107 protein-coding genes, 1 pseudogene and 2 riboswitches (2 of these 110 cut by a window edge) are annotated in these 115,101 nt (G+C 53.4%); of the genes and pseudogenes, 55 read left to right on the top strand and 53 right to left on the bottom strand.

Annotation, left to right across the window (positions count from 1 at the left end):
• The 8 genes from HUF19_RS12370 to HUF19_RS12335 form a co-directional block, all read left to right on the top strand.
• Positions 1–1,200 carry the 3' portion of a BaiN/RdsA family NAD(P)/FAD-dependent oxidoreductase gene (locus HUF19_RS12370; protein ID WP_366516509.1) on the top strand. The gene continues 3 nt to the left of window position 1, outside the view, so 1,200 of the gene's 1,203 nt are visible here — the last part of the coding sequence; its start codon lies off the left edge, out of view; it ends in the stop codon at positions 1,198–1,200.
• Positions 1,201–1,457: 257 nt separating this feature from the next.
• On the top strand, positions 1,458–3,056 hold the full coding sequence (locus HUF19_RS12365) for an isocitrate lyase (RefSeq protein WP_260996909.1): 1,599 nt from the start codon (positions 1,458–1,460) through the stop codon (positions 3,054–3,056).
• A gap of 309 nt (positions 3,057–3,365) precedes the next feature.
• The gene (locus tag HUF19_RS12360; protein ID WP_260996908.1) at positions 3,366–4,445 is read left to right on the top strand and encodes a GGDEF domain-containing protein; all 1,080 of its coding nucleotides are present in this window, start codon (positions 3,366–3,368) and stop codon (positions 4,443–4,445) included.
• A gap of 313 nt (positions 4,446–4,758) precedes the next feature.
• Positions 4,759–5,916, top strand: coding sequence for a ferredoxin reductase (locus HUF19_RS12355; RefSeq protein WP_260996907.1), 1,158 nt, complete (start codon positions 4,759–4,761; stop codon positions 5,914–5,916).
• A gap of 8 nt (positions 5,917–5,924) precedes the next feature.
• Entirely contained in the window at positions 5,925–7,025 is a 1,101-nt protein-coding gene (locus tag HUF19_RS12350; RefSeq protein ID WP_260996906.1) for a fatty acid desaturase family protein, read from the top strand.
• A gap of 303 nt (positions 7,026–7,328) precedes the next feature.
• Complete coding sequence (locus HUF19_RS12345; protein ID WP_260999502.1) at positions 7,329–8,411, top strand: BMP family ABC transporter substrate-binding protein; 1,083 nt, start codon at positions 7,329–7,331, stop codon at positions 8,409–8,411.
• Between the two features lie 331 nt (positions 8,412–8,742).
• Positions 8,743–9,723, top strand: a complete 981-nt coding sequence (locus tag HUF19_RS12340; protein WP_260996905.1) for an isopenicillin N synthase family dioxygenase — start codon at positions 8,743–8,745, stop codon at positions 9,721–9,723.
• A 13-nt stretch (positions 9,724–9,736) separates the two neighbouring features.
• Positions 9,737–10,789 (top strand): adenosine deaminase, encoded by a 1,053-nt coding sequence (locus HUF19_RS12335; protein ID WP_260996904.1) that lies wholly within the window; start codon positions 9,737–9,739, stop codon positions 10,787–10,789.
• A 123-nt stretch (positions 10,790–10,912) separates the two neighbouring features.
• On the opposite strand, the gene HUF19_RS12330 is transcribed toward HUF19_RS12335, so the two are convergent.
• Positions 10,913–11,773, bottom strand: coding sequence for a Tim44 domain-containing protein (locus HUF19_RS12330; RefSeq protein WP_260996903.1), 861 nt, complete (start codon positions 11,771–11,773; stop codon positions 10,913–10,915).
• A 264-nt stretch (positions 11,774–12,037) separates the two neighbouring features.
• On the opposite strand from HUF19_RS12330, the gene HUF19_RS12325 reads away from it, so the two are divergent.
• Positions 12,038–12,508 carry a bacteriohemerythrin gene (locus HUF19_RS12325; protein WP_260996902.1) on the top strand — a complete coding sequence of 157 codons (471 nt, stop codon included), beginning with the start codon at positions 12,038–12,040 and terminating at the stop codon, positions 12,506–12,508.
• Between the two features lie 72 nt (positions 12,509–12,580).
• On the opposite strand, the gene HUF19_RS12320 is transcribed toward HUF19_RS12325, so the two are convergent.
• The 11 genes and pseudogenes from HUF19_RS12320 to HUF19_RS12270 form a co-directional block, all read right to left on the bottom strand.
• The gene (locus HUF19_RS12320) at positions 12,581–13,939 is read right to left on the bottom strand and encodes an SLC13 family permease (protein ID WP_260996901.1); all 1,359 of its coding nucleotides are present in this window, start codon (positions 13,937–13,939) and stop codon (positions 12,581–12,583) included.
• A gap of 174 nt (positions 13,940–14,113) precedes the next feature.
• Positions 14,114–14,785: a M15 family metallopeptidase gene (locus HUF19_RS12315; protein WP_260996900.1), complete on the bottom strand. Its 672-nt coding sequence runs from the start codon at positions 14,783–14,785 to the stop codon at positions 14,114–14,116.
• A gap of 151 nt (positions 14,786–14,936) precedes the next feature.
• On the bottom strand, positions 14,937–15,326 hold the full coding sequence (locus HUF19_RS12310; protein WP_260996899.1) for an EF-hand domain-containing protein: 390 nt from the start codon (positions 15,324–15,326) through the stop codon (positions 14,937–14,939).
• A gap of 162 nt (positions 15,327–15,488) precedes the next feature.
• Complete coding sequence (locus HUF19_RS12305) at positions 15,489–16,058, bottom strand: HupE/UreJ family protein (protein ID WP_260996898.1); 570 nt, start codon at positions 16,056–16,058, stop codon at positions 15,489–15,491.
• Between the two features lie 89 nt (positions 16,059–16,147).
• Positions 16,148–16,789 (bottom strand): urease accessory protein UreG, encoded by a 642-nt coding sequence (gene ureG, locus HUF19_RS12300; RefSeq protein ID WP_145469279.1) that lies wholly within the window; start codon positions 16,787–16,789, stop codon positions 16,148–16,150.
• 60 nt (positions 16,790–16,849) lie between these two features.
• Positions 16,850–17,548: an urease accessory protein UreF gene (locus HUF19_RS12295; protein WP_260996897.1), complete on the bottom strand. Its 699-nt coding sequence runs from the start codon at positions 17,546–17,548 to the stop codon at positions 16,850–16,852.
• Between the two features lie 100 nt (positions 17,549–17,648).
• Positions 17,649–18,104 (bottom strand): annotated as a pseudogene (gene ureE / locus HUF19_RS12290) (urease accessory protein UreE); the annotation flags it as partial.
• A gap of 36 nt (positions 18,105–18,140) precedes the next feature.
• The gene (ureC, locus tag HUF19_RS12285; protein WP_260996896.1) at positions 18,141–19,853 is read right to left on the bottom strand and encodes an urease subunit alpha; all 1,713 of its coding nucleotides are present in this window, start codon (positions 19,851–19,853) and stop codon (positions 18,141–18,143) included.
• Positions 19,854–19,863: 10 nt separating this feature from the next.
• Positions 19,864–20,175, bottom strand: coding sequence for an urease subunit beta (locus HUF19_RS12280; protein WP_260996895.1), 312 nt, complete (start codon positions 20,173–20,175; stop codon positions 19,864–19,866).
• Between the two features lie 59 nt (positions 20,176–20,234).
• Positions 20,235–20,537 (bottom strand): urease subunit gamma, encoded by a 303-nt coding sequence (gene ureA / locus HUF19_RS12275; RefSeq protein ID WP_145469284.1) that lies wholly within the window; start codon positions 20,535–20,537, stop codon positions 20,235–20,237.
• A 46-nt stretch (positions 20,538–20,583) separates the two neighbouring features.
• The gene (locus HUF19_RS12270; RefSeq protein ID WP_260996894.1) at positions 20,584–21,468 is read right to left on the bottom strand and encodes an urease accessory protein UreD; all 885 of its coding nucleotides are present in this window, start codon (positions 21,466–21,468) and stop codon (positions 20,584–20,586) included.
• Between the two features lie 520 nt (positions 21,469–21,988).
• Here HUF19_RS12270 and HUF19_RS12265 point away from each other — a divergent pair.
• Positions 21,989–22,930: a leucine-rich repeat domain-containing protein gene (locus HUF19_RS12265; protein WP_260996893.1), complete on the top strand. Its 942-nt coding sequence runs from the start codon at positions 21,989–21,991 to the stop codon at positions 22,928–22,930.
• Positions 22,931–23,129: 199 nt separating this feature from the next.
• Here the strand turns inward: HUF19_RS12265 and HUF19_RS12260 are convergent, their stop codons facing one another.
• Complete coding sequence (locus HUF19_RS12260; protein ID WP_225691620.1) at positions 23,130–23,813, bottom strand: RluA family pseudouridine synthase; 684 nt, start codon at positions 23,811–23,813, stop codon at positions 23,130–23,132.
• A 606-nt stretch (positions 23,814–24,419) separates the two neighbouring features.
• On the opposite strand from HUF19_RS12260, the gene HUF19_RS12255 reads away from it, so the two are divergent.
• Positions 24,420–24,842 carry a hypothetical protein gene (locus HUF19_RS12255; protein ID WP_260996892.1) on the top strand — a complete coding sequence of 141 codons (423 nt, stop codon included), beginning with the start codon at positions 24,420–24,422 and terminating at the stop codon, positions 24,840–24,842.
• Positions 24,843–24,929: 87 nt separating this feature from the next.
• Here the strand turns inward: HUF19_RS12255 and metG are convergent, their stop codons facing one another.
• The 3 genes from metG to HUF19_RS12240 all read right to left on the bottom strand — a co-directional run bounded on the left by metG (position 24,930) and on the right by HUF19_RS12240 (position 29,562).
• A complete protein-coding gene (metG, locus tag HUF19_RS12250) occupies positions 24,930–27,050 on the bottom strand; it encodes a methionine--tRNA ligase (protein ID WP_260996891.1) in 2,121 nt (706 codons plus the stop codon).
• Positions 27,051–27,189: 139 nt separating this feature from the next.
• On the bottom strand, positions 27,190–28,251 hold the full coding sequence (locus HUF19_RS12245; protein ID WP_260996890.1) for a putative urea ABC transporter substrate-binding protein: 1,062 nt from the start codon (positions 28,249–28,251) through the stop codon (positions 27,190–27,192).
• A gap of 83 nt (positions 28,252–28,334) precedes the next feature.
• A riboswitch (guanidine-I (ykkC/yxkD leader) is annotated at positions 28,335–28,449 on the bottom strand.
• Between the two features lie 204 nt (positions 28,450–28,653).
• Positions 28,654–29,562: a LysR family transcriptional regulator gene (locus HUF19_RS12240; RefSeq protein WP_260996889.1), complete on the bottom strand. Its 909-nt coding sequence runs from the start codon at positions 29,560–29,562 to the stop codon at positions 28,654–28,656.
• A 149-nt stretch (positions 29,563–29,711) separates the two neighbouring features.
• Between HUF19_RS12240 and HUF19_RS12235 the strand changes: the two genes are divergently transcribed.
• Positions 29,712–30,356, top strand: coding sequence for a nitroreductase family protein (locus tag HUF19_RS12235; protein ID WP_260996888.1), 645 nt, complete (start codon positions 29,712–29,714; stop codon positions 30,354–30,356).
• A 52-nt stretch (positions 30,357–30,408) separates the two neighbouring features.
• Here the strand turns inward: HUF19_RS12235 and HUF19_RS12230 are convergent, their stop codons facing one another.
• Entirely contained in the window at positions 30,409–31,323 is a 915-nt protein-coding gene (locus HUF19_RS12230) for a DMT family transporter (protein ID WP_260996887.1), read from the bottom strand.
• Between the two features lie 177 nt (positions 31,324–31,500).
• Between HUF19_RS12230 and HUF19_RS12225 the strand changes: the two genes are divergently transcribed.
• Positions 31,501–32,199 (top strand): pirin family protein, encoded by a 699-nt coding sequence (locus HUF19_RS12225; protein WP_260996886.1) that lies wholly within the window; start codon positions 31,501–31,503, stop codon positions 32,197–32,199.
• A gap of 52 nt (positions 32,200–32,251) precedes the next feature.
• Positions 32,252–33,019 carry a sulfite exporter TauE/SafE family protein gene (locus tag HUF19_RS12220; RefSeq protein ID WP_260996885.1) on the top strand — a complete coding sequence of 256 codons (768 nt, stop codon included), beginning with the start codon at positions 32,252–32,254 and terminating at the stop codon, positions 33,017–33,019.
• 55 nt (positions 33,020–33,074) lie between these two features.
• Here HUF19_RS12220 and HUF19_RS12215 read toward each other — a convergent pair whose 3' ends face one another.
• Entirely contained in the window at positions 33,075–33,587 is a 513-nt protein-coding gene (locus HUF19_RS12215; RefSeq protein ID WP_260996884.1) for a glycine cleavage system transcriptional repressor, read from the bottom strand.
• 174 nt (positions 33,588–33,761) lie between these two features.
• Between HUF19_RS12215 and alaC the strand changes: the two genes are divergently transcribed.
• The 4 genes from alaC (at position 33,762) to HUF19_RS12195 (ending at position 38,174) form a co-directional block, all read left to right on the top strand.
• On the top strand, positions 33,762–34,952 hold the full coding sequence (alaC, locus tag HUF19_RS12210) for an alanine transaminase (RefSeq protein WP_230330766.1): 1,191 nt from the start codon (positions 33,762–33,764) through the stop codon (positions 34,950–34,952).
• Positions 34,953–34,989: 37 nt separating this feature from the next.
• Positions 34,990–36,288 carry a homoserine dehydrogenase gene (locus HUF19_RS12205; RefSeq protein WP_260996883.1) on the top strand — a complete coding sequence of 433 codons (1,299 nt, stop codon included), beginning with the start codon at positions 34,990–34,992 and terminating at the stop codon, positions 36,286–36,288.
• A gap of 434 nt (positions 36,289–36,722) precedes the next feature.
• On the top strand, positions 36,723–37,421 hold the full coding sequence (locus HUF19_RS12200; protein WP_260996882.1) for a TorF family putative porin: 699 nt from the start codon (positions 36,723–36,725) through the stop codon (positions 37,419–37,421).
• Positions 37,422–37,430: 9 nt separating this feature from the next.
• The gene (locus tag HUF19_RS12195; protein WP_260996881.1) at positions 37,431–38,174 is read left to right on the top strand and encodes a substrate-binding periplasmic protein; all 744 of its coding nucleotides are present in this window, start codon (positions 37,431–37,433) and stop codon (positions 38,172–38,174) included.
• Between the two features lie 83 nt (positions 38,175–38,257).
• Here HUF19_RS12195 and HUF19_RS12190 read toward each other — a convergent pair whose 3' ends face one another.
• On the bottom strand, positions 38,258–38,824 hold the full coding sequence (locus tag HUF19_RS12190; RefSeq protein ID WP_260996880.1) for a phosphoribosyltransferase: 567 nt from the start codon (positions 38,822–38,824) through the stop codon (positions 38,258–38,260).
• A gap of 105 nt (positions 38,825–38,929) precedes the next feature.
• Between HUF19_RS12190 and HUF19_RS12185 the strand changes: the two genes are divergently transcribed.
• The 3 genes from HUF19_RS12185 to HUF19_RS12175 all read left to right on the top strand — a co-directional run bounded on the left by HUF19_RS12185 (position 38,930) and on the right by HUF19_RS12175 (position 41,071).
• On the top strand, positions 38,930–39,505 hold the full coding sequence (locus HUF19_RS12185; RefSeq protein WP_260996879.1) for a phosphoribosyltransferase: 576 nt from the start codon (positions 38,930–38,932) through the stop codon (positions 39,503–39,505).
• Between the two features lie 109 nt (positions 39,506–39,614).
• Complete coding sequence (locus HUF19_RS12180; RefSeq protein WP_145469312.1) at positions 39,615–40,550, top strand: LysR family transcriptional regulator; 936 nt, start codon at positions 39,615–39,617, stop codon at positions 40,548–40,550.
• A gap of 98 nt (positions 40,551–40,648) precedes the next feature.
• Positions 40,649–41,071 carry a bacteriohemerythrin gene (locus HUF19_RS12175; RefSeq protein ID WP_260996878.1) on the top strand — a complete coding sequence of 141 codons (423 nt, stop codon included), beginning with the start codon at positions 40,649–40,651 and terminating at the stop codon, positions 41,069–41,071.
• 7 nt (positions 41,072–41,078) lie between these two features.
• Here the strand turns inward: HUF19_RS12175 and HUF19_RS12170 are convergent, their stop codons facing one another.
• A complete protein-coding gene (locus HUF19_RS12170; RefSeq protein ID WP_260996877.1) occupies positions 41,079–41,549 on the bottom strand; it encodes a hypothetical protein in 471 nt (156 codons plus the stop codon).
• Between the two features lie 67 nt (positions 41,550–41,616).
• Positions 41,617–42,555, bottom strand: coding sequence for a D-hexose-6-phosphate mutarotase (locus HUF19_RS12165; protein ID WP_260996876.1), 939 nt, complete (start codon positions 42,553–42,555; stop codon positions 41,617–41,619).
• A 122-nt stretch (positions 42,556–42,677) separates the two neighbouring features.
• On the opposite strand from HUF19_RS12165, the gene HUF19_RS12160 reads away from it, so the two are divergent.
• Positions 42,678–43,163, top strand: a complete 486-nt coding sequence (locus HUF19_RS12160) for a hypothetical protein (RefSeq protein WP_260996875.1) — start codon at positions 42,678–42,680, stop codon at positions 43,161–43,163.
• A gap of 5 nt (positions 43,164–43,168) precedes the next feature.
• Here the strand turns inward: HUF19_RS12160 and HUF19_RS12155 are convergent, their stop codons facing one another.
• Positions 43,169–43,630 (bottom strand): carboxymuconolactone decarboxylase family protein, encoded by a 462-nt coding sequence (locus HUF19_RS12155; RefSeq protein WP_260996874.1) that lies wholly within the window; start codon positions 43,628–43,630, stop codon positions 43,169–43,171.
• Positions 43,631–43,829: 199 nt separating this feature from the next.
• On the opposite strand from HUF19_RS12155, the gene HUF19_RS12150 reads away from it, so the two are divergent.
• Complete coding sequence (locus HUF19_RS12150; RefSeq protein ID WP_260996873.1) at positions 43,830–44,630, top strand: helix-turn-helix transcriptional regulator; 801 nt, start codon at positions 43,830–43,832, stop codon at positions 44,628–44,630.
• 175 nt (positions 44,631–44,805) lie between these two features.
• On the opposite strand, the gene HUF19_RS12145 is transcribed toward HUF19_RS12150, so the two are convergent.
• Positions 44,806–45,288 (bottom strand): hypothetical protein, encoded by a 483-nt coding sequence (locus HUF19_RS12145; RefSeq protein WP_260996872.1) that lies wholly within the window; start codon positions 45,286–45,288, stop codon positions 44,806–44,808.
• 314 nt (positions 45,289–45,602) lie between these two features.
• On the opposite strand from HUF19_RS12145, the gene HUF19_RS12140 reads away from it, so the two are divergent.
• Genes HUF19_RS12140 through HUF19_RS12130 form a run of 3 tightly spaced genes read left to right on the top strand, consistent with a single transcriptional unit; the run spans position 45,603 to position 47,549 of the window.
• Entirely contained in the window at positions 45,603–46,721 is a 1,119-nt protein-coding gene (locus HUF19_RS12140; protein WP_260996871.1) for a saccharopine dehydrogenase family protein, read from the top strand.
• Positions 46,714–47,181: a DUF2269 family protein gene (locus tag HUF19_RS12135; protein WP_260996870.1), complete on the top strand. Its 468-nt coding sequence runs from the start codon at positions 46,714–46,716 to the stop codon at positions 47,179–47,181. Before HUF19_RS12140 ends, HUF19_RS12135 begins: the two co-directional genes overlap by 8 nt.
• Entirely contained in the window at positions 47,178–47,549 is a 372-nt protein-coding gene (locus HUF19_RS12130) for a DoxX-like family protein (RefSeq protein ID WP_260996869.1), read from the top strand. The genes HUF19_RS12135 and HUF19_RS12130 overlap by 4 nt, the downstream gene beginning before the upstream one ends.
• A 196-nt stretch (positions 47,550–47,745) precedes the next feature.
• On the opposite strand, the gene HUF19_RS12125 is transcribed toward HUF19_RS12130, so the two are convergent.
• Positions 47,746–48,501 carry an enoyl-CoA hydratase/isomerase family protein gene (locus HUF19_RS12125; protein ID WP_260996868.1) on the bottom strand — a complete coding sequence of 252 codons (756 nt, stop codon included), beginning with the start codon at positions 48,499–48,501 and terminating at the stop codon, positions 47,746–47,748.
• Positions 48,502–48,561: 60 nt separating this feature from the next.
• Between HUF19_RS12125 and HUF19_RS12120 the strand changes: the two genes are divergently transcribed.
• Positions 48,562–48,705, top strand: a complete 144-nt coding sequence (locus tag HUF19_RS12120) for a hypothetical protein (protein WP_260996867.1) — start codon at positions 48,562–48,564, stop codon at positions 48,703–48,705.
• A gap of 18 nt (positions 48,706–48,723) precedes the next feature.
• Positions 48,724–49,362, top strand: a complete 639-nt coding sequence (locus HUF19_RS12115; RefSeq protein ID WP_260996866.1) for a DUF1287 domain-containing protein — start codon at positions 48,724–48,726, stop codon at positions 49,360–49,362.
• A 74-nt stretch (positions 49,363–49,436) separates the two neighbouring features.
• Here the strand turns inward: HUF19_RS12115 and uca are convergent, their stop codons facing one another.
• From uca to HUF19_RS12090, 5 genes are all read right to left on the bottom strand, one after another.
• Entirely contained in the window at positions 49,437–53,108 is a 3,672-nt protein-coding gene (gene uca, locus HUF19_RS12110) for an urea carboxylase (RefSeq protein WP_260996865.1), read from the bottom strand.
• Between the two features lie 385 nt (positions 53,109–53,493).
• Positions 53,494–54,129, bottom strand: coding sequence for an urea amidolyase associated protein UAAP2 (locus HUF19_RS12105; RefSeq protein ID WP_230330415.1), 636 nt, complete (start codon positions 54,127–54,129; stop codon positions 53,494–53,496).
• A gap of 11 nt (positions 54,130–54,140) precedes the next feature.
• Positions 54,141–54,896 (bottom strand): urea amidolyase associated protein UAAP1, encoded by a 756-nt coding sequence (locus tag HUF19_RS12100; RefSeq protein ID WP_260996864.1) that lies wholly within the window; start codon positions 54,894–54,896, stop codon positions 54,141–54,143.
• Between the two features lie 22 nt (positions 54,897–54,918).
• Positions 54,919–55,782 carry an ABC transporter ATP-binding protein gene (locus tag HUF19_RS12095; RefSeq protein ID WP_260996863.1) on the bottom strand — a complete coding sequence of 288 codons (864 nt, stop codon included), beginning with the start codon at positions 55,780–55,782 and terminating at the stop codon, positions 54,919–54,921.
• A 45-nt stretch (positions 55,783–55,827) separates the two neighbouring features.
• Complete coding sequence (locus HUF19_RS12090) at positions 55,828–56,640, bottom strand: ABC transporter permease (protein WP_145470020.1); 813 nt, start codon at positions 56,638–56,640, stop codon at positions 55,828–55,830.
• A 76-nt stretch (positions 56,641–56,716) separates the two neighbouring features.
• Positions 56,717–56,829: riboswitch (guanidine-I (ykkC/yxkD leader) on the bottom strand.
• 249 nt (positions 56,830–57,078) lie between these two features.
• Between HUF19_RS12090 and HUF19_RS12085 the strand changes: the two genes are divergently transcribed.
• Positions 57,079–58,053 carry a DMT family transporter gene (locus HUF19_RS12085; RefSeq protein ID WP_260996862.1) on the top strand — a complete coding sequence of 325 codons (975 nt, stop codon included), beginning with the start codon at positions 57,079–57,081 and terminating at the stop codon, positions 58,051–58,053.
• Here HUF19_RS12085 and HUF19_RS12080 read toward each other — a convergent pair.
• From HUF19_RS12080 to HUF19_RS12060, 5 genes are all read right to left on the bottom strand, one after another.
• Positions 57,983–58,195, bottom strand: coding sequence for a hypothetical protein (locus HUF19_RS12080; protein WP_260975293.1), 213 nt, complete (start codon positions 58,193–58,195; stop codon positions 57,983–57,985). The two genes, HUF19_RS12085 and HUF19_RS12080, sit on opposite strands and share 71 nt — an antisense overlap.
• A 57-nt stretch (positions 58,196–58,252) precedes the next feature.
• Positions 58,253–58,951 carry a glycine-rich domain-containing protein gene (locus HUF19_RS12075; RefSeq protein WP_260996861.1) on the bottom strand — a complete coding sequence of 233 codons (699 nt, stop codon included), beginning with the start codon at positions 58,949–58,951 and terminating at the stop codon, positions 58,253–58,255.
• 147 nt (positions 58,952–59,098) lie between these two features.
• Positions 59,099–60,226, bottom strand: coding sequence for an NADH:flavin oxidoreductase (locus tag HUF19_RS12070; protein ID WP_260996860.1), 1,128 nt, complete (start codon positions 60,224–60,226; stop codon positions 59,099–59,101).
• Between the two features lie 63 nt (positions 60,227–60,289).
• Entirely contained in the window at positions 60,290–60,913 is a 624-nt protein-coding gene (locus HUF19_RS12065) for a TetR/AcrR family transcriptional regulator (protein WP_260996859.1), read from the bottom strand.
• A gap of 164 nt (positions 60,914–61,077) precedes the next feature.
• Positions 61,078–61,860, bottom strand: coding sequence for an SDR family NAD(P)-dependent oxidoreductase (locus HUF19_RS12060; RefSeq protein ID WP_260996858.1), 783 nt, complete (start codon positions 61,858–61,860; stop codon positions 61,078–61,080).
• Positions 61,861–62,045: 185 nt separating this feature from the next.
• On the opposite strand from HUF19_RS12060, the gene HUF19_RS12055 reads away from it, so the two are divergent.
• The 10 genes from HUF19_RS12055 (at position 62,046) to HUF19_RS12010 (ending at position 71,315) form a co-directional block, all read left to right on the top strand.
• Positions 62,046–62,399, top strand: coding sequence for an ArsR/SmtB family transcription factor (locus HUF19_RS12055; RefSeq protein WP_260996857.1), 354 nt, complete (start codon positions 62,046–62,048; stop codon positions 62,397–62,399).
• Positions 62,400–62,401: 2 nt separating this feature from the next.
• The gene (locus HUF19_RS12050; RefSeq protein ID WP_260996856.1) at positions 62,402–62,905 is read left to right on the top strand and encodes a DUF3087 domain-containing protein; all 504 of its coding nucleotides are present in this window, start codon (positions 62,402–62,404) and stop codon (positions 62,903–62,905) included.
• 123 nt (positions 62,906–63,028) lie between these two features.
• Positions 63,029–64,438, top strand: a complete 1,410-nt coding sequence (thrC, locus tag HUF19_RS12045) for a threonine synthase (protein ID WP_260999501.1) — start codon at positions 63,029–63,031, stop codon at positions 64,436–64,438.
• 142 nt (positions 64,439–64,580) lie between these two features.
• A complete protein-coding gene (locus HUF19_RS12040) occupies positions 64,581–65,855 on the top strand; it encodes a sensor domain-containing diguanylate cyclase (RefSeq protein ID WP_260996855.1) in 1,275 nt (424 codons plus the stop codon).
• A 103-nt stretch (positions 65,856–65,958) separates the two neighbouring features.
• The gene (locus HUF19_RS12035) at positions 65,959–66,441 is read left to right on the top strand and encodes a DUF2947 domain-containing protein (RefSeq protein ID WP_260996854.1); all 483 of its coding nucleotides are present in this window, start codon (positions 65,959–65,961) and stop codon (positions 66,439–66,441) included.
• 150 nt (positions 66,442–66,591) lie between these two features.
• The gene (bfr, locus tag HUF19_RS12030) at positions 66,592–67,056 is read left to right on the top strand and encodes a bacterioferritin (protein WP_260996853.1); all 465 of its coding nucleotides are present in this window, start codon (positions 66,592–66,594) and stop codon (positions 67,054–67,056) included.
• Positions 67,057–67,069: 13 nt separating this feature from the next.
• Complete coding sequence (gene bfr / locus HUF19_RS12025; protein ID WP_260996852.1) at positions 67,070–67,540, top strand: bacterioferritin; 471 nt, start codon at positions 67,070–67,072, stop codon at positions 67,538–67,540.
• Between the two features lie 229 nt (positions 67,541–67,769).
• The gene (locus tag HUF19_RS12020) at positions 67,770–68,774 is read left to right on the top strand and encodes an ATP-dependent zinc protease family protein (RefSeq protein WP_260996851.1); all 1,005 of its coding nucleotides are present in this window, start codon (positions 67,770–67,772) and stop codon (positions 68,772–68,774) included.
• A 17-nt stretch (positions 68,775–68,791) separates the two neighbouring features.
• Positions 68,792–70,336: an inactive transglutaminase family protein gene (locus HUF19_RS12015; RefSeq protein ID WP_260996850.1), complete on the top strand. Its 1,545-nt coding sequence runs from the start codon at positions 68,792–68,794 to the stop codon at positions 70,334–70,336.
• Positions 70,337–70,382: 46 nt separating this feature from the next.
• On the top strand, positions 70,383–71,315 hold the full coding sequence (locus HUF19_RS12010; protein WP_260999500.1) for an alpha-L-glutamate ligase-like protein: 933 nt from the start codon (positions 70,383–70,385) through the stop codon (positions 71,313–71,315).
• A gap of 78 nt (positions 71,316–71,393) precedes the next feature.
• Here the strand turns inward: HUF19_RS12010 and HUF19_RS12005 are convergent, their stop codons facing one another.
• Positions 71,394–72,221 carry an HDOD domain-containing protein gene (locus tag HUF19_RS12005; RefSeq protein WP_260996849.1) on the bottom strand — a complete coding sequence of 276 codons (828 nt, stop codon included), beginning with the start codon at positions 72,219–72,221 and terminating at the stop codon, positions 71,394–71,396.
• 226 nt (positions 72,222–72,447) lie between these two features.
• Between HUF19_RS12005 and HUF19_RS12000 the strand changes: the two genes are divergently transcribed.
• Both HUF19_RS12000 and HUF19_RS11995 read left to right on the top strand, forming a co-directional pair.
• The gene (locus HUF19_RS12000) at positions 72,448–73,332 is read left to right on the top strand and encodes an NAD(P)-dependent oxidoreductase (RefSeq protein WP_260996848.1); all 885 of its coding nucleotides are present in this window, start codon (positions 72,448–72,450) and stop codon (positions 73,330–73,332) included.
• Positions 73,329–74,123 carry a hydroxypyruvate isomerase family protein gene (locus HUF19_RS11995; protein WP_260996847.1) on the top strand — a complete coding sequence of 265 codons (795 nt, stop codon included), beginning with the start codon at positions 73,329–73,331 and terminating at the stop codon, positions 74,121–74,123. Before HUF19_RS12000 ends, HUF19_RS11995 begins: the two co-directional genes overlap by 4 nt.
• Before the next feature lie 19 nt (positions 74,124–74,142).
• On the opposite strand, the gene HUF19_RS11990 is transcribed toward HUF19_RS11995, so the two are convergent.
• Both HUF19_RS11990 and HUF19_RS11985 read right to left on the bottom strand, forming a co-directional pair.
• Complete coding sequence (locus HUF19_RS11990; RefSeq protein ID WP_260996846.1) at positions 74,143–74,796, bottom strand: DUF1289 domain-containing protein; 654 nt, start codon at positions 74,794–74,796, stop codon at positions 74,143–74,145.
• Positions 74,797–74,961: 165 nt separating this feature from the next.
• Positions 74,962–75,171, bottom strand: coding sequence for a cold-shock protein (locus HUF19_RS11985; RefSeq protein ID WP_145470041.1), 210 nt, complete (start codon positions 75,169–75,171; stop codon positions 74,962–74,964).
• Between the two features lie 317 nt (positions 75,172–75,488).
• Between HUF19_RS11985 and HUF19_RS11980 the strand changes: the two genes are divergently transcribed.
• Entirely contained in the window at positions 75,489–76,397 is a 909-nt protein-coding gene (locus HUF19_RS11980) for a class I SAM-dependent methyltransferase (protein ID WP_260996845.1), read from the top strand.
• A gap of 20 nt (positions 76,398–76,417) precedes the next feature.
• Here the strand turns inward: HUF19_RS11980 and gloA are convergent, their stop codons facing one another.
• Genes gloA through HUF19_RS11965 form a run of 3 tightly spaced genes read right to left on the bottom strand, consistent with a single transcriptional unit; the run spans position 76,418 to position 78,660 of the window.
• On the bottom strand, positions 76,418–76,819 hold the full coding sequence (gene gloA / locus HUF19_RS11975; RefSeq protein WP_225690919.1) for a lactoylglutathione lyase: 402 nt from the start codon (positions 76,817–76,819) through the stop codon (positions 76,418–76,420).
• Positions 76,820–76,828: 9 nt separating this feature from the next.
• Positions 76,829–77,464 (bottom strand): endonuclease III, encoded by a 636-nt coding sequence (nth, locus tag HUF19_RS11970; protein WP_260996844.1) that lies wholly within the window; start codon positions 77,462–77,464, stop codon positions 76,829–76,831.
• A 50-nt stretch (positions 77,465–77,514) separates the two neighbouring features.
• The gene (locus HUF19_RS11965) at positions 77,515–78,660 is read right to left on the bottom strand and encodes a GGDEF domain-containing protein (RefSeq protein WP_260996843.1); all 1,146 of its coding nucleotides are present in this window, start codon (positions 78,658–78,660) and stop codon (positions 77,515–77,517) included.
• A gap of 211 nt (positions 78,661–78,871) precedes the next feature.
• Between HUF19_RS11965 and HUF19_RS11960 the strand changes: the two genes are divergently transcribed.
• From HUF19_RS11960 to rfbD, 5 genes are all read left to right on the top strand, one after another.
• Complete coding sequence (locus tag HUF19_RS11960) at positions 78,872–79,276, top strand: thioesterase family protein (protein WP_260996842.1); 405 nt, start codon at positions 78,872–78,874, stop codon at positions 79,274–79,276.
• Between the two features lie 198 nt (positions 79,277–79,474).
• Entirely contained in the window at positions 79,475–84,538 is a 5,064-nt protein-coding gene (locus HUF19_RS11955) for an alpha-2-macroglobulin family protein (RefSeq protein WP_260996841.1), read from the top strand.
• Between the two features lie 40 nt (positions 84,539–84,578).
• Positions 84,579–86,996 carry a penicillin-binding protein 1C gene (pbpC, locus tag HUF19_RS11950; protein ID WP_260996840.1) on the top strand — a complete coding sequence of 806 codons (2,418 nt, stop codon included), beginning with the start codon at positions 84,579–84,581 and terminating at the stop codon, positions 86,994–86,996.
• A gap of 115 nt (positions 86,997–87,111) precedes the next feature.
• On the top strand, positions 87,112–87,654 hold the full coding sequence (rfbC, locus tag HUF19_RS11945) for a dTDP-4-dehydrorhamnose 3,5-epimerase (RefSeq protein WP_260996839.1): 543 nt from the start codon (positions 87,112–87,114) through the stop codon (positions 87,652–87,654).
• Complete coding sequence (gene rfbD, locus HUF19_RS11940; protein ID WP_260996838.1) at positions 87,651–88,538, top strand: dTDP-4-dehydrorhamnose reductase; 888 nt, start codon at positions 87,651–87,653, stop codon at positions 88,536–88,538. The genes rfbC and rfbD overlap by 4 nt, the downstream gene beginning before the upstream one ends.
• Before the next feature lie 96 nt (positions 88,539–88,634).
• Here the strand turns inward: rfbD and dapD are convergent, their stop codons facing one another.
• Positions 88,635–89,666: a 2,3,4,5-tetrahydropyridine-2,6-dicarboxylate N-succinyltransferase gene (gene dapD / locus HUF19_RS11935; RefSeq protein ID WP_260996837.1), complete on the bottom strand. Its 1,032-nt coding sequence runs from the start codon at positions 89,664–89,666 to the stop codon at positions 88,635–88,637.
• Between the two features lie 54 nt (positions 89,667–89,720).
• Complete coding sequence (locus tag HUF19_RS11930) at positions 89,721–90,056, bottom strand: ArsC family reductase (RefSeq protein ID WP_436317767.1); 336 nt, start codon at positions 90,054–90,056, stop codon at positions 89,721–89,723.
• Positions 90,057–90,313: 257 nt separating this feature from the next.
• On the opposite strand from HUF19_RS11930, the gene HUF19_RS11925 reads away from it, so the two are divergent.
• The 3 genes from HUF19_RS11925 to HUF19_RS11915 all read left to right on the top strand — a co-directional run bounded on the left by HUF19_RS11925 (position 90,314) and on the right by HUF19_RS11915 (position 98,299).
• Complete coding sequence (locus tag HUF19_RS11925) at positions 90,314–95,185, top strand: PAS domain S-box protein (protein ID WP_260996835.1); 4,872 nt, start codon at positions 90,314–90,316, stop codon at positions 95,183–95,185.
• A complete protein-coding gene (locus HUF19_RS11920) occupies positions 95,182–96,132 on the top strand; it encodes a diguanylate cyclase domain-containing protein (RefSeq protein WP_260996834.1) in 951 nt (316 codons plus the stop codon). The genes HUF19_RS11925 and HUF19_RS11920 overlap by 4 nt, the downstream gene beginning before the upstream one ends.
• Positions 96,133–96,304: 172 nt before the next feature.
• Positions 96,305–98,299, top strand: a complete 1,995-nt coding sequence (locus HUF19_RS11915; RefSeq protein ID WP_260996833.1) for a methyl-accepting chemotaxis protein — start codon at positions 96,305–96,307, stop codon at positions 98,297–98,299.
• 3 nt (positions 98,300–98,302) lie between these two features.
• On the opposite strand, the gene HUF19_RS11910 is transcribed toward HUF19_RS11915, so the two are convergent.
• The 7 genes from HUF19_RS11910 to HUF19_RS11880 all read right to left on the bottom strand — a co-directional run bounded on the left by HUF19_RS11910 (position 98,303) and on the right by HUF19_RS11880 (position 106,542).
• Positions 98,303–99,001 carry an alpha/beta hydrolase gene (locus tag HUF19_RS11910; RefSeq protein ID WP_260996832.1) on the bottom strand — a complete coding sequence of 233 codons (699 nt, stop codon included), beginning with the start codon at positions 98,999–99,001 and terminating at the stop codon, positions 98,303–98,305.
• Between the two features lie 54 nt (positions 99,002–99,055).
• On the bottom strand, positions 99,056–99,853 hold the full coding sequence (locus tag HUF19_RS11905) for an SDR family NAD(P)-dependent oxidoreductase (protein ID WP_260996831.1): 798 nt from the start codon (positions 99,851–99,853) through the stop codon (positions 99,056–99,058).
• Between the two features lies 1 nt (position 99,854).
• On the bottom strand, positions 99,855–101,045 hold the full coding sequence (locus tag HUF19_RS11900) for a DUF819 family protein (protein WP_260996830.1): 1,191 nt from the start codon (positions 101,043–101,045) through the stop codon (positions 99,855–99,857).
• 40 nt (positions 101,046–101,085) lie between these two features.
• Entirely contained in the window at positions 101,086–102,354 is a 1,269-nt protein-coding gene (locus HUF19_RS11895; RefSeq protein ID WP_260996829.1) for a DSD1 family PLP-dependent enzyme, read from the bottom strand.
• Positions 102,355–102,602: 248 nt separating this feature from the next.
• The gene (locus HUF19_RS11890; RefSeq protein WP_260996828.1) at positions 102,603–103,868 is read right to left on the bottom strand and encodes an inorganic phosphate transporter; all 1,266 of its coding nucleotides are present in this window, start codon (positions 103,866–103,868) and stop codon (positions 102,603–102,605) included.
• 143 nt (positions 103,869–104,011) lie between these two features.
• A complete protein-coding gene (feoB, locus tag HUF19_RS11885; RefSeq protein ID WP_260996827.1) occupies positions 104,012–106,306 on the bottom strand; it encodes a Fe(2+) transporter permease subunit FeoB in 2,295 nt (764 codons plus the stop codon).
• Positions 106,303–106,542 carry a FeoA family protein gene (locus HUF19_RS11880; protein ID WP_145470063.1) on the bottom strand — a complete coding sequence of 80 codons (240 nt, stop codon included), beginning with the start codon at positions 106,540–106,542 and terminating at the stop codon, positions 106,303–106,305. The genes feoB and HUF19_RS11880 overlap by 4 nt, the downstream gene beginning before the upstream one ends.
• Positions 106,543–106,910: 368 nt before the next feature.
• Here HUF19_RS11880 and HUF19_RS11875 point away from each other — a divergent pair, with 368 nt between their 5' ends.
• Positions 106,911–107,378, top strand: a complete 468-nt coding sequence (locus HUF19_RS11875) for a hypothetical protein (protein ID WP_260996826.1) — start codon at positions 106,911–106,913, stop codon at positions 107,376–107,378.
• A 109-nt stretch (positions 107,379–107,487) separates the two neighbouring features.
• On the opposite strand, the gene HUF19_RS11870 is transcribed toward HUF19_RS11875, so the two are convergent.
• Positions 107,488–109,362: a ribonuclease R family protein gene (locus HUF19_RS11870; protein ID WP_260996825.1), complete on the bottom strand. Its 1,875-nt coding sequence runs from the start codon at positions 109,360–109,362 to the stop codon at positions 107,488–107,490.
• Positions 109,363–109,687: 325 nt separating this feature from the next.
• Between HUF19_RS11870 and HUF19_RS11865 the strand changes: the two genes are divergently transcribed.
• Complete coding sequence (locus HUF19_RS11865; RefSeq protein WP_260996824.1) at positions 109,688–111,487, top strand: alkaline phosphatase D family protein; 1,800 nt, start codon at positions 109,688–109,690, stop codon at positions 111,485–111,487.
• Between the two features lie 49 nt (positions 111,488–111,536).
• On the opposite strand, the gene HUF19_RS11860 is transcribed toward HUF19_RS11865, so the two are convergent.
• Both HUF19_RS11860 and HUF19_RS11855 read right to left on the bottom strand, forming a co-directional pair.
• The gene (locus HUF19_RS11860) at positions 111,537–112,217 is read right to left on the bottom strand and encodes a class I SAM-dependent methyltransferase (protein ID WP_260996823.1); all 681 of its coding nucleotides are present in this window, start codon (positions 112,215–112,217) and stop codon (positions 111,537–111,539) included.
• A complete protein-coding gene (locus HUF19_RS11855) occupies positions 112,214–112,966 on the bottom strand; it encodes an MBL fold metallo-hydrolase (protein WP_260996822.1) in 753 nt (250 codons plus the stop codon). Before HUF19_RS11855 ends, HUF19_RS11860 begins: the two co-directional genes overlap by 4 nt.
• A gap of 36 nt (positions 112,967–113,002) precedes the next feature.
• On the opposite strand from HUF19_RS11855, the gene msrA reads away from it, so the two are divergent.
• A complete protein-coding gene (msrA, locus tag HUF19_RS11850; RefSeq protein WP_260996821.1) occupies positions 113,003–113,635 on the top strand; it encodes a peptide-methionine (S)-S-oxide reductase MsrA in 633 nt (210 codons plus the stop codon).
• Positions 113,636–113,672: 37 nt separating this feature from the next.
• The gene (locus tag HUF19_RS11845) at positions 113,673–114,410 is read left to right on the top strand and encodes a ParA family protein (RefSeq protein ID WP_260996820.1); all 738 of its coding nucleotides are present in this window, start codon (positions 113,673–113,675) and stop codon (positions 114,408–114,410) included.
• Here the strand turns inward: HUF19_RS11845 and HUF19_RS11840 are convergent.
• Positions 114,402–114,803, bottom strand: coding sequence for a hypothetical protein (locus HUF19_RS11840; protein WP_260996819.1), 402 nt, complete (start codon positions 114,801–114,803; stop codon positions 114,402–114,404). The genes HUF19_RS11845 and HUF19_RS11840 overlap by 9 nt on opposite strands.
• Before the next feature lie 109 nt (positions 114,804–114,912).
• Here HUF19_RS11840 and HUF19_RS11835 point away from each other — a divergent pair, with 109 nt between their 5' ends.
• On the top strand, positions 114,913–115,101 hold the 5' end (the start) of the coding sequence (locus tag HUF19_RS11835; RefSeq protein WP_260996818.1) for a TatD family hydrolase. 633 nt of this gene lie beyond the right edge of the window; 189 of the gene's 822 nt are visible here — the first part of the coding sequence; the start codon lies at positions 114,913–114,915; the stop codon falls past the right edge of the window.

Raw genomic sequence — 115,101 nt, 5'->3', positions numbered from 1 at the left:
ACCGAAATGCTACAGAAATTTGATGTTATCGTCATTGGCGCGGGTGCCGCCGGATTGATGTGTGCGGCGCAGGCCGCTGCCCGCGGCCGTTCGGTACTGGTGGTTGATCATGCCAATAAAGCGGGTAAGAAGATTCTGATGTCAGGTGGTGGCCGCTGCAACTTCACCAATTACTTTGTCGCCCCGGATAAATACCTCAGCCATAACCCGCACTTCTGTAAATCGGCGCTGAAGCGTTACACCCAGTGGGATTTTATTGCGCTGGTGGAAAGCCATGGCGTTGCCTACCACGAAAAGAAAGATGGCCAGCTGTTCTGTGATAACAAAGCTTCGGACATCCTCAATATGCTGCTCAGCGAGTGTGAGCAGCAGAGCGTACAAATCTGGCTGGATACCGCAGTCCGCGATATTGCCCAGACCGCTCAGTCAGGCTGTCGTTATCAGATGAAGGCCGGTGGTCGCCTGCTGGGTTGTGAGTCGCTGGTGGTGGCCACCGGCGGGCCTTCCATTCCCACGTTAGGAGCAACGGGCTTCGGCTATGAACTGGCACAGCAGTTTGGTCTTAAGGTGTATCCGCCGCGGGCGGGTCTGGTGCCTTTTACCCTGACCGATCATAACAAGCAGCTGAGTGAATCACTGTCCGGAACGGCACTCAGCATAGAAGTGGAATGCGCTGGTCAGATTTTCCGCGACGATATGCTGTTTACCCATCGCGGGCTGAGCGGGCCGGCCATGCTGCAGATCTCGTCGTACTGGCAGCCGGGCCTGAGCCTGAGTATTAATCTGCTGCCTGAACAGGATGTGGCTGCGCTGCTGCGCCAGTTACAGCACGAGCGGCCGAAGCTGACGCTGAAAAACTGGCTGGCGGAGCTGACCACACAGAAGTTTGCCGAACACTGGCTGGCATCCTCGGTCTGGCAACAAAGCACGCTGGCTCAGCTGTCCGGTGCCGATATGGATGCTATTGCCGAGGGGCTGCATCAGTGGCAGGTGAAACCGGCCGGAACCGAAGGTTACCGCACCGCTGAGGTAGCGCTGGGCGGGGTCGATACGGCTGAGTTGTCATCCAAAACCATGGAAGCACAGCGTTTTCCGGGGTTGTTCTTTATTGGCGAGGTGGTGGATGTCACCGGTCATCTGGGCGGTTTTAATTTCCAGTGGGCCTGGTCCAGCGCAGTCGCAGCCGCTGAGTTTGTCTGAGTTGCTGCCCGCTTTTCTGTGTACCTTTCTGTCGGGCAACCGGGGAGGATAGTCGGGCTTTCAGCCGTTATTGCCACCCCTGTAAAGCCCTTTGGTCTTATGTATTCTTTGTATTCATCAGAGAAATGTCAGGTATACATAGTATTGATTTCAATTATGGGGATGAAATCACTACTATTCGTCTGCATTTAACGTATTGCCCGCAGTCATTGTGACTGTCAGGACGAACGTCACCCACCAACTTGAAGGACTGATTCATGTCATACCAAGCTGAAACCAAAGCTGCTCAGGCGCTGATCGAAAAGAACGGTGCTCAGTGGTCTGCTATCAAGCCAGAATCTGTAGCCCGTATGCGTCTGCAGAACAAATTCAAAACCGGTCTGGATATCGCTAAGTACACTGCCGCTATCATGCGTCGTGACATGGCTGAGTTCGACAAAGACAAAACCAAATACACTCAGTCTCTGGGTTGCTGGCACGGTTTTGTAGGTCAGCAGAAACTGATCTCTATCAAGAAGCACTTCGGTACTACTGAACGTAAATACCTGTACCTGTCTGGCTGGATGGTTGCTGCTCTGCGTTCTGACTTCGGTCCACTGCCTGACCAGTCTATGCACGAGAAAACTGTTGTTGCTGACCTGATCGAAGAACTGTACAAGTTCCTGCGTCAGGCTGATGCTCGTGAACTGGGTGGCCTGTTCCGTGAACTGGACGCTGCACGCGCTGCTGGCGACGAAGCCAAAGCCAAAGAAGTTGAAGCTAAGATCGATAACTACGAAACTCACATCGTACCTATCATCGCTGACATCGACGCTGGTTTCGGTAACGAAGAAGCCACTTACCTGCTGGCTAAGAAAATGATCGAAGCTGGTGCTTGTGCACTGCAGATCGAAAACCAGGTTGCTGATGAGAAGCAGTGTGGTCACCAGGACGGTAAAGTTACTGTTCCACACGCTGACTTCCACTCTAAAATCCGTGCTCTGCGTTACGCGTTCCTGGAAATGGGCGTTGACGACGGTATCATCGTTGCACGTACCGACTCCGAAGGTGCTGGCCTGACCAAGCAGATCGCTGTTGTGAACGAGCCAGGCGACGAAGGCGACATCTACAACTCCTTCCTGGACGTTGAAGAAGTAACTCCTGAAGAAACCAAAGCTGGTGACGTACTGATCAGCCGTGATGGCAAACTGGTTCGTCCTAAGCGTCTGGCTTCTGGTCTGTTCCAGTTCCGTGAAGGTACTGGCCATGAGCGTTGCGTATTCGACTGTATCCACGCTATCAACGCTGGTGCTGACCTGCTGTGGATCGAAACTGCGATCCCAACTGTTCACGAAATCCGTGACATGATGAACGACGTTCGTAAAGTTCACCCAGATGCGAAACTGGTTTACAACAACTCTCCATCTTTCAACTGGACTCTGAGCTTCCGTCAGCAGACCTATGATGCATGGGTTGCTGAAGGCAAAGACGTTTCTGCTTACGACCGTACCAAGCTGATGTCTGCTGACTACGATGCGTCTGAGCTGGCTGCAGAAGCTGACAAGCGTATCCAGAACTTCCAGGCTGAATCTTCACGTGAAGCGAACATCTTCCATCACCTGATCACTCTGCCTACTTACCACACCACTGCTCTGTCTGTGGACAACCTGGCTAAAGAATACTTCGGCGAAGCCGGTATGCTGGGTTACGTTGCTGGCGTTCAGCGTAAGGAAATCCGTCAGGGTATCGCTTGCGTTAAGCACCAGAACATGTCCGGTTCTGACATCGGTGATGATCACAAAGAGTACTTCTCTGGTGATTACGCACTGAAAGCAGGCGGTGCTAAGAACACTTCTAACCAGTTCAACAACATCTAAGATTGCTTAGAAAATGTTGACACGTTAGTGTTCAGAAAAAGCGACCTTCGGGTCGCTTTTTTTATGGCTGCGATTTATTCCCCGCTTTGGCCGGCGAGAGGGCAGCTGAAGGCGTAGCATTCTGCGATAACAGGTTGCGACAATGGGTTACCAAAGCTCACAGAAGAATCATCGTGTCGCTGCTGATAACTCGCTAAGATCAATATCAATGTCGCATATTTACTAATGCCTGAGGGTCATCAATGATCCCGTACGCAGTATTGCCACACTTTTGTGTCTGTGCTGACAGGTTACTTAACAGGAAACAGCATGTCAGTTACCCCGGAACCCCTCCACCAGCGTGTGATTTTTAAAGGGTTATTGCTGATGGTCAGCGGCGCCGGCGTTTTTTACTTCCTGATTAATATTCAGCGCGGTCTGATCGGACTGGCCTGGACTGAGCTGGCGATGAGTGTCGCTTCGTTGTGGTTATGGCGTAATGTTGATGCTCTGAAAGCCCTGCGGCTGTGGTCTTTTCTGTATCTGATCCCGTTTTTTTCCATCATTCTGTTTGCATTATCGGATTCGCGTATCAGCTATGGCATGTTTGTCTGGGTACTGCTGATTCCGATTGTCTCTTATCTGTTGCTTGGATTGTGGCGGGGCTTTGCCATGACCTGCGTATTTATGACGCTGGCGGCGGCGGTGTATATCTGGCGTTTTCACAATAATCCGGAAGTGATTAATACCGTGGTGCTGGCTAACGTGATGGTTTGCGCTGCGGCCCTGTGGGCGTTCTCACATATTTATGAATTAAGCCGTGAGCGCTCGCAGCGAATCCTGATGAAGCTGGCATCCAGAGATGCTCTGACCGGCTTGTATAACCGTCTGCGTCTGACCGAAATCTTTAACCGTGAGCGGCAGCAGGCTGAAGCTCAGCGACAACCTCTCAGTCTGCTGCTGATCGACCTCGATTATTTCAAGAAAATTAATGACCACTACGGTCATGATACCGGCGATCAGGCATTGGTCGCGGTTGCCGCTCATATTCGGCAGCATCTGCGCCGCCGGGATTCGGCTTTCCGCCTCGGTGGTGAAGAGTTCTGCATCCTGTTGCCAGGGAGTGGGCGCGAAGAAGCCCATGCACTGGCTGAATCACTGCGCCTCAGCCTGGCAGAGCAGCATCAGCTAGTTGCTGCGCTGCGTACGAGGCTGACACTGAGTGCCGGAGTGGCGACGCTGGGGGCCGATGGTGATGATTTCGTTCATCTTTACAGCATGGCCGATCAGCGTCTGTATCTGGCCAAACATTCCGGCCGTAACCGGGTGATCAGCGAGGGTCAGGCTGTGCCGGAGCACTCGGTTCAGGAAGAGAAGAGTCCCTCATCAGCGCTGCAGACAACCCTGTAATACTGCCGCTGCTATTACTGTTCCTGGTCAGGGATTATCCGGGCTGAATCATAATATTGATTCCTTATGGTTAATAATCTATTCCGGATCTGGCCGTACAATCTGCGGATTCTGGTGTTCTGTCTCTCATCGCTAAGTGTGCCAATTACTCACGGGTTAGGGAGCACTTACTCGGCTGCAGAGTGCCGGATATGCCAGAGCAGGCCTGCTTTTGTGGCCGATTTTCCCTGTTGGACTTTAGTCGGATGAGTCGTTAAAACACGCGCTGATAATTAAACACACGCAGATGTGTCCACATTGAATCAGGTGCAACATGACGACTATTACCGACCCTGCGCTCTCACCGCGCTCCTCCGGGCCAGCTCCGCTTACAGAAGCAACAGGTGCGGGACTGCGCCGCTGGCTGGCATCCAGCCTGACCCAGCACGATCACTTTTCTGCTTATTTCGAACCGCTGATTCAGTTTTTTCTGCCTCACTGGAGTACCGCTGGCTGGCGTGCCCGCGTACTGAAAGTACGTACTGAGCTGGAGGATGTGTATTCTCTGGTGCTGCGCCCGTCTAAACGCTGGGCGGGCTTTCAGGCCGGGCAATACGTTGAAATCAGTGCCGAACAGGATGGCCGGCGGGTCAGCCGTATTTTCAGTATTTCTTCGTCGCCGGATTATTTCGCCCGTACCGGGCTGATTGAGCTGACCATCCGTGTGCAGGATCAGGGGCGTATCACCCCCTGGTTACGTCAGCACTTTGCTGATGGTGGGCTGGTAAACCTGTCTGCAGCACAGGGTGATTTTGTTGTCAGCCAGAGTACTGCTCCTTTGTTGCTGATTGCCGGTGGCAGCGGTATCACGCCTTTCCGTTCGTTGTTGCAGCAACTGCAGCGTGAGGGCTCTGTGCGCCCGGTACAGTTGCTGTATTTTGCCCGCCATGCACAGCATTTTCTGTTCCGTGAGGAGTTCGACCGTCTGTTGCTGGATATGCCGCAGTTCAGTCTGACACTGCTGAATAATGAAGATCATGGTTTTATCAGTGCAGAGCATATCCGCGAATATTGCCCGGATTTTTCCGCCCGCGACATTATGATCTGTGGCCCGACGCCGATGATTCAGGCTGCCCGTACGGTTCTGGGTGAACTGAACGTTGATCCGGCGCAGATCCGCTTTGAGTACTTTGGCGCAGCACCCATTGATATGCAGCGCGCCAACGCCAGCGACACGCTGGTCGCCTTTAAGCGCTCGGCCATTAATGCCGACGTCGCCGCGCAACCGGCACAAACACTTCTTGATGTTGCAGAACAGGCCGGGCTTAAACCGGTCAGTGGCTGTCGTATCGGCGTCTGTCATCAGTGCATCTGTAAAAAAGAAAGCGGGGTGGTGTTTAACACCAAAACCGGTACCTATTCCGATACCGGCAGCGAAGATATTCAGCTGTGTATCTCGGTTGCCGCCAGCGACCTGATTCTGGATCTGTGAGGCCAATAATGACAACAAGTATTCCATCTGCAGAAACCCTGTTCAGTTTTGAGCAGGAAATTAATGCCATCCGCGATGAAACCCTGAGCCAAGTCGGTCAGGCCGATGCCGATTATATCCGCCGTGTCATCCGCTTTCAGCGGACGCTGGATTTACTCTCGCGGCTGGTGATCGTACTGGGTTTTGTACACCCGTTATTCTGGGTTGCCGGGGTTCTTATGCTGGCGCTGGCTAAAATTCTCGACAATATGGAAATTGGCCATAACGTGATGCACGGCCAGTATGACTGGATGAATGATCCGCATATTAATTCGCGTCATTTTGAGTGGGATATTGTTGGTGATGGTGACTCCTGGAAGCGTTATCACAATCATGAACACCACACCTACACCAATATTATCGGTAAAGACCGTGACTACGGTTACGGCCTGCTGCGTCTGAGTGACGATATTCCATGGCGTAAGAAAAACCTCTGGCAGTTTTTTACTTACCTGAATCTGAGCCTGTTATTTCAATGGGGCGTGGCATATCACGAGCTGGCCGCTGAGCGTATTTTCTTTGGTAAACGCCGTAAAGAGAGCCATCTGCCGATCAGCCGCAGTGAATTAAAATCGGCTTTTTTCAGCAAAATCGGCAAGCAGGTATTTAAAGATTATATTTTCTGGCCGCTGTTGTGCTTCCCGGTTTTCTGGTCAGTATTGCTGGGTAATCTGTGTGCCAACCTGATCCGTAATCTGTGGACCTCGACCATTATTTTCTGCGGTCATTTTACTGAAGATGCGCAAACCTTCAGTGAAGAGGAATGTAAAAACGAAACCCGTGGTCAGTGGTATTACCGCCAGATTCTGGGCTCCTCCAATCTTGAAGGCGCGCGCTGGTTTCATATTCTGACCGGCCATTTAAGCTGTCAGATTGAGCATCATCTGTTTCCGGATATTCCGGCCCGCCATTATCCGCAAATGGCCAAAAAAGTGGAGAAGGTGTGTCAGGCGCACGGCATTCCTTATAATACCGGCTCCTTTGTGCATCAGTATCTTACGGTGGTTAAACGTGTGTTGCGCTATTCCTTCCCGGATAAAGTCCGGCAGGAACCGCAGGCAACACACTGACAGGCGGTGTTCGCAGTGCAAAAGGGGAAGCAACGGCTTCCCTTTTTTATTGCTGCCGGTCGGGGTGATGTGGATGAGCTGGTCGTAATTGGTGCGTAATATGGCGCGTCAGGCTGTTTTTTAGTGCGCTTTTGGCGGAGTTTTCATCTTTACAGGCCAACCTTTCCTGCTGAGTCTGGCATAATGTGGCAATTTTATTCATATTTCTGTTATTCCTGACCAGTTGGCCAAGTTATTGCTAAATTGGCAATGGATCTGTTTTTAACAGCCTGCATGCAGGTATACCTTTGGAGCAAAACTATGATGAAGAAACACAAGAACTGGCAACGCTGGGTAACCTCAGCAGCTCTGGCACTGGGTCTGAGCACTGGGGCAATGGCCGAAGACCCGATGAAAGTGGGCTTCGTATACGTTGGTCCGGTGGGAGATTATGGCTGGTCTTATGAGCACGATCGCGCCCGTCAGCAGGTTGAAGAACATTTTGGCGATAAAGTAAAAACCACCTTCGTTGAGAAAGTACCTGAAGGTGCTGATGCTGAGCGTGTTATCCGTCAGATGGCGCAGAGCGGCAATGATATTATCTTCACCACCTCATTCGGTTTTATGAACCCGACTGAGAAAGTGGCCAAGCGTTTCCCTAAGGTTACTTTTGAACACGCTACCGGTTACAAACGCAGCAAAAACATGTCGACCTATGCGCTGCGTACCTATGAAGGCCGTTACCTGTCCGGTACTGCTGCCGGTATGATGACCAAAACCAATACCATCGGTTACATCGCATCGTTCCCTATCCCTGAAGTAATCCGTGATATTAACTCCGTATATATGGCGGCTAAAGCCGTAAATCCGGATGTTAAAATCAAGATCATGTGGGTAAGCACCTGGTACGACCCGGTTAAAGAAAGCGAAGCGGCTAATGCTCTGATCGACCAGGGCGTTGACGTACTGATTCAGCACACTGACTCTCCGGCGCCATTAATGGCTGCGGAAAAGCGTGGTGTTAAAGCGGTAGGTCAGGCATCTGACATGAGCAAGTTTGCTCCGACTGCGCATATGTTCTCTATCCGTGACGACTGGGCACCACACTACATCGATGTGATCGAGAAAGTGAAAGCGGGTACCTGGGCACCACAGGATTTCTGGGGTGGTTTCGCTGAAGATATGCTGTCTGTTGCTTCTATGAACGACAACCTGCCAGCGGATGTTAAGAAAGCCGTGAACGATATGCAGGCTAAAATCAAATCCGGTGAATTCCATCCGTTCACAGGTCCGATCACAGACAACCAGGGTAAAGAAGTGGTGCCTGCCGGTCACACTCTGACCGATACCGAACTTGCCGGTGTTAACTGGTTTGTTGAAGGCATTGACGCTACTATCCCGAAATAATACTGACCCTGGGCCTGTTTAATTAGTGTTAACAGGCCCTGCTGTCATTGTTCCGGCAGAGCGGCTTTAGCCGCTCTGTCTGCATGGAAGCCAGACCATAAGAGCCCAAGACGCCATTCTCTTGGTAAGAAGGGAAACGCCTTTATCGGCTGTGCGCAACACAGCAGCATAAACGCGGTTCCAAAATACCCTCTTGGTAAGAGTGAATACCGGACTTCTTTTTATGCCCGACAAATTGTCTGTGCGTAAAAAGACACCTGCCGGGTACGGATGTTGGTAAGACTCTTGTTGGCCGCCGGGTGCTTATTTTTAAATAAAGAAGGCACGAACTATGACGATGAATAATGTTCCCCTCATTGATATTTCCCCGCTGTTCAGCGATCAGCGTGAACACTGGCTGCCGGTCGTGGATAAAATTGACCAGGCTTGCCGTGAAATCGGTTTTTTCTATATTCAGGGGCACGGTATTTCCTCAGCCCAGCTGGAGAGCATGTTTGCTCTGGCGAAAACATTTTTTGCCCAGCCGGAAGAGCTGAAACAACAGATGCTGATTGCCAACAGCAGCAATCATCGTGGCTGGGGCAGCGCCGGCGCCGAGCAGCTCGACCCGAGCAAGCCCAGCGACTGGAAAGAAACCTTCGATATGGCGCTCGATATTCACCCTGAGCACCCGGTTGTTAAAGCCTTCCCGAAATTGTATGGCCCGAACCAGTACGGCGTATTACCCGGTTTCCAGCAGCAGATGAATCAGCATTACGGGCTGTTAATGAGTGTTGCCCGCCGTCTGTTAAAAGCCATGGCGATTGCACTGCAGTTACCCGATGACTTCTTTAACCAGTATTTCGATGATCAGCATACTTCGGTGCTGCGCATGATTCACTATCCACCCCGTCCGGCCGATCAGGTGGTTGATGACGAGACCAAGGCCGCCGGAGCCCACACCGATTACGGTTGCCTGACCCTGCTGCTGCAGGACGATGTCGGCGGTCTGGAAGTCTGCAATGCACAGGGTGAATGGGTGGCGGCACCGCCAGTAAAAGATGCGCTGGTGGTGAATATCGGTGATCTTATGCAGCGCTGGACCAATGACTTTTATCTGTCTACCCAGCACCGGGTGCGTAATCTGGCAGCGGGCGTACACCGTTATTCCATGCCGTTTTTTGTCGAGCCACGTTATGACACACCGGTAACCTGTATTCCGAGCTGCATCACTGCCGAGCGAAATGCACGCTATCCTTTAATCACCAGTGGCGAGTGGATTCTGTCGCGCTTTGCCGCCACCTATGCCTATCGCACTCAGGACGAAGGCTGACCGGGAGACCACCATGAGCGGATTTGAACACTTTCTGACAACCAGTCGTGCAGCAGAGGTTGCTGACGACGCTTTTTTACGGGCCTTGCCTAAAACCGAACTGCACCTGCACCTGGAAGGTTCACTGGAGCCCGAGCTGATGTTTGCTCTGGCGGCACGCAATGGCATCCAGTTGCCTTATCAGGATGTGGATCAGATCCGCCAGGCCTATAACTTTACCAACCTGCAGTCCTTTCTCGATATCTATTACCAGTGCGCCGACGTGCTGCGTACCGAGCAGGATTTTTACGACTTAACCTGGGCGTATCTGCAGCGCTGCCATGACGAAGGCGTTGTGCATATTGAGCCTTTCTTTGATCCGCAGACCCACACAGAGCGCGGGATCAGCATGGAAACCGTGCTTGATGGTATCAGCCGCGCCCTGGCCGATGGTCAGCAGCAGCTCGGTATCAGCAGCGGTCTGATTCTGTGCTTCCTGCGCCATTTGAGTGAAGAAGCGGCCTTTGTCACCCTGGAGCAGGCAATTCCGTATCTGCATTTATTCATCGGTGTTGGCCTCGACTCTTCCGAACTGGGTAACCCGCCGGAAAAGTTTGCCAAAGTCTTTGCTGCCGCTGCTGAACTTGGTTTGCACCGGGTGGCCCACGCCGGTGAAGAAGGCCCGATTGCTTATATCGAAGGGGCGCTCGATATTTTAAAGGTTGAGCGTATCGACCATGGTGTGCGCTGTACTGACAGTGAAGCAATGATGGATCGTCTGGCAGCCGAAGGTATACCGTTAACCGTATGTCCGCTGTCGAATACCCGTTTAAAGGTCTACCAGCACATGAGCGAACATCCGATTCTGCAATTACTGCAGCGCGGTTTGTGCGTTACCGTTAATGCCGATGATCCGGCGTTTTTTGGTGGCTATCTGCTGGCCAATTATCAGGCGCTGGCGGATCATCTCGGGATGACCTGCGGGCAGGCTGCGCAGCTGGCCGCCAACAGTATTCAGGCCAGCTTTATCAGTACGGAACAAAAAGCGTTATTACTGGAAAAACTGGAACAGGCGATTGCGGCCTGAGGTTGTCAGAAGGCGGTTGCCCACCAAGGTAGCGCCAAAAGATTGATAGCGGTCTTAACGCAACAGGGCAGCACATTGTGCTGCCCTGTTGCGTTAAAGCAGATGAAAGGAAAACCGGCCGTTTTATTCGGCCTGAATGCCCACGATCAGCCATGGCGCGTTGTCTTTGCTCAGATCACGCTCCAGATGCCAGATATCAAAAATACCGTCTTCGGATTTTTCCAGCAGGTCGCGTACGCGGCCTTTAAACAGCAGGCTGATTTCGGCGGTGTCTCCGGCCTGACCGGCGGCGACGATTTCGGCGCTTAAATCCAGCACTTCGGTTTGTGGTGGCACCATCATACGGTTGCGCTGGTTGGCGAGGGCGGCATACAGGCCCGGGCTGACGTATTCAGCAATGGTATCGAGGTTGCCCTGATTCCAGGCTTCCTGTACTTCACGGTAGTGCTGTAAGGCACCGTCGATAAAGGCCTGCTGATCAAAACCGGCTGGCAGATCAATGCTGGCTTCGGCAGCAAAAGCGGCGCTGTTGCCAGAAGTGGCAGCAGCACCGTTGTCGGCGAGATTACCCATATCGAAGCTCTGACGTTGCTGAGCAGCATTGCCGGCAGCGGAATAAGCACTCTGTGGCGCATTGTGCTGAGCGGCGCGGCCACGCAACAGCTTGAACAGAACAAAACCAACCAGCGCCAGCAGCAGAATATCCATCATCTGAATGCCTTCAAAGGCGCCGCTGCCCAGCAGGTAGGCGAACAGGCCACCGGCCAGTAAACCACCCAGCAAGCCTTTACCCAGACCGCTGCCCGGACGGGCGCTGTTGGCTGGCTGCTGTTTCTGGGTCTGATCCGGAGTGGCTTTTTTCTGTTGGAAAGGCACAGCTTTGGATTTGCCAAAACCACCGGAGCCAAAGCGTGCGGCATCCGCGGTGCTGGCAAGTCCGAAGGTAAGCATCAGGGCGGTGAACAGGGTCCAGAAGGCTTTCATAGTATCCTCGTTGTATTTTTATGCGGCTCTTTCTGCATAGGTTTCTGCAGAAAAGCCATTTTCAGGCATGCATCATAGGGCAGTGAGAGGGGGTCGTCATGCACGGAATTGGCAGGAATCGTAAATGTGATGGACGTTGTATTTTGCGTGAATTTGACCTTTCAAAGTGTGTGGGAATTGATTCAGATCAATTTCAGATCAGGCCATTTAACTAGACTCGCCGGAGTATATTAATAAAAACAACAGCGAAAGGATGTTCCGGCTATGGAAATGTATGAGTGGACCGCTGACCTGAATCTGGGAATTGAAGTGATTGATGCCCAGCATCGCCAGATTGTGTATTACATCAATGATCTGACACGAGCGATCAGCTCTGAAAACGTGGATGAGGTTTTCGACGTTATGGAGCGCCTGCGTGACTACACCCTGGATCATTTTGTGTTTGAAGAGCAGTTAATGAATCAGGCGGGTTATGTTTTGCTGAGCGCGCACCAGATGGTGCATCGCCGCTTCGAAGATAAAATTGCGCGTATGCAGGAAGAGCTGACCAGCGGCCGCGATCCGTTTGGTATTGCCCGCCGGGTGCGTACGTCATTAATGGCGTGGCTTATTCAGCATATCCGCCACGAGGATGTCGATTATGTGCCGGTGGTAAAAAAAGTGCTGAAGCGTGAAGCAGGCTGGATTAATTCGGCATTAAAGCGGATTTTCGGCAACACTACCTCCAACGCCTGAGCGGCGAAATAAAAAACGGCTGAGTAAAACCTCAGCCGTTTTTTTATGCGCGTTTCGCTGAGAAACTCCTCTTTACCAGAACAACCAGGCAAACAGGGTCAGCACAATAATGCAGGCCAGATTCAGCCAGATACCCACGCGCATCATTTCACTTTGCTGCACATAACCGCTGCCGAATACGATGGCATTGGGTGGTGTGGCGACCGGCAGCATAAAGGCACAGGAGGCGGCGATGGCAATCAGCGCCGACAGAATAACCGGTGATACACCCAGGCTGTCGGCAATGGCCGCAAATACCGGTACTAACAGTGCGGCGCTGGCGGTGTTGCTGGCAAACTCGGTAAGAAACACCACAAAGGTCACAATACTCAGCAGTGCTACGAGAGTGCCGCCGGAGTGCAGAAAATCGCCAATACTGTGCGCCAGAAATTCACTGGTGCCGGTGGCTTTTAAAATGGCACTGAGGCACAGACCGCCACCGAACAATAACAGCACACTCCAGTCGGTGGTTTTTTCAATATCTTTCCAGCTCACCACGCCACTGGTGGCCAGTGCAATAATGGCGCTGATACCAATAATACTGTCAAAGGATGCAAATTTGCCGAGCCAGGCATTCAGCGGAGCACTGAAAATCCAGCACAATACGGTGATGACAAAAATGGCGAGGGTAATACGTTTATTGTTATCCCAGACCAGAGTACTTTTCTGCACGCTGAAGCGTTGTTTCAGATCGGGTTTTAGTACCCAGTACAGTACGCCGACAGCAACCGGAAGCAGAACCAGCGTCACCGGCAGCGCCAGTTTCATCCAATCGACAAATGTCATGCCATTCTGTGCTGCAGCAATGGCATTCGGCGGGCTGCCAACCAGAGTAGCGATACCGCCAATACTGGCGCAGTAGGCAACGCCGAGCAGGGTAAATACGTAGGTGCGGTGATGTTTTTCTCGGTCAAGCTGGCTGAGCATACCCAGCACCAACGGCAACATCATGGCCGCCGTAGCAGTGTTACTGACCCACATCGACAGGCCAGCCGATACGGCAAACATCATCAGCACCGCAATGGCCAGACGGCCACGGGCAATATTCAGTACTTTATTGGCGATGGCGCGGTCAAGCTCCTGAGCATGCAGTGCTGAAGCCAGAGCAAAGCCACCAAGAAACAAAAAGATAATAGGGTCGGCAAAGTTACTCAGTGCCTGAGGTGTTTTAAAGATGCCGAAACCGACGGCCAGAATGGGGACCAGTAATGCGGTTACCGATACATGAATGGCTTCGGTCAGCCACAGCACAGCAATAAACACCAGAATACTCAGCCCGGTAACCACCGCCGGAGCAAAGGGCAGGGTTTTGAGCAGCAGCACAAACAGCAGAATATCGGCCGTTAAAATCAGTGGTCCGCGCCAGCGCCGGAAAAAAGCGGAAGAGAGCATAGCCCTACCTTTATTAATGGCAATGGTTCAGCATACTGCGTGGCGCGGGCTGCCGCCAGTCGGGTTTATAATACTTAGCCCTAGGTATAACTACGGTAATAACCGCAGGTATAAGGCAGAATTGTTTTTGTCATCCAGCTGCTTTTTATGGCCGTATGAGGTATGGGCGGAGTTTTATTCCCAAGGCAAAAAATCAAAATACTGATCGGGGTAGGGTTCATCGGCAAGGGTAAAGTGCCACCACTCTTCCCGCACACCTGTAAAACCGTGGCGACGCATAACGCTCTGCAGTAAATCGCGGTTGGCGCGCTGATGGGGGCTGACGTCCGCCGACTCCGGCCAGGACTGCGGGCCAAAGAAATCAAAGATGGTACCCATATCCAGCTCCCGACCGTCGTTGTCGGTCAGGGTCAGGTCGGCGGTACTGCCGCGTGAGTGTGAGGAGTGGCTGAATAAGTAACCCTGCTCAAACAGTTGCGGCTTTTCCAGCGCCGGATAAAAACGCTCTTTGGTGCGCAAGTCTTCGGCACTGCTGGCCCAGCGTAAAAAATGGTCGACCGCGCGTTGCGGGCGATAAGCATCAAAGATTTTTAAGCGCAGGTTTTGCTGACGTAATTCGGCTGCCACATTGGCCAGAGCTTCTGCCGCCGGACGGCTGAGCAATGCACAGGCCTGCTGGTAACCATCCACCACCGCGCCAATAAAGTTATCGCAACCGGCGTATTTCAGGTCGATCAGAATGTCAGGAATATACTGGTCGAGACGGACAAAGGATGGCCGTAACTCATGTGCAGAAAGCGGTGGCTGGTGGCTTGCGGAAGGATCGCCATTCTGAGGCTGAGGCATCGTTGCGTGTCGCGGCAGTTGAAATAATAGCGGCAGTGTAACGCTTTTTCTGCCCGCTGGCTGTTCACTTATGTGTCAGCTGAATAACCAGGCTGTCCGGGTCTGATACGGTGATTAATGCAGGCGACGTAATACGCCGCCTGCCTGCGAACTATTGCTGCATATTTTTCTTATGCATGTTCTGCATATTCATCATTTGATCTTTACGCATATCCATCATTTCCTGCTGATGATGCATCTGGCCATTCTTCAGCTCCTCGGCGCTCAGCTTGCCATCGTTATTGCTATCAAACTGGCTGAACATAGGGCGTTTAGCGGCGCCTTTCATCGGCATACCGGCGGCAGAGTTATTTTGCATGCGTTTGTCATGGGCGGCATTGAATTCGGCTTCAGAAATACTGCCGTTTTTATCGGTGTCGTAATCGCTGAAGGCCATAGGCCCACGGGCAGGAACATCGGCGGCCTGAGCACCAGTGCTCAGTAAAAATGATGCGGAAAATAAGACGGACAAGACGGGCAGGGCAATATAGCGTGTTTTCATGGGAGCCTCCTTTAAGGGCTGCAAACACAGGTGATACCCGTTCACTGTAGCGCTATGGCGGAGGCATGGTCACGACTCAGATCAATAAATGATCAGCAGGACCTTACGCCGTGAAAACCAGTCGCTGGCTTTCACGGCGGCAGGCTTAGTCAGCAGCGGGTCTCAGGCTGCGCCTAAAGCAATACCGGTCAGCGCGATAACGGCACCAGCCACACGACGGCTGATATCAGCTGCTTTGCTGTGACCAAAGGCGGCCAGCGCATAACCGGCTGCATGCAGAACAGCGGTGGCCAGCAGGAAGCCCGCGCCATAGGTTGCCAGAGTGCTCATCGCCGGCATTTCCACACCGTGGGCAAAACCGTGGAAAAAGGCAAAACCACCGGCCAGCAATGCACCGGCCAGAGCGCCTTGTTTCAGGTTAAAGGCAATCAGACCACCGAACACCACCACAGAGGCGGCAATCATCAGTTCGGTAAACGGCAGCTGCAGGCTGCTGGCGCCGGCCAGAGCACCCACCGCCATCATGGCAACAAAGGCCAGTGGCGTCGCCCAGCGGGCGGTACCACTCTGGCGTGCGGCCCACAGACCCACTGCCAGCATCGCCAGCAGGTGATCAAGCCCGGTAAAAGGATGTGCCACACCGGCAGCAAAACCAGACACTTCATGACCGGTATGAGCAAAAGCAGCGGCTGGCATCAGCAGGGCTGCGGCAGAGATCAGAACTTTTTTCATAAGAGTCTCCTGGGGAGGAAATATTTAAAATTTAATTCAGGTTAACGCGCCGGACGTCAGACGTCAGACGTCCAGTGCAGCAGCTCAGATCAGACGACCGCCTTGGCGGGTGGGATCTCTTTTTGCTCCAGCATCCCCTCGGTCACAATAAACTGAATAATATCGTCCAGCCCCTGCGCCTTTTTCAGGTTAGAAAATACAAAGGGACGCTCACCGCGCATTTTTTTCGCATCGCGGTCCATCACATCCAGATCGGCACCCACCAGTGGCGCCAGGTCGGTTTTATTAATCACCAGTAAATCGGAGCGGGTAATGCCGGGGCCACCTTTACGCGGAATTTTGTCACCGGCGGATACGTCGATCACATAAATGGTCAGGTCGGATAATTCCGGGCTGAACGTCGCACTCAGGTTATCGCCGCCGCTTTCGACAAAGACCACATCCAGATCACCATGACGTTTCATTAATACGTCGATAGCCGCCAGGTTCATCGAGGCATCTTCGCGGATCGCGGTATGCGGACAACCTCCGGTTTCCACGCCCATGATGCGGTCAGCTGACAGCGCTTCGTTACGGGTTAAGAATTCGGCATCTTCTTTGGTGTAAATATCGTTGGTTACCACCGCAATATTGTAGTGATCACGCAGGGCAGAACAGAGCGAGCGTAATAATGCTGTTTTACCGGAGCCGACCGGACCACCGACACCTACGCGTAAGGTTTGTTTTTTCATTTTGTTCTCCAGTAATTCTGAGTCTTGCTTAAATTTTTAATGATGTAATGCAACCAGCCCTCATGATCGGAACAGGCGCGTGTATTGCGTTTCATGCTGCGCACTGGCAATGGCTAATGCCGGTAACGAGCCGCCAATTTCTGCTTCATCCACGTCTTCTGCAGTGCGGATAGTGGCCGGAATCAGCGTCTGTAAATCACTTAATAATTGCTGCGCCTGAGTCTGGCCCAGCGGTACCAGCTTGGTGGCGGCGGCAATCTGATTTTCCAGCCAGGCAAAGGTCAGACCGGTGGCGGCGGCAGCAAACGGAATCTGCCACTGCACCGCCGGATAGGCATACAGTGCAACAAAGCTGACATCGCCTTCGGCCTCACTGGCATAGCGCGGCAGCTTAACGTCCAGCTGCTTTAATAAACGCACCAGAGCCTCGCCCATGGCGGTATCGGTAAGGCGTAATTCGCTGGTTTCGCGGCTGGCCAGAATTAAATCGTTCCAGCTTTCCCAGCCTTTTTCATTGGCTGCGGTCACCGCCTGCATCGCACCTTTTAATACCGGTAAATCAATCAGCGCCTGGGTTTCGTGCAATTGCAGCGCAATCCAGTCACGGGTCTTTGCCATATTACTGACCCAGCCTTTTTCCACGGCGTATTCCAGCCCCTGAGAAAAGGCGTAACCACCCACCGGCAGGCTGACACTGGACAGCTGCAATAAACGCAGCAGCCCCGGTGTTGTTAGCGCCGCGTGGTGATCAGTGGTCATGTCCGTCACCGTGCCCTTTATCATGTTCGTCATCATGGCTATGCCCGCCGTTATGGCCGTGGTGATGACCATGATCGTGGGAATGCCCATGTGAGTGGCCATGTGAATGACCATGCGAATGCCCGTAACCGGGTGCATAAGCGCCGGACTCAGGTACAAAGACGGCGTGTTCATGGCTGACCATCAGGCCAAGCAGATGCAGCATATCTTCCAGCACATGATCCGGTTTTATCCGTAACCAGCGTTCACCCACTTCCACTTTTACATGGCGGTTGCCGAGGTGATAACAGGCTTTGGCAAAGGTTTGCCAGTCGTCGCAGCTGGCGTGGGCGACGTCTTCTTCAGCGCCTTCAATTTTTACGATTTTGCCATCGGTGGCGCGTAAAAATTCACCAACCAGCAAGGGTTTGCCACGCTCCAGAAACAGGCGGACTTCTTCGCCGTCGGTACTGGTCAGACGCAGACGACCACGGTCGCGCTGTTCGTAGTTCAGCACGACCGTAGCACTGACAGGATCATGGCAATGGGTGCCAAGACGTTCGTAAACTTCCAACATAAGCAGTCCTTAAAACAGTGCTTTTATATTGCACGGTTAAAATAAGTTATACAGTTGTGCCAGTGGCAGTTCGCTGGCCGGTTCGCAGGTCAGTAATTCGCCGTCGGCACGCACTTCATAGGTTTGCGGATCAACGGTAACGTCCGGCATCCAGTCGTTCAGAATCATGTCTGATTTACGGATATTGCGGGTATTTTTACAGGCCGCTAAGGTGCGTTTAACTCCCAGTTTTTCACCGACGTTATTATTTAACGCCGCTGCCGATACAAAGGTCAGGCTGGTGGCGGCAGCGGCTTTACCAAAGGCACCGAACATCATGCGGTAATGCACCGGCTGTGGTGTCGGAATCGACGCATTCGGATCGCCCATCGGCGCTGCGGCAATCATGCCGCCTTTAATAATCATGCTCGGCTTGGTGGCAAAAAAAGCCGGTTTCCACAACACCAGATCAGCCAGCTTACCTTTTTCGATGGAACCCACTTCGTGGGAAATACCATGAGCAATGGCCGGGTTAATGGTGTACTTGGCGATGTAGCGGCGCGCGCGGAAATTATCGGCGCCGATCTCCAGATCTTCTTTTAATAAACCGAACTGGGTTTTCATTTTATGCGCCGTCTGCCAGGTGCGGGTAATCACTTCGCCCACGCGGCCCATGGCCTGAGAGTCGGATGAGATCATGCTGAAGGCGCCACGGTCGTGAAAAATATCTTCAGCGGCAATGGTTTCTTTACGGATGCGCGAATCGGCAAAAGCAACGTCTTCAGGAATGCTGCTGTCAAGGTGATGACAGACCATCAGCATATCCAGATGTTCATCCACCGTATTACGCGTATAAGGGCGCGTTGGGTTGGTGGAAGAGGGCAGCACATTGGGGTAAGAACAGGCGCGGATAATATCCGGCGCATGGCCACCACCGGCCCCTTCGGTATGGTAGGTATGAATTACGCGGTCTTTAAAAGCACCAATGGTGTCATCAACAAAACCGGATTCATTCAGGGTGTCGGTATGAATGGCAACCTGCACATCGTATTTTTCCGCCACGCTCAGACAGCAGTCGATGGACGCCGGTGTGGTGCCCCAGTCTTCATGTAATTTCAGACCGCAGGCGCCGGCTTCCAGTTGTTCTTCCAGTGCCTCTGGCAGGCTGGCGTTGCCTTTACCTAAAAAGCCGAAATTCATTGGCATATCGTCGGTGGCCTGCAGCATTTTGCCGATGTACCAGGGGCCGGACGAACAGGTGGTGGCGTTAGTGCCGGTGGCAGGCCCGGTGCCGCCGCCAATCATGGTGGTGACGCCGCTCATTAAGGCTTCTTCGACCTGTTGCGGACAAATAAAATGAATGTGCGCATCGATACCGCCAGCGGTAAGAATGGAGCCTTCACCGGCAATCACTTCGGTGCCCGGGCCGACAATAATATCGACGTTATCCTGAATATCCGGATTACCGGCTTTACCTACGGCAAAAATACGACCGTCTTTAATACCGACATCGCCTTTTACAATCCCCCAGTGATCCAGCACCACGGCGTTGGTAATCACCAGATCGACGGTTTCTGCGCTGACGCGCTGGCTCTGGCCCATGCCATCACGGATGACTTTGCCGCCGCCGAATTTCACTTCATCGCCGTAGGTGGTGAAATCTTTTTCAATCTGAATAAATAATTCAGTATCGCCGAGGCGCACTTTATCGCCGGTGGTAGGGCCGAACATCTGCGCGTAGGACGTGCGGTCCATGGTTTTATTACTCATGTACTTCCCCTCAGTTATCCAGCTTGCCCATTATTTCGCCGCGGAAACCGTAGACAATACGGTCTCCGGCGTAGGCGACTAATTCCACTTCACGGCCCTGGCCCGGCTCAAAACGCACGGCGGTACCCGAGGCAATATTCAGGCGGAAACCTCTGGTTTTTTCCCGCTCAAACGACAGCGCCGGATTGGTTTCGTAAAAATGATAATGGGAGCCAACCTGAATCGGGCGGTCACCGGTATTCTCAACACGCAGACGAAGCGTTTCACGGCCTGCGTTTAATTCGATATCGCCTTCGCCGACGATAATTTCACCTGGGATCATGTTCTTTCTCCTGTAAACCGTTGAGCATCTGGGCTGAAGTTGTTTAAACGCAGGCCGTTTTAAACAATGGGCTCATGCACGGTGACCAGCTTAGTGCCATCCGGGAAGGTCGCTTCTACCTGTACCTCATGAATTAATTCCGGCACGCCGGGCATTACCTGATCGGCGCTCAGCAGTGTTTTACCGTAACCCATCAGCTCGGCCACGGTTTTGCCATCGCGTGCGCCTTCCATAATTTCCATGGTCAGATAGGCCATGGCTTCCGGATAATTTAATTTCAGACCACGGTTCAGGCGGCGTTCTGCCAGCAGGGCTGCGGTAAAAATCAGCAGCTTATCTTTTTCGCGCGGTAGCAGTTCCATCGTTCACCTCAGTTAATCAATCAGTGCTTTAAATAGTCAGAAATAATCAGGTTGCCCAGATGCGCGGAGCGCAGGCTGGACGTTGCATTAATTGCGGGCGGATAATCGCCCAGGCGTCACTCAGCAGCAGACGGGCTTGCTCGCTGCAGGTGCCAAGATAACGCACGCTTAACAATTGGCCGTTCAGGCTGACACCGGCCAGTTGGTCGGCGCACAGCTCCTGAAGCTTTTCCAGAGCCTGTTCACAAAAGCCCTGAGTAAAAGGTCCGGCCACTAACAGACCGTGTACCGGCATGCCACGGAAACCGGCCGCGGCATTTAATAATTCGCTGTTACCCGGATGCAGGCTCAGGCGCTCATTCAGCAATAGCTGTTGCTTATAATAAATACGCAGCCCCTGCTTCAGCGTGGTGTGCTGACCAAGGTCATCCAGACGGCTGCCATTGGCGGGCAAACCGAGGCTGACAATATCCCAGCCGATATAGCGGCTGTTTTCACCCAGATGGACTTCGGTTTCCAGCTGCGCACGCGATGACGGAAATAAAATGGTTTCCAGTGGCATCCATTCCAGTGCCGCGTTGTTATCAACCGTCAGCTGCACTTTCTGCTGCTGCAGCAAACCATCAGCACGGGCGCGGTAAACACGTCCTGCTCCGGGTGTTGTTACCAGCACATGGCTGTTTTCACCGGCACTGACATTAATGGTGAGAAAATCACCCGACACCATGCCGCCGGGCGGATGCAGCAGATACAGGTGCGCACAGTCCGGCCCTTCCGGGTAAAACGGCTTTTGCACATAAAGAGGGCCGTTATGTTCGCATTGCACCAAACGGGTGCCTCTTTCTGTCTGGCGCGTACTCAGCTGTAACTGCGCGTTCCAGTATGGTGCATCAGCCTGCGCGCTTAGCAGCGGCTGAACGGGGTGATTCAAGCCGTATCTCCTTTGCTCTGTCAGAACCAGCCCAATAACAACGGGCCGCAATGGGTTATGCCGGGTTGTTAAGCAAGAGGGATACCATATTGACTGGTTAGTCAGATTTAGCGGTGCAGCGCGTTTGTTTGCCGGGCAGAAATATGCCGCTGCCGGAGGGAAAAACTGGTAAATAAGGACCACGCATTGGGTATGCACAACTCTGGTGATCACGCTGCGCCAGTAAGGCGCATGGCATCCAGTCTTTGCCTTGCCTGATGTTCAGGCAGGTGATAAGTTCTTGGGCAGTTAAAAAGCAGCCTTAGCTCTGGTATGCAGGTCCGTGCACGCTATAGCGTAGTTTTCCTGTGTGCCTGTTCTTCTGAATAAGATTTTTGTGAAGATCTTTTTGTAAAATCTTTTGAGTGATGTTTTGTGTCGTCATTGAATCATAGCGTTGTGGGGAATCCTGAGAGGTTCACTCCGGGTCAGCGCGCAGGCATACCATGGATTGTTAACCACTGAAGCCGTATCCGCGACTATGAGTATAAAGCTGAAAAAAATAGCCGATAATCTGACGGATGAAGAGCATTCTCTGATTGCTGAAGAAATACGTCAGGGCAATATTGATGGGATATCGCTGTCATATTTGGGTGGTGCATTCGGTCCGGTCTGGCCTGAGGATAAAGAGTATAACCTCGGTTTTCTGAAGCACTATTCTGATATCAGGGCGTTAGAAGTTTTTCTTCCATCGCTCACCAGCATCGATGCCATCGCAGAGTATGTCAGTGGATTAGAATTTCTGAGCCTCGGCGAATTCAGCAGCCCGGCGGTCTCTTTAAAGCCATTGCAGAACCTTCAGAAGCTCAGCTCTCTCAGTCTGGTAAGAAATAAGAAGGATATAGGTTCTATAACCTGTTTGCCCGGTCTGAGGGATCTCAGCCTGACAGGCTATCAGAGTAAGCAGGTCGAGCATGTTGCTGCTCTGCGTGGTTTAGAAAAGCTGTATTTAGGCTTCGGAACCTTTGAAAGCCTGGATGCTGTTAAGGGATTATCCAGACTTAAAAGCTTAGAGATATGCTGGGTTAAGAAGTTACGGGACCTCCGTTCGCTGCAGAGGCTGAAGTCACTGGAATGTCTGTCGCTGAGTACTCTTAAACAGGTTGCATCCATGCCGGATCTGTCTGAACTCGGGCAGCTTAAGAGTCTGGTTATGGATACCATGAACGGACTTTCTTCACTGGCGGGGATTAAAGGCAGTTCTATTGCTGAGCTGGCTATGATCAACTCAAAAATTGATCCCCTGTGTTTTCATGACCTGAGCCATGGTATGCCATCGCTGCAGCGTCTTATCGTTTTCCTCGCAAGCCAGAGGAGTACAACAGAAGCACTTAAATACTTCGATAAGCAAATGGTGTGCGCATCCATTAATGACTTTAAGTTTTATAAAGGCAGAACTTCCCGGGTTGAATACTTAAGCTGACGCAGGGTTGTTATCAATGTGAGTTTTCCGGCGATCTAATCGTGAGATCTGGCCGCGTTTTTACTCGCCGCAGCGGATGAGATGGAAAAGCTGGGTGAGGATTATGATCACCTTCATCTTATGGATGAATGCGATAAGTGGAAGGAAGATTATCCCGATATCCAGATTCTCAGTGAAAAATACCTTTAACAAGCCTGCGTTAATCCAATCCCCAATCATTCTTCACATCCCAGCTCACCATTTGTCCATCCGGGTGTTTAAAGGCCAAGCCACAGGCGTGCAGCATTAATCGTGGTTCGGCGTGCAGGGCTTCGTCGTGGGCGTATAAATCGCAGCCTAAAATAGGATGGCCGATGGATTTTAAATGCAGGCGCAGCTGGTGCTGGCGGCCGGTAACGGGTTTCAGCGTCACCAGTGTGCGGTGGGTGTCCGGATTGCGCTGCTCGACTGTGAAATAAGTGAGCGAGGCTTTGCCTTCTTCATAGTCGATTTTGCAGCGCGGACGGTTTTCCCAGTCTTTGCCAATGGGCAGGTTAATCTCGCCTTCGTCCTGTTCAATAATGCCCCAGACCACGGCCTGATAGGTTTTCTGAATCTCACGGTCGCGGATCTGTTGTGACAGCACCTGGCGCGCTCGTTCGGAGCGGGCAACAACCAGCAAACCAGAGGTATCCAGATCGAGGCGGTGCACAATGACCGCTTCCGGGTAATCCGGCTGCAGGCGGGTAATTACTGAGTCGCTGTTTTCCGGGCCGCGGCCGGGCACGGTGTAGAGAAAGGCCGGTTTATTAACCACAATCAGATCGTCATCAACGTGCAGTATCTGCAGTTCTTCGTCGCAGCGTGGGGCGATGTAGTAAGCAGGAGGTGTTACGTCAGTCACGTTGATAAACTCTGATGAAGTGAGCGTATATTTAATGAAACCTGCGGGGTTCTGGCAATGATTAATCACCGCCAGATGGTCAGAAGTCTTGTCCGTCAGATACATGAATCAGAAGCCTCGTTTTTCTTATATCTCTTTTGGCCATAATGCGCTGCATCGGGTTATCTGCTGAGATTCATAATTAAGGCATCTCTGAATAATTCTGCACAGCTTCGCGTGAGTGCTGCAAAGTGCTTTTGACAAGGCGTCGATTGCAGTGAATGGCGAGTCCTTTATAAAATCGACAACACCGTCAAAACGCTCTGCAGCCCACGCCCTTCGGGGCTTGCTGGAAAAATCCAGCTCGGTGTTGCCACGTTTTGACGTAACCCGCTATGCCTTCAACGTGGCGCCTTGATCTGAACGTTTTCAGTAAGCCGAAGCGGGCACTGAATTATTCAGAGGTGCCTTAATATTCTTTAATGGCTATATGGCTGAGGGGATGAACTGGATTTATCCTGTTTCAGCCTTTAGGATGACCTGCTTGATGCTCTGTGACTGAATTGATAAGTATTGGAAAGTATTCTGCTGAATCGGGCGTTAGCAATATCAAAGGATCTGTGAAGAATGAAGTTGTTGGGTGTGTTTTTTTTAACCGGATTTTTGTTGGGATGTATCGCTGATTCTGCTTATTCACCTCCGGGGCTTGCGAAAGAAGATGCCGTATATTTAAAAGCAGATTCAGAGCGTGATCATGGTATTTTTCAGGGGCTTGATGAGAAACTTTATATTAATGCGGTTGATGGTGTTTCTATCGGTGGGTTTTTTAACGGTTATTATGAAAGTGCTTATATTGAACCTGGCCTGACTGAGATTGACGTAGGGTTTTATCAGGGGAAGGTTAAATCTGAACGCTGTTTGAAGTTTTTAGCCGAAAAGGGTAAATCTTATATTATTCGAAAGAAGCGCGAGGCATGGAGTATTAACTTCTGGGTTGAGCTGGAAAACGATATTAATACGAATGTTGTTAATCTTCCCTGTGGTGAATAGTGTGACAGGCCTGTTAAGCCGGGTTTAGCGCTAGAGTCGCTCAATAAAAAGCCGGGGTAAAACCCCGGCTTTTATGTTTCTGCTTTTTTACATCACGCGCATACCCGGCTGGGCGCCGTCGTGTGGTTCGAGCAGGAAAATATCTTCACCGCCCGGGCCTGCGGCCAGTACCATGCCTTCGGACATGCCGAATTTCATTTTACGTGGCGCCAGGTTGGCAACCATCACGGTGAGCTTGCCGTTCAGGTCTTCCGGGTTGTAGGCCGATTTAATACCGGAGAATACGTTGCGGGTTTCGCCGTTGCCGATATCCAGCGTCAGCTGCAGCAGTTTTTCTGCACCTTCGACATGTTCGGCTTTAACGATACGGGCAATACGCAGGTCGACTTTGGCGAAATCCGGGAACTCGATGGTGTCGGCAATCACTTCGTTACCGTCTTCACGCAGCTCTGGTCCTTTATTCTTCGCTTTTTTATCGGCCTTTTTCTCGGCGTTTTTCGCAGCGGTTTTATCGGCACTGTTATCCGCCGCCGGAGCTTCACCGTTTTCTTTGGCCAGCTCGGTTTTGGTTTCTTCCAGAATGGCGGTTACTTTATCCATTTCAGCACGGGCCAGCATCGGCTGGAATTTATTGATTTTGTGGCTCAGCAGAATCTCGCGGCGTGCTTCCCAGTCAAGGCTGTCCAGATTCAGGAATGCTTTGGTTTTGTCGGCAATTTCCGGCAGTACCGGTGCCAGATACGTCACCAGCTGACGGAACAGGTTAAGGGCTACGGAACAGACCTCCTGCACTTCCTGCTGGCGGCCTTCTTCTTTATTCATTGCCCACGGGGCTTTTTCCTGAATGTATTCGTTAGCACGGTCGGCCAACGCCATGATGTCTTTCATCGCGCGGCCAAATTCGCGTTTTTCGTAATGGCTGGCAATCTGGTCGCCGGCATCAATAAATTGCTGCAACATTTCCGGTTCAGCGCAGGTGGCGCTCAGTTCGCCGGATGCTTTGGCAATAAAGTTGCCGGTACGCGAGGCGATGTTCACCAGCTTGTTGACCAGATCGGCGTTTACGCGCTGCACGAAATCTTCCAGATTTAAATCGAAATCATCGACGCTGGAGCTCAGTTTGGCGGCAAAGTAGTAACGCAGATAGGTCGGGTTTAAATGATTCAGGAAAGTACGCGCCTTAATAAAGGTACCGCGCGACTTCGACATTTTAGAACCGTTCACGGTCACGAAACCGTGAGCATTGACCGCCGTTGGTGTGCGGTATTCCGCGGCGCTCAGCATGGAAGGCCAGAACAGCGCATGGAAGTTAATAATGTCTTTACCGATAAAGTGATACAGCTCGGTGGTGGAATCTTTTTTCCAGTACTCGTTAAAGTCGAGGTCACCGCGCTTGTCACACAGGTTTTTAAAGCTGGCCATATAACCGATAGGGGCATCCAGCCAGACGTAGAAAAACTTGTTCGGTGCATCCGGAATTTCGAAGCCGAAATACGGCGCATCACGGGAGATATCCCACTCCTGCAGACCGGAATCCAGCCACTCGGCCAGTTTGTTGGCCACTTCATCCTGCAGGGTGCCGGAACGGGTCCACTGCTGCAGAAATTCCTGAAAATCGGGCAGTTTAAAGAAGTAGTGCTCAGATTCTTTTTCGACCGGGGTAGCACCGGAAATAACCGAGAACGGGTTTTTCAGCTCGGCTGGGGTGTAGGTTGCGCCACAGGCTTCGCAGTTGTCGCCGTACTGGTCGGCGGCGCCACACTTAGGGCACTCGCCTTTGATATAACGGTCGGCCAGAAACAGCTCTTTAACCGGATCGTACAGCTGCTTGATGCTGCGGATGGCGATATGGCCTTTGTCACGGCAGGCTTTGTAGATTTCTTCTGACAGCAGGCGGTTTTCTTCGCTGTGGGTGCTGTGGAAGTTGTCGAACGCAATCTGGAAACCGGCGAAATCCGCTTCGTGCTCGGCCTTTACCCGCGCAATCTGCTCTTCCGGGCTGATACCTTCTTTTTCGGCGCGCAGCATGATGGCGGTGCCGTGGGCGTCGTCGGCGCAAACATAGTGGCATTCGTTGCCACGCAGTTTCTGGAACCGAACCCAGATATCAGTCTGAATGTATTCCAGCAGGTGGCCGAGGTGAATGGAACCATTGGCATAGGGCAGGGCGCTGGTGACGAGGATTTTGCGGGGATTCTGTGCGGTCATGACAATTCGCTACGGGTTATTCAAAGAAAGGGCAGCATTGTAGCGATTTTTGCCGCTGGCCGCGATGGCTGCGGTACGGCTTAAAAACGCTGCGGCAGCAAACTCTGCCGCGCAGCGCCTGATACTCAATGGCCGGGCATCACAGCTTTCCTTCAGCCGCCATCTTCATATAGCTGTCGGTAAAGCGCAGTTTCACATTACCTTTATCGCCAAAGGTTTTGCCATTCGGGAAGGCCATGCCGATAAAGCCGGCATCGGCGGCGCCATCACCCAGCAGACCGTGGTCGAAGGAGAATTTCGCCACGTATTCCATGGTTTTTGGCAGCTCGGCGCTGTTCACAAATTCCACGGCTTTTTGTGCGTCGTAGAACATTTTGGTGGCGGCCAGCTGAGCATCGTAACCGGCCAGGTCGGTGCCTGAGGCTTCGGCCATCATGCTGCGTGCTTTTTTACCTTCGGCGTCGTCTTTCGCCATGATGCTCATGGTTTCGTACCAGGCGCCGGTCAGGGCTTTGGCGAAGGCAGGGTTAGCGGCCAGGGTTTCGCTGTTGACCATGGTGGTGTCGATAATTTCACCCGGAATCTGTGAGGAATTAAACACGGAGGTTGCGTTTGGCTGCGCCAGAATTTCGCTCACCAGCGGGTTCCAGGTGACCACGGCTTTAACATCACCGGTGCCATAAGCCGCCACCATATCGGCGTCGGAGGTGTTGATCACCGATACGTCTTTTTCGCTCATGCCTACGCTTTCCAGACCACGTGCCAGCAGATAATGGGAAACCGACAGCTCCACCAGATTCACCGGCAGGCCTTTGATGTCTTTCAGGCTTGTGCCTTCTTTCAGAATCACAGCGTCGTTGCCGTTGGAGAAGTCACCGACGATTAAGGCGGTGGTGTCGACGCCGCTGGCGGCCGGAATGGTCAGGGCATCCATATTGGTCATTACGCAGGCGTCGAATTCACCGGCGGTAAACTGGTTGATGGATTCAACGTAATCGTTGATCTGCACCACTTCGATCTCGATGCCGTATTTATCGGCCCATTTTTTTACGATGCCGGCCTTGTCGGCGTAATCCCACGGCATCCAGCCAACATAGATAGACCAGGCCAGACGGAAACTGTCTTTGGCCTGAGCGTGTAATGGGGTAAGGGCGGCCAGGGTGACCAGGCTGGCGGTGAGCAGACGTTTTAACGGCTTCATAGGACTTCCTCTTTGATATCCACATAAATCAGACGGCAGGAGAACTCAGCGCGAAACGGCCAGATGCTGGCATTCGCGTGTGGGTCTCCCGGGCTTTTGTCCCGCCGTGTAACCTGCGCTGTGAATACGCTGAGGTCGGTTGCTCTCGGACCAGACGTTCTTTTTCAGCAAAGAACCGGAACCCTAGCCACCTATTTCTGTGAATCCCAACCGGATTCGGTTGCCGAGTATCTCCTGTTACTGATCAGGGTTCAGCAAGGGCTGTACCAGTTTTGCCGGAGCCTGAAAATTGCAGCATCCGGCAGGCTGGCGAGTGTTAAGTTGCTGATTTTGCTGTCAGTTGCACCCCAAAAGGGTGCACAGATGATTAGCTGAACAGATGGTCGCTGCATTCTGGGGCGCTTATTCGGTTTCTGCTTTATGCGCAGCCTTGCAGCCGGTATCAGTGTTGGCTAACAGACGGGCGAGGGCGCGGGTGGCGGGGCCGGCGCTTTCTTCATGGGCCATCACCAGATAAAGGTCGACGTAGCGCCGCGCATCCTGAGCAAAGGGAATCACCTGCAAGGCCCCGCTTTTCAGGTCGTCGGCAATCAGCAGTTCCGGCAGCCAGGCAAAGCCCAGACCGCGACGGACAATATTCAGTCGGGTGCTGGTATGGGTCACGGTCCAGCGCTGATGGGCACCGAGCCAGCCACCTTCGCTGCGGCGTTTACGGCTGCTGTCGCGCAGCACCACCTGCCGGTGAGCGGTAAGGTCATCGTAGGTGACCTCGCGCCCCAGATGTTGCAACGGATGCTGCGGGCTGGTGACCGGCAGAAAGCAGGAGCGGTGTACGTGCTCGCCGTTCCAGCCACTGGGCAGTTGTGGGGTAATCAGAATATCGATGCTGTCTTCGAGCAGCATTTCGTTGCCGCCACTGAGCACAAATTCTTCCAGCTCCAGACGGGTATCTGGGTACTCGGCCGAGAAAGCTTCAAACACATCAAACAACACATCGTTGGGGTAAATAGTGTCGATGGCCGCACGCACAACAGGCTCGACGCCCTGATTAAGCGAGCTGGCAACCTGATCGATATTCTCTGCCTGATCGAGCAACTGTTCGGCACGCTGTAACAGAATACGGCCGTGCTCGGTCAGTACCGCTTTGCGCCCTTCTACTTCCAAAAGCTGTACGCCCAGTTGTTCCTGCAGTTTGTGTACGCCATAGCTGATGGTCGACTGACTCTTGAAGATGGCCTCGGCCGCCTGAGCGTAGCCGCCATGGTCAACCACCGCTTTAAACATGCGCCACTGTTCGAGGGTTGTTTTCATTGCTGAATACCTTTTCGTAAATATCGAAAGCTATGCGTTAAATTATGAGATTTTTAATCGAATAAAGCGAACTTAAACTGCACTCATTGCTTAACAGCCCTAACACCACAACCAATACCCGAACCGATACCCGATTTAAGGATGCCGCCATGAACGTATTTGATGCCCTGAGCCAGCGTACTTCTGTGAACTACTTTGATACCGAACGTGCCATCAGCACGGCGGAAGTACTGGAGCTGCTGGATTACGCCCAGCATGCGCCAACGGCCTTTAACATTCAGCATACCCGCTATCTGGTGGTCACCGATCAGGCGGCGAAAGAAACCTTAAAAGACATCGCCTACGGTCAGCAGAAAGTGGCCGATGCGCCGGTGGTTATTCTGGTGCTGGCTGACGAACAGGGCCATGAGCGTATGCCGGATATCGCCCAGCGTGGTGTCGATGCCGGTATCTACAACGAAGGCGTGCGCGACTATTTTGTCAGCGCGGTAAACGGTGCCTACGGCGATAACAAAGCCGCAGCCCACGATGAAGCACTGCGCTCAGCCAGCATGGCGACCATGAACCTGATGACGGCCGCGGCCGGTAAGGGCATGGCCACCGGGCCGATGATCGGCTTCGATACCGCGAAAGCGAAAGAAGTGTTCAACATTGCTGAGCGCTACAGCGTTGCCATGATGGTGACTCTGGGTTACGCCAAAGACGGTAACTGGCCACGTAAGCCGCGTCTGGCAGCGAGCGAAGTGACGGTGCTGGATGGCCGTCCGGGTAAGCTGCACGATCTGAGTAATTAATTGCTAAACAAGTTGGGAAAAGCGGGCCGGTAAAGCGGGCAGTGCGCCCGCTTCAGCGCTTCAGCCAGCGGCTGATGGCACTCCAGCGGTTAGCCAGCAGTGCCAGCAGAATCAGGGTACAGCCGAGAATCTGCGCTGTTTCCATCCGTTCGGTAAACCAGAAGGCGGCGATGATGGCGGTCCAGACCGGCTCCAGCACCATAATCACTGCAGCATGGCTGGGTGACGCCAGACCCTGAGCATAGGTCTGCAGCAGAAAGCGTGCGGCGGTGCCGACGGTCACGCTCAGAATCAGCCACAGCCACATGGTTGGGGTAAAAGTATCGGGCCAGTCTTCAAACATGGCCGACAGGGTAAAAGACACAACGCCGACCAGCACCAGCTGGATAGCGCTCAGGGCCAGTGCCGAAATACGCGCCGCGGCACGGCCGTTGAGAATAAAGGTGAGTGACAAAAGCAGGGCGGCGGCAAAGAAAAACAGCTGGCCGGGGTCAGGGGTAAAACCATGACGTAACGACAGCAGCGCCAGCCCGCCGATGGCCAGCGGCAGGGCAATCCAGATGCTTTTCGCCGGCCGCTCGCGGAACAGCAGCCAGCTGATAAAAGGCACCAGCACCACCGCCAGACTGGTAATAAAGGCGCCTTCGCCGAGGGTGTGAGCATTAAACAGCCCCATGATCCAGAAGCTCATGGCGGCACCGAAAAACAGGCCGACCAGGGCCGAAGCGCGCCATTCGTGGGCCTGTAAGGCGGCCAGCGCACGGCGGCCGGGAATCGCCAGCAGCAGACCGGCGGCGCTAAAGCGGCAGGCCATAAACAGCAACGGCGGAAATTCGTTTAACGCCTCTTTGGAAAACATCCAGCTGACAGCAGCCAGCAGGGTAACGCCAAGCAGAATCAGGTCGGCGCGCAACAGCTGGGCGTGATGCTGATCGTCTGTGGATACGGATTCGGAAGTAGAAGACACAATAAACCGCTGGCCCGCAGGCAGTAGGGCTGCCGGATACATACCGGCTTGCCATGAAAAAAGGCTTAGCAAAAAAAGCGCAGCAGTATTTCACAGCCTTCGGCGGAAGTCTGTGTCTGCTTTACGGCGACACTGAAAAAGAGTGTTGCATCCATAACCCCGGAAGGAGAGCGAACCATGTTAATCTTACGCGCAGCCAGCGAACGTGGCCGGGCCAATTTTGGCTGGCTCAACAGCTCGCATACGTTTTCTTTTGGCCAGTATTACGACCCTCAGCATATGGGGGTGTCTGCTTTACGGGTTATCAACGACGACCGGGTTGCCCCGGGCGCAGGCTTCGATACCCACGGCCACCGCAATATGGAAATCATCAGCTATGTGCTGGACGGCACCATTGCTCACCGTGACTCGATGGGCAACGTTGAGCATTTGCCGGCCGGTGAGTTTCAGCTGATGTCGGCCGGCAGCGGTGTGATGCACAGCGAATTTAATCCGGCGACAGACCAGTCGCTGCATTTTCTGCAGATCTGGATTCAGCCCAATGAGCAGAATACCGAGCCGGGTTATCAGCAGAAGCGCTTTCCCCGCCAGCGGGCCATTCAGCCGGTGATTACGCCGGACGGACGCGACGGCACGCTCAGTATCCGCCAGGACGCGCAGCTGCTGCACGTGCGCCTGACTGCAGAAAGCGCAGAGCAGATACTGAACCCGGTGCGCCGCTATTATGTGCATGCCATTAACGGCCCGCTGCAACTGCAGGCCGGCGATGACACGCTGATATTACATGCCGGTGACGGCGTGAGTATCAGCCATGAACAGGCGCTGACCTTCAGCGCTGACAGCCAGGCGGAGGCCTTGTTGTTCGATTTACCTTAACCGGCGCCGGATCTGAGGGTACAGATAAGGCTCCGCCTGACGGGATAGTTTTGTGGATCTGACCTTTGTTGCGATTGCCGTGCTCGGCGTGTTGTTAACCGGCATTGCCAAATCCGGTTTTGGTGGTGGTATCGGTGTGGTGGCAGTGCCGATGATGGCGCCTTTTATCGGCGGTGAGCAGGCCATCGGTATTCTGCTGCCGATTCTGCTGCTGATGGACATTATGACCCTGCGCGTCTACCGCCGTTACCTGTCGTTCGCGCTGGTGAAGCCCCTGTTGCCCGGTATTCTGCTGGGCATCACGGCGGGCACCTTATTACTGGGCGTGGTCAGCGAACGTGGCGTACAGGCGCTGATTGGTCTGATCGGTTTCTGGGTGCTGGCGCAGAAGCGCTGGCCCTGGCTGGCCGGCCGGCGCATGGCGGCTGCCGGACAAGAGCAACCGGCGCAGGCGTCGGCGTTGCAGGGTGGTTTACTGGGCAGCATCGCCGGTTTGGGCAGTACTCTTGCTCATGCCGGTGCGGCACCGCTGCAGGCGTATTTTTTACTGGGTAAGCTCAATAAGGAATCGTTTCTGGCGCAGATAACCCTCGCGATCGGTCTGATGAATGCGATCAAATTATTGCCATACGGCATGCTGGGGCTGCTGAATTTTGATATCGGCTGGTTAACCGTGATTCTGGTGCCGGTGGCTTTTGCCGGTGTTTATCTTGGTCGCTGGTTAAGCAAACGCATGGATGGCGATGTGTTTTTTAAAGTGATGATGTGGCTGCTGGCGGGTAACTCTGCCTGGCTGCTGGGACAGGCCGTTATTGGCTGATGCTTTTTATACCGGCCGTGCTGCAGCGCTGTGCAGCACGGCACTTTCCGGAGTATTAATCCAGACGGATTTCTACCATCAGGTCATTGGAAATGGCTTCCAGTGCACTGGCCAGAATATCGGTATCAAAACTGTGTGGTACGCGCAGCAGGGCTTCGGCGCGGAACAGTGGCACCGCAGACATTTCGGCGGTGCCGCAGTCGGTGGTTAATTCCAGTACGTTCACGCCCATTTTTGCCAGTGCCTGAGACACTTCTTTGACGATGCCCGGACGGTCGTTGCCGACCAGATTCAGGGTCAGGTCGAGGCTGTCGTTTTCTTCGCTGTCGCTGCCGGTTTCGGCATTGACCAGAATACCGCGTGAGCTGAGCGAGCTTAATTCGGCAATCAGGCTGTTGCTTTGTTCGGCGGCAATAGATACCCGCAAAATCCCGGCAAATTTTCCTGCCATATGCGCCATACGGCTTTCCAGCCAGTTACCGCCATTGCGGGCTATGGTGGCTGACAGTTGTTCAACAATTCCGGGTTTGTCGTCGGCAATAACGGTTAATACAAGAAAGTTTGCCATTGCTTTTCCTTATGTTTTTCTGCAATCAGATTGTCGTTCTGACACTAACACAGCTTTATGCGATTTACCGCACGTACTGTGCCGGTCAAATTCCTGCCGACTGATCGTTGTTCCCCTGCGGTTGATACAGTAGCCTTGATGTCCCTTTAATTACCTGAGAATCAGGACACCGTTATGGATACTAACTTCCCGCGCATTAAGCGCCTGCCTCCTTATGTCTTCAATGTGATCGGCGAAATGAAGATGGCGGCACGAGCGGCGGGGGAGGACATCGTCGATATGTCGATGGGTAACCCGGATCAGGACACGCCAAAACACATTGTCGATAAGCTGGTGGAAACCGCGACCCGTGGCGGAACCCATCGCTACAGCCAGTCGAAGGGTATTCCGCGTCTGCGCCGCGCCATGGCCAGCTGGTATAAGCGCAAATTCAATGTCGATCTCGATCCGGAAACTGAGGTGATTACCACCATCGGCTCGAAGGAAGGACTGGCGCATCTGGCGCTGGCCACTCTGGGTCCGGGCGATAACGTGCTGGTGCCGAATCCGTCTTATCCGATTCACCCTTATGGTTTTGTTATTGCCGGCGCCGATATCCGCCATGTGCCGATGACGCCGGATGTGAATTTCTTCGATGAGCTGGAAAAAGCCATCAAAACCACCTGGCCACGACCGAAGATGCTGGTGCTGAATTTTCCCGGCAACCCGACCGCCGAGTGTGTCGATTTAGCCTTCTTCGAGAAGGTGGTGGCGATGTGTAAAGAGCATGAAATCTGGGTGGTGCAGGATCTGGCCTATGCCGATATTGTGTTTGACGGTTACCAGCCGCCGTCCATTCTGCAGGTCGAAGGTGCGAAAGACATTGCGGTGGAGTTTTACTCGCTGTCGAAGAGCTACAACATGCCGGGCTGGCGGGTTGGCTTCTGCTGTGGCAATAAAGATCTGATTTATGCCCTGGCAAGGATTAAGTCCTACCTCGATTATGGTACATTCACGCCTATTCAGGTGGCAGCGATTGCCGCACTGGAAGGTGATCAGACGGTGGTGAGCGATATCTGCGAGATGTACCGCAGCCGCCGGGATGTACTCTGCAAGGGGCTGAATGATCTGGGCTGGCCGGTAAAATGGCCGAAAGCCACCATGTTTGTCTGGGCGCAAATTCCTGAAGCTTATCGTAAAATGGGCTCCCTCGAGTTCAGCAAGAAGCTGCTGACCGAGGCCAAGGTGGCTGTGTCACCGGGAATTGGCTTTGGCGAATACGGCGATGACCATGTACGCTTCGCCCTGATTGAGAATGACCAGCGCACCCGCCAGGCGCTGCGCGGCATTAAACAGATGCTGCGTAACGATGGCTTTGGCGGTTAACAACTTAATACTCTCTATATCTTAAGGAGAAACGACCTTGAAACCGGTAAAAGTAGGTATCTGTGGTTTAGGTACAGTTGGCGGCGGCACTTTTAATGTGCTGACCCGTAATGCACAAGACATCGCGCGCCGGGCGGGTCGTGAAATTATTATCGCGCAGGTGGCTACCCGTCATCCGAACCCGGATGTGGACACCGGCGCTGTGGCGGTTACCGCCGACGTGAACGACGTTATCAACAACCCGGAGATCGATGTTGTTGTTGAACTGATCGGTGGCTACACCATCGCCAAAGACGTGGTGCTGGGCGCGATTGCCAATGGTAAACACGTGGTTACCGCCAACAAAGCACTGATTGCGGTACACGGTGACGAAATCTTCGCCGCGGCGGAAGCCAAAGGCGTGAGCGTGATGTACGAAGCGGCGGTTGCCGGCGGCATCCCGATCATTAAGGCGATCCGTGAAGGTCTGGCGGCCAACCGTATCAACTGGCTGGCGGGCATCATTAACGGTACCGGTAACTTTATCCTGACCGAAATGCGCGACAAAGGCCGTGACTTCGCCGATGTACTGGCTGAAGCTCAGGCGCTGGGTTATGCCGAAGCCGACCCGACCTTCGACGTTGAAGGTATCGACGCGGCACACAAGCTGACCATTCTGTCGTCGATTGCTTACGGTATCCCGCTGCAGTTTGCCCGTTGCTATACCGAAGGTATCAGCAAGGTGACTCCGGATGACGTTGAGTACGCCGAAGAGCTGGGTTACCGCATCAAGCATCTGGGTGTCAGCCGCCGTACTGAAAAAGGTATCGACCTGCGTGTTCATCCGACCATGATTCCGGTTGCGCGTCCGATTGCGACCGTTGATGGCGTGCTGAATGCTGTGATGGTTAACGGTGATGCTGTTGGTAACACGCTGTATGTTGGTGCCGGTGCCGGTGCTGGCCCGACCGCTTCTGCGGTAGTGGCCGACATTATCGATCTGGCCCGTACCTTTGACGCACCGGCAGAAGCCAGCGTTAATCACCTCGCCTTCAACGATATTGAAGACGTGGCGGTACTGCCGATGGAAGAAGTGGAAACCGCTTACTACCTGCGTATTCAGGCGGAAGACAAAACCGGTGTACTGGCGGCTGTTGCCAGCATTCTGAGTGAGCGTGGCATCAATATCGAAGCCATCATCCAGAAAGAGCCAAAAGATGGCGAAGCGCTGGCGCAGATCATCCTGCTGACCCACGTTGTGGTGGAAAAACAGATGAACGAAGCCATTGCTGCTATCGAAGCTCTGTCCAGCACCGTGGGTGATGTGACCCGCATTCGTGTGGAGCACCTCAACTGAGGTTTGCCTGACAGCTGAGATATAAAAAACGGAGCTTCGGCTCCGTTTTTTATGCCTGCAGAATGTCCGCGTTGTGTAACAAATATTTAACGAATATCTGACGTTTTATGTAAATCAGCAACGGATTTAAATGAGATATTTATCATCATTTATAATGGTGGGCTGTATTGCAGAGAAAAATATACTTTCTTGTCTGAATTCTGGTGATGATAGTCTCCTGTACTATCGTTTAATGATAACAGGAGAACATTATGCAGGCCGGTACCGGTTTTAAAAAACGTGGATATGGTCAGCACAATGGTCAGTGACAGGGTGCGTTCTGCTTACGGTGTCTCACAACCTGAAATGCCGAATGTCTGATTCGCAGGTGTCAACGATGAATGCATCTGCAAATAACAGCAGAGCATGGTTTTGACCACTGACGGAGAAATATTATGAAAAAGCATTTATTGTTTGCCCTCGCTTTTGCTCCTGTAGCTTCTTTGGCTGCAGTATCGGCGGACATCGAAGTTGTGTCCGATTATCGTTTTAACGGTGTGTCACAAACAGACAAAGGACCAGCGTTGCAGGGCGCACTGAATTACAGCCACACCAGCGGCTTATATGCCGGAACCTGGGCCAGTAATGTCGATTTTGGCGGTAACGATGATACCAATCTGGAGTGGGATTATTATCTGGGCTATTACCGCGATATCAATCCGGCCTTTGGTTTTGATGTTGGCTATGCCCAGTACACCTATCACGGTGCCAGCTATTCCGATGATTATAATTATGGCGAGTACTATGTCGGGCTGTATTTTAACGCCAATACCACCCTCTACTGGTATCACGCACCGGAATATTTTGGTCTGGATACCGACCATAATATTTTTAAACTGACACACAGTATGCCGCTTGGTGATTACACCCTGGCATTTTCTGCTGCGCACAGTGTATCCGGTGATAAGGATGTTTGGGCCTGGGATGAGAATGAAGCAGCCTATCAGTATGTTGAGGCTGCGGTCAGCCGCATGTTTCATGGTTTTGAAATAAAAGGAACGGTGATGACCACGACCATTGACGACGACTTTAACGACAATGGCGACAGTACCATCGTACTGTCGGTTAAACGCAGTTTTGAGCTGATGAAGTAAACCGTTCTGATGAAACGCTGGCTGCTGCCTTTACTGATGACACTGTTGTTCTCTGCTCAATCCGGTGCAGAGAACACGGTGTACCTGACCTCACTCAGCTGGCCCCCTTATTCTGATCCGCAGATGGCAGAGCAGGGCGCCAGTATTGCCGTGGCCAGAGCGGCTTTTGCAGCCATGGGCTATAAGCTGGTGGTCGATTTTTATCCCTGGCGGCGGGCGGTATATCTGGCTAAAGATCAGGAGAGTAAATACGCCGGCTATTTTCCTGAATATTACAGTGAATCCATTGCTCAGGAGTTTATTTTCTCGGCTGAGATGGGCAGCGGACCGCTGGGTTTTGTGCAGCCGGCGGCTAAACCGGTCAGCTGGTCGGAGCTGGCGGATCTGAAATCTTATCGGATTGGTGTGGTACAGGATTATGTCAACACTGCTGGCTTTGACAATATGGTGGCAGCAGGACAGCTGAAAGTCAGTGAAGTGATCAGCGATAAAAGCAATATTCAGAAAGCAGCCTTCAGTCGTATCGATCTCGCTGTCATTGATAAAAATGTGTTGGAATACAGTGTTAAGACCGACCCTGATCTTATCAAGCTGAAGGATAAAATCAGTTTTAATGACAAGCTTCTGGAAGATAAAAAACTCTTTATCTGTTTTAAGAAAAACCAGCAGGCAATCGCCGATATTTTTAATAAAGGCCTGAAAAAGATCGATGCTGCAAAAATTCAGGCAGATTATCTGGCCGGATTAAAATAAACCGCTCATACAATGAGTGTTTCTTTCAATAAAAACGGGCCTGATTAAGGCCCGTTTTTATTGATGCCAGTTCTGCCTGCTTCTCAGGCTGGCAGGTGATCTTTGATAATCTCGTACAGCTCCGGACGGCCCTGAGCGATTTCTTCGTTGCTCAGGCCTTCCAGCGAATGCGGATACTTCAGCCAGTCGCTGGTTTCGTGGATATAGTAATCCGGTACGCGGTCGGTCTGGTTGCGGTGCGGCTTATAGTAGGGCACGGCAACGCGGATATCGTGTGGGGTATTCAGGCGTGCGCGACGGCTCAGCTCGTTAATAATGGCTTCGATGGAACGGCCGCTGTCGAATACATCATCGACTATCAGCAGGCTGTCGCTGTGCTTAACGTTCTTCACCAGATAGTTCAGACCATGCACTTTGACCTCTTTGGCCTGCTGGTCGATACCCTGATAAGAAGAGGTGCGGATGGCAATGTTGTCGGTCTCTACGCCGTGGTAATCGAGGTATTCCTGCACCGCAATGCCAATCGGTGCGCCGCCGCGCCATACGGCAATCATAAAGGTCGGGCGGAAGCCGCTGTCGAGCACCTTGGCCGCAAGATGATAAGAATCTTCCAGCAATCCCTGGGCGGTTAGGTACAATTTGGCACTCATAATGATTCCGGCTCCCGTCGTGTTTCGAAACAACTCTTTACCTGACCAATTGGTCAGGTGCTATCATAACGCTCTGTTCCTATGCCTGTCACATAAGAGTACCTCATGCAGAAACGATTTTTGGACGAAGAAACGGTTATTCAGGATGCGTTCCGCCTCGGCGTGCAGATTTTTGAGAGCGGTTTCCGCCCGACCTTTATCGTTGGTCTCTGGCGTGGTGGCAGCTCGGTGGGCATCTATGTGCAGGAATGTCTGCAGACGCTGGGCGTGAAAACCGATCATATCGCGCTGCGTACCTCGTATCGTGGCCTGCCGGCCTATCAGAGTATGGTGCAGTCGCCGGAAGATATTCGCGTACACGGCACTCAGTATCTGGTGGAAAACCTCAATGTCGATGATGGCCTGCTGATTGTCGATGACGTATTCAGCACCGGTTATAACATCAGCGCGGTGATCAACCGTTTGCAGGGCAAGCTCAAACGTAATATGCCCAGCCAGGTAAAAGTGGCGACACTGTGGCAGCGTCCGGCGTATAACCGGGTCGATTTCAAACCCGATTTCTGTCTGCGTGAAACCGATGACTGGCTGGTATTCCCGTACGAGCTGAAAGGCCTGAGTGAGGAAGAAATCGCTGCCAATAAGCCCTGGGTTGAGCCTTTCCTGCGCAAAACAGAAGGCTGAGCCTTATACTCAGTATTAATAAAAGTTATGTACCAAGGCAGTCGTATAGTCTTGGTGAATGCTTTGATTCCTGCGACAATGCGCCCTTCAACACTGAAGGGTGATGTCTGTGAACCTCGATCGTATCGATCTTAACCTGCTGGTCTACCTCGATGTCCTGCTGCGTGAAGGCAGCGTAACCAAAGCGGCACAGCAGCTGGGTATTACTCAGCCGGCGATGAGCAACGGTCTGCGCCGCCTGCGCGAACTGTTTGGTGACCCGCTGCTGGTACGCACCTCCGACGGTATGACACCGACTGAGCGGGCACAGGAGCTGCAGCCGGTGATCCGGAAGGCGCTGGGCGAACTGGAAATGGCGTTACAGCCACTGGAAGAGTTTGACGCCCTGAGCAGCCACCGCGTGTTCCGCATTATGGTCAGCGATTACGCCGAATCCACGCTGGTGCCGGAGCTGGTAAAGCGCCTGCGTACCGAAGCGCCGGATATCATCCTCGACGTACTGACCCCCTCGGATGTGACCTTTAAAGACGTAGAAGCCGGTAAGGTCGATATGGCCATTAACCGCTTTGACGAGATGCCACAGTCTTTCCACCAGATGACTCTGTGGCAGGACGACTTTGTCTGTCTGATTAACCCCGATCATCCGGGGATTCTCAATTTTGATCTCAATGCCTATCTGGCTTCCAAACATATCTGGGTAAGCAAAACCGGTATGGGGGCTGGTGTAGGTATCGACCCTGAGAAAGTCATCCGTCTGGGCTGGGTGGATAACGCCCTGTCGAAGCTCGGGCATAAGCGTAAAATTTCGGTGTTTACCCGCCATTATCAGATGCCGGCGCTGCTGGCGCTGAATAATGATCTGGTGGCGACATTGCCGCGCAAAGTGGCCGATATGCAGGCCGAATCGGCCTCGCTGGTGGTGAAAGAGCCGCCGTTCAAAATCCCGCCGTTCGAGCTGAAAATGGCCTGGTCGCCGCTGCTGCAGCACCATCAGGCGCATCGCTGGTTACGCCGCACCATTGTCGATGTGGCGCAGTACTGCTGATTGCCGTTCGATCGGCCTTCGCTTGACGATAATCAACATCATGATCAGTTGTGGCGGGTTAGACTGCCACTACTGATTGTTGCTGCGGATCTGCTGTCATGACCATCGACTTCCGCGATTACCGCCCGCTGGCGTTAGCGCAAATGAACCGTGAACACGAAGAATTTGCCAACCTGCTGAACGAGGCCGAGCAGGCGTTGCTGATGGGGCGCGCAGGGCTGCCGTATTTACGCCGCGTGTATGAGCATTGTCAGCAGCACTTTGCACAGGAAGAGCGTGATATGGAATACCTGCGCTTTCCTGCCCTTGCATCCCACCGCCATGAACACCAGCGTATATTGCAGCAGTTTGCCGACGCCCTGGCAGGCTATGAAAACAGTGGCGATATGACCGCTGTACTCGAATTTTTAATGGATGTGATTCCAGACTGGTTTGGCCGGCATATGAACGATTACGACCGGGCGCTATCGCAGTTTTTAGTGCAGCAGGAACAAAAACAGGATCAGAAGCGGGCGCATTAACAGGCGGTTATTCACGGATAACCGCCAGCGCCGGATTATCCTGCAATAACGCGGCAATAATATCTTCTATCGCTTTATCCCGTTCCCGGGTATCGGCCTGCACAGGCAGGCTTAGCGAGCGGGCAATGGGGTAATCACCCTCTACGGCAATATAGCCGGGGCCGGTCAATACCTTACGGATATCAGCAGCAGCCAGTGTCAGTGCCGGGTGGTTAGCATGCGGAGCAATAAACAGTTGCCCATCGTCATAACGCAGCAGGGTTTTAACCCGTTGCTGCTGATGATGATGGCGTTTATGTTCCCACCACTGCAGCCACAACAGTAATGGCAGAGCCAGCGCAGTAACCGGCCAGAGAACGACCGGTGGCTGATCACTGCTGACCAGCCAGGCGACAAGAAAAGCGATGCTGTAATACAACAGCATTTGTAACATCCGCACCTGACGTGGGGCGCTGACGGTTAATTCGTAAGCCACCATAAACCTCCTTGTTAATATTGGCAGAATGCCGTTTTAATCCAGCGAGTTTAACCCTTGCTCAGCGAGATTAACTTTGGCCCAGCGAGCTTAATTGCAGTCCCAGGCAATGCTTTTCGCCTGCCGCGAGGGTAATTACATCGGCAAAGGCATTGGCGGTTTCTACACAAAACATCCGCATCCAGGCATCCGCTGCAAACTGGCTCAGACGCAGGCTTTTTTCAATATACGGGTTCCATACCACGGCACTGGCGCTGCCACGGGATTGCAGTAATAAACGTTGCTGCGGGCTGATTAAACGTAAGGGACGTGTGGCATCGTAAATACGGTCGGTTTCACCGTTAAAACGTACCGGCCCCTGCTGGGTTTTCTCGCACCAGCCTTCTAAGGTTTCGATATAACGCTCACCTTCAAAGCCCAATACCTGAGTGGCACGTACATCGTCGGTGGGGAAATAGGTATGCAACGCCTGGCTGAAACATACCGGTTCGGTTCCGTTATTCTGGCTGATTACATTAACCGCCAGACTGTCGGCGCGGAAAATAAACTGCGCCTCAACGTTCAGCTGCGCTGCCCATTGCGGATGCTGGCGATCATTTAATGTCAGCGTAATTTCTACCCGGTCGCAGGCCTCGTACAAATCGCTCAGCTGCCATTGCCGTGCCCGGGCAAAACCATGGGCCGGTGCCTGCTCCGGATCAGTAATAGCGGCTTTTACCGCCGCCGGATTCATCGCCGCATTACCAAACCACGGCCAGCATACGGGAATACCGCCACGTACTGATTGCCCCTGTTTGTATTCCGCCTGCTCGCTCAGCCACAGCCAGTTGCTCTCACCTTCAGGCGCGTAATGAATTAACTGCGCACCCTGTAATAACAGATCGGCGCTGAACTGCGGATGACGGATTTCCAGACAGGTCAGCTCATCACGCTGCACCGCTTTAACAAAAGGACTGTGGGCCAGTAATTCAGCCAGACAGGCGGCAGGAGCCGGGGAGTGGGATGACATGAAATACGCTACCTTGCAGAATCAGTTCAGTAACCGCCCGGTTATCAGGGCGCAGACAAAACATGAATGTAAACGATAAATGACACTATAATCGCACAATAATTTGCTCTGTGGTTATCCATTTGAATACTGTTCCTTTTGCCAAAAGCGTTTTGAAAGAAGCCCTGCTGACCGCTCTGGATGAAGAGATTAACGCGGCGCTCAATGCTGCCCGACAGGCACAGGAAACGGCATCGCATGAAGCGAATAAACCGGAAAATAAATACGATACGCTGGCGCTTGAAGCGGCCTATCTGGCCCATGGCCAGTCGGAGCGCATCCGTGAACTGCAAGAAACCCGCATTCGTATCGGTCAGTGGCCGGTACCTGACTTCAGCGACGATGATGCTATTGCCGCTGGTGCCTTGCTGCAGTTGCAGCATCCGCAACAGGAGGCACGATGGCTGTGGTTGGCTCCGGTGGGCGGGCGTCAACTTCAGGTTGCCGGGCAGAGCATACAGGTGATCAGCCTGCAGGCCCCGCTGGCGCAGCAACTGAGTCAGCTGGAAGTGGGTGATGAGCTGACCCTGAATGGCCAGCCCGGGTGGGAAATCAGTGCTCTGCACTGACAACTTCAGCCGAAATCACCCGGCTGGTAAGAGCCCACATCAGCACCAAATCCCACGGCAAAACGGTTCCAGCTGTTGATATTGCAGATGGCCAGCGTCAGGCTGGTAAGCTCTGCATCGCTAAAGGATTTCCGTACATCATCCAGAAGCTGCTCTGCCGGATGCTGTTGAGACAACAGCGTCAGGGCTTCTGCCCAGGCCAGCGCCGCCTGTTCACGCGGACTGAAAAAGGGTGCTTCACGCCAGGCGCTGAGCGTATACAGGCGCTGTTCACTTTCGCCTTCTGCGCGGGCATCTTTACTGTGCATATCCAGACAATAGGCGCAGCCGTTCAGCTGCGAAACCCGCAGTTTCACCAGTTCCAGCAGCGATTTTTCCAGTCCGCATTCTTTCAGATATTGCTCACCGGCCATTAAGGGCTTCATGGCGGCGGGGGCCGCCTGGTAGTAGTTAAGACGCTGAGTCATAAGGCTCTCCTTATTGCGTTTGGTTAATCGTAATGAGGTTGAAATACCTGTGCAGAGTAACGGCCAGCTCCCGGCGGTAATTGTAAAAATACGACATGCGCAAGGCTTTTACGGTGCTGTGAGGCGCTTGGGAGGTTTGTTAGACTGGCAAGAACCGCCGCCTGCAATGCAGCGGCAGAACCGCTGCATGGGGATGGCAATGGCACAGCACCTGAATCATCTGGGATTCCGGTTTTTCCGGCCAACAACGGCATTACAGCCGCTGGTTCAGTGTTATTGGCATATCCGCTGTCATGTGGGGCAGTCGGCACTGGCCGATGAATTTCTGCATCCGGAAGGGGGTTCCGGTGTGGTGTTTAATTTTGCTGATCCGCTGATTTTCAATGGCCAGCCTTATCTCAGCCCCTGTCTGTTAATTGGTCCTGCGCAACGTACCGGTACCCTGACACTGAGCGGTCAGGTCGATGCTATTGGCGTGCGCTTTTATCCTGGTGCGGCACATGCATTTTTTCAGCTGCCGTTGTCCGAGCTGCATGGTTGTCTGTTACCGGTAACGGATCTGCCTTTGGAAGCAAGCTGGCAGCAGGTGTGGGAAGCGGGGCCGGCGGCAGAGCGGGTGCAACAGATTGAACTCTGGTTGCTGCGTCAGCTGGATGTGCAGATTCAGGCAAAAAATCCGCTGCTGGCGGTGCTGCCTTCATTGCCAGACAGCGGGCAGTTTTCTACCGCCGATCTGGCCCGGCGTATGGCGCTGGGAGAGCGTCAGGTTGAGCGATTATTCCGGCAATGGGTCGGACTGACACCGAAACAGCTGGCCCGTATCCGGCGTGTTCAGCATGCACGGGAATTACTGAAAATTCCGCAAACGGATCTGACCGGCACGGCCTATAACGCCGGCTATTTTGATCAGGCACATTTTATTCATGATTTTAAACAGGTGGTGGGCCTTACCCCCGGACAGTACCGGCAGCGACTGAAGCAGCGCGATCGTTTGGAGTAAGCCGGGCGAAAAACAGCGGGTTTATTGCGGTACAAATAAAAGCGCCGGTTATTTAACCGGCGTTTTGTACGGCTCAGCGGCAGTTTAACCCCCAACCGTTAAAACGGATTATTCTTGACACCTCTTAATAATTCAGCTCCGGCTTACTGCAACGTTCAGATCAGGGTGCTTTTATTCAGTGAGGCGGAATATCGGCGCTGTGCTTCTGTGTTGTGCGGTTTTTAATGAGACTGAACAGGGCATAAAGGTTCACAAGATTCAGGCTGGCGACGACTGTACAGAACAGATAACCAAAGAGCAGGGCATCGCCGAATAAAAAAACAACGATAACACTGAAATAAAGTAACCATCCACCTGCTGCTAACTGTGCGATGTTGTTCAACAGCTTCATCCGGTAAGACACGGGGTTGATCAGGTTAATGAACAGCGGTGCAAAAAAGGTAATAATTAACAGGAATGCTTCAATGAGATCGGTCGAAATCTGCGACATGATTTTATCGTAGACAACGTAGGTTTCTGTCACCCTTTCGCGGCTCAGTTCGTTGACCCCCTCACCTCCGCCATTGGGTGTCAGTACGATCATCCTCGTGCATTGAGAGAGTGGTGCAAACATAAATGCGATGATTATGACGGTCAGTATCGTGCGTATTTTTCTCATAATGCTCCCTGAACGCCGTGTTCTTTTTATGTTCGGCAGGAAAAATCCTGAATATTTAAAGCGGTTTCTGATACCGCTATCCCTGCCTTATCACTGGGTTATTGAAGGTAAGGGTATTGAAGGTGAGGGTACTGAGGTTGCCGGGTTCAATCAATGCCAGAAAGAGTGATTAGCAGAGATGGCTGGGTATCTGCAGATCTGCCACGGCACACAACGGGGAAAAACAGCGGAGAGTGTGTAGTACAGCATGGTTACCCGCTCCGGCACTCCGTTATACTGCGTCTGCTATCAGAAACCAGGAGCCAGTCATCAGGATGAAAACAGTCGTTGTATTGGGCGGTTATGGAAACTTCGGTAAGCGCATTTGTGAAACTCTGGCGCAGGACAGCGGTATCCGCTTACTGTGCTGTGGACGTCATTCTGATAAAGCCCGTGCTCTGGTTGCTCAGTTGCAGCCGTCAGCCAAAGCAGAATTACAGGCCGTTGTGCTGGATATCAACGCGGCCGATTTCCGCGCACAGCTGCAGGATTTAACGCCGTTTCTGGTGATTCATACCGGTGGTCCTTTTCAGGGGCAGAATTATCGTGTTGCCGAAGCCTGTATTGCGATTGGTGCGCATTATCTGGATCTTGCCGATGACCGTCGTTTTGTCTGCGATATCACCTTACTTAATAAACAGGCCGAAGACGCCGGAGTGCAGATCATCAGTGGTGCCAGCTCGGTACCGGGCTTGTCGTCGGCGGTTATTGAACATTATCAATCACGCTTCCGCCAGATCGACAGCATTGATATTGCTATCGCACCGGGTAATCAGGCTGAACGCGGTGAAGCAACGCTGCGTGGCATTTTGTCGTACACCGGCCGTCCTTTTTCGGTGTTTGAACAGGGAGGTGGTCGTACGGTGTATGGCTGGATGAATTCCCGGCGTAAATATTTTGGCCCAGAGTTAGGATGGCGCTGGCTGGCGAATGTGGATGTGCCCGATCTGGAACTGTTCCCGGCGCAATTTGCGGTTACTGAGCGGGTGCGCTTTCAGGCCAGTCTTGAGCTGACGTTTCTGCATTTTTCGATGCTGGCGATGGCCTCACTGGCGCGTCTGCGCCTGATTAAAAACTGGGCACCGGCAACGGCGCTTATTTATCGGATGAGCCATTGGTTCAGTAAACTGGGCAGCGCTGATGGTGCGATGCAGATTGATATCGCCGGGTTAAATACGCAGGGTGCAGCCAGCAGGCTTCGTTGGCGTCTGGAGGCTTATGATGGTATTGGCCCTTTTATCCCCACATTGTCGACCATTATCATCGCCAGACAATTGCTGGCAGGGCAGGTGAATCCCGGTGCCAGAGCCTGCAGCGGTGAATTTTCGCTGGCGGAATTTTACCCTTATGCACAGAGCTTAGGACTGGTGATCAGGGAGGAGCAGGGTGACTGATTATTTTCTGCTGAAAACGCTGCACATTCTCTCGGCGGTCGTATTAATGGGCACCGGCAGTGGCATTGCTTTTTTTATGTTAATGGCGGTTCTCAGCCGCAGTCAGGAAACAATCCGTCATGTCAGCCGGATCGTTATTCTGGCGGATTGGTTGTTTACCGCTCCGGCGGTTGTTGTACAGCTGTTATCCGGATTATTACTGATGTCTCTGCTGAATGTCAGTTTTACCTCGCCGTGGTTTCTGACGGTCGCTGCGCTGTTTATATTGATTGGTTGCTGCTGGCTGCCGGTGGTCTGGATTCAGTATCAGTTGCACCGCGAAGCCTGTATGGAAAATGGCTTTTTAAGCGTACGCTTTAAACGTCTGATGCGACTCTGGATTGCATTGGGAATACCGGCATTCGCTGCCATGCTGGTGCTTTTCTGGTTGATGGTGGCCAAGCCTCTGGCGGTAATATGACGGCATTACAGCAAACGTTCGGTCGCTGGACGCTGAGCCTGCTTTGGCTTATTACGGCGTTGGTGTCGGTCGCGACGGCGCAGGATATTGGTCTGGTGATCTTACAGCAGGGTGGCGTCGCCGATGCTCTGGCTCCCTGGCTGCTCTATGGTGGCAGTATTGTAGATGCGCTTTTAGGACTCTGGCTGTTACTGCCCTGGGCGCAACGTCTGTGTTTTCAGATACAGCTGATCACTATTGCGGTTTATAGCGTACTGCTGTCGGTTATTGCTCCTGAGTTCTGGTGGCATCCGTTTGCGCCGGTGGTTAAAAACCTGCCGATTATGGTACTTATCTGGATTATGATGCCAGGAAAATCAATATCCTGATTGCGGTCAGCGCGACGTTTTATTCATAGTGTGCTCTGTTGTGCTCTATTGTGCTCAAGCGGGGATACAGTGCCTGCCTTAAAATAAAAAACCGCCGGTTGTTCGCAACCGGCGGTTTTTTATTGAACGTCTTAAACGGTTCAGTGTTAAAGCACCGCTGAATTATTTATTCAGCGGTGCTTTAAAAGTACTGAACTTATTTACCGCCTTTCAGCACGTGATTAATACGCGCCTGAGTTTCTGGTGTGCCCAGCAGGCCGGAGAATAATTCCATCTCCAGTTTAACGGCTTTATTTACACGCTCACGGTGGCCTTCGGCTCGACCCAGCTTTTTAATGGCGCGGATCGAATCCTGAGAATTTTTCAGTAATTCGTTGGCGGTGGCCATCGCTGTTTCCAGTGCTTTGCCGTCTTCCACAGCGGCGGTTAACAGACCCCATTTTTCGGCTTCGGCTGCGGTGAAGAAACGGCCGGTGTAAAGCAGCTCGTTGGCACGCTTAGGACCAATGGCTTCAGACAGCAGTACCGAGCAGGCACCTTCAGAAGTGACACCGATTTTGGCGAATGGCAGGCTATAACGGATGCTGTTACCGGCGTAAGCGATATCGGCATGCAGCAGCATGTTGGCGCCAATACCAATGGCCACACCTTCCTGCGCCATAATCAGGGGCTTTTGCAGACCGGCGAAGGCATCAAAAATGCCGGCAACACCTTCCTGAACGGCAGGCAGATCGCCGCCTGGCAGCAGGTCGGCCAGATCGTTACCGGCGGTAAAACGGCCTTCGGCACCGGTCATCACGATGACTTTAACCTCATCGTTGGCATCGCTGTCGTGCAGGGCGGCGATAACATCTTTGTAAGTCTGTACGCGGATGGCGTTCAGTACTTTCGGGCGGTTCAGAGTAATCACGGCAATGCCGTTTTCCAGACTGTAGATAATGTCCTGATACATAGGGAAGATCTCATCGGTTCAGTATGGCGGGCATGATGGCAAACCCGGAATAACAGAGCAATGATCAATATGCACAGATTACTGGTTGAAACCGAGGTCTGGCGTTTATTGCCGTTGGCACTAACGGCCGGAATTCTGGTCAATCCTGATGCGGGTAAGGCTATGGTTATGCCTTATGATGCTCAGATATCCGCTGACCATTAACGAAAGGAATCTCAGGGTATGAACAGGATGCAGACATTCAAATGGTTGCCCGGCGTAACGCTGCTGGTCTTCATACTGGCCACGGTGCAGGTTAATGCCGGGGAGGGCAGCGCCGCGGCTTTCCGTCAGGAGCTGGTGGCCGCGGCATTGCAGCGTACGACTCAGCAGGTGCGCTATGACGGCGCTTACCAGAAAATTGCCTATCCCAATGGTGATGTGGCGCCAGGCATTGGTGTGTGCACCGATGTGGTGATCCGCAGCTACCGCGCCCTGGGGATCGATTTACAGCAACGGGTGCACGAAGATATGGTGGCCGATTTTGCCGCTTACCCGTCGCGCCGCATCTGGGGTATGACCCGTACCGATACCAATATTGATCATCGCCGGGTGCCGAATTTACAGGCGTTTTTTCAGCGTAATGGCCAGACATTAGCCGTCAGTGATAACCCGGCCGATTATCAGCCGGGGGATCTGGTGACCTGGATGCTGCCGGGCAACCTGCCGCATATTGGTGTGGTCAGCGACCGTTATGCGCCAGGCTCCAAGACGCCGTTAATCGTGCATAACATCGGCGCCGGTCCGGTGCTGGAGGATATGTTATTTCGTTACCGGATTACCGGGCATTACCAGTACCTGCCGCAGAGGAGTGGGGAGTAATTACTCCCCGTTACCGGCTGTTCGCAGAATGATCAGGGCATTACCAGTACCTGCCACAGAAAAGTGGGGAGTAATTACTCCCCGTTACCGGCTGTTTGCAGAATGACCAGCGCTTTGCCCGGACTGACGCTCTGGCCGGTTGTGCGCAGCACTTCCACCACGGTACCGCTCTGATGGCTGCTGACTTCAATTTCCATTTTCATGGATTCCAGCACCACCAGAGGCTGACCGGCGCTGACCTGATCGCCGGGTTTAACCAGACATTGCCAGACATTACCGGAGACATGACTGTCGATGCTGAATTCACCCTCAGCCAGCGGACGCTCATCGCTTTCTTCCAACACCGCTGGTTCGCTGTCGTAATGGAATTTTCCTGAGGCTTTCCATTCCTCAAGTTCTGCCTGAAAGGCTTTTTGCCGCTCCTGCTGGAAGGCTGAAATGCCTGTGCCCTGTTCCTGTAAAAAGCGTTCGTATTCCGCCAGATTAAAGCGGGTTTTTTCAATTCTGATGGGGTACTGGCCGTGGGGAAACTGCTGGCGGATCGTCATCAGTTCGTCGTGGCTGACCTCGTAAAAACGCACCTGATCGAAAAAGCGCAGCAGCCAGGGCTGGGTAAATTCGCGGGTGGTTTTATAGCGGTTCCACATCTGCAGGGTGCGGCCAACAAACTGATAACCGCCCGGGCCTTCCATACCGTAAATACACATATAGGCGCCGCCGATACCGACGGAGTTTTCCGCCGTCCAGGTACGCGCCGGATTATATTTGGTGGTGACCAGACGGTGGCGCGGGTCCATGGGCGTTGCCACCGGAGCACCTAAATACACATCGCCTAAGCCCATCACCAGATAACTGGCGTTAAAGACAATGTCCTTTACTTCGTCGATGGATTTCAGGCCATTAATACGGCGGATAAACTCAATATTATCCGGGCACCAGGGCGCATCGGCCCGTACCGATTGCATGTATTTATTCACCGCCAGCTGGCAGGCTTCGTCGTTCCACGAAAGCGGCAGGTGAACAATGCGCGACGGCACTTCAGCATCCTGCAAATCACCGAGCTGATCTTCGGCGGCAATTAATATCTGCAGTAATTTCTGCTGACTTAAACGTGTGGAATCGTAGTGCAGCTGCAGCGAGCGGATGCCCGGTGTCAGTTCCCACAGGCCGGTAATATTCTGTGTGTTTAAATACTGCATTAAGGCGTGGACACGGAAGCGCAAGCGGATATCCAGCTGCAGCGGGCCGTATTCCACCAGTAAATACTGGTCTCCACTGGGGCGATAAACGACACCGGTCGGATGTGAGTCTGCCTGACCGGTATATGCGATGCTGTGTACAATCGGGCTGTCCGGTAACCAGCGTTCAACCGCATAATTCTCTGCATTCAGTGTTGCCAGGCTGTTTTGCTGTGCGCGGTTTAAGGCAACGGCAGTCTGCTGGCTGACCGGCAGAAAGCGGATTTTATCACCGGCTTTTAACTGACCGAGTTTCCATAAATCGGCGGTGATCACTGTGGCCGGGCAGACAAAGCCACCCAGACTCGGGCCGTCCGGCCCTAAAATCACCGGCATATCACCGGTAAAATCGACGGTACCAATGGCGTAGGCATTGTCGTGGATATTGGATGGATGCAAGCCGGCTTCACCACCGTCGGCCCGTGCCCATTCCGGTTTGGGGCCAATCAGGCGCACACCGGTGCGGCTGGAGTTGTAGTGCACTTCCCAGGTGTGGGCAAAGAAGCGTTCAATATCGCTGTCGGTGAAAAATTCAGGCGCGCCGTGTGGGCCGTAAATAACCCGTAATTCCCACTCATTGGCAATCGTGGGCAGCAAAGCCGGATCGTTAAGGGTTGCAGGTTCTGTTTTATTATCTGCGGAAAAATGCAGCACATCGCCCGGTAATAATGCGCGACCGTTATGGCCGCCAAACTGACCGAGAGTAAAGGTGGATTTTGAACCCAGATAGTCCGGGCAGTTAAAACCACCGGCGATTAAACAATAGGCGCGTGCACCGCCACTGCCAACGCTGCCGCAGTCGAGAATATCGCCGGCATTAATATCAATGACCTGCCAGAATTCAATATCACTGGTTGTACTGTTGTGATTCAGGCTGTCAGTAGGTTGGTTGGCACGGGTCAGACTGGCGCTGGTGGCTGCACCGGCCAGTAATATCCTTGTCGGTGCGTTAAATTTAAGTACCGGGCCTTTTAAGGTAATTTCCAGACCCGCGGCCTGCTCTGCATTGCCGAGTAAACGGTTACCGAGAGCAAAAGAATAACCATCGAACGGACCTGACGGTGGCACACCAATATCCCAATAGCCAATGCGCGCGGGTAAATCCTGAAGGGTGGTTTGTGTTCCGGCGGTTAATACCTGCACGCTGGTGGGCTGGTGTTGCAGGGTTTTTAATAACTGGGTGTACACGTCACCGGCTTGTACGCGCTTATCTTTAAGAATATCGAGCAGATAACGGCGGTTGCACTCCAGTCCGTACAATTCCGTGTCGGCCAGCGCTTCTGCCAGGGTTGCCAGCGCCTGATCGCGGTTGGCGGCGGTGGCAATCACTTTGGCCAGCATAGGGTCGAACAGTGCCGGTACTTCTGAGCCGCTTTCTACCCAGGTATCAATACGCAGTGATGGCCAACCGGAAGTCTCTTTTATCAGAGGCCAGCGGACATTGCTTAATAATCCGGCGCAGGGCTGAAAATCCTGTGCCGGATCTTCGGCATAAATCCGTGCCTGAATGCTGTGGCCTTTGGGCGTGAAATCTTCTGTCAGTGGCAGCGTTTCTCCGGCACCAAGGCGCACCATCCATTCCACCAGATCAATACCATAGACTTCTTCGGTAACGCCGTGCTCAACCTGTAAGCGGGTATTCACTTCGAGAAAATAAAACTCGCCGGAATCGGCATCGTAAATAAATTCGACCGTACCGGCACTGCGGTAATTAACCGAGCGGCCCAGACGCGCTGCTGTGCTGTGCAAGGCTTCACGTTGTTGTGCGGTTAAACCCGGTGCCGGTGTTTCTTCCAGCACTTTCTGGTTGCGGCGCTGAATAGAACAGTCGCGCTCGCCCAATGCCAGCACCTGCCCCTTACCGTCACCAAAAATCTGTACTTCGATATGGCGGGCTTTTTCGACAAATTTTTCGATAAATACGCCATCGTTGGCAAAGTTATTGGCGCTTAACCGTTTAACCGAGGCAAACGCCTGCTGTAGTTCGGCCTCGCTGTAACACAGTTGCATACCAATACCGCCACCACCGGCGGTGCTTTTTAACATCACCGGATAACCAATACATTCGGCTTCACGGGTGGCACTGTGAATATCGGTCAGCAGTTCGGTGCCCGGCAGCAGCGGAACGTTGTTGGCTTCAGCCAGTGCACGCGCCGAGTGTTTTAAGCCAAAGGCATCCATTTGTGCGGCGGTGGGGCCAAGAAAGACCACGCCATCCTGATCACAGGCATGGGAGAAGCCGGTATTTTCGCTTAAAAAACCATAGCCGGGATGAATGGCTTCAGCACCGCAGTCTTTGGCAATCTGCAGGATTTTTTCCTGATTCAGGTAGGTATCCGCGACCGTGCCATCACCCAAGCAGAAAGCCTCATCGGCCTGCTGGACATGCAACGAATGCTGGTCGGCCTGATGGTAAACCGCAACCGCCTGAATATTCATTTTTTTCAGGGTGCGGATAATACGGTTGGCAATAGCGCCACGGTTGGCGATTAAGACTTTTTTAAACATGGTCTTGCCTCATTCTTAAATGTCTTGTTTCACAAGAGGCAGGTCGTCCTGCATAAATACTGAAGCCTGCCGGTCGTCCGGCGGCTTAAGGCACCTCTGAATAATTCAGTGCCCGCTTCGGCTTACTGAAAAAGTTCAGATCAAGGCGCCACGTTGAAGGCATAACGGGTTACGCCAAAACGTGGCAACACCGAGCTGGATTTTTTCAGCAAGCCCCGAAGGGCGTGGGCTGCAGAGTGTTTTGACGGTGTTGTCGATTTTATAAAGGACTCGCCATTCACTGCAATCGACGCCTTGTCAAAAGCACTCTGCAGCACTCACGCGAAGCTGTGCAGAATTATTCAGAGGTGCCTTAAAATATGAATTTTCTGATCGGCAGGCAGGATTACCAGACAATCACTTCAATCGGTGTCGGGTTATAGGCATTGCAGGGGTTGTTCAGCTGCGGGCAGTTGGATATCAGCACAATGGTGTTCATCAGGGCTTTCAGTTCGACATATTTGCCGGCATCGGAAATGCCATCGGCAAAGGTCAGTCCGCCTTCAGCGGTGACCGGTACATTCATAAAGAAATTAATATTGTGGGTAATATCGGCTTTATCCAGCCCGTATTCTTCATGCTCGTTAATGGCCAGCATCCAGCTGTCACGGCAGGCGTGCATGCACTTTTTTTCCAGACTGTAGCGCACGGTATTGGATTCGGTAGCGCAGGCACCGCCTAAGGTGTCATGACGACCACAGGTATCGGCAACAATTTCCAGCAGCGGGCGGTTTTCGTTGGTCATTAACACCGAGCCTGCTGTCAGGTATACATTACCCTGGGCGCGGATGGTATCAGTCGCGCTGTAGCGTTCGCTGGGATCATCGGCATTATAAAACAGCGTATCGGCGGCCTGATTACCTTCCAGATCGAGAATACGCAGGGTCTGTCCGGCTTCTATACGGTGAATAAAATAGTCACCGGCGAGTACTGTCTGGCGGAAACTAGCATCCTGGGGCTGCAGTGTGCTTGCTTTAATCATGATTCGGCTCCTCAGGCTTCGCAGAAGTTATAGAGAAAATTGTTGTGAAAACCGCGCTGATTTTCTGCGCAGTGATTTTTACACTCATCATCGTCGGCAACGGCGGCGGCTTTGCCCAGATGGTAATGCACCGGCCGCACAGGATATTCGGCGGCATTGTTTAACGGATGTGGACAGGTGTGCATGATCAGCAGGGTGTCCATTTCAAAGCGCAGAGTGATGGCATTTCCGGCCTTTGATGCATCGCCGATATAGCGCATATTGCCCTGATCATCGGTCTGCACCTGACTGAACAGATTGAGGTTGGCGGCCATATCTTTGCGTGACAGACCGTATTTGGCGAATTCCACCAGAAAGCTGTCATAGCCGTTCTGTGTCCAGCCATTACGGGCTTCCTGATAGGTTTTAATACCCCATTTTTCTGCCACCATGGCTTTATTGATATTGCCGCAGACGGTGTCGTGCCAGCCGCAATCATCCGCCACAACAGAGGCAAAAATACGGCCCATATCGGAATACAGGCAGTGGCCCTGAGTCAGCTTAAAGGTATGCTGGCATTTTAAGGTATCCGGTGCGTTGTACTTTTCCAGCAGGTCGTATGGGTTAAACATTAACAGACCAAGATTGGCGCCGCCGTGCAGGTCGGTAAAGGTGATAAGCGTGCCTTTTTTTACCCGCATCGACCAGTGGCAGCCGCCTCCCAGCGTATCCTGATAAACGGCCTCGCCCTGATAAAATTGCTGATGTTTTTTGCTTAACTGAGTCATATGTTCTCCTTCAGGCGCCTATTCAGGCACCTACTCCGGTACTTATTCCAATGCTTGGGCCTGCCTCGTCCTGCACACGGGCTGTGGCATGAACGGAGTGCTGAATATCGTTGTATAAAGAATGTTCCTGAGCGCTGTCGCCGCTTTTGGCCAGCTGGCCATGATTGGCCAGGTTCAGTTTTAAATCGTAGGTAATGGTCGCCCCCCAGGCATTGGGAGCCATAGGATCATGGCGGATTTTATCGAATACCAATAAACGGCTGCCGAGATAAAAACCCTCACCAATATCGTGGGTGACCATAAAAATAGTGGTGCCGGTTTGCTGCCATAAATCCAGAATTAACTGGTGCATATCGGCACGGATACCCGGATCAAGGGCGCCGAAGGGCTCGTCCAGTAGCAGGATTTTTGGCTCTTTAATTAATGCCTGAGCAATGGCCAGACGCTGCTGCATACCACCGGAAAGTTCATGTGGATACTTATTGGCGGCGCTGTGCAGTCCTACCCGCTGCAACAGATTCATGGCTTTCTCTTTGGCCTGAGCGCGGGCTTTACCAAACAGGCGGGCCAGCAATTTACTCTGGGCAAATTCCAGCCCGAGAATGACGTTGTCCAGCACGCTCAGATGGGGGAATACCGAGTATTTCTGAAACACAATGCCGCGGTCGACACTGGGCTCGTCGGTTAATGGCTGACCATCCAGCAGGCACTGGCCTTTACTGGCGCTTTCCTGACCGGAAAGCATTTTCAGAAAGGTCGATTTGCCGCAGCCGGATGCTCCGACCATGGTCACAAATTCGCCTTTTTTAACGCTCAGATTGATATTGTCCAGCACCGGCTGATCGCCGTAGGTTTTGCTGACTTTTTTAAATTCGATAAAACTCATACATATTCCACCTTGTGGTTATCCTGCGTCTGAAGATCAGTGCATTTATTGCGGCTGATACCAGGGGAATAATTTGCGGTTCAGTTGCTTCAGTAACTGATCAGAAATAATCGCCAGCAGGCTGATCCACACCACATAAGGCAGGATGACGTCCATTGCCATATAACGGCGTACCAGAAAAATCCGGTAACCAAGCCCTTCGGTCGAGGCGATGGCTTCGGCGGCAATTAAAAATAACCAGGCAGCTCCCATCGACAGGCGCAGCGCATCGACCAGGCGTGGCAGCATTTGCGGCAGCACCATGCGCAGCATTAATTGCCAGCTGTTGGCGCCCAGCGTCTGTGCCTTGATCCACTGTTCGGTCGGGAGCTCCGATACGCGGCTTTGTAATTCGCGGATTAAATATGGCGTGATACCAATCACAATCAGTACCACTTTCGATACTTCACCGAGGCCGAAAACAATAAACAGTACCGGCAGCAGGGCCATGGGCGGCACCATCGAGATGGCGGTGGTAAAGGGTGATAAATTTGCGCGCAGCAGCGGCAGGGCACCCAGCGTTAAACCAAATAACAGAGCAATCGTTGCACTGATACCAACGCCCATGGCAAGGCGTTCAAGGCTGGCGAGGGTATCGACCCAGAGCAGAATATCGCCGCTGCGTTTATTTTCTTCGGTCGCCATGCGCAGCAGGGTATCGCCCATGGTGCTGAAGGCAGGCAGTAATTTGTCGTTCGGATTGTCGCTCAGGCGCTCGGTTGAGGCTGCCATATAGAGCAGGATGGCGATAATGAAGGGCAGGGCGCCCAGAAAAAAAGCCAGTGGGCGGGAAATTCTCTGATTAATCAGCCGGCGCATAAGCGCACTCCTGTTCGGGTTAACGGAGCGGATACAAGGGGCATTGCACAGGCTGGCCTGAGCGAATGTTCCAGTGATCTCCCGGGCTTTTATCCCTCCGTGTAACCCCCGCACGCGGCTGAGGTCGGTTGCTCTCGGACCAGTCGTTCGTGTTTAACAACACAAACCGGAACCCTAGCGACCTATTAACGGAACTCAGTGTAGCAATTCCGCGAGCGATGCAGAACACCCCATTGTTTTCGCATCTCAACGGTATTTGCGAATGGTGTGCCAATTCTTACAAAGCACGGAAATGAATGATTTTTGCGCACAGGGCATACAGAAATGCCCTAAATTGTCGGGCGAGAAACATATCAATAAATCTGAAACAGAAAATTATGCCGCATTAAAGGGCAGTTTTTATCCGCATGTTTTGTTTTGGTGCTTCGGGGAGTATGTATGCGTGAATTTCTGAATCCTGCGGCGGTGCTGTTTCTGGCGTCGGTTCTCTGGGGCAGTGCCTGGATACCACTGAACGCTATTGAAAACGCCGGAATCAGTCATTCATTACTGCTGCTACTGGCGTACAGTGTGGCCAGTGTTCTGAGCGCGGTGATCCTGTGGCGTCAGTGGCACAGGGTACTGGCGCACTGGCAGCAGAATAAAGCGTTGTTAGCAGGAATATTTCTGGTCGGTGGTCTGGCCAATGCCAGTTTTTCGCTGGCGCTGCTGGAAGGCAATGTGGTGCGGGTAATGGTGCTGTTTTATCTGTTACCTGTGTGGAGCACCTTACTTGGACGATTATTTCTGCATGAGACCGTCAGTGCCGGCAAAGCGCTGATGATTGTGCTGGCTTTATTGGGCGTGGTGCTGGTTGCGGGGATTCAGCCGGGTAGCGACTGGCAGACGAACTTACTGAAAACGCCCTGGGGAACAGGCGATACTCTGGGGCTGATTGCCGGTTTTACCTATGCAGCGAATAATATTTTATTCCGTAAAGGGCAGCAGGTTGCGCTGGTATTAAAAGCAGAAAGTATGTTGCTGGGAGCCGCATTTTTTATGTTGCTGAGCTGGCTTTGGCAGGCAGGTACAGTTAATGCCGATCAGCTGTTGCAGGTATCGGCAAGCGCCGTTTGGCTGGCCATGCTGTACGGCGCAACCTGGCTTCTGGCGGTGTCTTTCGGGTCGCAATGGGGAGTCAGTCATTTACCTGCCAGCCGCTCGTCGCTGATTATTATTATGGAACTGGTCACCGCGGTATTAACGGCCTGGTGGCTGGGAGAAGCGCAGTTGAGTGTATGGGGCTGGCTGGGTTGCGTCTGTATTATGAGCGCAGCATTGCTGGACAGTATGAGTGCCGCGGTTAGTCCAGACGTAAAAATCTGGGCACCAGCATCAGGCCAATTCCGGTCATCACCATGGCGTAGTGATTAGATACAAAGTAGGGGTAAATCATCAGGGCAACGCCGCTCCACAGTGCGATTTTATGGCTTTGACGCTTACCGTAAATAAAATAACCAAAACCAATGGAGCCGAAAATCAGAGACAGAAACAGTGCGGTCGTGTCGGTTAACATGGTGTATTCCTTAACGTCGATTCTTTTGTATTGAACCTTGCTCGAAAGTGCTGCTGTTTAATCACCACCGCAGCCGCTGCTGCAACCGCTGTCGGAAGCGGATGAACAACTGCTGGTGCAGCCGCCACTGCCGGAGCAACCGGAAGCGCAGCCAATATGGCTGGCACAGTAGGGCGTTGTGTCATTTTGCGTTTTCTTGTTTGTGCCAGTGGCTGCCATCTGACAATTGAGCTGGTAAAAAAATCCGTCATCAATATTCAGCTGGGCATCAAGCGCAAACAGCAACGGCAGTTTGCTGGGCTGTTTGGCTGACAGCCATTCCCGGGCGCAGGCTATACGCCAGGCGCGTTTAATGCCATTCGCTGCAGTGGTGGGCGTACTCATGGCTTCGGCTGGTGTGTGGTGAAGAAAACGACCAAAAGCGGCGCGGCAGAATTCCTGATATCTTCGGGTAAACAGAATAAATTCATGCCAGGCGAGGTCGACCACCTGCGAGGGCATGGCAACGGGTTTGCGTCCGGCGATATTACAGATCTGAAAATATTCGCGCAGTCCGTCGATTACCAGCGCCAGCTGAGCTTCGTCCAGATGGGGGTAGCGCTGTGCCACCTTGCGTTTTAAGGTGCCGGGAAAGGCATAATTCTGTATATGCCGGGCACGCAATTTAATGGCGATTTTACGCCATAGTTTCCAGCCCAGGCTGATAATAATAATGGCCAGAATAATGCTGAAGAGGTTGTTGAATATCCAGTTCATTGCATGTCCGTTCGGCGTGAGAGTGGGCAAAACTATGCCGCTGGACAGGGCATTGGTCAATGCCGGAAAAGGCTGATGTATAGTTGCTTTGAATAAATAAAAAAACGGACCTTAAATAAGGTCCGTTCTGTGTTATCTGCGTGGTATTTACACCAGCTGCATTAACGATTTTTTATCGTAGTCTTCCAGTTCGTCATAGCGGCCTGCTTTTACTTTCAGTACCCACTCAGGGTCCTGCAGCAGTGCGCGGCCAACGGCCACCAGTTCAAACTCACCGGTTGCCATGCGCTGGCCAAGTTCATCGATGGAGGCGGTGGCAACACCGGAGGCGTCAACCATGTCGCGTTTGTCTTCATCAATAAAGCTGGCATTCAGGCCAACAGAACCGACGGTAATCACCGGCTTACCGGTGATTTTTTTGGTCCAGCCGGCCAGATTCAGGTCGGAACCTGCAAATTCTTTTTCCCAGAAACGGCGGGTTGAACAGTGGAAAATATCGACACCGGCTTCGACCAATGGCTTTAGGAAGGCTTCCAGTTCTTCCGGGGTTTCACACAGACGGGCGCTGTAATCCTGCTGTTTCCACTGGGAGAAACGGAAAATAATCGGGAAATCCGGACCAACACGGTCGCGGATGGCAGAGACAATTTCGCAGGCGAAACGGGTACGGGCAACCAGATCACCGCCGTATTCGTCAGTACGCTGGTTAGAGCCTTCCCAGAAGAACTGGTCGATTAAATAACCGTGGGCGCCGTGTACTTCCACCGCATCAAAGCCAATGCGTTTGGAATCTTCAGCCGCCTGAGCGAAGGCTTCAATCACTTCCTGAATATCTTCTTTGCTCATGGCTACGCCATTTTCTTTACCGGCTTTGACCAGACCGGACGGGCTGTAACCCGGCACTGACGGATCAGGCTCCACGCCTTCTTTACGAATGGCGCCTACGTGCCACAGCTGTGGAGCGATTTTGCCGCCTTTGGCGTGTACTGCATCGACCACTTTTTTCCAGCCGGCCAGTGCGTCTTCACCATAAATAAAAGGAACGCGCGGATAGCCATTAGCGGCTTTATGGCCGACACAGGTGCCTTCGGTAATGATCAGTCCGACTTCATTTTCGGCGCGGCGGGCGTAGTAGGCAGCGACCAGCTCATTAGGGATATTGCCCGGCGAATAGGTGCGGGTCATCGGAGCCATAACAATACGGTTGCTCAGTTGCAGCGGGCCGAGGGTGATGGGTTCAAACAGGGCGCTGACGGCGCCGTGGACATTGCTCATATCGGTATTCCTGTTGGCTGTTTTTTACTGTTTCGGAAATGGTTAAAAGGTTGTCGGAAATTGTTAAAGGGTTGTGCGTGATTGCGCCGGTTGTGCATCCGGCAGCCATTGTTGCAGCAGCAGTGACATACTCTGCTCAAAGTGTTCACGCCCTAACAGGCGGGCGTAATACAGCGCGCCTTTGCAGGCAAAAATAAATAATTGCGCCAGTTCTTGCGCACTGGCGGTGGCCGGAGCCTGCAGCTCTCCGTCTGCTAGCCCCTGCCGGAATACAGCAGCAACCCAATCCACTTCGAGCCGGCTTAGGTCACTCAGGCGTGCGCGCATGGCATCCGGCAGTTGCGCCAGATCGCTGTGCAGGGCGCTGAGCGGGCACTGCTTATGTTCGTTAAAGGTATGTTTGGCCGCGGCGCGCAGATAGCGCTGCAGTTTGTCCGGTGCGTTGTGCCCATGCTGATCAAAGTGCGCGAAACCATCACGCAGCCATTGTTCGGTCCAGTCGCACAGTGCCAGGCCCAGGTCGGCTTTCTGTGCGAAGTGGTGATGCACGCTGGGTTTACTGATGCCCAGTTCGCGCGCCAGATCCTGATAACTGAAGCCGGTATAACCACGGCGGCAGAGCAGGTCGGCGCCAACATCAATCAGCTGCTGACGGGTCTGGCGGGCATTGGCAGATTTTGTGGTCATAGCGGCATCGCTCTGGGCGTTTGTTGGTATCGACTGTGATTAGCCTACCTACTGGTAGGTAGGCTTGCAGGAGGCATTTGTGCCAGAAGTCGGCGGATGGAGAGAGCTTTTGGTTACGCCGCGTTAACGGCGTAGCTATTGCTGGTTACTCTGTCGTTGCCTGCTCAGCGGGTTGCCGCTTCACCGAAAACAGCCTGCAGTTGTCGCGGAATAAAGCGGATGCCAAACACCGAGGCTTTGTACAGCAGTCCGGGTACAACGCTGGCTTTGCCTTTTATTACACCTTTAAGACCGGCGCGTGCGACCGAGTCGCTGCTCATAATGGCGAGGGTGCGCAGTCCTTCAATCTTCTGTCCGGATACATCCATAAACTCGGTGGCCGTACCGCCGGGGCAGAGCGCGCTGATATGAATCTTATGCGGGCGCAGTTCCCGCGCCAGCGATTCGGCAAAGTTGAGTACATAGGCTTTGCTGCCGGCGTAGCTGGCAAACTGCGGGCCGGGTAAGAAGCCCAGCAGGGACGACACCAGCAGAATATGGCCGCCGCCACGCTGTTTCATATCAGCGGCATACAGCCAGGTCAGCTCGGTCAGGGTGATGACCATCAGCTGAATCATCTGGCTGTGAACCGGCATAGGTACGTCCAGCAGATAGCCATGCTGGGCAAATCCGGCGTTATTAATCAGCAGATCGACGGGCAGCTGCAGCGCCTGAGTTTTATGAAACAACTCTGTGGCCGAGCCGGGCTGAGCCAGGTCCTGGCTGATCACCTGTACGCGGATGCCCGCGCTGTGCTCCAGCTCCTGTTTTAACGCCAGTAATTTGTCTTCGCGCCGTGCCACCAGAATCAGATGGCAACCGGCGGCGGCCAGCTGGCGGGCAAAGGATTCGCCAATGCCACTGGAGGCACCGGTTATCAGAGCGGTTTTGTTATGGAAGGTGCACATGGCAGAACTCCGTTGGCTGATGCGTTTATTTTTATTTTGCGGTTGTTTATAGTTTGACAGTCGTCGAACTGACTGGATGCTAAGAAACAGTTTGATCGTTGTCAAAGTGTTATTCTGCCATCGTGTTAAAACGACGGAGGCTGAAGTACACTGCCGCCCACTTTCCGGATGTTCACAGTGAATCTATGTGCCGACTGACCGATAAAGGGGTGAACCTGCTGGCCGATGCCTTTAAAGCACTGGCTCATCCCAACCGTTTGCAGATGTACCTGGAAGTGGTGCGTCATCATCAGGCGGAACAACTCTCAGCAGAGCACAGCCGCAGCGGCTTACCGGCCCCGGCGGCTGGTTGTGGCGTGGCCGACTTTATCGGCAAGCTCAGCATTGGTGCGCCGACCGTCTCTCATCACGTAAAAGCGCTGGTGGATGCCGGGCTGATCCGGGTCGAAAAACAGGGCAAATATGTGTCCTGTTTTTTAAACGAAGATGTATACCGCGAGCTGGGCGATTTCTTTCGTCCGCTGTCGTCGCAGGAGTAAACATGAAACTTGAGAACATTGATAAAGCCCGCTTTAAAAAACATCTGAACCGTTTTCAGGCGGCACTGGTTGCTGCTCTGCTGGTGCTGTCGCTGGGCTTTTCAACGCTGTATATCGCCCTGTGGGGCGGTGCAGAGTCCAACTTCTGGCTCAATGTCGCGGGTGTGGCAACTGCCGCGATCTTGATTGCGGCACTGATTAACCGCTTTAAAGATCATCCGGCCCTGACCGAGGTTATGTACGTCTGGCGCCTGAAGCAGGCGCTAAACCGGATTTACCGGGCCAGTGCAAAGCTGAATGCTGCGCTGGAGGCCGATAACCCGCTGGCGGTGACCATCCAGTACTATTTCCTGCACGGTTCAAAGCATCTGCACCAGCTGGAAGATAACACGCTGACCATGGATGAACTGAACACTCAGATTGCCCAGCTGGAGAAGCAGATTGAGCGACTGGGACTGACCGTGAGCGTGGATGATTACCGCCCGGAGCTGCTTGAGCAGCTGTAGCCGGCCGTTGTCGGTAAACAGGCCGCAGGCAAGATGCAGCGGCGGCCTTAACCATGTAAACTACGCGCATTTTTTACACACCCCTTTTCATACCTTTGGAAGACACGCAGGCTTTCGCCCATGATGAAATACATTTCTACCCGCGGTAATGCGCCGGAACTGACCTTTGAAGACGTACTGCTGACCGGCCTGGCCACCGACGGCGGCTTATATGTGCCGAAAGACGTACCGCAATTCTCCCTCGAAGAGATCGAATCCTGGCGTGACCTGCCGTACACCGAACTGGCGCACAAAGTGATTTACCCGTTCGTGGAAGGCTGTGTGGATTCCGCGGCACTGAAAGGCATGCTCGAAGCGGTCTACAACAACAGTAACTTCGGTCACAAAGCCATTGCGCCGCTGCAGCAGATCGACCACAACGAATACGTGCTGGAACTGTTCCACGGTCCGACGCTGGCGTTTAAAGACTTTGCTCTGCAGCTGCTGGGTCGTCTGCTGGATTACGTACTGGAACGCCGCCACGAGAAAGTCGTTATTATGGGTGCCACCTCCGGTGATACCGGTTCAGCTGCGATTGAGGGCACCAAAGCCTGTCGCAACGTTGACATCTTTATTCTGCATCCGCACGGCAAGGTGTCAGAAGTTCAGCGTCGCCAGATGACGACCGTTACCGGTGACAACATCTTCAATATCGCCATCGAAGGTAACTTCGATCAGGCGCAGGATATGGTTAAAGCCAGCTTTGGTGATCAGCAGTTCCTGCGTGGTGAGCGCAAACTGGTCGCAGTAAACAGCATCAACTGGGCGCGCATCATGGCTCAGATCGTTTACTACTTCTATTCCGCACTGAACCTGGGTGGCCCGCTGCGTCCGATGGCGTATTCCGTTCCGACCGGTAACTTCGGCGATATCTTTGCCGGTTACATGGCGAAGAAAATGGGCCTGCCGATTGAACAGCTGATTATCGCCACCAACAGCAACGATGTTTTGCATCGTCTGATGAGCAAGAATCAGTACGAAGTACATCCGCTGCAGCATACCATCACACCATCGATGGACATCGCCGTATCCAGCAACTTCGAGCGCCTGCTGTTCGATCTGTACGACCGTGATGGCGCCAAACTGGCCGACCTGATGGCACGCATGAACGCTAAGAAAGACGTTGTATCTCTGGATGAAGACAAGCTGGCCAAAGCCCGTGAGCTGTTCGACAGCTATGCGGTCAGTGAAGACATGACGGTTGCCACCATGCAGGAAGTCTTTGGTGAAACCGGTTATCTGCTTGATCCGCATACCGCCATCGGTGTGAAAGCAGCGCGCGAATGCCGCCGTAACCAGAACATTCCGATGGTCACGCTGGGGACTGCGCATCCGGTTAAATTTGAAGAAGCGGTACAGCGTGCCGGTTTCGATATGCCAAAACTGCCGCACCACCTGACCGATCTGATGGAGCGCGAAGAGCGTCTGAATGTGCTGCCTGCTGATCTGGCAACGGTACAAAGCTTTATCGCAAAAAACACCTTTAAGGACTGATACCTTAAACGGTGCTGCTGAAGGCCACTCTTGAGTGGCCTTTTTTATGTCTGGCATTCCTGTGCAGGGGCACAATTGGTCTATTCTTTGAGACAAAGGTTTGGATTGTCCTGCCGGAAATACCGTCTGAACAGGTATTGATATGAGCCATGAATATGGTCCGGAGCTGCTTGGTTATCTGCAGGCATTCGACCAGCTGAAAGAAGCCATTTACATCGTCAATCCGCAGACGGCGGAAATTGTGGCGGTGAATGATGAAGCTGGCCGCCAGCAGAAGCTAAGCCGGGAGCAGCTGGTGCAGCGTACGGTCTTTGATCAGCAGCGGGATATCCGCGACCTCGCTCACTGGCAGCTGGTCGTACAGGCAATCCGCTCAGACCCTGACTATGTTTTTTCCGGTCGTCATATACGCGCCGATGGCAGTGAGTTTCCGGTAGAAGTTTCCAGCCATGTGGTGGTTTGGGATGGTACGGAATATCTGTTGTCATCGGTCCGCGATATTACCCAGCGCAAGGCAATCGAGAAAACGCTGCATGATCTTGAGCCGATTATGCAGTTTGTACTCAATGAAGCTTCGGACGGTATCTGGGACTGGGACCTGACCACCAACGACGTGTTTTATGCCCCTCAGCTTAAACGTATGCTGGGTTACGGCCCTTACGAAGTGCAGCACACCCTGTTTACCTGGCAAGACAGTCTGCATCCGGAGGATGCCGAACGTATTCTGGTTGCCACTGAAGAATACGTCTCTGGCAAGCAGGATCTCTATGATATTGAATACCGTCTGCGAACCCGCAACGGGGATTATATCTGGGTACATGACCGCGGTTATGTCTGTGCCCGCGATGCCAATGGCCGTGCATTACGTATCGTCGGCATGGTGCACAATATCGATGAATATAAAAAACTGGAAGCCAGATTGCGGGAGCTGGCGACCATTGATGAGCTGACCGGCCTGCTTAACCGCCGTGCTGGTTATGCGGTGTTTGAGCAGCAGCTGCAGCTGGCGATCCGTCAGCGTACAGTCTTCACCATCGCGTTACTGGATCTGGATACTTTTAAAAATATCAACGATCAGTTTGGTCATCAGGTTGGCGACCGGGCGCTGCGGCTGGCATCTGATACGTTCCGCGCACGGTTGCGGGCAAGCGATACCCTGATGCGCTGGGGCGGCGAGGAGTTTCTGTTGCTGATGCCGGATACTGGTATCAGCGCCGGGCTGAGCGTCTGCGAAGAGCTGCGCCAGCAACTGGAGAATGCCAGCCTTAAAGTGTCCGGCCGCCGCATTCCGCTGACGGTCAGTGCGGGTCTGGCGAGCTGCCCGGAAAACGGCAAAAGCATCAAAAATCTGGTGCAGAGTGCCGATAAAGCGCTGTACCGTGCTAAATCGCTGGGCCGTAACCGCATTGTTGGCTGAGTGCTGCCATCCGTTGGTCAGGGCTGTGATAATTCCCGCCGGGCAATTCCGCAGTTGCCGCTGAAAATGTTACCCTTATGACTCTTTTACGTTGTGAGTCTGTATGAACTACCTTGCCTGGCCCGATTACAAACAAGGCTGGATTTTCCGCCACCGGGAATTACCTGTGGCCGCAGAAGATCTGGAACATATCAAACCGCTGACTGCCGTGGCGGCCTTGCAGTTCTGGCGCCAGAACATCAGTAAAGAAGCCACTCACGCCAGCCATTTTCTGGGAGATGACTGGCCGGCACGTAACGGTGTCTGGGCAGAGCAGGGCGACTGGCAGGCCAGCTGGGACAGTGACAGCAATGAATTACCCGAGCTGATTGCGGCGCATTTAAGCTGGGATGACAACACGGTAGTGTATTTCTGCTATCACTCGGAGCATGTCGTGCAGACCAGCTGGAAGATATTCCGTCGTTACTGGAAGAATTTTTTATTCTACGACGACGAGCCTTTTCTGTTAGGGAAGAAACGCTCGCAGGTTGTGCAGTTTCACTCCGATGGCAGCTTCCATATCGGTACCAAACCGGCGGACCACTGAGCTCACAGTGACCGCCCGTTCGCTTGTTACCAATGCAGGTAATAATCGAAGTCATTTATATTGTCTTCTTAGTACCAGAGGTGCCCTAAAGCTTGCGCAGCCCGGCGCTAATTCATAGACTGGTTTATTCAGTTTTTAAGGAGCGCGGCCATGAAGGGTGACGTCAAAGTTAACGAGTATCTGAATCAGATTCTCAGCATCGAACTCACATCGATCAATCAGTATTTTCTCCATGCCCGCATGTTCAAAAACTGGGGTTTTTCTGAGCTGGATGAAAAGGCTTATAAAAAATCCATCAAGGATATGAAGCAGGCCGACAAACTGATTGAACGCATTTTATTTCTCGAAGGTCTGCCTAATCTGCAGAAACTGAACCGTCTGCGTATTGGTGAAAATACCGCAGAAATGTTGCAGTGCGATCTGGATCAGATTGTTGAACAGCTGGACGTTTTGAAAGAAGCCATCGCCTACTGTGAATCGGTTAAGGATTACGTCAGCCGCGAACTGCTGGAAGAGATCCAGGAATACGAAGAAGAATACCTCGACTGGCTGGAAACCCAGCAGTCCCTGATTGCCCAGGTTGGCATCGAAAATTATCAACAGTCCATGATGTAAGAGGAGGCCGGATATGAAAGGTAACGCACAGGTTATTGCCAAATTGAACGAGTTACTGGCCGGTGAATTAAGCGCCATGGATCAGTACTTTATTCATTCCCGCATGTACGATGACTGGGGACTGAAAAAACTGTACGAGCGTATTGATCACGAGTTTGAAGATGAAAAAGAACATGCTTCAAAACTGATCGAGCGTATCCTGTTTCTCGGTGGCACACCCGATATGGTGACCCGCGTGCCGCTCAATATCGGTAACGATGTACCATCGATGCTGCAGAGCGATCTGGATCTGGAGTATAAGGTGATTGTCGATCTGCGTGATGTTATGGCCTTGTGTGAGCAGGTGCAGGATTACCAGACCCGCGATATGTTGCAGGTGCTGCTGGATGATACCGAAAACGATCACACCCACTGGCTGGAGCAGCAGTTAGGGTTGATCGACAAAATCGGCCTGCCGAACTACCTGCAGTCGCAGATGTCCTGACCGGAACACTCTGTTGCCAACAAAAAAGCTCCCAACGGGAGCTTTTTTTATATCTGCGGGTCGAAACCCGCCGTATCCCCATGATCTGTTGCCGCAGGAGCCACGGCTCTGAAGCGGGGATAAATCAGTATCACTGTAAATAACGCGGTAAAAGGTTGTACCTGTGTTCAGATTCCCCCGGTTTCTGTGGTTAAATGCCGCACGCATTTCTCTGTTGGTGGAGGTTGTTATGCCCATCCGGGCATCGTTTTTCCTCATAGCTTGTACTGCCCTGATCAGCTCGGGTTGTTCTGTATGGCCTGGCCCGGAACACCGAGACCTGACACTGGCAGACATTGAACGGTTACTGGATCAGAAACTGCCGGCGGCGGAGCCTGTGCCTGCGGCGGCAGTTTGTGGTGATGTTGCAGCACTGGATGACAAGCTGCGTCGTCAGCGTTTGCAGCTGGTACGTATCAATAAACAGTTGCAGGCGCTGACAGCGGCATCGCCAACTTTTTCCGGAGCAGAATGTCCTCCGCGTGAGGCGCCGGCCACCCTGATGGATGGTAAAACCATCGTCGGTGCCAGCGAATGGATTTACCTGTCTCCGCCAGGTCATCACTATCAGGCGCGAATTGACAGTGGTGCGGCAACTTCGTCGCTGAGTGCCGTGAATGTCGTGCGTTTTGAGCGCAATGGTAAGCGTTGGGTACGCTTCTGGCTGCAGCATGATGATGAGGCCGAACCGATTGAGATCGAAGCACCGCTGGTGCGCCATGTGCTGATTCGTCAGGCATCCAGCGATGAGGTCGATCGCCGGCCGGTGGTTTCACTGACCGTCAATCTGGGAACGGATCTGCAGCAGGATACCGAGTTTACGCTTACTGACCGTTCGCAGATGACCTATCCCATCTTGCTGGGCCGTGAGTTTTTGCGCGATGTGACCCTGATTGATGTTGGTCGTCGCTTCCTGCACGCCAAATTTGTACCGGATACTGCGCCGGCAACAAAAGCGCTGGTTCCGCCAGAGTCTGAATCATCAGCAACGGGTAATGCTGCCAAAGCTAATGATTCGGCAAAAGCCAAAGCGGCGGTTCAGAACGATAAAAACGTAAAGAAAGAACTTCCTGCCAACGGAAAGGCAGGCATTGAAAATAATTCGCCAGCTGCGAAGGCGAATGCTGCAGACAGCAGTCAGACGGACACTGTCAAAAAACCGGTGAAGGCTGAACCGGTTCCCAACACACCGTAGCCTGCGACTTCAATATTATGAACTTCCGTTCTCTGTCATTCTCCCGTGCTCCTTTCTTTTTACTGGTCGGATTTCTGCTGGTGGTGGGAATCGTACTGACGCTGCATCGCCACTGGATGTATGAAGTGCCGCTGATGTATGGCGAAACCCAGACCATCTGGTCGGTAGAGGCCAAGGTGGAATTCAATGCCCATGGTGGGCCGGTCAAAGTCTCAATGGCCCGGCCGTCAGCACAGGATGGCTTTACGGTATTAAAAGAAGCCGGTGCATCACCGGGTTACGGCCTGAATTTTATGGATGGGAATGAACCGCGTGCTGAATGGACGGTGCGGGGGGCCAAAGGAAAACAGGAGCTGTTTTATCGCGCCGAAATCCTGGTCAGCCAGATGCAGTCCGGTGCCGATCTGCCGCCGCCGGCTATTGATCCGGTCAGCTGGCCGGAACCTTATGCCAGCGCTGTGAGTGAAGTTCTGGCGGAGGCATATGCCACCTCAGCCGATAACTACAGTCTGACGCGCGAGCTGCTTAAACGCTTCCGTGAAGATGAAACCGCACAGCATATTGAATTACTGCGCACTCACTATTCTGACCAACTGCCGGAACTGTGGGTAGAAATGCTGCATAAAGCACGGGTGCCGGCATCGGTAGTGTACGGCCTTAATCTGCAGGATGGCCGTCGCCGCCAGAATCTGATGCCGTTGTTACGCGTATGGAACGGTAATGACAGTCAGATATTTGAGTTGCCCGGTGAAAAGAGTAATGCCTCGGTGCTGCTGACCGCGGATACACCTTTACTGCTGTGGGAGCAGCGTGGTGCTCCGGTTCTTGATGTTACCGGCGGTACCGATTCCAGTATCCGTTTTTCAATGCTGAAACGGGAAGAATCCACCTATGCGAATATCGCCGAAAACCTGTCCAGTCAGCATGACTTCCTGAATTTCTCTATCCACAGCCTGCCAGTGGAAGAGCAGGCAATGTTTAAAACCATTCTGCTGATTCCGATCGGTGCGCTGATTGTCTGTATCCTGCGCATTATTATCGGTATCCGAACATCGGGTACCTTTATGCCGGTATTGATTGCACTGGCATTTATTCAGACCTCTCTGGTTACCGGTCTGGTTGGCTTTTTGCTGGTGGTTGCTACCGGATTATTTATTCGCGGCTATTTATCCCGTCTGAATTTATTATTGGTGGCACGGATTACTGCGGTCATTATTACTGTGATTGCCATCATCAGTATTTTCAGTGTGCTGTCGTATAAGCTCGGGCTGACCGAAGGCCTGAAAATTACCTTTTTCCCGATGATTATTCTGTCCTGGACCATCGAGCGGATGTCGATTCTGTGGGAAGAAGAAGGTGGTCGCGAGGTTATGGTACAGGGCGGTGGCAGTCTGTTGACGGCAGTACTGGCTTACTGGGCGATGAGTGACCCCTGGGTACGGCATTTAACATTCAACTTTATTGGTATTCAGTTTATTGTGCTGGCGCTGGTACTGCTGATTGGTTCTTACACCGGCTATCGTCTGCTTGAGCTGAAACGCTTCAAAGCGTTCGGGAACTGACGTGTTTACCTTGCCATGGCGCCTTGAGCGGCGCGGTATTCTGGGTATGAACCGGCGTAATATCAGCTATATCAGCCGCTACAATCCACGGCGTTTATACCCACTGGTCGATAACAAACTGAAGACCAAACTGCTGGCGCAAAAGGCGGGTATTACCACGCCTGCATTAATCGGCACTATTCAGAGCCAGCACGATGTTTCTTTGCTTGCGGATCTGTTGCGTGACGTGCCGGGCTTTGCCATAAAGCCTGCAAAAGGCAGTGGTGGCAAAGGCATTATGGTGCTCAGCCGTGATGAGGATGGGCAGTATGTTAAAAACAGCGGTAGTGTGGTTACGCTGGCCGATCTGCAGCGTCATGTATCGAATATTCTGTCCGGCCTCTACAGTCTGGGCGGCAGCCCCGATATTGCCATTATTGAAGAACTGATCGAGTTTGATCCGCAACTCGGCGGCTATTCCTTTGAAGGTGTACCGGATATTCGTGTGATTGTTTGTCGTGGTTACCCGGTGATGGCGATGATGCGTCTTTCTACCCGCAGCTCAGATGGCAAAGCCAACCTGCATCAGGGAGCGGTTGGCGTCGGACTCGATATCGCCACCGGCCGGCCGTTAAATGCGGTGCAGGATGGTTTAAGTGTTGAGCGTCATCCGGATACCGGACGGGAATTATCAGAACTGGTGATTCCGCAATGGGGACAGTTACTGGAATTGGCCGCACGCTGTTATGAAGAAACAGGGCTGGGATATCTGGGAACCGATATGGTACTCGACCGTCGCTATGGTCCGATGTTGCTGGAATTAAATGCCCGTCCCGGACTGACGATTCAGGTTGCCAACGGTTGTGGCCTGCTGCCACGGTTACGCAAAATTGATGCATTATCCGATGCTGATGTGGCGCGCCCGGCGGCAGAACGGGTGGAGTTCAGTCGTCGCTGGTTTGCTGTCGATCCTCTGCAGCAGGTAGGCGCAGCGCAATAAGCTGATACAACAGACAAAGAAAAAGGCTCAGATGAGCCTTTTTCTTTATCTTGTATTCTGCAACAGCCGGAATCCGGTTTACTCCAGCAGGCTGTCCAGGCCGGATTCCAGCGAGGTGGTATTTGCCACATCGGCGTAGGCCCGGGTCGTGTCCATACCAATCACCTCAGCAACCGCCAGAGGAAATTCTTCGATAATTTTCTCATCGCTCCAGTTTTTTTCATGCGCTGCTTTCAGATATTTAGCAATATAAATCACCCCGGCCAGCTTCGAATAAGGCTGGTCACCCTCCGGGTTATGCTGTTGCAGAATCGCCTGCTGCATTTCTTCCGGGAATTTCCAGCGCTTGGCAAGTTCAGCACCGACATCAGCATAGTTATAGCCCAGCAGGCTGGTTTCCAGTGTATGGCGCTTGCCACCCAGTGCTTTGGCGTCATCAATGCTTTTGAGCTCTTCGGGAATGACGACATGCATCAGCAGGTTGCCAATAGAGTGCAACATACCGCAGGTAAAAGCGGTTTCACGGTCGCAATCTTTTATATAGCCGGCAATCCACTTGGATAAAGCGCCAACGGCAAAGGAATCGCGCCAGAATTTTTTCTGATCAAATCCTTCCGGTGCCTTGAAGGCGCCGGTGACACCTGAGGCGAGTACCATGGTACGCAGGGTATTAAAGCCGAGCAGCATAATGGCATCGTGTGGATTGGAGACGGTACGTGATACGCCGTAATGGGCAGAATTTGCCAGACGCAGAACTTTCGCAGTGAGTGCCTGATCCAGTGCAACCTTGTTGCTGATGTCGTCGACGTTAGCATCCTCATTGCGGAAGCTTTCGATTAATTCCTGAACGACGCGGGGAATGTGTGGCAGTGCCTGGGACTCAGCGAAAATGTTAGCCATGCTCATAGTTATACTTCCTTTGGTTTTCACTGAAATAAAGCATAGGCGAGGAATCGGCAACGGGTTATATGAGGAAAGTTCTTTATTGTAATTTTCTGAATCTGTCCTGTGGGGAAAAGCCCGGAGTCTCTGGCCCGGAATCATGGCAGATAAAAAATCGCAAAGCGCCAATAAATCCACATACAGCAACGCTAAGTCTTTGATATTATTGACACACTTCGGAGATCAGATTATGCAGCAACAACGAATTGGCTTTGTCGGCATGGGCCTGATGGGCGTTCCCATGAGTCAGCGCTTACTGGCGGCGGGCTATCACCTCACGGTCTGGAACCGTAATCCGGATAAAACGGTGGCTCTGGCTGAGGCCGGTGCACAGGTTGCTGCTTCGCTGGCAGAACTGGTTGCGGTCAGTGATGTGGTCATGCTCTGTGTAACCGATACCGCGGCGGTCGAGGCGGTTGTTTTCGCCGCTGACGGCATTGCCGCCTCTGGTCGTAGTGGGCAGGTGCTGATTGATTTCTCCAGTATTGAACCGGCGGCCACCCGGCAGATGGCTGAACGGCTGGAAACGGCTTGCGGCATGCGCTGGGTTGATGCGCCGGTGTCCGGTGGCGTGGCCGGGGCTGAACAGGGCACTCTGGCGATTATGGCCGGTGGTGACGAAGCGCTTATCGACACGCTGCGCCCGCTGTTGGCACCGCTGTCGCAGCGTGTGACCCGTATGGGGCCGGTGGGAGCGGGGCAGGTGACCAAGATCTGTAACCAGATGCTGGTAAGCTGCAATGTACTGGTGATGGCTGAAGTGATGGCGCTGGCGGAAAAATCCGGCGTCGATGCGGCACAGATTCCGGCGGCCCTTAAAGGCGGATTTGCCGATTCTGTGCCTCTGCAGCTGACCGGCCCACGTATGGCAGAACGCGATTTTGATCCCGTTAAATGGCACGTAAAGACGCTGTTAAAAGATCTGGATATGGCCAATGATCTGGCCAGAATAATGAAAAGTGCCATTCCAATGGCCGGACTGGGTGCAGAGCTGATGCGTCTGCACGCAAGCCAGGGCAACGCAGAGAAGGATCCCTGCACTCTGGTGACTATGTATACGGAGAAACAAGGGTGAAACTCACCGCAAATCTGTCCCTGATGTACACTGAGCTGCCATTTTTGCAGCGCTTTGCTGCAGCGCACCATGATGGCTTCGGGGCGGTGGAAATCCAGTTCCCTTACGACACACCAATAGAGCAGATTCAGCAGGCGCTGGCTGAAAATAATCTGCGTTGCGTCCTGATTAATGTACCGGCCGGCGATTTAATGGAAGGCGGTGAGGGGCTGGCTGCTGTACCGGGAAAAACCGCCGAATACGCTGCCGCTATGGTTGAATGCCTGTACTACGCGCGGGCGTTAAAAGTATCGTGTGTGAATGTGCTGCCGGGTCGTTGTAATGACGAAAACAAACGGGTTTTTTACCTCGATACATTTAAAAAGAACCTGCTGAAAACTGCTGAAAGTCTGGCGCCTTTTGGTATCACCACCACCTTTGAAGCAATCAATACCCGCGATATGCCGGGCTTTCTGATTTCATCAGGTCAGCAGATGCTGGATATTATCGCCGAGCTTAATCACCCGGCGATTAAAGCGCAGTTCGATATTTATCATATGGCGCTGATGGGGCATAACGTCTGTGATTTTATTAATCTGCATGCCGCGAAAATCGGGCATATTCAGTTTGCCGATATACCCAAACGTGGTGAGCCGGGCAGTGGCACGCTGGATTTTCCTGCTATTTTCCGCTGTATCGAAACCTCGGGTTATAAAGGCTGGGTTGGCGCTGAATATAAGCCAACCCGGGCAACCTCTATGACCATGCAATGGAAGCGTGATCTGGCGGTGAATGTGGCTCTTTGTTCATAAGCTGCTGTGTTTGTGTCTCTCAGCTGAACATATCCAGCTGAGAATCATCAGCCTTGCGCGTTCTGGTCTGTGACCGGGCGCGCGTTGTTTTTTCTGTCTTCTCTTCTTTGTCTTTGTCTTTGTCTTTATTGTCGCCGGATTCGCTGGTCGTCATATTCTGCGTGTTATCAGGTATTTCTGTCACAGCGCTCTCTGCTTCGAACAGGCTGGCGCTTTGTTGATGCCCGTGTTCCGGTAGCGGATCGGCAGCAGGCTCGCCGATTATTGCTGTGGCTGAGCTGCTATCCGGTGTGTCTTGGCTGGCCGTGTGCTCAGACCCGGAACGGTTATCCGTCTGGCTGCTGTTTTCGGTTTCTGTCGGTGCAGAGCTGACATGCTCATTCTGTACGGTAAACATATCCAGCTGTGGTATGGCAGTTTCTTCTTCGTTGCTGGCGGCACTTTGTTGTTTGGCGCTCAGCACCTTGAGGCGGCGTTTTTCACACAGATTCACCACCAGTTGCTTCTGGAAGGTCGTGAACTGATTCCAGTAGAGACGTTCGTCGCGGCTGCGGAAACAGCCTTTGCAGTAACCGCGGTTGTTCAGTTCGCAGATACGGCGGCAAGGACTGGGAATGTCAAAGAGTTCGCCCTGATCAATCATCGGAGTAACAATCAGCTGATAATGACCCAAGATTAACAGGTTCTGCGCCGCAGGAAAGCGTTGGGCGGGCCAATTCTGTACCGTGAGCGGCAGGAAAACGGGGAGGCATAAATGAAACAGCCCACAGACACCGGAGTGCATGTGGGCTGCCAGAAGATGCTTGATCTGACCCGAAAGTCAGATCAGGCGAAAGGCTTACAGAGGAGTTACGTTTTCCGCCTGTGGGCCTTTCTGACCTTGAGTAACTTCCATAGTTACTTTCTGGCCTTCTTGCAGAGTCTTACGACCACCGCCGTTGATAGCACTGAAATGTACGAATACATCTTTGCCAGATTCCTGCTCGATGAAGCCGAAACCTTTTTCGTCATTGAACCACTTGACGGTGCCTTGAACTAAATTTGCCATGCTTTATTTCCTGAGTAATGCGCCAATCAACGATCGGCCTTGCTATATCTTCTGGCATTTTCATCGATACTGGCCGGCGAACCGGGAAGACAATCAATAAATGCCGCTATCGACCAGTATCTTGCATATCTTACGAATATGGAGCACTCGCCAACACACCTGCACACCTGCACAGGCGCGATTATAGTATCTTACTTATTCCCCCTTACCAAGCCTTAGCAGGGCAGTTTGGCAACTATTTGCAACCGGCCTGCAGTTACGGGCGCAGACGGCCTTCTTTTGCTAAACTTGCGCGCCCAAAATTACAGGAAAGCCCGGTGTTTCAGCATATTCAGTGGCCAGTTGACGATCAGGCACAACGACTTTTCCATGGCCGCGGACATGCCTGGCCGGGCTTCGAGCACCTTAATATTGACTGGTACGCACCTCTGGTGCTGATCACCCTGTACGCCGAAGTGGACGAATCCTGGCTGTCAGAGCTTGAGCAGCAGTTGCTGGCAGGCCTTAAGCGTGGCCGCCCTGATCATGCTGGTCAGCTCAGTGTGGTGGTGCAGCACCGCTGTCGTACCGGCGCGCCTTTTACCCTGCTGTGCGGCCAACTACCGGAACAGCTGGTAATTAAAGAGGATGGTCTGAGCTACTGGCTGCACCTTAACCGTTCGCAGAATACCGGGCTGTTTCTGGATATGGCCAATGGCCGCCGCTGGGTGCGGGCGCACAGTGATGGGCGGCGGGTACTCAATCTGTTTGCCTATACCTGTGGCTTCTCGCTGGCGGCGCTGGCCGGTGGTGCCACTAAAGTGGTGAATGTGGATATGAGCCGCGCGGCCTTGAGTCATGGCCGTGAAAACCATCGTCTGAATGACCACGATCTTAGCCGGGTGGTGTTTGAAGGGGTGGATATCTTTAAATCTTTTGGCCGGCTGAAAAAGCACGGTCCTTACGATTTGCTGATCTGCGATCCGCCGACGTACCAGAAAGGCAGTGTCGATATCCGCCGTGATTACGCCAAACTGCTGCGGCGTCTGCCGGAGCTGATGGTCGCCGGTGGTGATTGCCTGCTGTGTCTGAATGCCCCGGATCTGGGCGAAGATTTTCTGCTGGCAGAAGTAGCTCAGCATGCTCCGCACTGTGTGCTGGTGGAGCGGCTGGCCAACCCGCCGGTCTTTATTGAAGCTCAGGCCGGGCGCGGCTTAAAGGTACTGCATTTCCGCTACCAGCCCTGAGCTATACAGCGTGCCGCCGCTCAGAAATTATGGGCGTCGGCGCGTTTCTCGATCAGTTCAATCTTATAGCCGTCCGGATCTTCAACAAAGGCAATCACCGTGGTGCCGCCTTTAACCGGGCCGGCTTCACGCACGACATTGCCACCATGATTACGGATGCGTTCACAGGCTTCGGCGGCGTTATCCACTTCGATGGCGATATGGCCGTAAGCGCTGCCCAGGTCGTATTCGCTGGTGCCCCAGTTGTAGGTCAGCTCCAGCACTGCGCCTTCGCTCTCCGGCTGATAACCGATAAAGGCCAGGGTGTACTGGTATTCTTCGTTGTCGTGCTTGCGCAGCAGGGTCATGCCCAGCACTTTGGTGTAAAACTCAATGGCGCGGTCCATATCGCCGACGCGCAGCATGGTGTGTAACAGTCGCATGGGAAGCTCCTAGTCTGATGTCTTTTGTTTGAATTCGCACAGGTCTTCGATGATACAGGCGCCGCATTTGGGTTTGCGCGCCACGCAGACATAGCGGCCATGCAGAATCAGCCAGTGGTGGGCATCAAGCTGAAACTCTTTTGGCACGACCCGCATAAGGCGCTGTTCCACTTCATCAACATTTTTACCCGGCGCAATTTTCGTGCGATTAGAGACGCGGAAAATATGGGTGTCGACGGCAATGGTTGGCTGACCAAAGGCCGTGTTCAGCACCACATTAGCGGTTTTGCGTCCGACACCGGGCAGGGCTTCCAGTGCTTCACGGGTTTGCGGCACTTCACCGCCATGTTGTTCAAGCAGAATCTCGCACAACCTGATGACGTTTTTGGCTTTGCTGTTAAACAGGCCGATGGTCTTGATGTATTGCTTTAAACCTTCTTCCCCCAGCGCGCGGATACTTTCAGGGGTATTGGCTACCGGGTAGAGTTTGCGTGTTGCCTTGTTGACGCTGACGTCGGTGGCCTGAGCTGACAGCAGCACGGCAATCAGCAGTTCAAAGGGCGTGCTGTATTCCAGTTCCGTTTCCGGGTGCAGATTTTCGGCCTTCAGGCGGGAAAATATTTCGATGCGTTTTTCTTTATTCATGCTGATAACAGGCAAAAAGAATCAGCGCCTATGATAACGCTGATCCTGCTCTATTTCGCCTTTTCCACCCGGTTGCGGCCATTTTCTTTGGCTTTGTACAGCGCTTTGTCAGCACGTTTCATTAACTCTTCGATGCTTTCGCCGCTGTTACGCCGCGCGGCGCCAAAGCTCATGGTGACATTCAGGGTTTTGCTGTTATTGCTTTGGCCGCGCTGTTTTTTGCCCTGACGCTGGGTCTCCGGGCGTTGCTGACGGTTGCGTACAATCAGCGGATAGCTGGCGATGCGCTCGCGGGTTGCTTCAATAAAAGGCAGGCATTCGCTCAGCTCGGATGACGGAAATATCAGGGTAAATTCTTCGCCGCCGTAACGGTAAGCGCGTCCGCCACCGCTGGTTTTATTCAGTTGGGCGGCCACCAGACGCAGTACGTCATCGCCGACATCATGGCCATGGGTATCGTTGAATTGTTTGAAATGATCGATATCCGCCATCACCAGCAGGTAGCGGCCATGACAGTGTTTCAGGTCATTCATCAGGGCCCGGCGACCGGGCAGACCGGTGAGCTCGTCAATAAAGGCCAGGTGGTGATTGTTGATCAGCAGGGTGGCAAACAATAAAAGCAGCGACAGGCTGCTGACCAGTACAGAAATCTGGCTGGCATCCAGCCGGTAAAATAACCAGCCATGTAAAAGCAGAAGCGCCAGCAGGGCCAGTGGTGTATCGCTCTGTTGTGGCAGGCGGTTGATAATCAGCGCAGCACCAAGAGTAAAGGTAACCCACGCAGGCAGTGGCAACAGGCCGGCGCTGGCCTGTTCACGGAAGCCAGCCGTCCAGTCCAGACTGGCGGCATACCAGTCGCTGACGCTCAGTGCCGCCAGCACCAGAAACTGCAGGCCGAGAATGGCGGGAAATATCATGCCGCCAAGAGAGAACGGCCGCCGTTCGGGTAAATAGCGGATCAGCGCCACATTGACTGGCCACAGCAGGCACAGCCAGAAAAATACCCAGTAAGTGTCAGCATCACTCAGCTGAACCTGTAAGCGTTGCTGTACCAGTGCGTAGGTCACCAGCGTCAGGATGGCCATCTGGCCGATACGGCCCTGGTTAAACAGCTGGGTTAATAAAAGCAGCAATACACCCAAGCCATACGGCAGTGCCTGTAACAATAAGCCGTAATCGCTATGCCAGCGTGACATATGGGGCAGGCACAGCCAGGCGCTCAACAGGGCAAGCAGGGGCAGGGCGGCGGGCCGGAGGGCAGTGAGGTAAGGCAAAGTTAATCTCAAAGTCATTAATAGTAAGCCAGACCCTAACTATAGACGGCTGCGCTGGCCGCAATTGCAACATTGTGTTGGAGAATGGCAACGAATCTGCGATAAAACGCCTATTTCCTTCGGAGCAGCCCCTATGCAGATTGGTGACCGTTACGAGCTGGAAGCAGAAATTACCGCTGATGTTATTGCCGGTTTTATTGTCGATGCTGCCTGTAGAAGCCCGGAAGAGCGTCAGCCGGCGGTGCTGGCAACGGCAGGTATGATTGCTTTAATGGAGCGTGCGGCTGCACGACTGATGGCGCCATTATTAGAAGCGGGTGAGCTTTCGGTCGGAGTTCATGTGAATGTCACCCATATTGCACCTGTTCCGGCCGGAGCGCTGGTAACCGTCAGTGCTGAGTACCTTGGCAAACCGGCAGATTTTTATGAATTTGAAGTCCGCCTTGAAGATGCGGCGGGTGTAGCCGGTGCCGGTACAGTCGGCCGTGCCATTGTTGCAGAAGAGCGCCTGTTGCAGGTCGCTGAAAAGCGGCATTAACGGTTATTATCCATGGCCTTTTCAGCATAATTATCAGGTGAAGGGCAGGTGTCGCTCAGATATACTTCGCGCTTTATCAGTAAGCGCTTTGTGCCCTGTAAAGGCTGTTTTTAAACAAAGGCTTTCCGGGCAGTTTTCTGCCATCCGACTGAATATCCATGGACTACAGCCCCTGAAGGGACTTCTGAGGACAACATCATGATCAGCCCGCGTCTGGCGCTTGCCGCCATTTTTACCTCCGCGCTATTGCTTGCAGGATGCAGTGATAACGATACCGGTACACAACCATCCGCCGTCAGCAGTACTGCTACTGAGCCTGGCAGCCAGTCCGCCGACCGGTCCGAAAGTAGCGCCGCTGCAACGGATAACCATGGCCCGGCGGACAATAACAGTACCGGGCAGGTTGCAGAGAGCAACGGCAGCAGCGCAAACGGCAAAGCAGAGCCGGCAGCCGCCACCTTATCGACAGCGCAATTGTATGCTGGCGTACCTTTACAGGTAGCAGATATCAGCGAACAGACTTATGACGATGGCAGTGCCATTGGAATTACCTTTTCTGTGCCGCTGGATGGCAGCAAAAATTTTCAGGGCTATTTACTGGTTGAGCGCGAACTGGATAACAGCAAACGCGAGCCGGTGAATGGTGGTTGGGTGTTATCCGATGATGGCCGTACCGCGTATTTTGAAAGTGTTGAACCGGACAGCCGCTATTGGGTAACCGTTGATGCCGGTATCCGCGCGATCAATGGTGAAACCCTGCACAAGCCCAGCCGTGGTGATGTGAAATTCGGCTCGCTGAGTGCCAGCCTCGCTTTTGCCAGTAATGGCCATTTCTTACCATTAAATCTGCATACCGGTCTGCCACTGTATGCCTTAAACGTCAGCGAAGCCAATGTGGCTTTTCACCGGGTTAATCCGGATAAACTGGTGCGTCTGGTTAACTGGAAAAACCGTGGCCAGAGCGAAAGCTATTACCGTCTGGATGAATTGCCACAGTTTTCCGATTTAGTGCACGAAGGCCGCTTTACCTTGCCTGCCGAGCGTAACAAGCGCCGCCAGATTAATTTACCGCTGCAGGACATTCCGGCGCTGCGTGAACCGGGTGTTTATCTGGCGGTGATGGCCCGTCCCGGACAGTACGATAACCAGCTTGCCGTTACCTATTTTATGGTTACCGATATCGGCGTGCATATCCGCAATTACGGCAACGGCTTTGATGTTTATCTGAATACCCTGGGCAGCCCGGAGCCGGTCGAAGGCGCGCAGGTTCAGCTGTTAAACAGCAACGGCAGTGTTGCCTTTGAAGCAAGCAGCAGTGCTGCAGGACGTGTCAGCGTACGCCGTAAAATTGATTACGGCCAGGTGCTGGTGGTGCGTAAAGATGAATCCGTCAGTCTGGTGAATTTAAATACTCCGGCGCTTGACCTGTCCGATTTCCGTCTGGCCGACCGTCCGTATAACAGTGCCGAACTCTTTATTTATGCACCGCGCGATATTTACCGTGGCGGCGAGACTGCCACCTTCAGCGCTTTGTTGCGTGACGATGATGGCAAGAGTGTTAATTCACGGCCATTAAAAGGCCGCATCATCCGCCCGGATGGTCAGAAAGTTAAAGACATCAACTGGCAGCCGGCAGCCGGTGGTTATTACCAGTATGAATATCCGCTGGCCGCCGATGCCCAGACCGGTAACTGGCGTTTAGAAGTTGAAGGCGTGAGTAAAAACCGCGTGGTGTATCAGTTTAAAGTCGAAGACTTTATGCCTGAGCGTCTGAAGCTGACCTTTAATCCGGGGCAGAATACCACCCGTTACTTCACCAGCCGTGAGCGTCTGAATATTCCGGTACTGGGCGAATATTTATACGGTGCACCGGCGGCGGGTAACCGTTTTGATGCCAGCATCCGTGTATCACCATTGGCGCATCCTTTTGAACAGTGGCCGGATTTCCATTTTGGCAATGTACGTGAAACCGACTGGAATCAGCAGTTTATTGAAAACGGTGCGGTTCTGGATAAAGACGGCAAAATCACCCTGCAAATTGATTCCCGCTGGGACGGTGCCAAATCGCCACTGGCCGTTACCGTGACCGGCAGTCTGTTTGAATCCGGTGGTCGCCCGGTGGTGCGCCGTCATGTTGCCCGCGTATTACCCGGCAATGCACTGGTTGGTATCCGCCCGCTGTTTGGTGACCGTGCAGCACGTAATTCACAGGCCGAATTTGAACTGGTTAAAACCAACGCCAAGGGTGAAAAACTGGCGGCCGATAATCTGCAGGTACGGTTAATTAATCAGAATCGCCGTTACCACTGGCGCTATTCCAGCAACCGCGGCTGGTATGTGGAAACCAGCGAACGTGAATTCAGTGAACTGACACTGACACGCAGCATCACGGCCGGTAATACCGAAAAAGTATCGGTGCCGGTCAGCTTTGGCAGCTATCGTCTGGAAATTACCGATAAAAGCACCGGTTTAATCAGCAGCATGACCTTTGATGCCGGTGAAGACTGGTACTGGTATTGGGAAGATGCTCAGGATGCCGAACAGGGCGCACGCCCGGACAAAGTTGTACTGGCGCTGGATAAAGCTGCGTATGCTGCCGGTGATGTCGCACAACTGAAAATTGTACCGCCAGCGGCCGGTGAAACCCTGGTGCTGATTGAAAGTAATCAGCTGTTGTGGAGTGCCCGGGTGACGACGCCAGCGGAAGGAGCCACGCTGGATATTCCGGTCGATGAATCCTGGAACCGTCACGATATTTATATCAGCGCACTGCATTTACAACCGGCCGATAATAAACAGCGCATTACCCCGACCCGTTCGGTGGGGCTGATGCATCTGAAACTGGATCGTGAACCACGTCGTCTGAATATTGCCCTCGATGCCCCGAAAAAGTGGACGCCGAATCAGCGTGTCGTCACCGAAGTGACAGTCAGCGACAGTAACGGCGGTGCCGTTAACAGCGCCTGGGTAACCCTGGCGGCGGTGGATGTTGGTGTGCTGTCGATTACCGATTTTAAAACCCCCGATCCTTTTGCCTGGTTCTTCAGCCCGCGCCGTTATCTGGTGGATATGTACGATATGTACAGCCATTTAATTGGTCTGAATAACAACCGCATGGCGACTCAGCGTTTTGGTGGTGATGCGCCGGAATTAAGCCGTGGCGGTAAAAAAGCCCGCGCCGAAGTACAGATCGTATCGCTGTTTTCCGGTCAGGTGGCGGTGAAAAATGGCGTTGCCCGCATTCCGCTGCAATTACCCGATTTTAATGGTCGTCTGCGCTTAATGGCGCTGGCCTTTGATGACGAACGTTTCGGCAGTCTGGAGCAGGAAGTCACGGTCGCAGCGCCGGTGGTTACACAACTGTCGTTGCCGCGTTTTGTCGCTGTGGGTGATGAGACCAGCGTGGCGCTGGACGTTACCAATTTAAGTGGTGAGCAGCAGGTATTAAATCTGCAATTCAGCCTCAGTGGCCCGGCCGTCGTGCGTGATAACACACCATTAACCCAGCAGCTGACGCTGGCCGATGGTGAAAAACACACCCTGTTATTACCTCTGCGTTCAGAGTTTCCGGCCGGGCAGATTGACATTGGCCTGCAGTTAACCGGTGCCGGTGATTACTCACTGACCCAGAGCTGGAAACTGAACAGCCGTGCCGCCCATCCGGCGCTGACCAAAAAGAAACAGATGGTGCTGCAGCCGGGCGAACGTCTGGTGCTGGATGGCAGCGAGATGGACGGCTGGATTCCGCAGTCACTGGAAGCATTGCTCAGTGTGAATAACCGCGTGAATTTAAATCCGCGCAGTCAGCTCGAATATCTGTTGCGCTATCCGTATGGCTGTCTGGAGCAATCGTTAAGTTCCACTTATCCGTGGATTTATGCAACACCTGACCAGCTGTCGGATCTGGGTCTTAAAAACAGTAGCGGTCGTAAGCGTGAAAGCGCGCTGGCCAGCGGTATGGATCGTATTGTTAAGCGCCAGATGAATCATGGCGGCTATGGCTTATGGTCAAACCACGACGATTATGAACAGCACTGGTTAACCGCTTATGCCGGTGATTTCCTCACCGACGCCCAGGATGAAGGTGTACGTATTGATGCCGATGTACTGCGTAAAACCCTGAGCCGTTTACAGGAATATCTGCGTGGCCGCGGTAATTTCAGCGAACGCTGGAATGACCGTCCGGAACTTTACCGTCAGATTTATCAGAGCTATGCCGCCTATGTTCTGGCGCGGCATAAAAAAGCATCGCTGAGTGATATCCGTCGCCTGGCGGGTGAGGCGCGTCTGGATTTACCGGCCCTGCCATTACTGCATCTGGCACTGGCGGCGAAATTACAGGGCGACCAGCAGCTGTCTGATCAGTTAATGGAAAAACTGAAAACCGTGCAGCGTGAAGAAAATTATTACCTCGGTGATTACGGCTCACGCGTGCGTGATACCGCACAGGTTGTGCGCCTGTTACTGCAGTACCGCCAGCAGCAGAGTTTTGCGCTCAGCCGTGCTGAAGCGCTGGCACGTATGCTGGAGCGCCGTACCTATCTGAGCACCCAGGAACGTAATGCCGTCTTTATGGCGGCGGTGCAGCTGGATCGTGTGCCGGGTGATGAGTGGAGTGGTGAACTGAGCATGGGCAGCGTATTAAAAACCCTGCAGCAGGCCGGTGAATTTAACCTGCTGGAAAGTGGCAGCAGTCTGCGTGATGGCGTAACCCTGAGCAATACCAGCAGCGATCCGTTATTCGCCACACTGATGTATCAGGGCCACAGCAAACTGGCACCGCCGGCAGAAAGTAATGGTGTGAGTATTCAGCGCCGTTATTTCACCACCGATGGTCAGGCAATTATTGCGGATGACGGTGCACTGCGCATGAAAGTCGGTGAGCTGATGCTGGTGCAGCTGGAAGTAAAAGCCGATAAACGCCGTCCGGATTTATTGCTGGTGGATTTATTACCGGCCGGTCTGGAGCTGGAAAATCAGAACTTAAGCGCATCGATCAAGCTGGATGAAATCAATATCGATACTCAGCCGGTGGCCGAATGGCAGCGCCGTTCGCGTATTTCTCATCAGGAATACCGTGACGACCGTTATGTCGCCGCCATTGATGCCAATTCTTACAGCACCACCCGGGTATTTTATCTGGTGCGGGCGGTAACGCCGGGTAATTATCAGGTGCCGGTGCCGCTGGTTGAAGATATGTACGACCCGGAAACCCGTGCGCTGGGTACCACGCCGGATATTCTGTTTGTTACTCAGCCCTGATTCTCTGATGTTGAATGTGTCAGTCAGAAGAGTCCTCTGAGTGAGTAACATACCCGCCAACCGTGCCGCGTTTAACGCGGCACGTTTTTTCCGCCTGCCACAGAACAGAGCCACCCGATTTGTGCTGTTGCTGGCAGTTTTTTGCCTGCTGTTAAAAAGTGCCGATTGGTTATGGCCACTGGCCGTACCCGATCCGCAACGCCAGACAGAAGGCGCGCAGAATGATTTTGCCCAGCTGGTGGTTGATCGCCATGAACGGCCGTTGCGTGCCTTTGCCGACAGCAATGGCGTCTGGCGTTATCCGGTAGAGCTGAGCGAAGTCTCGCCTTTTTATAAAGAGGCATTACTGAATTACGAAGACCGCTGGTTTTATTATCACCCCGGAATCAATCCTTTTGCGCTGCTGCGGGCTACCTGGCAAAACTGGCGCTGCGGTTGTGTGGTATCCGGTGGTTCGACCATCTCGATGCAGGTGGCGCGACGTTTTCACCCGCACTCACGTTCCATCGGCGGTAAGCTGGAACAGGCCTTGCGGGCATTACAGCTGGAGTGGCATTACAGCAAAGATGAAATATTCACCCTGTATTTAAATTACGCGCCCATGGGCGGTGTGATTGAAGGGGTGGGGGCGGCCAGCCGCTTGTATCTGGATAAACCGGCGCTCGGTTTATCGCTGGCCGAGTCGGCATTATTGGCCGTATTGCCGCAGGCACCGTCGCGTTTGCGCCCGGATCGTCACCCTCAGCGTGCATTAAACGCACGTAATAAAGTGCTGCAGCGGATGCTGGAATTTGGCGTGATTACCCAGGCCGATTATCAGCAGGCGTTGCTGGAACCTGTGCTGGCTTATCAGCCGCATACACCGCAGCTGGCACCGTTACTGGCGCGGGAATTACGCCGGCAAAATGCCGATAAAAGCCTGATTAAAACCACGCTGGATGCCGATCTACAGTACGAGATAGAAGATTATCTGGCACAGGAAATTCAGCGTTTTCCGCCCAGTCATTCCGCCGCCATTCTGGTGCTGGATAATGCCAGCCACGAAGTCCGGGCTTATGCCGGTTCAGCGGATTTTTCCGACGATTCACGCTTCGGCCATGTCGATATGGTGCAGGCGCAGCGCTCGCCGGGGTCAACCTTAAAACCTTTTATTTATGGTCTGGCGATAGAAGACGGGCTGATTCACTCCGCCAGTTTATTGCGCGATGTACCACGCTATTTTACCGATTATCAGCCGGAAAATTTTACCCGCCATTTTTCCGGCCCGGTGTCGGCCACCGAAGCGTTACGGCAGTCACTTAATTTACCGGTGGTGCAGGTGCTGGAGGCCGTTACTCCGGAGCGCTTTGCTGCCGCTCTGGCGAATGCCGGAGCACGTTACCGTATTCCCGGTGATGGTAAAGCCAACCTGAGTATGGCGCTGGGTGGCGGCGGATTATCGCTGGCGCAGCTGGTGCAATTGTATTCTGCACTGGCGAATGGCGGTCAGGTCTGGCCGCTGCGTTATCTGAATGGGGAGTTGCCATCCGTCGCAGGTTCACGCTGGTTATTTTCGGCAGAAACCGCCTGGGTGCTGAATGATATGTTGCGCAGTCCGCGTCCGGACCGTGCGCGCAGTTATGCCCTGCAGGATAACGACCGCAGCATCGCCTGGAAAACCGGCACCAGTTATGGCTTCCGAGATGCCTGGGCGGTGGGTGTGACTCCTGCTTATACCATTGGTGTGTGGTTTGGCCGCCCGGACGGCACGCCATCGCCCGGACATTACGGCGCGCTCAGTGCGCTGCCGGTGCTGTTCCAGTTATTTGACCGCATCGAACATAAACCTGAGCTGTTGCCGCAGCCAGAGCAGGTCAGTCAGGAAACCATTTGCTGGCCGTTGGGCAAGAGCGCCGCCGAAACCGCAGCCGATCAGTGCTTCCAGACTCATAAAGCCTGGCTGGTACGGCGTCAGCTGCCGCCGACCTTACGCGATGAACGCAGCGATGGTTTATGGCGCAACCCGTTAACCTACTGGACCAGCGAGCGCGGCCTGCTGGTTGATGGCAGCTGTGATGTGCCCGCACGCACAGCGCACCAGCTGGCACTCTGGCCACGGCCACTGGAACACTGGCTGCCGGCCAGTCAGCGCCTGCGTAACCGTTTACCCGCCGTTGATCCGCGCTGCAGTGAGCCACCGGCGCTGGCACTCGAACCGCTGCAGATTACCGGTATTCAGGATGGCCTGATTCTGCGCTCCAGCCGTACCCGTGCCGGCGGCAGCGCTGCGCTACCGGAAATCTCGCTGCACGCTCAGGGCGGGCTGGGTCCGCGCGACTGGTATGTGAATGGCCTGCACGTTGGCAGCAGTGGTGAGGCCGAAACCCTCAGTTACCGCTTCAGCGTGACCGGTGAGCAGGAAGTGGTGGTTATGGATGCCCAGGGCGAGCTTGACCGGCGTACACTGCAGGTAGAATAACCTGACCCTTATGCTTTCCGGTCGCGGCAGGCTGTTGGTTTACGCGGACGCGTGCTATAACGCGCGCGCTTCGTATTTATTTACTCCGCTGCCGCTTTCTTTTGTGGATACCACCATGCTGACGCCGTCTTCCGTCTTTAACGATGTTTACATTATTGAACCCAGAGCCTATGAAGATGAGCGCGGCTTCTTTATGGAAACCTTCCGTCAGGAATGGCTGGACGATCTGACCGGGGGCGCGGCGTTTGTGCAGGATAATCATTCGGCTTCCCATCAGGGCGTTTTACGCGGACTGCACTATCAGCTGGAACAACCGCAGGGTAAATTAGTGCGCGTGGTGGCAGGCCGTGTGTTTGATGTGATTGTCGACATGCGCCACACCTCACCAACCTTTGGCCGCTGGCAGGGCTTCGAATTATCCGCTGACAACCGCCATCAGTTATGGGTGCCGCCGGGTTTTGCCCATGGCTTTTATACTCTGAGTGAACGGGCCGAATGCCTGTATCGCTGTACCGGTTATTTTCACGCACAAAGCGAACGCATTCTGCGCTGGGATGACCCGGATCTTGCTATCCGCTGGCCGTTACAGGGCGAACCAAAATTGTCTGAAAAAGACGCCCGGGGTACCTCGTTTAAACAGTCTGATTATTTCTTATGACGCCGGTTAACGTATTACTGACCGGCGCAGGCGGCCAGCTGGGCCGGAGTCTGCAGGCAAGCTGCCCGGATTGGGTCAGACTGCGCGCCTGCGATCATCAGGCACTGGATATCTGCGACGACAACGCATTACGCCAGGCTTGTGACGGACAGCAGCTGGTGATTAACTGCGCCGCGTTTACCGCTGTCGATCAGGCAGAAACTCAGGCAGAAAAAGCGTATCGCATAAATGCTCAGGCTGTTGCGGTACTGGCAGAAATTTGTCGTCAGCAGGGCGCGCGTTTACTGCATCTTTCCACCGATTATGTGTTTTCCGCAGGCGGCAATACAGCGCTGACGCCCGAGGCTGAAACCGGCCCGCTGAATATTTATGGTCAGTCTAAATTGGCCGGTGAGCAACAGGCGGACAGTATTTTAAACGATGATCTGCTGGTTATCCGCAGCGCCTGGCTGTACAGCCATTATGGCCATAATTTTTTACGTACCATGCTCAAATTAATGCAGTCCGGTCGTGATCTGCAGGTGGTTAATGACCAGTACGGCTCACCGACTTCCGCAGCAGAGCTGGCTGAGGTTATCTGGCAGTCGGCGTGGCTGCTGTATAACGGGCAATTACAGGGTATTTATCATTGGGCGGGCAGCGGTGTTGCCAGCTGGTATGAATTTGCCTGTGAAATACAGCGGCTGGCGCTTAGCCTTGGGCTGTTAACACAAGCGGTCAGAATTACTCCGCTCAGCAGTGTTGCCTATGCTGCAAATAATCCGGCGATTCTCGCTCAACGTCCGGCGTTTAGCGCGCTTGATCCGGCGGCATTAAATGCCCGGCTGCAACGTCAACCTGTCTGCTGGCGAGAAAGTCTGCAGCGTAGTCTGGTCGTTTTCTGAATAAAGGGTGGTGTAATAAGCAGCATCTGCACCGCACTGGTTTGCGGCTCATTAACGGGCTGAGCAGAACGCTCAGCCGCGTTAAATACTGCAGCCTCAGTTGTTGGCGTGCAGTTCTTCGTTGAGCTGAATGGCGCTCTTGTTGGTCACGCACTGAACGGCACCGGTGATGGAATCACGACGGAACAGCAGGTCGGATTTACCGGCCAGATCACGGCCTTTAACCACTTCAACCACGTTTTTCTGATCGTCCAGTACCTGAATTTTGGTACCGGCGGTGACGTACAGACCGGCTTCAACGGTGCAGCGGTCACCCAGCGGGATACCGATACCGGCGTTGGCGCCGAGCAGGCATTTTTCACCGACAGAAATAATGATGTTACCGCCGCCAGACAGGGTGCCCATGGTGGAGCAGCCACCGCCCAGATCAGAACCGTCACCGACCACAACGCCGGCAGAGATGCGGCCTTCAACCATAGAAACGCCCATAGTACCGGCGTTAAAGTTAACAAAGCCTTCGTGCATGATGGTGGTGCCTTCGCCGATGTAAGCGCCCAGACGCACGCGTGCGGTGTGTGCAATACGCACGCCTTTCGGTACCACGTAATCGGTCATGCGCGGGAATTTATCCACGCTGTTGACGCTCAGCAGGTCGCCGTTCAGGCGGGCTTCCAGTTGTGCAGCTGGCAGCTCATCCAGATCGACTGCGCCTTTATTGGTCCAGGCAACGTTGGGCAGCAGGCCGAAGATACCGGCCAGATTCAGACCGTGTGGTTTTACCAGACGGTGAGACAGCAGGTGCAGCTTGAGGTAAACCTCTGGGGTAGAAGAGGCCTGTTCATCGGCGGCCAGAATAGTCACCACAACCGGCTTTTCGCTTTCGGTACAGGCGCGGGCCAGGGCAGCCTGCAGCGGATCGGCGCTGTCGAGTGCTGCAGCAAAGGCTTCCAGTTCGCCACCGTCAACATCCAGGGCAACGTTGCCTTCTTCATAGCCCAGAGCGCTTTTGGCGGCGTCAATCAGGGCGGCGGCCGGGTTCAGCAGTGGCTGCGGGTAAAATACTTCGAGCCAGTCACCTTTGCTGTTTTTGGTGCCGACACCAATGGCCAGGGCAAATGCGTTTGTCATAGTCATTCCTCAGATCGGGCGCGAATGCGCGTTCTAACGTAATTAATGAAATATTCAGAATTTCAGTTCGGTGTATTCGGTAACGCTGAAGCCAAGTACTTTGGCGCTGCCGGTATCCAGCAGCGGACGTTTGATAATGGACGGGTTATCCAGCATCACCGCACGGGCGCTTTGTTCATCAATATTGTCTTTGATGTCGTCCGGCAGTTTGCGCCACGTCGTACCGCGCTTGTTCAGCAGGGCTTCATAGCCCAGTTCGCTGATCCAGCCATCGAGTAATTCAGGGCTTAAGCCGTCTTTTTTGTAGTCATGAAACTGGTATTCAACACCGGCGTCTTCCAGCCACTTACGGGCTTTCTTGATGGTGTCGCAGTTTTTAATGCCGTACATGGTGATCACGGTGCGCTCCTGTTTTACCTGCGTTTATCTTGTATTGCCCGGTGCGGATCGGTGCTGTTAGCGGACGCTGCCGGGTGAAAATCCGGATCAATACACCGGGTACCAAAAAAGAGGCGCAAGGATACCAGAAGGCGGGCAAGGGTTCAGCCGCTGGTGATCCGCCGTCCGCTGTCTAGTCTTAAAGAATGGTGTGTAAGCGGGACGGTGGTGTTGCCGTTTTGTCGTTCTATCTGAAGCGGAATCAATAAATGATCGGAAAATACGCCCGGCGGCAACTCAGAGTCCGGTTCGTTATCGCCTTAGTCTCAGGGCTGCTACTGAGTCTGCTGCTGTCGTTGCATGTTGAACGCCTCAATAACGAACATGTGCAGACACTGTTGAATGAGAAGGCCGATAATCTGGTGCATCAGATACAGGAACGCATCGAGCTGTATCAGTACGGCTTGCGGGGTATGCGTGGCGCTGTGCTGACTGCCGGTGACGATCTGAGCCGGGAGTTGGTAAGCCGTTACAATGCCACCCGCAATGTGGATGAAGAATTTCCCGGAGCCCGGGGGTTTGGTTTTATCCGCCGTGTCGAACCTGATGCCGAAGCGTCTTTTCTGCAGGCCGCAAGAGCTGATGGCTGGCCGGATTTCACTATCCGTCAGCTGTCTGTGCACAGCGGTGAACGCTTTGTTATTCAGTATATTGAGCCGGTAGAGCGCAATCTGGCAGCCGTCGGGCTGGATATCGCGTCAGAAACTAACCGTCGTGAAGCGGCCTGGTCTGCGTTGCTCAGTGGCGAGGTGTATTTAACCGGTCCTATTACCCTGGTGCAGGCTACGGGCAACCCACAACAATCCTTTCTGATTCTGCTGCCGGTGTATCGCGGTGGTCATACCCCGGCGAGCCGGGAAGAGCGTCTGGCACGGGGGATTGGCTGGAGTTATGCCCCTTTGCTGATGGAAGAAGTTCTGGCCGATCTGCACTTATTCGACAACGACCTGAAGCTGGAGCTGACCGATACCACTGACGAAACCCAGCCGGTTCTCTTTTTTACCAATGCCACGGGGCAGTCGCTGGCGGCAATTGCTCCTTTTCAACAGGAGCAACGGATCTATGGCCGGAACTGGCAGTTCCGTGTGCAGGCTTACCCGGCCTTTGTAAAAGCACAGCATATAACCTCTCCTTTGCTGGTGTTTGTGCTGGGGGCGCTGATCAGTGTGCTGGCCAGTACGCTGTTTGCCATGTGGCTGAACAGCCGTCTGCGTCGTGAGGAGTTTGTGGCGCAACAGGCGAGGCTGGCGGCCATTGTTGAAAGTTCAGCCGACAGCATTATCAGTCAGGATTGCCACGGCATTATCCGCAGCTGGAATCAGGCCGCTGAAAGCATGTTTGGCTTTACTGAAAATGAAGCATTGGGGCAGTCGCTGGCCGGATTGATTGTGCCTGCGGACCTGCATGAGCAGGAACATGAGATTTGCGTAGCCGCGGCAGATGGCTTACCGCTGTTACCCAAGGAAAGCCGGCGCCTTCATGCGGATGGGCGGGAGATCGAGGTTTCTGTTTCTTATGCGGTCATCCGCAATGCGGCCGGTAAGCCTGTTGGCCTGTCGGAGAGTATTCGTGACATTTCTGCGCAAAAAGCGGCTCAGGCACAAATCATCGAGCTGAACACTAATCTTGAACGTCAGGTAGAGGAGCGTGCCGGTGAGGCACAACGTCTCAGTCAGCTGCTGCAGGGCGTGCTGGATTCCGCTTCTGAAGTTTCCATTATTGCCACCGATAAAGAAGGCACGGTGACCCTGTTTAATCAGGGGGCTGAACGCATGCTGGGGTACAGGGCAGAAGAATTTGTCGGGCTGCAGACTCCGGCTCCTTTACATCTGGCCGAAGAAATCGAAGCCCGTTCAGTGGAACTGGAGCGTCAATACGGCGGAGAAATCCGCGGCTTTCGCGTCTTTGTCCACAAGCCGGAGCTGTTCGGCAGTGAAACCCGCGAATGGACCTATGTGTGTAAAGATGGCGAACATTTACAGGTCAGCCTGTCTGAGACGGTGATGCGTGATGTTGCAGGTGAGATCGTTGGTTATCTGGGCATTGCGGTCGATATCACGGCGCGCAAAGCCAGTGAAGCGGCGCTGGAAAAAAGCCTGATCACGACTCAGGCCATTCTCGATACGGCGGTTAATCCGATTATTACCATCGACAGTTTTGGCATTATCCGGTCGTTTAACCCGGCCGGTGAGCAAACCTTTGGCTACCAGGCTGAGGAGGTGATTGGTCAGAATGTCAGCGTACTGATGCCGGAGCCTTTTGCCTCGCGCCACGATCTGTATATGCAGCGTTTCCGTGAAATGACCGGCAACCGGGTGATTGGTATTAACCGTGAAATTCAGGCCCGCTGTAAAGACGGCACGATGTTTCCGGTGCAGATCAGTCTCGGTGCCATGATGCTCGGCGACGAACGCATTATCGTTGGTATCATGACCGACATCAGTGAGCAGCGGGCGCAGCATGAGGCTCTGGCGGCAACCTCTGCCCAGTTGTCAATGGCGGCCGAGGTTGCTGAATTAGGTGTCTGGTCCTGGACCCCGGAAAGCAATGAGCTGCAATGGAACGACCGTATGTTTGAGTTGTACCAGCAGCCTTCCGAACTGCGTGACGGTGGTCTGCACTATAAACACTGGCGGATGCGTATTCACCCGGATGATCTGGCCCGCACAGAAGAATCGCTGCAGGCAGCGATAGAAGGCCGCGGTGTTTATGATCCGGTTTTCCGTATTGTGCTGCCGGATGGTCGGGAACGCAGTGTTCAGGCCGGAGCGCAGGTTGAACGCTCGGAAGATGGCACCTTACTGCGCGTAACCGGCATTAACCGTGATATTACCGAGCAGCTGCAGTATGAAACCCGCCTGCGTGAAGCGAAAGAAGCCGCGGATGCCGCCAGTGCGGCAAAGTCCGCATTTCTGGCCAATATGAGCCACGAAATCCGTACTCCGATGAATGCGGTACTGGGTATGCTCAAACTGGTGGCGCAGACCAATCTCAGCGAACGGCAACGGGATTACGTCAGTAAGTCACAGAGTGCCGCGACGTCGCTGCTCAGCCTGCTGAATGACATTCTCGATTATTCCAAGATAGAAGCTGGCAAACTGCAGCTTGACCGTCACCCGTTCAGTATTGATGAGGTGATGCGTAATCTGGCGGTAGTGATCTCCGGTACGCTTACCGATAAGCCGGTCGAAGTCGTGTTTGATCTGGATTTATCCCTGCCGCAATCACTGCTGGGCGACAGCAACCGCCTGCAACAGATTTTAATTAATCTGGCCGGTAATGCGCTGAAGTTTACCGCCGAAGGTTTTGTGAGAGTCAGCGCTAAACTGGCAGGGCAGGATGATGGTTGTGTGAGGGTTGCTTTCTCCGTCAACGATTCCGGTATCGGCATCTCGGCAGACAATCAGCAGCGTATTTTTGAAGGCTTTACCCAGGCCGAAGTATCGACCAGCCGCCGTTACGGTGGCACCGGACTGGGTCTGGTGATCTGTAAGCGCCTGCTGGCGATGATGGGCTCGGAACTGACATTACAGAGTACGCCGGGGCAGGGCAGTGAGTTCAGCTTTGAACTGACCTTACCATTGGTTACTGAGGCCGATTACCGTGCGAGTATGCAGCAATCACCGCTGCGGGTACTGCTGGTGGAAGACAACCCGCTGACCGCCGAACTGCTGCAGCGTGATGGCCGCCTGCTCGGCTGGCAGGTTGATCTTGCCGCCGGGGGAGCAGCTGCCATGAAGGCATTACTCCATGCCCGCGATCAGGGCAGCCCCTATCAGGTTGCCATACTGGACTGGCGCTTACCGGATGATGACGGTGTTGAACTGGCACACAGGATTAATACGGCCATGGCGAGTGATGCTCCGGCGATTGTGCTGATCAGTGCTTATGGGCGTGAATCCCTGAACGACGTCTTGTGCAGCGATAATCCGCCCTTCCACGATTTTCTCAGCAAGCCGGTGACACCGCTCCAGCTTGCTGAAGCCATTACGAGGGCACTGGGCCAGCCACAGGAAGCTCAGCCTGCAGAGCCAGAAGCCGCGGGCGGGGCACGCCTTGCCGGCATGACGATTCTGGTGGTGGAAGATAACGCCATCAACCGTGAAATTGTTTTTGAATTACTGAGCAGCGAAGGCGCCCGCGTCGATCTTGCCGAAGGTGGTCTGAGCGGTGTGGAGAAAGCGACCGCCCGGCCTGAAGACTATGATGTGATCATAATGGATATGCAGATGCCGGATATTGATGGCCTTGAAGCCACGCGACGAATCCGTGCTGACCGTCGCTGTACAGAACTGCCGATACTGGCCATGACCGCCAACGTGTCTGAGTCTGATCGGCAGGCCTGTTTGGATGCCGGTATGAATGCCCACGTAGGTAAGCCGGTTGATCTCGACGAGGTGGTGCAGGTGCTGCAGACTCTGACCGGGCGTGCGAGCGGAGGTAGCGGTTCAGATCTGCGCATTCTCTCCGGGGTAACGGAGCAACTATCTGAGCTTGAGGATACGGACACGCTGTTACAGCGTTTTGGTCACAACCGCAATTTGCTGGCTGAAATGACAGAGCGTTTTATGGCGGATATGAGTGCATTACTGCAAACCCTGGAACAACAGTGGCAGCAGAAACTCTGGCGTGACAGCAGTGCGACCCTGCATACCCTGAAAGGCACTTCCGCTACGATGGGGGCTGTGGCGCTGGCGCAGCGCAGCAGTGAGCTGGAGCAGCTGTTTAAAGATATGCCCGCAGAGCAGGAGCAATGCAGTCAGTATATCGTCTGGCTGGATGAACTGCAGACCTTGCTGCAGGGGGCATGTGCAGCATTGAGTACTCTGACTGGCCCGGCTTCTGCTGAAGTGCGGAACACGCATGAAGTCTGGCTGCCACAACGTTGGCGCACGGAGCTGGCGCAGCTGGAAGAACTGCTGAAAGCCAATAACCTGGCAGCGCTGGATCTGATTGAACGGTGGCCACGTGAGTGCTTTCCGGGAGACGCACCGGCATTTAAGCAGTTGCTGCAGGACATTGAACAGCTGGATTTTCTGGCTGCTCAGCAAAGGCTGAACAACTTACAGGAGCTGGAATGAATTCAGGTCAATCACTGGCGGAGCTGATTCCCGGGCTGACACGTAAGCCGCGTCTGATGATCGTCGATGATCAGACGGTGATTATCCGTATGCTGAATGAAATATTTAAGAATGAGTTTGAAGTCAGTATGGCCACCAGCGGTCGTCAGGCGCTGGACATGTGTGCTGCCAACCCGCCGGATATTATGCTGCTGGATGTGACGATGCCGGATATGGACGGCTATGAAGTCTGTACGGCATTGAAAGCAGATAACCTTCCGGAAAAATTTCCGGTTATTTTTGTTACCGGTCGCAGTGATGTATCGGATGAAGTCCGTGCATTTGAAATGGGGGCTGTCGATTTTATTACCAAACCGATTAATCCGGTGGTGGTGCATGCCCGTGTCCGCACACACGTCGTGCTGAAGCTGCAACAGGATATCCTGCGTTCATTTGCAATGAAAGATGGCCTGACCGGTGTGACAAACCGCCGCCGTTTTGATGAACTGATGCAACAGCACTGGCGGCAGGCACAAAGGGATAAAAGCCCCCTGTCGCTGATACTGATCGATATTGATCACTTTAAACAATATAACGATCACTATGGCCATCAGGCCGGCGATAAAGTGCTGCGCGACGTAGCCAATGCTATGCGTCTGGTGTTACAGAGACCCCATGACAGTCTGTCGCGTTATGGCGGTGAGGAGTTTGCCTGTTTGCTGCCGGGTACGGATGAAGCCGGTGCCGCTTTTATGGCTCAGCGTCTGCTGGAGTCCGTACGTTTACTGGCCATACCCCATGAGTTCTCTTCCAGTGGCTCTTTGCTCACTATCAGTGCCGGTATTGCTACCGTCATTCCAGCGGTCGGGCAGACCGCTTCCGGGCTGATCGCAGCGGCCGATGAACAGCTTTATTGCGCCAAGCATGATGGGCGCAACTGTGTCCGTCAGGTTGTGCTCAGCGGCTGAGCGCATTCGTATCATCGGCGGCTCTTCTGCTGCAGTATTTTGTCTGAGTTTTAAGCCGTTATCCGGCGTTCCCATCTGAGAGTTTTGTCGTATCTGTCAGGGTGTTTATCTGTGAGCTTTATCAATGTGTCTATGCTGAATGCCAGACATAGGCTTCACAGGGAGACTCAGCATGGGACTGCTGAAATCATTCAGTGTAAAAGGCAAGCTTCTGCTGTTAATTGCCGTGCCGCTACTGGTTTTGCTGGTATTGCAGGGACGCTGGTTGCTTGATGGCCTGAACCGGATGGAGGAGTTATCCGGTGTGCAGATATTGGTGCAGATCTCGGCTCTGAACAGTGCCTTAGCGCATGAATTACAAAAAGAACGGGGCATGTCTGCAGGTTTTCTTGGCAGCAAAGGCAAAGATTTTACTACTGCCCTGCCACAGCAGCAGAGCGTGGCCGATGAACGGCTGCGAGGCTGGAATAACTTTCTCAGCCAGCAGGATTTCAGCGTTTATCCGACTCTCAATCAGGCCATAAAAGATGTTCAGAGTAATCTGAAAAAGCTTAGTACTTTGCGTCAGGGAGTGCAGGCGCAGTCGGCAGTCCTGCCGGATGTGCTGGCATTTTATACCCAGACTATCGACCGGCTGCTGATTGTTCCGGCACTGGCCAGTGAGTATACCGGCCATGGTGAAACCGTGCGCCAGCTACAGGCGTATTACAGTTTTCTGCAGGGCAAAGAGCGGGCCGGTATTGAGCGGGCTGTTTTAAGTAATGTATTTGCCAGAGATGCTTTTACTCCACAACTGTTCGCCCGCTTTGTTCGTCTGGTATCGGAGCAGGATGCATTTCTGCAAAGCTTTGAACGCATTGCAGATGCTCAGGCTCTGGCAGCGTACCGTCAATTTCAGCAGTCAGCTGCAGTGCAGGATGTCTCACGTCTGCGCGAAAAAGCGCTGCAGAGCGACAGCGGTTTCGGGGTATCTCCCACCGACTGGTTTGCGGCAGCGACAGAGAGAATTGAGGCATTAAAAATTCTGGAAGACGGGCAACAGCAAGCGCTGCTGGATAATGCCAGCGGAATTCTGCAGGACACGCGGAATGAACTCTGGTTGGGAATACTGATTGCCGTTATCACCGTCAGTGTTACCGCATTGCTGGCCTTCTGGTTGTCGTATCTGCTGTACCAGCAGATACGACAACTGCATATCGGCCTGACCGCCGCAGGTAATGACCTGTGCCTTTACCAGCGGGTGCCGGTATTGCTGGATGATGAACTGGGCGAAGCTGCACGCGCCTGTAATCAGATGATGGAACGTATGGCATCGATGGTAGAACACATCAGCGCTATTTCTGAGCAGCTGACGCTGATTTCCATGCAGAACCACGTCACTATTTCACTCAGTACCAAAGGAATGGATCTGCAGCAGAATGAAACCGCAAAGGTCGTTACCGCTATTGGTCAGCTGGAGGTTGCCACCAAAGAAATTGCCGGCAATATCCAGCGGGTCGCTGATCAGTCGGATGCGGCTAACCATACCGCCGATAAAAGTGGCGAAGCGGTGCAGAGCAGTCTGAGTTACATCGGTCAGCTGGATGAAAAAATGAATCAGGTATCGACGGTAATCCGCAGCCTGCACGACAGTAGCGGTGCCATTGGTGGTGTGCTGAATGTGATCAAATCCATTGCCGAGCAAACCAACCTGCTGGCACTGAATGCTGCTATTGAAGCTGCGCGCGCCGGAGAGCAGGGGCGGGGCTTTGCTGTGGTCGCCGATGAAGTGCGCACACTGGCGCAGCGTACGCAGGATTCAACCTCAGAAATTGAAAGCATTATCGGCCGTTTTCAGCAGGAATCGAAACAGGCCTTTGTGGCGGTGGAGTCATCACAGGAAGCGGTACAGCACACGGTAAAACTGGCCTCATCGCTGGACGAGGAGCTGGGCCATATCCGCAGTGCGGTGCGAACCATCCGTGATATGAGCGATCAGGTAGCGGCGGCGGCCGAAGAACAGGTGGCCACCAATCAGGAAGTCGCAGGCAGTGTGCGCAGTATTTATAAAATTGCCGAGCACACCGTCGCGACGTCTAACTTTATGCGTAAAACCGCGAAAGAGCAGCGGGAGCTGGCCGGCAAACTGACCAGCCTGGCGGCTGAGTTTGTACTCAGCCCTAAGTAGTTTTTAAAGCACCGTGCTTAAGCAGCGGCCGCTAAAACGGCCGCAGTTCTGAATTTCCTGCAGGCAGACCTCATGAGCCATCGGATATCGGTGGCTTTCTGCATTGATGCCCGACTGTGCCAGCAACCGGCTGGCTTCTTCGCCCAGCTCCGGGCTGACCACGCCGTCATAATCACCATGAGCAATCAGTACCGGCAGATGCTGATTGGCGGCGTTTATTGGCAGCGGGCGGGCAATATAGGTTGATAACGCCATCAATCCGGCCAGTGGTTGCGGATAGCTGAAGGCGGTTTCATAAGCCACGGCTCCGCCCTGGGAGAAACCGGCCAGCAGAATCCGCCGGCTGTCGATACCCGCGGCAATTTGCTGATCGATCAGAGTGTGGATGCGCTGTACGGAGTCACTCAGTTGCTGGCCATCAATCTGACGTCTGGGGCTGGTGGCCAGTAAATCGTACCAGCTGGGCATCAGCATGCCGCCATTAATGGTTACCGGCTGCTCTGGTGCATGCGGATAAATGGCACGCAGCACGGGTGGCTGAGCGGTATTGAGAGCCTGTAACAAATGCGGCAGCACCGGGACAAAATCATCACCGCTGGCACCCAGACCATGCAGCCAGATAATACAGCTGTCGGCTGGTGTTGAAGGTTCCAGAACGATGCGGTCGGGAAAGTTCTGGCGCTGATAGGTTGGACTGGTCATAAATGGCTCCATAGCTGAGGCGGCCAGTATAACGCTTCTGGCTGCAAACAGACGTCAGAGCATGCGTCGCAATAACCGCTTACTGACGCATTTGGGCAGCACGCGTGCCAGACGAATCAGCCAGCTTAACGGGCCGGGAAACAGATAGTCGTCACGGCCACTCAGCAGGCCCTGCAGCATCCGTTCTGCGCCTTTGCTTTCGCTGATGGCAAAAGGGGCGGGCATATCGTACTGGTTAACCCGCGCGGTCTGCACAAAGCCCGGATACAGCGAAATAAATTTCAGCCCTTCAGGTTCCAGCTCAACCCGGCAGCTGTCCATCAGCAAGCGGGCGGCGGCTTTGGCTGCGCTGTACGGCCCCTGCATGGGTAAGCCAATGAATCCGGCCAGAGAATTGGTATGAGCGATGGTGCCACGTAATCCGTGTTTATCCGCCTGCTGGCTGCGCATCGCAGCGATCAGCGGCGGCAGAAAATTCGCCAGACTCAGATAATTCAGTTCCATGCATTGGCGGATATCGGCAACGGAGGTTTCTGCCATGCGCTGTTCAGGGCCGGCGCCGACATTGAGTAATGCCAGATCAATACGCCCGAACTGAGCCATTGCCAGAGATACGGCATTGTTAGTGTCTTCTTCCCGGCAGGCATCACCGCAGACGGTCAGTATCTCACACTGCAGTGCGCGTAACTGATCTGCCAGCTCCTGCAGTTCGTGCCGGCGGCGGGCAAACAGAATAAAGCGGTTAGGCCTCTGTGCAATTAACAGTGCCAGCTGGCGGGCCATGCCGGCGGAAGCGCCGGCAATCAGGATGGTTTTATGCTGCAGGTCGCTGTTTGCACACCGACTGAACATCTCAGGCGCCAAGCAGCCAGCGGGTAAAGAAGGCGACACCGACCCCGAGATAATTACCGACGATATAGCCGATGATCGCCGCGGCGAAGCCCGGCAGAATGATCTCGCGGTTTTTCAGTGCTCCGGCAATCACCGGAATAAAAGGCACCGACATAATGGCGGCCGATGAGGTGATTAAAAAGGTGTCGGTATCAATATCCAGAAGGCGACAGATAATGGCCTGCAAAATCAGCGAGCCGATCAGAATAATGCTGATATAGGCAAACAGGTCGACGTTCAGGTTGGTAACAATACTGGTATCGGTCATGGTGCCGGTGGTGAAACAGAACACCAGAATCAGGTACATCCCCAGCTGAAAGCTGTTGGGCAGGTTACGGATGGCCGGCACAAAAGATGCCAGCACGCCCAGCGTGGTGATGGTAATGATGGTCACCGCGGAACTCATACTGCCAGGCACCAGTGAAGCCACGCCCAGCGCGATGACGACGCTTATGGCGGACAACAGCAAAGCCAGAGCAGTCTTTGGCAGCGCTTTGACATTGGCCAGCACTTTGTAGGCGTTGGCGGTTTCATCGGCCATATGACCAAACTTTTCTTCTTCTGTGTGATAGGCGTGTTCGCCCTGACTGCGGTAAGGGCGCAGGAAGCGGCTGAAAATCGGCTTGGCCAGTGTCATCACAAACATCAGATACAGTGCCGACAACAGAATGTCGTAGGTGATCATGGTGGTGAAGGTATTTTCATCGGCTTCGATAGCGGTTTTGATGGCGGCCATATTAGGCCCACCGCCGGTGTAAGCGCCGACCGACATGCCGGCAATCTGCCAGACATTGGTCAGCGAATCCGCATAAATAAAAGCCCCGGCGGCACTGGCGATAATGACGGCAATTAAGGCTACCCCCATGCTTTTCATGGTGTCACCGGCCATACCGAATGAGGCTTTTACATCAATGGAAAACACCAGCAGCGGCAAGGCCAGTGCGATGGCAATTTCTGACAGATTGGTTTGTACGGCTTTCAGTGTTTCGGCACCTGCCAGATCCGGTAGCATTCCGGTAGCGGCCAGAGCGATGCCGCTGGCAAATGACAGCACAACCACGCCAAGCTTATCCAGCCAGCTGACACGCTGGCAGAGAACAACCAGCAGTGCCGGTATTAACAGGTAGGCAATCAGGGTAATAACAGCAGACACGATGGTTCCTCGGTATTTTTATTGTAGGGATAATGGCTGGTCAGGCATTGGCATTCAGGGCTTCTGTTCCCGGCAGGCTCTGCAGCTGGCCGCTGGGCGGGAACTTGTCCGGATAACTGAATACCGGCCACCATTCGGTTATCCGGCCCTGCTCATACAAAGCAATATTGCCGAATTGCAGAAAGACCGATTCGCTCTGGGTCGGGCGGAAAAACAGATAATCGTCAGGTTTAATATCATGGCCGTCCGGTAACTCGTACAGCTCCTGATTACTGGAGTGGCCAAAAATACTGGCACGCTGGCACGGATCCGGGTAACAGGGTTGTGCCAGCCAGTTACCGCCGTAAATAAAACAGGCCTGATGGGGCAGACGGCCGAATAAGCGCAGTAAGCGTGACAGACCGCTGGCCATCGGAATTTCCGGGTCTTTCACTATCTTCAGTACCGGTGCGGCAATAAAGACCGCCGGCTGGTGATGTTCCAGTGTGAATACATCAAAATCGGTCGGTTTAACCAGTGCTGAGGCCGTGGCAATTTCGTTCACCAGTCCAACGCTGTCCTGCTCATACAGCGGATAGGTTGAGCTGCCGCCGGTATTCAGACACAACCCATCCAGCGCCTCCTTACCAAGGGTTTCAGTAATCATTGTGGTGAACTGGCGGTAGCTGTCTTTGGCCTGCTGCAGGGCTTTATCGCTGCCTCCCAGTACTCCCGGAATTTTGCTGATATGGGCTTCATAACCCATCAGTCCGGACAGCGTCAGCAGCGGAGAGGCGGCGATGGTTTGCAGCGCCTGCATAAAATGTTTATCGGGCAGAAAGCCACCACGGTGCAGCCCAACATCAATTTCCAGATTGATACGCAGGCTCAGGTTCAGTTCCCGGGCCATGCTGGCGTATTGCTGCAGGCGCTCGTTACTGTCGATCAGCCACTGCAGCTGCAGTTCCGGAGCAAAGCACATGCTGCTGGTTTGCTGGCTGTGCCACTGGTAAAAATGGCGCGCCGCAGCAATCGGCATCGGCTTTCCCATCAGAATATCGGCGGCGGGAATATGCTCAACCAGATGCATCAGAAACGGCAGATGAAAGCTCATCAGGCGCTGAGTGCCGGTACGGCGCATGATGTATTGCAGCAAGGGAACCGATGGTAGAGACTTGGCGACAATGCGGTAATCGAAGCCGCGGTTCAGCACATCGATCAGGTGATCAATGTTGCGATCCAGGCGTTCTTTATCAATGACCAGCGTGGGAGTGCAGATACCTGCCTGCTGCAGATCCCGGGTCAGGTTCTGAAAATACATTTTGGTCATGGCGTTTGAGTCTTAGGCAGTTCCGTTATAAGCATGGTGCTGATCGCTGACGGTTTATTGTTGTTGGTGGTACATATGTACCATATTTTTTCAGGGGCGTCATGACGGAGTTATGCCACAGGCTGGCCGGCAAACCCAGCCACTGGCCGCAGGTGACTCGCGAAGCAGGGAAAGTCACAGAAACTGCAGAGTGCAGATATAAAAAAAGCGCCTTTAAAAAGGCGCTTTTTTTATCAACCGCAGGCCGGTTACAGCCAGATTGCGCGGAAGATAAAGAAGAAAATAATCGACAGCAGCGCACCTGCGGGCAGGGTTACCAGCCAGGAAACGAAGATAGAGCCGATTTTGCGGTAGTTCAGGGCATCGGTACCCATGGCCAGACCAACACCCAGAATGGCGCCAACCAGAACATGAGTGGTGGAGATTGGCAGGCCGGTGCCTGAAGCAACCACTACGGTGGTGGCGGCAGCCAGAGTGGCGGCAAAGCCACGGCTAGGGGTCAGTTCGGTAATGCCGGAACCGACGGTGGCGATCACACGATGACCAAAGGTCACCAGACCAATCACAATACCCACGGCACCGACCAGCAGAATCCACATCGGAACCGCTGCCTTGGCGGCAATTTCACCACTGTGGCTGACCACACTATAAACCGCGGCAACCGGACCAATGGCATTGGCCACATCGTTGGAGCCGTGAGCGAACGCCATGGCGCAGGCGGTAAAGATCATCAGCACAGCGAAGACTTTTTCGACGTTAGCCAGATGGATCTCTTCAGAGACTTCCGGATCGGCATGGATGCGGCTGACAAAGAAACGGCCAATCGCCATAACGCCAACACCAATCAGCAGGGAGATCCAGATTGCGTCGGTAAAATCGAGCTTCAGGCCCAGATGCTTAAGACCTTTCAGCAGGGTTACCATGGAGATAACGAAGCCGACCAGCATGATGTAGAACGGCACCAGACGCTTAGACTGAGCGAAAGGGTCTTTGGTGTCGTGAATAAAATGTTTGACGCTTTTGTAGAGAACGTAAGAAATCGAACCGGCAATCACGGGAGATACAACCCAGCTGGCAGCAATATTGCCAACCTTGCCCCAGGCAACCGCTTCCATGGAAATGCCGACGGCGGCAAAACCAACAATAGCGCCAACGATAGAATGTGTGGTGGACACCGGCCAGCCCGCATAAGAGGCAATTAACAGCCAGGTTCCTGCCGCGAGCAGGGAAGCCAGCATGCCGAATACCAGCAGCTCAGGGTGCCCTGACATCACCGCCGGATCAATGATCCCTTTACGGATGGTTGCGGTGACTTCGCCTCCGGCAAAAAATGCACCGGCAAATTCGAAGACAATGGCAATAAAGACAGCTTGCTTGATGGTGATGGCTTTGGAACCAACTGACGTTCCCATGGCATTGGCAACATCATTTGCACCAATTCCCCAGGCCATAAATACACCGAAAATGCAGGCCAGGATGATAAATAAATGTCCCTGGTCGGCTATAAGTTCCATTGTGAACTCCTCGAAAAAAAGCGCGCGCATTCTAACGCAGGCATGGCGAAGTGCCTAGAACTTGTTTCTTAGTTGACGGGGAACTTTTGTCAAAAAAGGTCTGGCTGTGCTGCCAGCTGGCAGCACAGGGGAATGACAGAAAATCAGACGGGAGTCAGCGGAATCAGGCGGGCGCTGTGCTTCTGGCCGTAGCGGCGCATCTGCCACAGGCTGAGAACGATAAAGGCAAGGCTGCCACCAACCCACAGCAAGGAGCTGAGCGGGTGCTGAGACAGGCTGCCCAGCTGATAGACGATCACTGCGGTGGTATACGCCAGACCGGTACTCCAGCCGGCAACAAACAGCATCCAGCGCAGACCGGCCTCTCTGGCCATGGCGCCGAGGGTTGCCACGCAAGGAGTGTACAGCAGAACGAATACCAGATAAGAGAAGGCGGCCAGCTGGCTGCCAAACAGCGCATCCATGGTAGAGAAGGTCGTAACGTGTACTCCTTGTTCTTCACCCTGGTCGGCGCTGATCAGGCTCAGGCCGAGCGGATCAAGCAGATTGTCGGCGATGCCGGCAAAATTATCCGGAATGGTTTGCAGTGCTTCCAGCAGCCCGGCGCTGAGCGAGTATTCACTGTCAGCGGTTGTTTCCGGGCTGTACAACGCATCCAGTGTGCCCACCACAGCTTCTTTGGCGAAGATACCAGTGATAATGCCGACGGTGGCGGCCCAGTTATCTTCCTGTACACCCAGCGGGGTAAAGACCGGGGTAATCACATGAGCAATTTTCGACAGCACCGAGTTTTCTTTATTCTGGTTGCCGAATGAACCGTCACTGCCCAGTGAGTTAAGGAAACTCAGCACCACCACCACGGTGATAATGGTTTTACCGGCGCGCAGACAGAAGGACTTCAGCCGCTCCCAGGTTTTGATCAGAATGCCTTTCACCGTCGGGATATGGTAAGCCGGCAGCTCCATAACAAAGGGCGTCAGATCCGGTTTGAACAGCGTGTTCTTCAGCGCAATACCGGTCAGCAGGGCCATCACAATACCCAGCACATAAAGGCTGAACACCATAAAAGCACCGTTTTCAGTAAAGAACGCGGCGGCAAACAGGGCATACACCGACAGGCGTGCGCCACAGGACATAAAAGGTGCCATGGCAATGGTGAGCAGGCGGTCTTTATGGGTATCCATGGTGCGTGCGGCCATTACCGCCGGTACGTTACAGCCGAAACCGACAATCAGCGGCACAAAGGATTTACCCGGCAGGCCGACGGCGCGCATCAGGCGATCCATCACAAAGGCCGCGCGGGCCATATAGCCGGAATCTTCGATTACCGATAAAAACAGATACAGTCCGCCGATCACCGGAATAAAGGTAGCAACCAGCTGAATACCACCCCCGAGACCATCGGCCAGCAGGGTTGCCAGCCATTGCGGGGCGCCGATGCCATCCAGCAGATAATGGGTGCCATCGACAAATACGGTGGCAAAGGCGATATCAAAGAAATCGATAAAGGCACCACCAATGTTAATGGCGAAGGTAAACATCAGGTACATCACGCCAAAAAAGAACGGTATACCCAGCCAGCGGTTCAGTACCCAGTCGTCGATACGCTCACTCAGGGTGCGGCCTTTGGTATTGATCGTCAGAGATTGCTGCAGAATATGCTGAATCGAGCGGTAACGGCTGTTGGCCATTAATACGTCAATCGGCTGACCATGCTGTTGCTCCAGCGACTGACGCAGTTGCTGGGCTAATGCCAGCACGGCAGAACGGCGCTCTTCAGGCAGCACTTCGCTGGCGTAAATATCGTTCTCCAGAACACGGGTGGCGCTCCAGAACGGATTGGCGACGGCTCCCTGCAGCTGTTCTTTCAGCTGGTTAACGGCCTGCTCAAAGTCGGTATCCAGTCGCAGCAGTGGCGTGGCAACAGTGGCATGTTCCAGATGATGGGCCAGAATGCGGCATAACTCTTCGATGCCACGCCCGGTAGAGGCGACAATAGGTACCACCGGCACACCGAGTTGTTGCGCCAGCAGCTGAGTATCAACATGGATGCCTTCGCGCTCGGCAACATCGAGCATATTAACGGCACAGACAACCGGTACGCCCATATCCAGTAACTGTGAGGTTAAGAACAGGTTACGTTCAAGGTTGCTGGCATCAAGGATATTAATGATCAGCTGGGCTTCGCCGCTTAAGGCAAATTCGCGCGCAATTTTTTCATCGGTCGACAGTTCATCGTCGTGACTGTCGAGGGCGTAGGTGCCGGGCAGGTCGACCAGCTTATGGCTGACACCGCGCAATACCAGATTACCTTCTTTACGCTCAACGGTTACGCCAGGCCAGTTGCCCACTTTTTGTTTGGCACCGGTCAGGGCGTTGAACAGGGTGGTTTTTCCGCAGTTCGGATTGCCGATGACACCAATAACAGCTCGGTTCATACGATGACTTCTACCTGAATAATGGAGGCTTCCTGCTTGCGCAGGCTGACAGAGGCGCCACGCAGCTGAATCTGCATCGGATCACCTAATGGAGCGAAGCGCCGTACTTCAATCTGAGCACCCGGCATTAATCCCAGCGCCAGCAGTTTGCGGCGGAAGTTGGCTTCGGTTGCAGTGAATCCGATTATACGGGCCTGAGTACCAACGCTGAGCTGATCAAGAGTTTGCGATGTCATGCTGATCCGGCGGGAAGGAAATAAACAGAAAAGATGATAATGTTTATCATTTGATAGTACAAGGGCTCAACATGCTTATTCGGCGCTTCCGTTGCTCCATGACAAAATCCGGCTATTTATAGCGATTTATTGAATAAGTTCCTTTGCGATAGGTGTATATTTATAAAACAGTCTGTTGTCATTTATATATTGAATTTTATTTATTGTTTAAGATGGATCTGCGCCGTTATAATCGCCGTGTAGATAATATCCCTGAACTGTACGGTGCTTGCCGTAATAGTCCGTGATAATTCCCTGTTTTTAGTATTGATATCTCACCTGCAGATATCAATCTTTTGGTTATGCCGTTAACGCACTGAGGTTAAGTAGTGAGCGTATTTGATATTGATATTGATAAGCAGATTAAACAGCACCAGCAAAAAATTCAGGAACTGGAGCAGCTGCGTAAAGACCAGGAACATAAGCTGGAAGGTCTGAAAGAGTTTGACCTTACCATTAAGCGCCTGTGCAATCAGAACCGTCTGACGGAAGAAGAGCTGTACGTTTCCCGCTCAGAACAGATCGAAGCATGGCTGCTTGGCATGGCTAAGCAGGACAATCCTTCTTCTATTTATAACAACCTGAAAAAGCACTTTGCCCGCACTGCACCACGCGGACCTAAAGCGGCTAAAGCAGAGAAAGAATCTTCTCTGCCAAAACCAAAGCTGCCGGTAGGTACTTACCGTAATCCGGCCACTCAGGAAAAAGTGGAAAAGATTAAGCGTAATCCACGTCAATTGGACGAATGGATCGAGCTGCACGGTTTTGCCGTTGTTCGTACCTGGAAAATCGATTAATCCATACAGTGATTAGCGATTAATAAAAAAGGGAGCTCAGCTCCCTTTTTTATTATCTGTTACAGAGACTAAGGCACCTCTGAATTATTCAGAGGTGCCTTAACTGTTTTTATGCCAATACAAAGCGGGCGATACGAGCCTGAGGTTGCACGTCTGCCAGTTTAACCCGTACGGCCTGACCAAGGACAAAGCGTTGTTCTTCGTTGCGATGGGTCAGCGTTTTGGTTTCAAAGGTCCAGCCGTTACCGGCCTTACGGCGGTCGATTGTTCCTTCTATGCCGGTATTATCCAGACGAACAGTGAAGCCGGTTGAGTTCATATGCACAATGCTGGCGTCGTACAGTTGCTCTTTATCCTGTTGCGCAAGCCACAAAAGTTTCAGCCAGGTTTCTGCCTGATTAGCGGCCATGCGAGCATTGCTCTGCGCACTCTGGATATTCAGCAGAATACTTTCATCCGGCAGTTGTACGCTGCTTTCGGTCAGCAAGGCTTTAACAATGCGGTGAATCAGCAGGTCGTTGTACTTGCGCAACGGTGACGTAAAAGTGGTGTAGTGCGCAAAGCCCAGCCCCATATGCGGCTTGGCATCCAGCGATAAATTACTGCGCTCAAGCTGGCGGCTGATAATCATACGCAATGGTAAGTCGCTGTTGCTGGCATCCGCCTGCTGCATCAGGCTGACGTAATCTTCCAGGCTATTCAGGCTGGGTTTTTTCTCCAGCGGCAGATGTTCTTTTAATAACGCCGCCACTTCGCCCTGGCGTTCAGTACGGACACCGGCGTGCTCAATAAAGAAGCCACTGCCTTTTTCTGCCAGCCAACCGGCAACCGCACGGTTACAGGCCAGCATGCATTCTTCTACCAGACGGTGTGCCTGATTACGTTCGATACGGACGATGTCTTTCACTTTGCCCTGTTCATCGGTAACCAGTTTGAAATCCGGACGGTCTTCCATTACCAGGCAGTGGTTCTTACGGAAGGCGGCCAGTGCGCGGGCACAGTTATCCAGATGCACCAGGTGACCATGCAGTTCGGCCGGAATATCACTGCTTTCGCCATCAATTAATTGTGCAACCTGGTTGTAACTGAGTTTGGCGCGGCTGCGTATGCTGGCGTTATAGATATGAATCTGTTCAATCTCGCCGGCTTCACCGATACGCAGTTCAACCGCCATGGCCGGACGCAGCTGGTCAGCCTGCAGCGAGCACAACTGTTCAGACAATTCCGGCGGCAGCATAGGAACAACCTGATCGGGGAAATACACCGAGGTGGCACGCTGCAGGGCGGCATGATCAAGCGCGGTGCCGGGCTGAATTAATGCCGCCGGATCGGCAATGGCAATCCACAGAGTCCAGCCCTGACTGCGGGCTTCGGCATAGAGAGCATCGTCAATGTCGCGGGTGCCGGCAGAGTCGATGGTAACAAAGGGCAGGTGAGTAAGATCGGTGCGTTCACTCAGGACAGCGTCCAGCCCTGTAGCGGTCAGTTCGGCGACCTGAGCGCTGACGCTGGCATCAAAATCAACAGGCAGCTGCCACTTGGCTTTGATAAAGGTCTGCTCAATATGGGCGTCGGTTGGCTTACCGATAATGGCGTCGATATCGGCCTGAGCTTTACCTTTCGGGAATGGGTGCTGGCTGATATGAGCCTTTACCAGATCACCATCGGCTGCGCCCATGCGCTTGGCCGGCGGCACAAAAATCCAGCGATTAAGGGTCGGGTGATCAGCCTCAACGAAGTGACCTTTCCCCCGCACAATGTATTTGCCGAAGAACTCGTTCAGCTCGGTCTTGAGCAGTTTTTCAATAATAGCCTGCTCTTTGCCTTCGCCCGCGGGTTCAACCCGGAATTCAATACGATCGCCGGGCAGGACTTTGTCCATTTCATCCGGGGCGAGAAAAAACTGTTGGCCATCGTCAGTATTGACGAAGCCAAAGCGGCCACCGGTGGAGCGTACCCGGCCCTCATAGTGGGGCGTGCTCAACTGGATTTCCTGCTTCAACGACTGTAATTGCGAGAGGGCGTTTTTATCGAGCATCCGCACTGGACCATGGCTGAAAATAAAGGAGCAGGAGTTTACTGGATCGGGCCGTTGAGAGCTACCGCGGAGCAGGGGAAGATCGGATTGTGAATCTGTTCTGTTTTAAATGGTTCATCTGTACCAAATGTATTCACCTAAGCGGACAACGCAGTGCTTTATTGAGCCAAACCGTATTTTGCGCTGGAAAAGAAACTGGCCTTGTAATACTTCTGACTCAGAAATGTAGTCCTATACCCACAATAAAATAGAACAATACAAGGTGACCTGAATGTCTAACCGAGCTGATCTGAGCCGCCGTAGTTTTTTAAAGTCTGTTGCCGCCGGTGCCGGCGCAGTCTCTGTGCCTGCCGCCTTAACCGGCTGTTTTGGTGATGATGACGATAAACGCGACCTGACCGTGTTTGTGTTTGGCCACGGTGTGGCTTCTGGTGATCCACTGGCCGATGCCGTGATCATCTGGACCCGCGTAACCCCATCCGACACGGGTGCCGAAGCTCAGGTAGGCTGGGTTGTGGCGACCGACGAAGCCATGAGCAACGTGGTGGCCAGTGGCTCTGTTTACACTGACAGCAAGCGCGATTTTACCGTAAAAGTCGATGTTACCGGCCTGAACGCCGACACTGTGTATTACTACCAGTTCGCCGGTAAAGACGGTGCTGTGACTCCGGTTGGTCAGACCCGCACTCTGCCTGTAGGCAGTGTTGATAGTGTGAAACTGGCGGTGTGCTCCTGCGCTAACCTGCCTGCCGGTTACTTCAACGTCTACAACGAAATTGCTAACAGCGATGCCGATGTTGTGCTGCATCTGGGTGACTATATCTATGAGTACGGTGCTAACGAGTATCCGCCTGCTGCCGCTCAGGTCCGTGAGCCGGACCCGCTGGTTGAAACCCTGACCCTGACCCATTACCGCGCCCGTTACGCCAAATATCGTACCGATACCGCGCTGCAGCTGGCGCACCAGAAAAAGCCGTTTATCTGCGTCTGGGATGACCACGAGCTGGCCAACGATACCTGGAAAGGTGGTGCTGAAAACCACGGTGAAGACGAAGGTTCGTTTGAAGAACGCCGCGCCGCAGCCATTCAGGCTTATCACGAGTGGCTGCCGATCCGCTCTGGTGCCGATAAAGCCAAAATCTGGCGTGCTTTTGAATTCGGTAATCTGGTCAACCTGACCATGCTGGATACGCGTATGTATGCCCGCGATAAGCCGCTTGATTATAAAAATTATCTTGTTCCGGGTACCACGGATATTGATGCCGCTGCATTCCGCGCTGATCTGGAAAACCGCAATCGTGGCCTGCTCGGTGCAGAGCAGCAGACCTTTGCCATTGGCTCCATGTTCAACAGTACAGCCACCTGGCAGGTGCTGGGCCAGCAGGTGCTGATGGGGCGTATTTTTATTCCTATTGAGCTGCTAACAAAGCTTGGTGAAATTGAAGAGAAAATCAAAGCGGGTGAGGATGCCTCTGTGACTCAGGCTGCAGTGGCCGGATTACTGGTTGAACTGGCAAATCTGAAAGACAGTGATCCGACCAGTACGCGTCTGACGGAAGCCGCCCCTTACAATCTGGATGCCTGGGATGGCTATTTCCCGGCGCGTGAAGAAATTCTGCAGCGTGCACAGATGCTGAATAAGAACCTGGTGGTTCTGGCGGGTGATACCCATAACGCCTGGGCCAGTGATCTGTATCCGGCGGATGCCAATACCGGAGAGACCGTGCGCAGTAACGGATCGGTCGGGGTGGAATTTGCAACCTCTTCGGTTACTTCGCCGGGTTTCGAAACCTATGTCGGTTTTGGTGCTATTCCTGATCCGGTTACCCGTGCTGAGCAGCAGGCGGGTTTTGAGTTGGCAGTAACAAAATTGGTTGATGATCTGAAGTATCTCAACTCCGCCCAGCGTGGTTATATGCTGGTGGAATTTACTCCGGAGAAATCCAGCTGTGAGTGGGTTTATGTCGATACCATCACCAGCGAAACCTATAACGCTTCAGTACGGAAAAAGATGGAGGTCAAACCAGGTTACGGTAACCGTACCCTGACAGACGTTCCTCTGGCTCCCTGATTCGGTGTTTCCAGAGTAAATAAAAGGCCGCAATCGCGGCCTTTTCCTTTTACGCCCGGTACAGATTAACCCAGCGGAATTCATCCAGTTCGTCGAGGTCGGGCACGGTAAACGACTCACTGCGCCCGGTGGCCTGATAAGGCGGAAAATGAAAATCCTTAACGCGTGAGTCGGCGACGATGACTTGTTGTGCTTTCTGGCGAAACACTTCCAGTAACGGCAGGTTGGCGCGGTCGTATAGCACGTCAGCGGCAATCAGCAGGTCGAGGTCCTCGTCAAAGGCGAACAAATCCGGATGCAGGCGGTAACCGACGTTATTCAGCCGTGCATTGGCGGCGCAGGATAACAGCGCATCGGGGTCGATATCGCAGGCGATGACTTCGCGCGCACCGGCTAGTACACAGGCGATGGCGACCACACCAGAACCGGCACCGAAGTCCATCACCTTTTTGCCCTTTACCCAGTGCGGGTTGGCCAGAATCTCCCGCGCCAGCACCTGACCACTGGCCCAGCAGAAGGCCCAGTAGGCGGGGTAGGTCTGAATACGCAGGATTTCTTCCTGACTGAACGCCCGGCGCATGCTTTCCGGCTCAACCAGCCAGAGGCTGATTTGCGGACACTGTGGCAGCGACTGTGCGCTGACGCGGGCATCGTCGAGCATGGTGCTGATGGCCTGATTCAGCTGCTGCTCATCCAGTTTTGTGTGGTCTGGCTGTGAGCTGGTATTCATGCGTTGCTCTCCGTGCCAAGGCTGATGCTGTTGCCGGGGCGGGCGACCTGATAGCCGGCCTGTTCCAGCGCCGCGGCGGCCTGTTCATTGGCATAGTGATAAAGCACGAAGCGCTGGCGCAGTGCGGGCGGATATTCGCGCGCCAGATCGTCCAGACCGGTATGAGAAGGATTGGGCTGAAGACCGCAGTCATGGAAGATCCGTTCCTGACCGCTCAGCTCATGGCAGAGAATTTCCGGAATCGGGCGGGTGTCACCACTGTAAAACAATACGCCGGGCAAATGCAGGGCATAGCTGGAACCGGGCTGGTGATGGCGCGTGGCGTGCAGGCGGAAGGTCAGATCCTGATGAATAAAGGTATCGGTAACCGGCAGCAGCTGAAACGATTGCCAGAAGTTGTGCCCGCCTTCGGCCATGGCGCCCGGGTAGGTCGCCAGCCGCTGATGCAGTAAGGTAATCAGATTAAGCGGCACATATAAGCGAATGGCAGGGTGCTGTTGCAGGCGTGCCTGAACCGTCAGAATCTCCAGATCGGCAATATGATCGAGATGGCCGTGGGTGATAAAGATCGCTTGCGGCAGGCGTTTATAGTGCTTCTGGTAAGCACTTAAGGTGCCGTAACCACAGTCAATCAGCAGTACGGGTTGCTGGTTAAGTTCCAGCACTGCGGCGGAGCAGCCCATGTCGGGTTGGCCGCCGCTGCCGGTACCCAGAAATTTGAGCGAATAATCAGATGCGTTTCGGGTCATAATAGGCCATATCAGCGCAGAGAAATGAGGTGCATTATGTGGCGTCCAAAACTGATGTCTATCCCCACCGCCGATCAGGCGTTGCCGGGGCGGGCTGAACCGCTGTATCAGGTGCCGCAGCGGCACCATGTAAACGGTAACCTTATCGCCGGTGAACGTCCGGCCGGACTGAGCGAAGTGCTGTTCGGTATGGGCTGTTTCTGGGGGGCTGAACGTAAATTCTGGTCTCTGCCCGGTGTTTATTCAACGGCGGTGGGATATGGCGCCGGGCATACGCAGCACCCGACTTACGAAGAAGTCTGCAGTGGTATGACCGGCCACAATGAACTGGTGCGGGTCTGGTTTGATGAGCAGCAGCTGCCGCTGGAGCAACTGCTGGCGGTGTTCTGGGAAAGTCATGATCCGACTCAGGGCATGCGTCAGGGCAACGATATCGGCACTCAGTACCGTTCAGGCATTTATCTGTCGCAGGCCGCCGATCTGGCACGGGCTGAGGCCAGCCGGGAGCACTATCAACAGCGTTTATATGCTTTTGGAATGGGGGATATCACCAGCGAAATCCTGATCGATGTGCCGTTTTATCTGGCCGAAGGTTATCACCAGCAGTATCTGGCCAAAAATCCCAATGGCTATTGCGGACTGGGCGGCTGTAACGTCAGTTTTGACTGACCGCCCAGGCGGCAGAATTTTTAACAAGGAGTTAATCATGCGGGCAATGGCTGTTTATCAGCTGAAAGGCGGGGTTGGTAAAACAACGACGGCGGTGAATCTGGCGGCGCTGGCTGCGCGGGACAAGATTCCGACCCTGTTGTGGGATCTCGATCCGCAGGGGGCTGCAAGCTGGATTCTGGGAATCGATAAGGGCCATAAACAGGGTGGCTTATGGAGCAGTGATGAGCCTATCAGCCGCTACATTCAGCCCAGCACGGTACCGCGTCTGGATGTGCTGTCGGCCGACAGTTCGCTGCGCAAATTTCATCAGAGTCTGAGCGGTAAAAAAGAAGCCCGGCAACGAATGGCGGAAGCGCTCGGTCGTCTGGCTGAAGACTATGGCCTGATTATCATCGACTGCCCGCCGATGATTACGCCGCAAATGGAAGGCGTCTTGCGGGCAGTGGACCGTATTCTGATTCCGGTAGAGCCTTCGGTGTTATCGATTCGTGCCTACGACCAGATCAAATCCCGGTTTGACTGGGCGAAAAAATCCCAGTGGTTGCCCTTTGTTACCATGATTGACCGGCGTAAACCGGCTCATTTGCGCTGGGTGAATACCGAGCTGCAGAATTATCCGGAAGTGTTGCGCACTTTTGTGGCCTTTTCCGCCAGTGCTGAACGTATGCTGGAGTTGCGCAGCCCGATTGTTGAACAGCAGCCAGCGGTGCCGCTGGCGCGAAATTATCAGGCGTTGTGGAAGGCGCTGAAGCCTAAGCTTAATTTACGCTGAAGGAGAACAGTCGCGTTGCGCTTCCGGATGCCTGACAGCTGACGGACTGTGTTTGACCTGTGGAAAGGCAAGGTAAACGGCCCAGGCAATCGCGGTGGCATAGGCCAGATTGGTAATCAGCTCAATATGCGGGTTATTGAGGAATTCACGCTGTGAGGCCAGGCCGCGGATTTTACTGGCCAGTTCGGGGTTGAACGCAAGATGCTGGTTCCACACCTTCTGATGCAGGCCGGCGTCGATTGGGTAAATACCTTCGGTACGGCCCTGAGGATGTTGCTGCTGCCACTGGGCAATAGCAACCAGAAGATTTTCGGAGGCATGGCAGTGCTTGCCAAGATAGTGCAGGGTGGGACGAACAATGCGTTCACGCAATTCCTGTGCAGCCAGTTCCATGGGACGATCCGCAACTAAACCTCAGATATTGATAGCAGACTAGCGGCAGATACTCCATGAGTGGAATGAAATTTTTGCCTTTAATGTGGTATTTCGTGAAATGACCTTCATGTTTAATTCTGAGCCGGTCTGGTTCGACAGTCATTGTCATTTTGATTTCGCCTGCCTGGATGGCGAACGTGACAAACAATGGGCGCTGGCTCAGCGTCTGGGTGTTCGTGGTTTATTGGTTCCCGGCGTACAGCGTTCACAGTGTGAACAGCTGGCGGCGTTCTGTCATCAGCGGCCATTTTTTTAT

Source organism: Thalassolituus hydrocarboniclasticus, from assembly GCF_025345565.1.
GTDB classification, from domain to species: domain Bacteria; phylum Pseudomonadota; class Gammaproteobacteria; order Pseudomonadales; family Oceanobacteraceae; genus Venatoribacter; species Venatoribacter hydrocarboniclasticus.
Note: the sequence above shows the minus strand (reverse complement) of the source record. Positions and strands in the feature narration are given on the sequence as shown.

What these genes read in the sequence shown, in the direction of transcription:
- HUF19_RS12365 (WP_260996909.1), top strand. Translation starts at nt 1,458, where the DNA reads ATGTCATACCAAGCTGAAACCAAAGCTGCTCAGGCGCTGATCGAAAAG.
- HUF19_RS12360 (WP_260996908.1), top strand. Translation starts at nt 3,366, where the DNA reads ATGTCAGTTACCCCGGAACCCCTCCACCAGCGTGTGATTTTTAAAGGG.
- HUF19_RS12355 (WP_260996907.1), top strand. Translation starts at nt 4,759, where the DNA reads ATGACGACTATTACCGACCCTGCGCTCTCACCGCGCTCCTCCGGGCCA.
- HUF19_RS12350 (WP_260996906.1), top strand. Translation starts at nt 5,925, where the DNA reads ATGACAACAAGTATTCCATCTGCAGAAACCCTGTTCAGTTTTGAGCAG.
- HUF19_RS12345 (WP_260999502.1), top strand. Translation starts at nt 7,329, where the DNA reads ATGAAGAAACACAAGAACTGGCAACGCTGGGTAACCTCAGCAGCTCTG.
- HUF19_RS12340 (WP_260996905.1), top strand. Translation starts at nt 8,743, where the DNA reads ATGACGATGAATAATGTTCCCCTCATTGATATTTCCCCGCTGTTCAGC.
- HUF19_RS12335 (WP_260996904.1), top strand. Translation starts at nt 9,737, where the DNA reads ATGAGCGGATTTGAACACTTTCTGACAACCAGTCGTGCAGCAGAGGTT.
- HUF19_RS12330 (WP_260996903.1), bottom strand. Translation starts at nt 11,773, where the DNA reads ATGAAAGCCTTCTGGACCCTGTTCACCGCCCTGATGCTTACCTTCGGA.
- HUF19_RS12325 (WP_260996902.1), top strand. Translation starts at nt 12,038, where the DNA reads ATGGAAATGTATGAGTGGACCGCTGACCTGAATCTGGGAATTGAAGTG.
- HUF19_RS12320 (WP_260996901.1), bottom strand. Translation starts at nt 13,939, where the DNA reads ATGCTCTCTTCCGCTTTTTTCCGGCGCTGGCGCGGACCACTGATTTTA.
- HUF19_RS12315 (WP_260996900.1), bottom strand. Translation starts at nt 14,785, where the DNA reads ATGCCTCAGCCTCAGAATGGCGATCCTTCCGCAAGCCACCAGCCACCG.
- HUF19_RS12310 (WP_260996899.1), bottom strand. Translation starts at nt 15,326, where the DNA reads ATGAAAACACGCTATATTGCCCTGCCCGTCTTGTCCGTCTTATTTTCC.
- HUF19_RS12305 (WP_260996898.1), bottom strand. Translation starts at nt 16,058, where the DNA reads ATGAAAAAAGTTCTGATCTCTGCCGCAGCCCTGCTGATGCCAGCCGCT.
- ureG (WP_145469279.1), bottom strand. Translation starts at nt 16,789, where the DNA reads ATGAAAAAACAAACCTTACGCGTAGGTGTCGGTGGTCCGGTCGGCTCC.
- HUF19_RS12295 (WP_260996897.1), bottom strand. Translation starts at nt 17,548, where the DNA reads ATGACCACTGATCACCACGCGGCGCTAACAACACCGGGGCTGCTGCGT.
- ureC (WP_260996896.1), bottom strand. Translation starts at nt 19,853, where the DNA reads ATGAGTAATAAAACCATGGACCGCACGTCCTACGCGCAGATGTTCGGC.
- HUF19_RS12280 (WP_260996895.1), bottom strand. Translation starts at nt 20,175, where the DNA reads ATGATCCCAGGTGAAATTATCGTCGGCGAAGGCGATATCGAATTAAAC.
- ureA (WP_145469284.1), bottom strand. Translation starts at nt 20,537, where the DNA reads ATGGAACTGCTACCGCGCGAAAAAGATAAGCTGCTGATTTTTACCGCA.
- HUF19_RS12265 (WP_260996893.1), top strand. Translation starts at nt 21,989, where the DNA reads ATGAGTATAAAGCTGAAAAAAATAGCCGATAATCTGACGGATGAAGAG.
- HUF19_RS12255 (WP_260996892.1), top strand. Translation starts at nt 24,420, where the DNA reads ATGAAGTTGTTGGGTGTGTTTTTTTTAACCGGATTTTTGTTGGGATGT.
- metG (WP_260996891.1), bottom strand. Translation starts at nt 27,050, where the DNA reads ATGACCGCACAGAATCCCCGCAAAATCCTCGTCACCAGCGCCCTGCCC.
- HUF19_RS12245 (WP_260996890.1), bottom strand. Translation starts at nt 28,251, where the DNA reads ATGAAGCCGTTAAAACGTCTGCTCACCGCCAGCCTGGTCACCCTGGCC.
- HUF19_RS12240 (WP_260996889.1), bottom strand. Translation starts at nt 29,562, where the DNA reads ATGAAAACAACCCTCGAACAGTGGCGCATGTTTAAAGCGGTGGTTGAC.
- HUF19_RS12235 (WP_260996888.1), top strand. Translation starts at nt 29,712, where the DNA reads ATGAACGTATTTGATGCCCTGAGCCAGCGTACTTCTGTGAACTACTTT.
- HUF19_RS12225 (WP_260996886.1), top strand. Translation starts at nt 31,501, where the DNA reads ATGTTAATCTTACGCGCAGCCAGCGAACGTGGCCGGGCCAATTTTGGC.
- HUF19_RS12215 (WP_260996884.1), bottom strand. Translation starts at nt 33,587, where the DNA reads ATGGCAAACTTTCTTGTATTAACCGTTATTGCCGACGACAAACCCGGA.
- alaC (WP_230330766.1), top strand. Translation starts at nt 33,762, where the DNA reads ATGGATACTAACTTCCCGCGCATTAAGCGCCTGCCTCCTTATGTCTTC.
- HUF19_RS12200 (WP_260996882.1), top strand. Translation starts at nt 36,723, where the DNA reads ATGAAAAAGCATTTATTGTTTGCCCTCGCTTTTGCTCCTGTAGCTTCT.
- HUF19_RS12195 (WP_260996881.1), top strand. Translation starts at nt 37,431, where the DNA reads ATGAAACGCTGGCTGCTGCCTTTACTGATGACACTGTTGTTCTCTGCT.
- HUF19_RS12190 (WP_260996880.1), bottom strand. Translation starts at nt 38,824, where the DNA reads ATGAGTGCCAAATTGTACCTAACCGCCCAGGGATTGCTGGAAGATTCT.
- HUF19_RS12185 (WP_260996879.1), top strand. Translation starts at nt 38,930, where the DNA reads ATGCAGAAACGATTTTTGGACGAAGAAACGGTTATTCAGGATGCGTTC.
- HUF19_RS12175 (WP_260996878.1), top strand. Translation starts at nt 40,649, where the DNA reads ATGACCATCGACTTCCGCGATTACCGCCCGCTGGCGTTAGCGCAAATG.
- HUF19_RS12170 (WP_260996877.1), bottom strand. Translation starts at nt 41,549, where the DNA reads ATGGTGGCTTACGAATTAACCGTCAGCGCCCCACGTCAGGTGCGGATG.
- HUF19_RS12165 (WP_260996876.1), bottom strand. Translation starts at nt 42,555, where the DNA reads ATGTCATCCCACTCCCCGGCTCCTGCCGCCTGTCTGGCTGAATTACTG.
- HUF19_RS12155 (WP_260996874.1), bottom strand. Translation starts at nt 43,630, where the DNA reads ATGACTCAGCGTCTTAACTACTACCAGGCGGCCCCCGCCGCCATGAAG.
- HUF19_RS12150 (WP_260996873.1), top strand. Translation starts at nt 43,830, where the DNA reads ATGGCACAGCACCTGAATCATCTGGGATTCCGGTTTTTCCGGCCAACA.
- HUF19_RS12145 (WP_260996872.1), bottom strand. Translation starts at nt 45,288, where the DNA reads ATGAGAAAAATACGCACGATACTGACCGTCATAATCATCGCATTTATG.
- HUF19_RS12140 (WP_260996871.1), top strand. Translation starts at nt 45,603, where the DNA reads ATGAAAACAGTCGTTGTATTGGGCGGTTATGGAAACTTCGGTAAGCGC.
- HUF19_RS12130 (WP_260996869.1), top strand. Translation starts at nt 47,178, where the DNA reads ATGACGGCATTACAGCAAACGTTCGGTCGCTGGACGCTGAGCCTGCTT.
- HUF19_RS12125 (WP_260996868.1), bottom strand. Translation starts at nt 48,501, where the DNA reads ATGTATCAGGACATTATCTACAGTCTGGAAAACGGCATTGCCGTGATT.
- HUF19_RS12120 (WP_260996867.1), top strand. Translation starts at nt 48,562, where the DNA reads ATGATCAATATGCACAGATTACTGGTTGAAACCGAGGTCTGGCGTTTA.
- HUF19_RS12115 (WP_260996866.1), top strand. Translation starts at nt 48,724, where the DNA reads ATGAACAGGATGCAGACATTCAAATGGTTGCCCGGCGTAACGCTGCTG.
- uca (WP_260996865.1), bottom strand. Translation starts at nt 53,108, where the DNA reads ATGTTTAAAAAAGTCTTAATCGCCAACCGTGGCGCTATTGCCAACCGT.
- HUF19_RS12105 (WP_230330415.1), bottom strand. Translation starts at nt 54,129, where the DNA reads ATGATTAAAGCAAGCACACTGCAGCCCCAGGATGCTAGTTTCCGCCAG.
- HUF19_RS12100 (WP_260996864.1), bottom strand. Translation starts at nt 54,896, where the DNA reads ATGACTCAGTTAAGCAAAAAACATCAGCAATTTTATCAGGGCGAGGCC.
- HUF19_RS12095 (WP_260996863.1), bottom strand. Translation starts at nt 55,782, where the DNA reads ATGAGTTTTATCGAATTTAAAAAAGTCAGCAAAACCTACGGCGATCAG.
- HUF19_RS12090 (WP_145470020.1), bottom strand. Translation starts at nt 56,640, where the DNA reads ATGCGCCGGCTGATTAATCAGAGAATTTCCCGCCCACTGGCTTTTTTT.
- HUF19_RS12085 (WP_260996862.1), top strand. Translation starts at nt 57,079, where the DNA reads ATGCGTGAATTTCTGAATCCTGCGGCGGTGCTGTTTCTGGCGTCGGTT.
- HUF19_RS12080 (WP_260975293.1), bottom strand. Translation starts at nt 58,195, where the DNA reads ATGTTAACCGACACGACCGCACTGTTTCTGTCTCTGATTTTCGGCTCC.
- HUF19_RS12075 (WP_260996861.1), bottom strand. Translation starts at nt 58,951, where the DNA reads ATGAACTGGATATTCAACAACCTCTTCAGCATTATTCTGGCCATTATT.
- HUF19_RS12070 (WP_260996860.1), bottom strand. Translation starts at nt 60,226, where the DNA reads ATGAGCAATGTCCACGGCGCCGTCAGCGCCCTGTTTGAACCCATCACC.
- HUF19_RS12065 (WP_260996859.1), bottom strand. Translation starts at nt 60,913, where the DNA reads ATGACCACAAAATCTGCCAATGCCCGCCAGACCCGTCAGCAGCTGATT.
- HUF19_RS12060 (WP_260996858.1), bottom strand. Translation starts at nt 61,860, where the DNA reads ATGTGCACCTTCCATAACAAAACCGCTCTGATAACCGGTGCCTCCAGT.
- HUF19_RS12055 (WP_260996857.1), top strand. Translation starts at nt 62,046, where the DNA reads ATGTGCCGACTGACCGATAAAGGGGTGAACCTGCTGGCCGATGCCTTT.
- HUF19_RS12050 (WP_260996856.1), top strand. Translation starts at nt 62,402, where the DNA reads ATGAAACTTGAGAACATTGATAAAGCCCGCTTTAAAAAACATCTGAAC.
- thrC (WP_260999501.1), top strand. Translation starts at nt 63,029, where the DNA reads ATGAAATACATTTCTACCCGCGGTAATGCGCCGGAACTGACCTTTGAA.
- HUF19_RS12040 (WP_260996855.1), top strand. Translation starts at nt 64,581, where the DNA reads ATGAGCCATGAATATGGTCCGGAGCTGCTTGGTTATCTGCAGGCATTC.
- HUF19_RS12035 (WP_260996854.1), top strand. Translation starts at nt 65,959, where the DNA reads ATGAACTACCTTGCCTGGCCCGATTACAAACAAGGCTGGATTTTCCGC.
- bfr (WP_260996853.1), top strand. Translation starts at nt 66,592, where the DNA reads ATGAAGGGTGACGTCAAAGTTAACGAGTATCTGAATCAGATTCTCAGC.
- bfr (WP_260996852.1), top strand. Translation starts at nt 67,070, where the DNA reads ATGAAAGGTAACGCACAGGTTATTGCCAAATTGAACGAGTTACTGGCC.
- HUF19_RS12020 (WP_260996851.1), top strand. Translation starts at nt 67,770, where the DNA reads ATGCCCATCCGGGCATCGTTTTTCCTCATAGCTTGTACTGCCCTGATC.
- HUF19_RS12015 (WP_260996850.1), top strand. Translation starts at nt 68,792, where the DNA reads ATGAACTTCCGTTCTCTGTCATTCTCCCGTGCTCCTTTCTTTTTACTG.
- HUF19_RS12010 (WP_260999500.1), top strand. Translation starts at nt 70,383, where the DNA reads ATGAACCGGCGTAATATCAGCTATATCAGCCGCTACAATCCACGGCGT.
- HUF19_RS12005 (WP_260996849.1), bottom strand. Translation starts at nt 72,221, where the DNA reads ATGAGCATGGCTAACATTTTCGCTGAGTCCCAGGCACTGCCACACATT.
- HUF19_RS12000 (WP_260996848.1), top strand. Translation starts at nt 72,448, where the DNA reads ATGCAGCAACAACGAATTGGCTTTGTCGGCATGGGCCTGATGGGCGTT.
- HUF19_RS11985 (WP_145470041.1), bottom strand. Translation starts at nt 75,171, where the DNA reads ATGGCAAATTTAGTTCAAGGCACCGTCAAGTGGTTCAATGACGAAAAA.
- gloA (WP_225690919.1), bottom strand. Translation starts at nt 76,819, where the DNA reads ATGCGACTGTTACACACCATGCTGCGCGTCGGCGATATGGACCGCGCC.
- nth (WP_260996844.1), bottom strand. Translation starts at nt 77,464, where the DNA reads ATGAATAAAGAAAAACGCATCGAAATATTTTCCCGCCTGAAGGCCGAA.
- HUF19_RS11965 (WP_260996843.1), bottom strand. Translation starts at nt 78,660, where the DNA reads ATGTCACGCTGGCATAGCGATTACGGCTTATTGTTACAGGCACTGCCG.
- HUF19_RS11960 (WP_260996842.1), top strand. Translation starts at nt 78,872, where the DNA reads ATGCAGATTGGTGACCGTTACGAGCTGGAAGCAGAAATTACCGCTGAT.
- HUF19_RS11955 (WP_260996841.1), top strand. Translation starts at nt 79,475, where the DNA reads ATGATCAGCCCGCGTCTGGCGCTTGCCGCCATTTTTACCTCCGCGCTA.
- rfbC (WP_260996839.1), top strand. Translation starts at nt 87,112, where the DNA reads ATGCTGACGCCGTCTTCCGTCTTTAACGATGTTTACATTATTGAACCC.
- rfbD (WP_260996838.1), top strand. Translation starts at nt 87,651, where the DNA reads ATGACGCCGGTTAACGTATTACTGACCGGCGCAGGCGGCCAGCTGGGC.
- dapD (WP_260996837.1), bottom strand. Translation starts at nt 89,666, where the DNA reads ATGACAAACGCATTTGCCCTGGCCATTGGTGTCGGCACCAAAAACAGC.
- HUF19_RS11930 (WP_436317767.1), bottom strand. Translation starts at nt 90,056, where the DNA reads ATGTACGGCATTAAAAACTGCGACACCATCAAGAAAGCCCGTAAGTGG.
- HUF19_RS11925 (WP_260996835.1), top strand. Translation starts at nt 90,314, where the DNA reads ATGATCGGAAAATACGCCCGGCGGCAACTCAGAGTCCGGTTCGTTATC.
- HUF19_RS11920 (WP_260996834.1), top strand. Translation starts at nt 95,182, where the DNA reads ATGAATTCAGGTCAATCACTGGCGGAGCTGATTCCCGGGCTGACACGT.
- HUF19_RS11915 (WP_260996833.1), top strand. Translation starts at nt 96,305, where the DNA reads ATGGGACTGCTGAAATCATTCAGTGTAAAAGGCAAGCTTCTGCTGTTA.
- HUF19_RS11910 (WP_260996832.1), bottom strand. Translation starts at nt 99,001, where the DNA reads ATGACCAGTCCAACCTATCAGCGCCAGAACTTTCCCGACCGCATCGTT.
- HUF19_RS11905 (WP_260996831.1), bottom strand. Translation starts at nt 99,853, where the DNA reads ATGTTCAGTCGGTGTGCAAACAGCGACCTGCAGCATAAAACCATCCTG.
- HUF19_RS11895 (WP_260996829.1), bottom strand. Translation starts at nt 102,354, where the DNA reads ATGACCAAAATGTATTTTCAGAACCTGACCCGGGATCTGCAGCAGGCA.
- HUF19_RS11890 (WP_260996828.1), bottom strand. Translation starts at nt 103,868, where the DNA reads ATGGAACTTATAGCCGACCAGGGACATTTATTTATCATCCTGGCCTGC.
- feoB (WP_260996827.1), bottom strand. Translation starts at nt 106,306, where the DNA reads ATGAACCGAGCTGTTATTGGTGTCATCGGCAATCCGAACTGCGGAAAA.
- HUF19_RS11880 (WP_145470063.1), bottom strand. Translation starts at nt 106,542, where the DNA reads ATGACATCGCAAACTCTTGATCAGCTCAGCGTTGGTACTCAGGCCCGT.
- HUF19_RS11865 (WP_260996824.1), top strand. Translation starts at nt 109,688, where the DNA reads ATGTCTAACCGAGCTGATCTGAGCCGCCGTAGTTTTTTAAAGTCTGTT.
- HUF19_RS11860 (WP_260996823.1), bottom strand. Translation starts at nt 112,217, where the DNA reads ATGAATACCAGCTCACAGCCAGACCACACAAAACTGGATGAGCAGCAG.
- HUF19_RS11855 (WP_260996822.1), bottom strand. Translation starts at nt 112,966, where the DNA reads ATGACCCGAAACGCATCTGATTATTCGCTCAAATTTCTGGGTACCGGC.
- msrA (WP_260996821.1), top strand. Translation starts at nt 113,003, where the DNA reads ATGTGGCGTCCAAAACTGATGTCTATCCCCACCGCCGATCAGGCGTTG.
- HUF19_RS11845 (WP_260996820.1), top strand. Translation starts at nt 113,673, where the DNA reads ATGCGGGCAATGGCTGTTTATCAGCTGAAAGGCGGGGTTGGTAAAACA.
- HUF19_RS11840 (WP_260996819.1), bottom strand. Translation starts at nt 114,803, where the DNA reads ATGGAACTGGCTGCACAGGAATTGCGTGAACGCATTGTTCGTCCCACC.